Genomic DNA, 111131 nt, shown 5'->3' with positions numbered 1-111131 from the left:
CGTCAAGCTGATAGAGAAGGTTTCCCTGAAGTTGCTGAAGCTTATAAGAGAATAGCATGGGAAGAAGCTGAACATGCTGCTAAATTTGCTGAAATTTTAGGTGAAGTTGTTGTATCTGATACAAAAGCTAATTTACAAGCTAGAGTTGATGCTGAACACGGAGCTTGTCAAGGTAAAAAAGATTTAGCTACTCTTGCTAAAAAATTAAACTTAGATGCTATTCATGACACTGTTCATGAAATGTGTAAAGATGAAGCAAGACATGGTTGTGCCTTTAACGGATTATTACAAAGATACTTCCAAAAATAATTAAACATTTATTATTAATATAACAAAACACTCACCTTAGTTTAACTAGGTGAGTGTTTTGTATTTTATAAATTGTAAATTTCACTAAATTTCTTATTTAAATATTCTATGAAATATTTTGAGTTCAATTTTTCGCCTGTTACCTTTATTAATAATTCTTCCGGCTTGTATAGTTTACCATATTTGTGAATATTATCTCTTAACCAAGTTCTTAAATTATCTAAATTTCCATTTTCTATTTCCTTATATAAATTAGGAATATCTTTTAATATTGCATTTAAAAATTGTGCTCCATATATATTTCCTAACGCATAGCTTGGAAAATATCCAAACTCTCCATCTGACCAATGTACATCTTGAAGGACTCCTTCACTATCATTTTGGGGCCTTACACCTAAATATTCATAATATTTGTCATTCCATATCTTAGGTAAATCTTTAACTTCTATCTTTCCTGCAATTAAATCTTTCTCTATTTCATATCTTATGATTACATGTAAACTATAAGTTAATTCATCTGCTTCTGTTCTTATCAGTGATGGCTTAGCTATATTCATTAATTTATAAAACTCTGCGAAATCAATATCTTCAAATTTTTTAAAGTGTTTCTTAAGCTCATCATATATAAAACTTAAAAATGCCTTACTTCTACCTATTATATTTTCATAAAATCTTGATTGTGATTCATGAATTCCCATTGATGCACCATCTTGTAATCCATATTCTTCTAATTCATCACATATTTGTTGTCCATAAATGGCATGTCCACCTTCATGTATAGCACTATACATAGCATTTGAAAAATTGCTTTCATCATAATGATTAGTTATTCTAACATCTTTATTACTAAATTCAGTAGTAAATGGATGTTCTGATGTTGATATATTACCTCTATTTTTATAATCATATCCTATTAAGTCCAAAAGATATTCATTAAATTTTATTTGTTCTTCAGTACTATAATTACCTTTTAGTATATTTTCATCAATTTTAACATTAGATGATTTTATTCTATTTAATATATCAACTATAGAATTTCTTAAATTACCAAAAACTTTATCTATAATTTCTACAGTCATTCCCTTTTCATATTGGTTTAACAATGCATCATATGGATGTTTTTCATATCCATAAAAATTTGCAAATTGTCTTTTATAATTAACCATTTTTTCTAAATGTGGCTCAAATATAGAAAAATCTGATTTGTTTTTTGCTTCCTCCCAAGCCATGCTTGATTTGGCAGAATCTACTGAAAACTTAGCATATATATCTTCTGGTATTTTTTTAGTTTCATTGTATGCATCTTTAATATCACTTATCATAGCTACTTCAAACTCTGATAATCCTTTTTCATTTTCTAGTTCATCTATTAGTTTTTTTATTTCCACACTTGTTATCATTTTATAATATTCTGAAGATAGATAACCTATTACATTTCCTCTTGATTCTCCTGCTGCTTTAGGCATGTTTACACACATGTCCCAATGCACAATTCCAAGTGACTGTCTTAAATAATTCATATTTCTAACTAATTCTTTTAATTTTTTAATATTACTTTCACATACTTTCTCCATAACATATCTCCTTAACTAATATTTAAAATTTAAAAATATACATCTGAAAATTCTATTTCTCTCTTTTCTTTATTTGAATTTATATTGTACTCTTCTTTTAAAAAAGCACTACACTCATCTATTGTTTTGTTAGGCAATTTAACTACAAATTCTGCACCCTTTCCACTTTCACTTTTTACACTTATGTCTCCATCATGAAGTTCAACTAGCGACTTTACTAATGAAAGACCTATTCCTGTTCCACCAGCCCTTTGAGTTAGTAATGCATCTACTTGCCTATACCTATCAAAAATTTTATCCACATTCTCTTCTTCAATACCACTTCCACTATCTTTCACTGTTATTTTTATAAATTCTCCATCTTCCAACAATAAAACGTAAACCTCTCCATTAGGTGGTGTATGTTTTAATGCATTTGACAATAAGTTTAATATTATTCTTTCAATTTTTTCTGCATCACATGAAATTAATTTTTCTTCTACATTAGTGTCAAAAATTATATCTACACCTTTATATTTAGCATACTCAACTACTGACATTGTAGTATCTTCTACTAAGTTTACTATATCATAATTTGCAAGTTGTAATTCAAAATATCCTGCGTCAATTTTGGTCATATCCATTATATTGTTAACAAGTTTCAACAATCTACATGAATTTTGTCTAATAGAATTCATATATTTCTTTAAATTTATATTTTCATTCAATTCAAGTTTTTCTTCATCTATTTTTTTTAAAATTAATTGTGTTGTAGCTAAAATTATATTTATTGGAGTTTTGAAATCATGGGATATATTTGTAAACAATTTATTCTTTGCATTTTCCAAGCTAACTTTATTCTCTAACGTCTCATTTTTACTTTCCAAATTTATTTCTTCCGTAACATCTTCAGCTATAACCATAAATGCATTTCTTTCTATGCACTTATAATTGATCTCTAACCATTTATATTCTCCATTCTTAGTTTTATACTTATTTATAAATGGCCTATTTTCGGCTACCTTGAAACCCTTTAAAAATTCTTTATCTATAATTAATTCCCTATAATTCATTGATAAAAATTCTTTTTCACTCCAGCCCAACAAATTTACACATTGTGGCCCTACTTTTTGAAAATACCCCTTTTTATCAATTATACATATCATTCGCTTCGAACTGCTTAAAAATATCTCCATTTCTTTTTGCAGTTCAATTCTTTTTCTCAATTCACATTTCAACACTTCTATAAGCTTGCATCTACTCATTATTGGACCAATTTTTTTGCAGAATTCACCAATAAACATATTTTTTTCATTTATAGAATCATTTATTTTTTCATATCCTATTATCAATAATCCAATTAAGTTATCATTATTCATTATTTTATAACAACCTAAATACTTTATATTATTCTTTATAAATACTTCTTTATCGTCAAATTGAAAAGCTCCTATTTCTTTAATTCCCTCATAATATTCAGTATGAATTATCTTATACTCTTCATTTTTAGTTATTTCAAAATCTTTATGATTTTCACAAAAGTTTTTTCCAAATTCCAACATATCATTTTTTATTAATGAACAATTTTCAGCATCATATATAAATATATTCATTAAATCTGCATTTAAAAAATTAAATAAACATTCTCCAATATTTCTTAATAACTTAATCGATACTGTTTCTCTGCTAGCCATATCTAATAAATTATTTAACTCTTCTTTTATATAATAATTATTTTGTAATTTAAATTTTCTATTTTTCAACACTAAATTTTCATCAATAGTTTTTACAACTTTTTTCTTTTCTTTATATGATTTAAAATAAAGATAATTATATTTAGGTTTATTTATTTGTTTTTCTTCTATATCATTCAAATTATTTTTAAAAGAATTAGATAGTGATTTCATAAGTGTTCCCCCTAATTACTTATTACCACTTGTATAAAATGCAGTAAGTAATATTTTGTAATTTTTCTTTCATAAGCTTCATCAAGCGCTTGAATTTATACAAAAGAATTTATTTTCTGAATTTTCATTTAAATAGTAACATATTATACTTATTTTTACAATATATTGAACATAGCTCTAATTCTACTTCTACACTTAAAAATACAATATAGACTACACTAATCACTATCTTTATCTTTAATACTATTTATATATTTAAATTTTTAATACAATTTTTAATACACATGAAAATGTAAATACTGACAAAAATGTAGTCATAAATACAAAAACTGCTGCATATTCAGCTTCTTTATTAAAGCTTTCTGCTAAAATCGATGTCATTGCTGCTGCTGGCATTGCCTGAAGTATAACTAAAGTTTTTGAAACTACAGTATCTTCTTTTATAAATATAAAAAACAATAAAGTTATCATAGGAATTATTATAAGTTTTATAAAAGAACCATAATAAATTGTTATATCTTTTAAATATCCTCCTAAATTAATATCAGCAAGTATAGATCCTATTATTAACATTGATAATGGTGTTGTTATAGATCCAACTGATTTTATACTGCTAAATATTACTTCTGGCATTTTTATATTTAATAACATTATCAAAGCCCCTATGTACACACCTATAACACCTGGATTTAAAAGAACTTTTTTTATTTCCTTTATAGAGATTTTATCACTAAATAGCATTACACCATAACTCCACATAAATATACTAAAAAACATATTGAATATTGATGCATATATTATCCCTTCACTACCATATATACTTTCTATTATAGGAAATCCCATAAAACCACAATTAGAAAAAACATTACCAAATTCTAATATCTTTCTTTTGTTTTTATCTTTCACTATTAACAATAATAAGTGAGTTACAACTATGGAAAGAACAATTATTATTGCACTATAAAATAATGTTTTTCTTATATTGCTTTTTATACCACTATTATAAGTTATATTAAATGATGCAATAATCATAAGTGGTAGCGTTATCTTAGTTAGTATTTCTGTTAACCCCTTATTTAATTCTTTAGTTATAATTTTTCTTTTACTTCCATAAAATCCTATTATTATTATTAAAAATATAGAAATAACCTGATTCATTATAGAGTTAATCTTCAAACCCATCTCCTCCTTTTTATATTTATGTAATTATTTAAAATTATTTACATTTGTTATTATATATAGAATACTTTTCAATTACAACTTTCTTTCAATAAATATATAAAGCTACAGCAAAATACTGTAGCTTTAAAAAATATACATTATTAAATTTAATCTTGATTGGCATTTTTTAAAAGTGATGATTTTTTATTCATTGTAATTATGGTATATATCATATCTAATGTCATTATTCCTATAAAGAACGGTGTTAATATTGACCATAAAGCTGGCTCTATTTGATAAATTATATTAATTACTGGCTGAACTATATATATAGCTACAAAAGTTAATAAAATCCAATAAAATGAAAACTGTAAACTTATTAATCCATTGATTTGATATTTCAAGTTTGAATAGTCCCAATAACTTTTTGAGAAAACTGCTTTTAATATATAACCTGTACAATATTCTGTAATTGTAGGAATTATAAATCCAATTATAATTTTTTCTATTAAATTCAAATTAAATGCTGTATTTAATAGAATTATTATAGCTCCTGCTATGCCATACATAGGTTTAAATGGTCCAAATAGAAAACCATCTTTTTGAAACTCTCCTTTTGTAGCAACTGAATATATATTTTCTACAATCCAACCAATAAAAGAATAAATTATAAAGTTAAATAAAGTAAATATAACTAAATCCATTGAAATTCCTCTTTTCTAAATTTAAATTTAAACTTAGTATGAGCAATTTTAATCTAATTTATTTACATCATCTAATAGTATTTAATCAACTCTCTTTGCAATTAAAGAAATGTTTCTCTCTTTATTCCCATTTGTTATACCTATACCCCTTACTTTAATTGTTTCTCCTTTTCTTATATCAGTTAACTTTTCTTCTTTTGGAAATCCTAAAATTATATCCTTATCTCCATTTTTAGCTTTAATTATATGTTTTTTATTATCTATACTCTTTACTTTAACTTCCAACTCCATTATTTTTCCCTTTAAATACTCATCGTCAATTTGATTTATAGAATTATTTGATTTTATAATCAGAACTTCATTGTCACTAACTTTCTTGATTTTAGAGTATAAATTATCTGCACTAACTCTTATTCCCATTGTTGACATTATAAGCATTATAGTCATTATATTTACTATCATTATTATCTTTTTCTTCATAATCCTTGCTCCCACTAAACTATTTATATATAGTTTTATTTCTCAATACATTCTATATTGTACACACGACTTCTTTAATTTTCCTTTATTAAATCTTAATTTAATCTTAATTTTTTATTTTAATGTAATATTTGTATATATAAAAAAAGAACTTCCTAATAGTTCTATCAAGTAAGTTCTTTGATGTAATATAAGTCTAACACACTTATTATTTTATATAGATGAATATATAATCTCATTATCTTTATATATTAAAACATTCAATTTGTAATTAAATATATTATAATATATTTTTATATTATCAATATCTAACATATCACTAAAAATCATATCTTTATGCTTAAGTTCTGAAGTTTTATTTCTATTTTCTCCATTTTTATAGAAATATATTCCAACAACCATTCCATATTTATATCCTTTTACTGGACCATCTTTTTTTATTATAACTGGGAACATATTTTCTCCAGCACCTTCAACTACAATTTCATCACTTTCTCTTCTTCCTAATCCAAAATGAGCAAGTCCTTCTATAGATGTTAATGCAGCCTCTTCCTTTTCATCTCCATTTATAAATTCAAAATGTAATGATTTATCATTTTTCTCTATAATATTAATATCTAAATTTCTCATCCTATGTCACCTCTAAAATAAACTTTAGCTTATTGTATTTACATTATACTATATATAAACTCTATATGTATTACATATTAATTAATTTTTAAATTTATAGATAATATATATTGTAATATTATATATAATGTATCTATAATTAAGCCTTACAATTATTTCTAAAACTATATATTAATCTTATTCATTATATTTAACTTTACTTACATATTAAAAAATGTAATATACTTTAAGGAGATGATAAAAATAAAGAAAAAAAACTTTTTTCTAATTATTTTAATTGGAATAGTGATTATTTTCTTATTGTTAATTTTTATTCCAACTAAAACTAATTCCACAGATATTGGAGATTACACAATTATACGTGATGATGATTTAGCTATAAAATTTGCACCTATTATATATACAACTAATGAATTTGAAATTCCTAAAAAACTATATTATAGAGCTGCTTTAGATGAATATGAAAATTATCATATTGCTTATCATATTTTATGGGATAGAGAAATAAATAAGACTAAAGGTTTTATGCCTTTTTTAAACAAATGTTTATATACTAACGGCTTGAAAATTCAAAGTTTAATGTTTGGCAAAGGTGATATTGAGGTCATTGAAATTATTTTAGATAAAAATAAATCACCTAAAACTTTAACATATGAGACTTGTAAAAATTATAATCCTAAGGACTTTAGTGTTAAGCATAGTACAATTTCTATAGATAAACCTATACATTCACCTTTTAAATTTGAAGTTATATCTTGGAATCATCTTTTTAATTATATTTCAAATGATCAATCTAATGATAATTTAAACGAAGTAACTTTAAAACCAGAATATTTCACAGAAGAATTATGGACTAATTTTGAAATGTTCAAAGTTAAAGAAACCTTTTTCAAAAAAAATAGAGCTCATTTCATTTATGAAAGAGAATGTTATAAATAAAAGCGAAATATCTTTTCGCTTTTATTTATTTTGTATCATAATTTATATAATATTTAACTAATTTACTATGCACCTTATTCTAAAATGCTATTTTAAGACTAACAATTCATTTTTACTCTTCATCTCTAATTTTTTTATATAATAATTCTATTTTTCAATAGTTTATTTTATATAAATTTATCTGTCTCATTTAAAATATAGCAAATTTTTCTTTTTTTATAAGATAAATTATTATATTAATTTACAAATTCTAAAAATATAATTTTAAAAGTAATATTTTGTAAGTTTTGTTCTAATTAAGTAATTACTTTTATATCAAGTGTTATAATTTATAATGTAAACTTAAAATTTATTATGCTGATTTTTATATTTTAATAATTAGGGAGGGTATTCACATTGAATAAAAATTTAAATTCTAAAATACTCATTTTATTCTCAATTACACTTGTTCTATTTTGTTTTTTATATGGCTATAATGGAAAGCATTTAGTAGCTCTTATAACATTGGGATTAATCAGTCTCTCAATTATGTCACTTCCATTAATGTTTAAAAAGTTAGATAAATATAGTTCCTTAATGGTTCCTATATCAATGCTACTATTTTTATATGTTTTTATATTAATTGATGGCTTTAGTATTTTAATGCTACTATGTTTCTTTTTACCTATAATTGTTTCAACGTTGTATAGTGCTCCTAAATCTGCATTATTCACTAGCATTTTAAGTTCTATTTATTTAATAATAATGTATTTTGGATTTAAAGACATAGCTATAAATAGTAATACATACGCCTTTTTAACTTTTCAACATATACTTACTTTTATAGCAATATTATTAGTTGCTGGTATAATGTCATATATACAATGTAAACGTGGTCTAGATATGATAAAAAATGTAACAAATAATGCTAAAGAAATAGAACAAAATAATATAAATAATCTAAACACTATAAGTTCTGTACAAGATACATCAAACTCAGTTGATAAATCTATTGAATCCTTAAATTCAAACTCAGATAATATGGTATTTATATGTAAAGATATTTCTCACATAGTTACAAATATTTCTGACAACTTAAGTTTTGAACGTAACTCTATTGGTAAAACCATTGCTTTCTTTGATAATTTAAAAAATAATTTTGAAGATATGAATTCTTCTTTTAATGAAGTAGATGAAAATATATATTCTACAGAAAATATTTGCAATATAAACTCTTCAAACATGGATAAAATGTCAAGTAAAATGAATGATTTAAAAATTACAACTAAAGATTTACTTTTATTTATGAATGATATAAGTGAGCATAATAAAAAAATAGAAGATATTCTTAAGGTTATAAATACTATTTCGAATCAAACTAGAATGCTTAGTTTAAATGCTTCTATAGAAGCTTCTAAAGCTGGTGAGTTTGGACAAGGTTTTTCAGTTGTAGCTAATGAAGTAAAAAAACTTTCTATTCAAACTGACGAATATGCAAAAGAAATTGGTGCTTGTTTATCTCTTATAAATGAGTCTGCATCTAAAGCTAAGTTAACTTCTGAAAAATGTGCTGCTGAAGTTCACGAAGGAGTTATTTATGCAACGGAAGCCAAAACCTCTTTTAATAATATACTAATTTCAATACGCACCATTGGTAATTCATCTAAAACATTTGTATCTAATTTAAGTAATTTAAACTTAGAGTTAAATTCATTAAATGATGACTTACTTAATATCTCATCACTTAATGATGAATCTAATAAATATGTTAAGGATATTGTTGAGCTAACAAATGAGCAGTCTAATAATGTAAATATTTCTAAAGACAATTTAACAGAAATTTTGAATAAAATGGATGATTTAAAGTCTTCTCTTAACTAATTTTAAAAATACATTTATTAACATTTCAAACAATAATCAATATTATAATTAGTAGTTAAACTTTTATATTATTGATTATTGTTTTTTATTTTTTAATAATAGGTGATTATATGAAAAAAAATATAACCTCTTTACTCAAAAGTTCTAAAAATATTTTTTTATCAACTTTTTATCATTTAAAGTCAAACTTTAGAAATACAAATGATTATTTTGAAATAGCTACAAATTATGCTAACTCAAATAGTTTTTCAAGCTCTACTACCTATTTCATATGGGTTGATAAAAATAATTTTAAAACTAATATATTTAAAGGATCTAAAAATAATTGGAAACTAATTAATAGTTATCTTTGCACCATAGGTAAACCTTCTACTCAAACTCCAAGTGGTAATTTTAAAATTGGTGTAAAAGGCTTATATTTTGGAGTTAATAAGGGCTATAAATGTAAATATTACACACAATTTTATGACAATTACTTATTTCATTCAATTATCTATAATTTAAACGGCTCCATTCGTGATGGCCGACTTGGTATGGAACTTTCTGATGGCTGTATTCGTCTTTCTTTAAATAATGCAAAATGGATTTATGATAATATTCCTAAAAATACTTTTGTTCATATTTCTTAATAAAAAATTATCGCAAAACATTTAAGTTTTGCGATAATTTTTATTTTATTTTACTCTTATTTCTAAAATTTCATTTTTTCCATCTATAACTACAGTAGATCCATTATATATTTCTCCTGCAATCATTTTTTTAGCAATTTGAGTTTCTAATACATTACCAATATACCTTTTTAAAGGTCTTGCTCCATATATAGGATCATATCCTTCTTTTCCTAAAATCTCTTTTGCTTCATCTGTAACTTCCATTTTAATATTTCTATCTTTTAATCTGTTTTTTACATCTTTTAAGAATATATCTATTATCTTTTTAATGCCTTCACAACTTAATGGTTTAAACATTATAATGTCATCTACTCTGTTTAAAAATTCAGGCTTAAATCTCATTTTAAGTGAATTCATTACTTCTTCTCTTACTTTTTCATCTATTGTAGCCTTATTATGATTTTCTAGTAAATAGCTACTACCTATATTAGATGTCATTATTATGATAGTATTTTTAAAATCTACAGTTTTACCTTTATTGTCTGTAAGTCTACCGTCATCCAATATTTGTAAGAATATATTGAAAATATCATCATGTGCTTTTTCAATTTCATCAAATAATATTACTGAATATGGATTTCTTCTTACTGCTTCTGTAAGGAAACCGCCTTCTTCATATCCAACATATCCTGGAGGAGGTCCTATAAGTCTAGACACAGCATGTTTTTCCATGTATTCAGACATATCTATTCTTATTATATTATCTTCACTATCAAATAAGTTTCTTGCAAGTGTTTTTGCGAGTTCTGTTTTTCCTACACCTGTTGGCCCTAAGAATATAAATGAACCTATTGGTCTTCTTTCATCTTTAAGTCCAGCTCTAGCTCTTATTACAGCATTTGCTACAGCAACAGTTGCTTCATCTTGTCCTATTACTCTTTTTCTTAGTTCTTCTTCAAGTCTTAAAAGTTTTTCTCTTTCACCTTCTACAAGTCTTGTTACAGGTATCCCAGTCCATTTAGAAACAATACTTGATATCTCTTCTTCAGTTACTTCTTCTTTTAAAAGTGCACCTTCATAATTTTTGTTCATATCTTCTTCTTTATTCTTTATTCTTTCTTCTAATTGTGGAATTACACCATACTTGTATTCGGCAACTTTATTTAAATCATACTCTCTTTCAGATCTTTCTAAAATTCCTCTAGCTTCATCAAGCTCTCTTTTCAAATTTCTTATTTCAAGAATATGACCTTTCTCTTTTTCATATTTAGATGTCATTTCATCATTTTTTGCTTTAAGTTCTGCTAGTTCTTTTTCAAGATTTTCAAGTCTTTTCTTAGATGCTTCATCACTTTCCTTAGTTAATGCTTCTTTTTCAGTTTCTAGCATTAATTTTTTTCTTCTTATAACATCTAATTCTGTTGGAAGCGAATCTATCTCTGTTCTTATCATTGCTCCAGCTTCATCTATTAAATCTATAGCCTTATCTGGAAGAAATCTATCTTGAATATATCTATCTGAAAGCTTTGCTGCTGCAACTATAGCTGAATCATGTATTCTTACGCCATGATGTATTTCAAATCTCTCTTTTAGCCCTCTTAATATAGACACTGTATCTGAAACTGTTGGTTCTTCTACTATAACTGGTTGGAATCTTCTTTCAAGTGCCTTATCTTTTTCTATATATTGTCTATATTCATCAAAAGTTGTAGCACCAATACAATGAAGTTCTCCTCTTGCAAGTAATGGTTTTATTAAGTTACCTGCATCCATAGCACCTTCTGTTTTACCAGCGCCAACTATAGTATGAATTTCATCTATAAATAATATTATTCTTCCCTCTGAGCTTTGAACTTCTTTAAGAACAGCTTTTAATCTCTCTTCAAATTCTCCTCTATATTTAGCCCCAGCAATAAGTGCTCCCATATCTAATGAGAAAATTATTTTATCCTTTAACCCTTCTGGAACATCTCCTCTTACAATTCTTTCTGCTAATCCTTCAACTATTGCTGTTTTACCAACACCTGGTTCACCTATTAAAACTGGATTATTTTTAGTTCTTCTTGAAAGAATTCTTATAGTTCTTCTTATTTCTTCATCTCTTCCTATAACTGGATCTAATTTATGCTTTTTAGCTAACTCTATAAGATTAGTTCCATACTTAGCAAGTGCATCATATGTTCCTTCTGTGTCTTGTGTATCAACTCTTTGATTTCCCCTAACCTCTGATAATACTTTTAGAAAATCATTTTTATTTATAGCAAACTTCTTTAGTATTTTCCCTACAATTCCATTTTTATCAACATCCATCATTGCAATCATTACATGTTCAACACTTATATAAGAATCTTTGAATTCTGTAGCAATGTTTTCTGCTTTAACTAAAACTTCATTTATTCTTCTTGTTGCTGTTACCCCTGAAGCATTGGCACCTTCTCCTAAAACTTTTGGCATTCTTTCCAATTCTTCATGGATATCATTTCTAAGAAACGTTAAATTAACTCCCATCTTTTCAAAAATATTTGGAATTAATCCATCCTCTTGATTAACAAGTGCTGCAAATAAATGAATAATATCTACTTGTTGATGATTATATTTTACAGCCTCACTATATGCATCATTTAAACTTTGTTGTACTCTTAAAGTCATTTTATCTATATTCATATATTTTATTCACCTCTTACAATCAAATAATTTTATAATAAACTTTTCATTATTTGTATTATTTCTTTATGTTTATATAATAATACAAAAGTCAAAGAAAGTCAAAGTCTAATTTATATTTTTTTCACCTTAAATTTAAGCAAAATATTTAAATATAGCTAATTATGTAATAATATATATAAATTTAGATGTTTTAATTTAAATTTGACTTACTTTTATTCATATAGTAAACTAAAAGCTAATTCTAAACATTAAGGATGTGTAAAAGTATGAAAACAATAATGTATATAGTTACCACTATAGATGGTGATTATGCAGTGTTAAAAGATAAAAATGATAATGAAAATGCCGTTGCACTTGCACTTTTACCTGAAGGAATAAAAGTAGGCTCTACTTTGCTTTGGGAAAACTTTGAATATAGCATTATAAAATAATATAAACCCTACATAAATTATGTAGGGTTTATATTATTTACTCTTCTTTTTCAAAAACTAAATCAAATCTTATAAATTTACCATTTGCCTTAATAGTCTTTGGTATAGCTGTTACAAATCTCCATCCATTTCTGCTATTTCTCTATGTGTAGCGTTTGATAATAACCCTTCATTCTCTGATTCAACATATATGTACTTATACATGCTAATGTCCTCCTTATAGTAAGTAATACCTCTGTACAACTTATATATTCTATATCATACATGAATTAACCTTTTTATCTCTATTATTATATATTTTGCCAATTACTAAACTTATAATTTAAAATTTATCACTTTACAAATATATAAATAAATTATATATTTGATAATTAAATCTATCATATGTTAAGATGACTATAACAATCTAAACTAAAAATATTTTACTTGAGGAGTGAATATCATTGAAATGAAATGAAGCTATGATAAAAGATTATATTTGTTATCTAGGATATGAATGGGGTGTGGATTGTTCCAATATACCCATTAGAATAAGCAAACGGATGACTAATACTTGGGGACACTATACATTTAATGCCAGAACATTTAAACCATTAGAATTTGTATTTTCTCATTTTTTACTAGATGGAAGTTACACTGATGAAGAAATAAAATCTGTTCTAAAACATGAATTTTGCCATTATTATGTAAATACTCTACATAAAAAAGATTGCAAACATAATCATGAATTTCAAAAAGCTTGCAAATTTTTAAACATAGATGGTTCCCGATATAGTAAACTTAAAATTAGCGAAAATCTTAAAAATTACATATCTTCTAGAAATAAATATAAAGTAACTTGCAACAAATGTGGAATAACATTTTTTCAAAAAAGATTGCCAAATCATTGTACTTTAGAAAACTACAATAAAAATTATCGTTGTGCTAGTTGTAAAGGCACACTTGAAATAAAACCTATAAAATAATATAAAATATATGGACAAGCTTTTAAAAAATATATATAACATTAAAGACTGTGTAATTTGCACACAGTCTTTTTAATGTAAATTTTAGAATTAAATATAATTTTCATATGATGTAATGCCATATATATGGTATCATATTTTTTCCGCATCACTTTTATACTAATTGTTACTCCCTAATTTTAATATATTACTCTACCCAATTATATATTTTTACTCTTTCACCATTTTGCATATGATATGCAGGTACATATCCTTGAGTAGGTATTAAATATACATTACCACTATTTATAGCAACAGCATATGTTCCAGAATAATATTCACTATTTTGTTCTGATACTCCAAACATTAAAAACTTATCTTCTGGTATTCCCCAATTTTTAGATATATTATTCCAATTACTTTTAAAATGGTCTTCTATTTTTTCTAGTACTGCACCTTTTTCAAGTTTATCTTGAATTGACTTTTCAGCATTATTTTTTATAGCTGTTTTTGCTTCTTCTTCTCCAATAGATATTTCTTTTTCAGGTTCTTTAATTATTTCCTCTTCATTTCTTTCATTAGCTTGCTGTGTTGACTCATTTACTACTGCTTCTTCATTTGAATTCTTATTATTTTCTACTTCTTGCATAGATACATTTTCATCTGCATTATTTTTAAATTCATTGCTTGATACTTCATTTATAGGAGGTGTCTTAACTGTTTCATCTTTTTTTTGTTTATCTTCTTTTTTATTATTAATAATATTTTTTTCTGCATTATCTTTTTTTGCAACTTCAACTTTTTTCTTTGTTTCTTCCTTATTTTTGTTATCTTTTGCATTGCTACATCCTACTAGTGTTAAAGTACATAATATAAGTAATATAACTTTTTTATATTTCATAAAGCTCACTCCTTATTAATTTCATATTCATTATATCACTGTATATTTATTAAACAATATTTATTACAAATATGTAATTATTTTGTTATTATTTATATTAAAATGTAAAAGAACAGGCTCTGCTTTCTGAGCCTGTTCTTTTTGTGTATCTTAGGTAAGGCAATTATTGCCTTAGGGTTTAGCTATTTATTTGTACTATATCGAAAACTTCCAAGTCACTTACATTTATATTTTCTTTTTTAACTTTAACCATTGCTCTTAGTGTATCTAATGCTGTAATTACTCCTAATCCTTTTTCTATAGCCTCTCTTCTTATAATAAATCCATCTCTATTTGATTCATTACCTTTTGTTGGTGTATTTATTATCATATCCAAAGAATTATTCTTTATAGCTTCTAAAATGTTATTATTTCCTTCTTTAATTTTATTTATTCTTTCTACATTAATATTATTTTCTTTTAATAACTTGTATGTTCCACTAGTTGCTACAAACTTATATCCAAGTTTATTCATTTCTTTAGCTATTTCTAAAAATTCTTCTTTATCATTATCATTTACAGTTGCAAGTATACGACCTTTTTCTTTTTTCATATACATGTTAGCTCCAATAAATCCTTTATATAATGCTTCATTTATATTTCTTCCTACGCCCAAAACTTCCCCTGTTGATTTCATTTCTGGTCCAAGACTTATTTCAACATTTGGAAGCTTTTGTGTTGAAAATACCGGAACCTTAACTGTTACTACATTTGGCTCTTTATAAACGTTAGTTCCATATTCTAATTCTTTAAGTTTTGCTCCAAGCATTACCTTTGTAGCAAGTTCAACTATTGGAACTGAGCTTACTTTACTTATATATGGTACTGTTCTACTTGCACGTGGATTAACTTCTATTACATATAATTCATTTTCAAACTCTATAAATTGAATATTTATCATACCATGTACGCCTATACCTAATGCTAATTTTTTAGTATAGTTTAATATCTTTGTTTTTATTTCATCACTTATATTTTGACTTGGATACATTGTTATACTATCTCCAGAGTGAACTCCTGCTCTTTCTAAATGCTCCATTATTCCAGGAATAAGTACTTCTTCTCCATCACATATTGCATCTACTTCTATTTCTCTTCCAAGCATATATTTATCTATAAGCACAGGGTTTTTACTATCAGATGTAAATGCATTTTCAAGATAATACTTAAGTTCTTCTTCACTATATGTTATCTCCATTCCTTGACCACCTAGTACATATGAAGGTCTTACAAGTACAGGATATTTTAAAAGTTTAGCTTGTTCTAATCCTTCTTCCACATTCCAAACTGCTTTTCCCTTTGGTCTATATATATTAAGCTCTTCTAATAATGCATCAAATTTTTCTCTATCTTCTGCCATATCTATTTGCTCTGCTGTTGTTCCAAGTATTTTTATATTCTTCTCTTTTAAGAATTCAGCTAATTTTATTGCTGTTTGTCCTCCAAATTGAAGTATTACTCCATATGGATTTTCTTTATCTATTATATTTAATACATCTTCTTCTGTTAATGGTTCAAAATATAATTTATCAGATATATTAAAATCAGTACTTACTGTTTCTGGATTATTGTTTATAATTATAGTTTCTATTCCAAGTTTTTTTAGTGCTATTACACTATGACAAGATGAATAATCAAATTCTATTCCTTGTCCTATTCTTATTGGACCAGAACCTATTACTATAACTTTCTTTTTATCACTTACTTCAACTTCATCAAAAGTATCATAAGTTGAGTAATAATATGGTGATACTGCATCAAATTCGCCACTGCATGTATCTACCATTTTATATACGGGCTTTACATTCCAAAGATTTCTTAAGCTGTATACATCATTTGGCTTACAATTTAACATTTTAGCTATTGCTTTATCTGAAAATCCTTTTTTCTTTAAATCATATAACCATTCTTTATTTAAGTCCTCTATTTTAGAAACTTTTAATTTTTCCTCTTCATATACTATATTTTTTATTTTAGCTACAAAGAATCTATCTATACCTGTTATTTCACATACTTTATCTAACATATAGTTTCTTCTTAAAAGTTCTGCTAAAACAAATATTCTTTCATCATCTGCACTTATTACTTTAGATTTTAAATCATCTAATGTTAAATTTTTAAGTTCTTTATGTTCTAATGAAAATTTTTTTATTTCTGATGAACGTATTCCTTTAAGAAATGCTGCTTCAAAGTTACTTCCTATTGACATTATTTCACCAGTAGCCATCATTTTTGTACCTAACTTTTTGTTTGCACTTTTAAACTTATCAAATGGCCATTTAGGGATTTTTACTACTACATAATCAAGTGATGGTTCAAAACATGCATAAGTCTTTTTGGTTACCGCATTTTTTATTTCATCTAAGTCATAACCTAATGCTATCTTTGCAGCAACTTTAGCTATAGGATAACCTGTAGCTTTTGATGCTAGGGCTGAGCTTCTACTAACTCTCGGATTTATTTCTATTACTGCATATTCAAAACTTTTAGGATTTAATGCAAATTGTACATTACATCCTCCTTCAATCCCTATTTCATTTATTATATTTATAGCTGAAGTTCTAAGCATTTGATATTCTCTATCACTTAATGTTTGACTTGGTGCCACAACTATGCTATCTCCTGTGTGTATTCCTACAGGATCTATATTTTCCATATTACAAACAGTTATACAGTTTCCACTTTTATCTCTTATGACTTCATACTCTATTTCTTTCCAACCTTTTATACTCTTCTCTAATAAAACTTGACCTATTGTACTTAATTGTAAGCCACTTTCTAATATAATTTTCAATTCTTCTTCATTATCAGCAATTCCACCACCAGAACCACCTAGTGTATATGCAGGTCTTACTATAACTGGATACCCTATTTTATTTGCAAATTCTATTCCACTTTTCATATCAGTTATAATTTCACTCTCAATAACAGGTTCATTTATTTTGTTCATAACTTCTCTAAAAAGTTCTCTATCCTCACCTTTTTTTATAGATTGTATGGATGTTCCTATTATATTTAATTTATATTTTTCAAGTATTCCTGCATCATGAAGATCTACTGCTAAATTAAGTCCTGTTTGACCACCCATTCCTGCAATTAATGAATCTGGTTTTTCTTTTTCTATAACTTTTTCTAAAAACTCTAATGTTAATGGTTCTAAATACACTTTATTTGCTATTTCTTTATCTGTCATTATAGTTGCTGGATTTGAATTAACTAATACAACCTCTATTCCTTCTTCTTTTAAAGCTTCACAAGCTTGTGTACCTGAATAATCAAATTCTGCTGCTTGTCCTATAACTATTGGACCTGATCCTATTACTAATACTTTTTTTATATCTCTATTTAATGGCATAATAACAACCTCCGAATTTTGAATTTTAAATATTTTTATAGCATTTCTAAGAATTTATCAAATATATAATTTGCATCAAAAGGGCCTGGACATGCTTCTGGATGATATTGAACACTGAATATTGGAAGATTTTTATGTCTCATTCCTTCACAAGTTCCATCATTTACACTAACATGAGTCATAATCATATTATCTGGCAATTTAGTTACTACATATCCATGATTTTGAGAAGTTATATGAATTTTATTTTCTTCTAAATCTTTAACTGGATGATTACAACCTCTGTGCCCAAACTTTAATTTTCCTGTTTCTCCACCTAATGTTAATGCTAAAAGTTGATGTCCTAAACATATACCTACTATTGGCTTTTTACCAATAAGCATTTTTAAGTTTTCTATAACTTCTTCTAAATCCTCTGGATCTCCAGGACCATTTGATAAGAATATTCCATCTGGATTTACTTTTAAGATTTCTTCATAACATGTATTTGCAGGAAATATTGTAAGCTTACATCCTCTTTTTTGAAAACTTCTTAGAATATTTTGCTTTATTCCAAAATCTAATACTGCTATATGTTTTCCATTTCCCTCCAAAGTATAACTTTCTTTTACTGTCACACTTTGAACTGCTTTTTTATTGCAGAAGTTTCTTAATCTTTCGTTTATTTCATCTTCATGTATATTTTCAGTTGCTATTATGCCTTTCATTGTTCCACTATTTCTTAATATTTTTGTTAATGCCCTTGTATCAATTCCTTGAATTCCAATTATATTGTTTTGCTTTAAATAATCCTCTAAATTCATTTCACATCTAAAATTGCTTGGGTCATTGCAAAGCTCTCTAACTATGAAGCCCTTTACTTTTGGATTTTTAGACTCTATATCCTCTAAGTTTATACCATAGTTTCCTATAAGTGGATAAGTCATAGTTACTATTTGTCCATAATAGGATGGATCTGTTAAAACCTCTTGATATCCTGTCATTCCAGTATTAAAAACCACTTCTCCTACTGTATCTTCTAAATTTCCAAAAGCCTTTCCTTCAAATGTCATTCCATTTTCAAGTATTAATTTAGCCTTCATACTAACCCTCCTAAGTATTTCTTATTTTGTCGTCTACGGCATGCTTAAAAGTTAATATATTTCTTTACATACCTTTGTGAAATACACTTAAAGTTAGGATTAATCATTATCTGTTTTGATTTATAAATTATAAATCACATCGCAAATATTCTTTAAAATTACAAATAAAAAAGGATTAATAAAAGATATTATCTTTCATTAATCCTGTAATTCCAAAGTATATTAATCTAGCTTCAAACTATGCAATAAATAATATAGATATAAAACTATATAATTATAGTGCACTAACATACTCCTTACTGGCCTCACAGGACCAATTTAAAGTGTATTTCTAAACTTTATTTATTTTTATAATTTAATTTTTTCTTTAAATAAATTCTAGTTCAAAAGAAATTTTTTGTCAATAACTTTTTTACATTTTCTTAATAATTTATGATATTTTCTTAATTTTCTTCATGAATTTTATTTATAATTGTCCCTATATTTTCTACATAACACTCAACCACATCACTATCCTTAAGATATCTTGGCGGATTAAACCCTTTTCCAACACCTTTTGGAGTTCCTGTTAAAATTATATCTCCTGGCCTTAAAGTAATGCCTTTAGATAAATCACTTATAATATAATCTATATCAAACATCATTTCACTAGTGTTTGACTCTTGTCTAATTTCATCATTAACTTTAGAACATATATTAAGCTTTGGTGGATATGAAATTTCATCTTTATACACTATATAAGGTCCTATGGGACAAAATGTATCTAATGATTTTCCAACAGCCCATTGTTTATGCTTACTTTGAAGATCTCGTGCAGTCACATCATTAGCTACAGTATAGCCAAATATATAATTTTTCACATCTTCCTTTTTTATATTTTTACCTGTTTTACCTATAATTACAGCAAGCTCAACTTCATAATCTAATTCATTTGTAACACTTTTATTGTAAATTATATTTTCATTTGTACCAATTGTTTCACTTGCCATTTTTAAAAAATATATTGGATTTTCAATACTTTCTCTTTTAATTTCTTCTTTACTTAACTCTTTCATATGCTCAAAATAATTTTTACCTAAGCAAAATAAACTTCTTCTTGGCTTGGGTATTGGAGACAAAACTGTAATTTCTCTAATATCTACAAACTTTTCATTTTCATTTTTTAATGATATATATATTTTGTTTTTTATATCTTCAGTAAAATTTTCTATAAAATCATTCATATCTTTAAAATCTTTATTTAAAATGTCTTTAATAAAAACTACTTTATCTTTATCTTTGCTTAAAACCGCTAAATTTTCACTATTTTTATATATACAATTTAAGAAATACATATCTTTTAAAATCCTTTCTTATGCTTTTTTATTATATAAATCTTTGTATATTCTTATAATTCTTTCTGATACATTTTGTAATAAGATTTCACTCTCTTTCATGGCATTCTCTAGAGACATTGGTTTATTTATTATAGAAAATATAGATGTAAATCCTTCCTCATAAAGTTTTTCTATATTTTCTCCAATTGTTCCACAAATCCCTATGGCTGGCACTCCATATTTTTTTGCCATTCTTGCTATTCCTAACGGAGCTTTTCCAAACTGTGTTTGATAATCTATTTTTCCTTCACCAGTAATAACCAAATCACTACTTCTTATTTTTTCTTCAAGATTATTTTTTTCTATAACTATATCTATGCCTCTTTTAAAACAACCATTTAAAACAGCAATTAATGCTGAACCTAAACCTCCTGCCGCTCCTGAACCCTTTATTTCATTAGTTTTAATATTAAGCTTTTCATCTAAAATATTAGCATAATTTATAATAGCACTTTCTAAAATATCAATGTCTTTATTTGTGGCACCTTTTTGAGCTGCAAAAACCTTTGATGCTCCATTTTTACCATATAAAGTATTTTCCACATCACAAGCTACAATTACTCTTGAAGAATGAAGTCTTTCATCCAAAGAATCTAAATCTATTTTTGCTAGATTGTTAAGTGCCTTTCCTCCTAAGTCTATACTTTTACTATCTTTATCTAAAAATCTAGCTCCTAATGCCATTAACATTCCTACTCCAGCATCATTAGTGGCACTTCCACCAATTCCTATTATAAAATCTCTAATTCCTTTATCTAATGCATCTAAAATCAATTGTCCAGTGCCATAAGTGCTCGTTATTAATGGATTACGCTCATTTATATCTAATAAAGTAAGTCCAGATGCTAATGACATTTCTATTAATGCTGTTTTTTCATTAACTATTCCATAGTAACTTATAATATCTCTGTAAAGAGGATCTTTTATAGTTACATATACTTTTTTCCCACCTATAGTTTCAATAAATCCTTCACCACCATCTGATATGGGAACTTTTACAACGTCTATGTCTTTAAATTTACTTTTTATGCCCTTCTCCACTAATTTACAAGCCTCCATTGAAGTAAGGGACCCTTTAAATGAATCTAGTGCAACTATAACTTTCATATTATTAACCTTAACTATTTACTACATTTATAGGTTTTCCATCTATAAATGATTTTAAATTTTCTACTGCTATTTGCATAAGTCTTATTCTAGCTTCTTTAGTTGCCCATGCTATATGTGGTGTGATTATGCAATTTTCTAAACTATATAGTGGATTATATTCTTTAGGTGGTTCCACTCTTAAAACATCTAATGCAGCCCCGCTTATAATCTTTTCTTCTAATGCTAATTTTAAATCTTCTTCATTTATTAATTTTCCTCTAGATGTATTTATTAAAAAAGCACTTTTTTTCATTTTTCTTAAATTACCTATATTTATTATTTCTTCCGTTTCTTTAGTTAATGGACAATGTAAAGATATTATATCAGAATTTTTAAACAATTCCTCGAGTTCTACCCACTTTAAATTTTTTATATCACATTCTTTTTTCTTTCCTCTATTGTAAGCAATAACTTTCATATTAAATGCCATAGCTATTTTAGAAACTTCATATCCTATTCTTCCAAATCCTATAATTCCAATAGTTTTACCACTTAATTCTATAAGTTGTGAATTAGTAAAACAAAAGTCACTTTGATTTGCCCATTTTAAATTTTTTACACTATCACTATGACTTTTTACATTATTACAAAGTTCTAAAACAAGTGCAAAAACATGTTGTGCTACAGATGTTGTACCATAAGTTGGTACATTAGTTACAATGATATTTAAATCTTTTGCATAATCATAGTCGATAACATCATACCCTGTGGCCAAAACTCCTATGTACTTGCATTTAGTTAATTTTTTTAAGATTTCTTTTCTAATTGGCGTTTTATTTGTAATAATTATATCTGCATCCTTAATTCTTTCAAAAACCTCATCTTCCAATGTTCTATCATAACAAATAAATTCCCCTAACTCTTCAAACCCACTCCAACTCAAATCTCCAGGATTTAAAGTATATCCATCTAAAACAATAATTTTCAAAAATATCACCTACCTTAAAAATCCATAGTTAAAAATAGATAATGAACTTTTTCATTATCTATTTTTAACTTTTATTTATATTAATTTTTTAATATTTCATGTTTTATTCTTTTTTTATAAATATTCCATATTAACAAAAGCATAAATACTATAAAATTTAAAATTACCATAATTATTAAAGCTGATGTCATAGATTGTTTTGCTGCTATGCTTATTATTCCATTGCATAATGCTGATATTACATTTGCTACCATGGCATAAGAAGATAATATAGTTGCCCTATTTTGAGATTTTATACTTTCATTCTTAATAGTTTCTGTTATTGGCTGAGTAACTGCAAATGCACCTTCCATCAAAAATATTAAAAGTATTGTTATATATGATACATGACTAAATATTAATCCTATATTTGTAATTAAAATTACTCCTATGCTAATTATATATATCTTTTTAGTTCCTATCTTATTCTTTATATTATGAGCTCTAACTGCTATAAATGTTGATATTTGCATAAAAGCTGTTAAAACACCAAACCATTTCATATCTATACCACTTTTTATATACAATGGCTGATTTAAAAACACACAAACACTATGGGTAGTTTCACCAATTATTGCTAACAAAATAACAAAAACTAATATTTTCTTATTTGATATAGCAGTTTTAAAACTACAATATACACTTTCTCTTTTTTCATGTTTAGTATCTTTAACTTCTTTTAAGAAAAAACTTAATATAAAAACAACAACATAAGCAATTATTGTTGCAAACGCTAATAAATCTAAGGATATTTTCACCATAAATCCACTTAATAATGATGAAATTAAAAAACCAGCTGTTGCAAAAGCATTATACCGTCCAAAAACTTTATCACTTTCTTCATTTTCTACTGACAAATATAAAATAGCACTGTCACATCCAGATATTCCAGATATAGCTAAAGCTCCTAAAACTGCTTCTAATAAAAATATAGAAAATGAATGAGCATAATAAAATGCTATCTTAGATAATAAAAATAATCCAAAAGATAATATAAGTGTTTTTCTATATCCTATTTTATCTCCAATAATTCCCCATGGTAATTCAAATACCATCATAAGAATAACAAATATACTTTCTAATAAAAATATATCACTTAATTGAATTCCTCTATTTAGTCTGTAAATAGTTGCAAATGCACCATAAAAAACTAATCCCTCAAAGAAAGAGATTAAATATAATATATATTTATTTTTTAAATTCTTCATAACCGTCCTCCATATAAAGCTCAACTTAATTATGAATATAAATTTTTAATTCTTCATATTCATTTAAATCGTCTTATTTATTTCTAAACATTTTATTGCATAACAAATAAACCTAAATCTGTAGGTTTAAAAATTTATTTTATTAATACAATTTAATCAATGTTTAGATGCGGTCATAAAGACATTCCCCTTTCTAATATTTAATCAAGAAATATATTTAATTTTCTAAATATTGTCTTTATATAATTTTACTTCATTCTCTATGAAAAATAAAGTATATATTTAAAATTTATTTTTTATTGTCTTTCTACTGAAAACATTTTGTTAGTGTAATCTATAATCATTTTTCCATCTTTTATTATGTCACTTCCAATTATTCCATCCATTATAAAAAACTCTCCAACTGTTTCTAAATCCATACTAATATTCCTATCTTTCAAAACAAATTCTTCATTTTTTATTCTAATTTTTAAATTTCCTACAGTTTTAACTTCCTTTTCTTTATATCCTCCAACACCTCCTATAAATGATGTTTGAAATTTAATGTTTTCTTTGTTTATACTAAAGGTTTCACCTAAACTACATTTATTCGCTCCAGTATCAAGTCCAAAATAAATTGGTTTATTTTCATCATTTAAAATTTTAATAATAGGATATGCAGAGCAAAACATATTTCTATCTTCACAACTAAGTTTTTTAGGTTTTCTTATTTCTATTTTCTCATTTTTATAATCTATAATTACATTCATATCTTTTATTAAATCCCACCCTATAATTCCATCTATTTTAACTATTTCATTAGTTTTAGGATGTTTTAATATTAAGTTTTCAGTAGCTATAATTATCATTATTTGATCATATACTTTGAAGTTTCCAAGTTCTAAACTTGGCACTGTACACATTCTAGATTCTGTACATTTACCTGTAGAAGCTTTAACTTTAACAGTTAAATCATCTTCCATTTTTATATTACATAATTCTGCTGTTTCTTCAGATATTATACTTATAAGTGCTCCAGTATCAAACCAAAATGTTTTATATACCCCATTAATTTTAACATCAATTGTTGGAGAGCCAGATGAACTTAATTTCATTGGAATACTTGCAAAATCACTTAAAAAATTATAATTCTGATTTAACTTTTCATATCTAATTGATATACTTCTGTAATCTTCATCTATTAATAAGTTTTTATCAAGATTTAATCTTTTTATTTCACTCCATTTATTTTGCCAATATAAAATTTGAAATAATATTTTAGTTGCATTATCTTTTATTTCTTTTTCATTGCTTTGTAAATGTAACTTCAATAATATACTTTCTGAACTATCTAAATCCCCTTTTATAAATAAATCTATACCCTTATAAAAGTTCAATTCATCTTCTGTTAGTTGATTTAAATCTATATCATCAAATTTAAATCTTCTTATTTTTTCAATTAAATCCATACCCATCACCTTCTTTAAAATAATATACCTATATCATACCATTAACTTATATTAACATTTAATAGATATTATGTTAATTTAAGAATGCTTTCATCCATTAATATTGTTTTACTAAATTATTAAATATATATAAGAATCAAAGCTTAAGAATTAAATTATTTTTATTAAATTGGATAAAGAAATTATTTAAATAAGTGTTTCTTTAAGAATTTATTTAGCAGACCTTGTTAATTTGCTTTTTTTACCTCAAAACCATATAATCATTTTTTTGACTTAACTTTTATATTTAAGTCAATACTTAGTAATGTGTTAAATATTACATTATGGTTTCAATTTTAAGATTCTATTCACATTAAAATTATTTATTAATATATTACTTAGTGAAGTATACGTTAGGAGTGATTTTCTTGAAAAAATTAATTTGTATTGTTGCTGCAATTTGTACATTAACTTTTGTTGGTTGTGCCAATAATAACAATAAAGTATCTTCTACTAATGGAAAAAAAGTTTTAGCTTCTGATTCATCAGTAAAAAAAGATGTAAATATTGCAAATAAAAATATTTCTAAAAGTGAGCCTAAAAAAAATGAAACAACCCCTGTTAAGGATAAAGCAAGTGAAGTTAAAGTTGAATCTTTAAAAACTACGCCAGTTATTACTAATGAAAATCCTGCTCCAGTTGCACCTGTTCCAGCTGAACATGAAACTACACCTGCTCCTGAGCCAGAAAAAAGTATTTATCCATCAGAACCTGAAATTATGAACTTTATTAAAGGTGCTGAAAATGCCCTTACACCTATATTTAAAGGACCAGCTCTTTACTCTAAAAATCCTTTAATAATAAATAATGTTTATTATGGTGAAGTTACTAATTTTAATTCTAGAGAAGAAATGGCTGATTCATTAAGAGGATATTTTACAGAAGATGTTATAAATAGTATTCTAGATAAATACTTGCTTGAAAAAGATGGTAAGCTATACTTTACTATAGGTCAAGCTGGATTAAGAGTTAATTATGATTCTTGTACTAAGAATTTCTCCTATGATAATAATAAGATAATTGTAAAATTATCATCAAATTATTCTAATTCACCAAATGATATTGTTACAGAAACTAAAACCCTTGAATTTATTAATGGTCAATGGTTATTTACAAACTTTTGGTATGTATAATTTAATTTTTTAATAAACTTAAAGCATATGTATATAATATATACATATGCTTTTAAATTTTACACTCTCATTTCCATCCTTACATTTCGTTCTTTCATCCCCATAAACTTATAAAATTCAATAGCATCTTCATTAAAGCTCCATACATTTAATTGTACTGAGTCTACACATTGTTGTTTTGCATATTCTAATATAAAATTAAATAACTTTTTCCCAATACCTTTTCTTTTATATGCTTGCTTAATACAAAAATCATCTATATATATATACTTACTTTTCACTACTATATCTATATTAGGTGTATTCATTAGTTTTAAATTGCTATATCCTACTATTTCACTATTCTCTAAATTTTCTATGACAAACAATTTTACATCTTGATTATTTAATAAATCTTTAAAATACTCCTCTTTCATGGGACTATCAGTAGCTTTAAATACATCATTTCTATTTTTCACATGTAAATTATGAAGCTCCAACATTAGATTATTTACATCATTAAAGTCACTAAATTTTGCATTTCTCATAATTGTATTCATTTTATAATTCTCCATTTCATCAAATATATATCAATATCTCATCTAAATCTTTCACTTCTTTATAAGGTTCATTTAAAACTTCTTTTTCTTTATTTTTTATATTTAGCCAAATTGCTTTCATACCTACCTTAATTGCTGGTTCCATATCGTTTTTTAAGCTATCACCAACCATAATTGCCTCTTTAGGTGTAATATTCATTTTTTCTAATGCCTTATAAAAAATTTCTTTTTTGGGTTTTCCTAACTTTAAGGAATAGCTAAATATAAACACATCTATAAATTCATATAAACCTAATTTTTTAAAACATTCCTTCATAATTTCATCATAATATGCTGTATTTGATATTACACCTATTTTATAACCTCTATTTCTTATACATTTTAAAACTTCTTTTGTGTTATCATAAGTTACAACATCATCTATATATGGTTTATAAAATATTTTAATAGCTTCTACACATTGTTTTAATGACAGATTAATTTCATAATCATTTAAAAAACTATTTAAATATTCCTCTATTGGATACTCTAAATATGTTTTCTTTCTCATTTCAAAAGCTTTATTCCATTTAACATAGAATTTATTTTCTACATCCTTGTAAGTAATTTTACTGTTCATAGTACTTAAATATTCTGTAAGTAACTTTATTCCTAACTTATCTTTCTCTTCATCACTTCTACCTTTGTGAAAATCTATTAACGTATTTCCCATATCAAAGTATATAACTTTAACATCGCCCATTCTCATATTTATTTAGCTCCAATCCCTTTTATTATAAAATTATTTATTCTATATTCACACTTAAAATCCCTTTTTTCAATGTCTTACATTTTTTGTGTATAAACAAAACTTTAATGTTTTTTAAATTTATTCACAACTTAATTTTTCTTAGTGATATAATATAAGAAAATGAAATTCAATCTTTTTTCTATAGACTTATAAAATTAATTATCTTAGGAGATTTTTATGAATTATATAATATTTGATTTAGAATTTAACCAAGAATATAAATGTACTGAAAAAAATGAGAATACTTTAAATTGTCCTTTTGAAATAATTCAAATTGGTGCAATAAAACTTGATGAAAATTTAAATAAAGTTTCCAGTTTAAATATGATTATAAAACCTAGTTTATACTTAACTATAAATCCAGTTATTGAAAAATTGACTAACATAAATAATAAAGACTTAAATTCAGGAGTAAATTTTAAAATAGCCTATGAGTCTTTTATAAATATGTTGGATTCAAATAGTGTTCTTGTTGTTTGGGGTGTATCTGACATAAAAGAACTTCTTAGAAATATAAAGTTTCATGAATTGGATTACTCATTAATTCCTAAGAAATATATTGACATACAACGCTATGCATCTAAACATTTTAAATATACAAAAGGAAAAAATATAGGTTTAAAAAATGCTATTAATTTATTGGATATATCTTTTAAAGATGAATTTCACAATGCTTATAATGATGCTTATTACACAAGTGAAGTATTTAAAAAACTTTATAACGATAAATTTAAATTTCAAATTTACAACAATAATACTAGAAGAAATTCTAATAGTAACAAAGAAAAATCTTCTGTAGATTTCCATGCTCTAATAAAACAATTTGAAAAAATGTTTAAAAGACCTATGACCACTGAAGAAATTTCTATTATAAAACTTTCTTATATTATGGGAAAAACTAATCAATTTCAAAAGACTAAACACTAAATTTAACTTTTAAGTAAATGTATCAATATTATTATTTAATTATAAAGGTCCAAGCTTTAAAATAAATAATTTTAAAACTCGGACCCAATCAACACTGAAATGGCCTCTTACCAATTTAATTTTTAAACTTATTTTTCACTTTTTAATACATTTAGTATATCTAATGTACCTTTCTTTATCTCTATAATTTCATCAATCTTTAATTAAGCATTTTCTATAAAAGTATAATATTCTTTCTTTAAATTCTTTAAATTTCTTTCATTTAATCTTTTTCTTTCTTCTAAATTATTCATAACATTATTTATTTTAGCTTTTAAATCAACAACTCTTTCTATACCACCATTTATTTCATTTTGTACAGAAATATCCGAAAATATATTATCAAAAAATATATCAAAAGTTTTTGTAAATGAAGATATATTAACATCTAAAACCTCTGTATTCACATATACATCTCTTAATTCTTTATTAAAACTTTCTATTAAATATGAAACTTTGTGTAAATTTTCTGTTGCATCTTCAATTTTACTATGTTTCGCTATTGATGATAAAAAATCTCCTCCCAATATATCTAATGTTCCCCAATTCTTAGCACTTTCAAATGAATTTAGGGCTAATTCTATTTCATCTAAAAGCTCCTGTCCTACTGTTAATGCTTCATTAATTTCAGTTCTTTCCTTTATACAACTATCTTCCATATTTTCATACTCTAATAGTTTAAATTTATTGATTTCTTCATTAGAAAGTTTTATATTTTTAATTTTTTCATCTAAAAGTTCATTATAATCCGTTTCAATATTTTCTAATTCCTTTAATCTTTTTTGTTTATCTTTAATCTTATTTTGAATTTCACTAATTTTAAATTTAAATTCATCATACTTAATTTTTACTTCAATATATTCTTTTTGTTCCTTTTCTAGTTTTTCTTCTCTATTTTTTAATAATTTTGAAAGTAGTGATGCAAATGAAATTCCTTCCAACTTTCTAACATCTTTTTCTTCCTTAACTAAAACTTTTTTTAACTCTTCAAATTCATTTAACTGTTGTTTTAACTCTGAATTTAAATTTTCTATTTTTATCATTAAGTTCTTCTTTAATTCTATGCTCGTTTTAGCCTCTTGAATTTTATTATCAATATTTTCATTCATAATAACTCATCCCCCTTATAAACTAAATATATTATTCATTATATCGAATAATATACTATTATGCTTTAATTAAAGATATACCTTGTTTATATAGTTATATCTTTAATTTCTGTATTTTTTTGCATTTATTTAACGTTTTTTGTATAACTGTAGAACTTTTCCTTAATATAGTTTATTATATAGTAAGTGAAATATTTAAAATTTTGTAAATTTTAAAATATTTTATAAAATAATAATATTTTTTTTAATAGGGGGTATTACTTTAATATGAAACTTACAATTTCACAAGCAATTTTAAAATATTTAGAGGACTTAGGCGTGGAATATATTTTTGGTATTCCTTCTGGAAATACATCATACATATATGATAGTATAACTGACTCTCCAATTAAAAGCATAGTTACTAAACATGAATCTGGTGCAACCTATTCTGCAGCACGTTATAGTGAACTTACAAATAAGCTAGGAGTTGCATTTTTATGTGGTGGTGTTGGTGTTACTAACTCTATTAATGGTATTGCTGATGCTTATATAAATAAATTACCTATGCTAGTTATAAGTGGTGATTCATCCACTAAAAGCAAAGGTAAAGGTGCTATTCAAGAATTATGCACTATTCCTATAACAGAAAGCATAACCAAATATAGTGTTAATATAAAAAATCCTGAAGATACTATAAAAATATTAGATCATGCAGTTAATTTAGCTTTAACTGAACCTTGTGGCCCTGTTCATATATCTTTACCCATGGACATACCTATATTAGAAACTGAATATATAGAACCTAATACTAATTATGAAAAAATTGAAAACGATTTAACAGCAATTTCTAAAGCTGTCAATGTACTTAATAAAGCTAAAAAGGGACTTATATTAGTTGGTAGAGGTGCTAAAAATGTTAACAATGAAATCAATTTATTAGCAGATAAACTTAATTTCTATATAGCTACAACACCTCAAGGTAAAGGTAAAGTGTTACATTCTTCTCCATACTATATAGGAAATTTTGGTTTCTATTCTTCTGATTTTGCATCTAACTACATCAATGATAATGACGTAGATACTGTTTTAGTTCTTGGTTCATCACTTGGAGAAAGCTCAACTCAAAACTTTGATGTTGATTTTTATACAAATAAAACTATTATCCAAATTGATCACTGTACTAAATCATTAGATAAAAAAAGTGTAGAGAATAAACTTGCTGTTAAATATGATATTAAGGATGCGTTAGACTATTTAATTGCAAATATAGATAAAAAATCTTCTAGAGTTGAACCAATTATGGATAAATCTACTTTAAATAAAAAATATATTCAAACTAATAATGGCTTATCTATTAAAGAAGTTTTAGATACATTACCTAAGGTTTTAAATGAAAATACTACTTATTTATGTGATATTGGTGAATTTATGAACTACGTATACAAATTCTTATATTTACCAGATAGTTCAAAATTTATTGGTAGTTTAAATTATGGTTCAATGGGTGCAATTATAGGTGGTGCTACAGGTGCTGCCATTGCAAAACAATCTAAATGTTGTGCTGTAATAGTTGGTGATGGATCATACTATATGAATGGAATGGAAGTTTTAACAGCTAAAGCATATAATCTTCCAATAATATACTTTGTTATAAACAATGCTAAATATAATTATGTTGACCAAGGTCAAAGTTTTGTATTTGGAAGAAGTCTTGATGGTATTTTCTTCAACCGACTAGACATTACTAAAGTAAGTGAAGCTATGGGAATTAAATCATTTAAAGTTTCTAATATAAATGACTTATATAACCTAAAAGATACCTTATATAATATTAATGAGCCTATAGTTGTTGAATTAATAACAGATGGAAATGAAAAAATTGGTGATTGTGATAGATTTAAATCAGTGAAAAAAAGCGTATTAAAATAACAAAAATAGCTACTTTTTAGTAGCTATTTTCTTATTTATAATACCCATCTTATAGATATTATAAGTTTATCTTCATCTTTTTTTGCATAGATTATATGTCCTTGTTTTTCTACCAGCTCCCTAGCTATAGCAAGTCCTAATCCTGTGTTTTGACCACTTCTCATCCTGTCTACAGTAAAAAATCGTTCAAATATTCTCTTTGCATCTTCTTCACTTAATTCTTTTGCATCATTAGAAAACTCTGTTAAAATATATTTATCAAAACTTTTTAATTTTATTTTTAAACTTCCTTCTGCATGCTTTAATATATTTTGTATAAGATTTGTAAATATCCTATTAGTAGCACTTTTATCTCCATTAATTAAAGGTATATTTTCATCTATATCTATTTTAGGTTCCAATCCTCTTCTTTCAAATTCATCATAAAATCCAAGTAAAAGATTGCACAAAATAGACGATATATTTATTTTTTCTATACAAAAATTATACTCATTAGCCTGTAATCTAGATAAATCATAAAAATTTGAAATTAAAGCCTTTAAAGATGCTGATCTATTTTCTATTATTTCAATGTACTCTTTCTTTTCTTCCACTAATATATTGTCATCCTCCAAAAGTTGTATATATCCCATTATTGATGTTAATGGTGTTCTTAAATCATGAGACATATTAGCAATAGCTTGTCTTAATTCTAAATCCATTTCTTTATACTTAACTTCTGTAGATTTTTTTAATTTTAATGTTTTATTAATTTCGCATAAAAAGCTCTCAAGATTTTTATTAGGAGACGAAATTCTTAAAACTTCATTTGTATCATTTTCATTAATCTTTTTTAATTTTTTTGTCAGTTTTTTTATCTCTACATTTTGTAAAATCAATTTCCACAAAAGTATTCCTAATAATATTATTAGTACATATATCATATATATCTCCAAACTTTAAATTATCTTATCTCTACTTTTTGAAAAAATATAATCCCTAACATAGTGAAAAATATTGTAGTGATAATTCCTATTATAAATGCATGAATTATACTGGTTTTGCTTGCATATGGCTTAGTAAGCATAACTAAATTTTCATAAATACTTAAATTACTTATAAATTCAAACTTATTAGAAACATTTTGAATTAGAAAGTCTTCTATTTTTTGAGGTAAAATTAATAATATTACATATATAGAACCTACTATTGCCTCATTTCTTATAATTATAATTAGAAAATTAATAATGGAAATTCCTCCTACATATAATGGAATACAAGCTATAAATCTTTTTATTAAGTCATATAACAAATTGACATTATATCCATCTCCATCTTTCAACAAATTAATTGAAAGTAGAAAAATACAAAAGCAAATAGTTGCTACTATTATACACACTACAATTTCAATTATAAATTTACTTAAATATACTTTTCTCCTGGATATATCAAAGGAAATTATATTTTTAAAAGTAGAAGTTTTATACTCTTCAAAACATAATAATGAGAAAATCCCAGTGAAAATAAAAGTAATATTAAAAACTATGGGGCAAATAATTTCAATTACATAAACTTTAAATCCTATATATGGATCATTTTTAAAAATAAGTTCCACTAAAATTATCAAACCACATAAAATAGTGGTAATTATATAAACTAGTGGATTACGAACAACTTTATACAATTCTGCTCTAATTAAATTTAACATATTTAAATTCCTACTTTACATCTTGTCTCCTATATAAAATAACTGTAATAGCTGTGAATATAATAGTATAGATAGTTCCTATTACCACAGCATTAATTAATTGCTTACTTGAAGCATATGGCATTTGAACATATTCAAGTGGTGATTCTAATAAAAATTTATATAGTAATTTAAATTTATCTGATACCATTGTAGATAATAGATAAATTATCTTAGAACCTAATATAAAAACAAAATAATAAATTAAACAAGCTACACCTTCTTTTCTTGTTAAAACTATTAAGAAATTAACAAGAGCAATCCCTGCTATAAATATAGGTGTTGAAGCTAAAAATCTCATTATAAAATCTAAAACAAATTTTTTTGTATATCCATCACTATTATCTAACATACTAATAGATACAAGAAGAACTATAATACATATAGTTGCTGCAAATATAGCTAATACTATTTGTACAATAAATTTACTAAAATATATTTTTGTTTTTGATATTTTAGAACTCACTAAATTTTTAAGCGTACCATCTTTATATTCTTCTGAAAGTACACAGCCAAAAATCATTACTAAAGTTAATATCATTCCAAAACATCCACCTGTCATAGTTAGCGCAAATTGTTTTGATGAATATTGTCCTGAATTTTTAAGCATCATCATAACAGCTATTACACCTATTGAAAGTGTCAATATTATTCCATATATAAATGGTCTTTTTGAGTACTTATAAAGCTCTGCTTTTATCATTTTAAGCATTATGCTCACCCCCTACTAAGTTTAAAAAATATTCTTCTAAATTACTTCCTATTTTTTGTAGTGAATAAACCATAATACCGTTTTCTACAAATGATTTATTTATAATATGCGACTCTTCTAAATAATCGTATATCTTTATCAAATTACCATTTAACACTTCATAATTTTCACATTTAAATTTACTTTCTAGTATTGCTGATGCTTTTTCTAAATCATCAACTTTTATAGCTAAACAATGTTTACATTTATCTAATAACTCTTCACTAGATATTTCCTCTATTAATTTACCATCATCTATAAATCCATAACAACTTGCAAGTTGTGAAAGTTCTCCTAAAATATGACTTGATATTAAAATTGTAGTATTTTTAACTTTATTAAGCTTTAATAGTGTTTCCCTAACTTCTTTTATCCCCATAGGATCCAATCCATTAATAGGTTCATCTAATATAAGAAAGTCTGGATTACTCATTATAGCAAGTGCTAGTCCTAATCTTTGTTTCATTCCAAGTGAAAATCCCTTAAATTTTTTGTTTCCTACATCTTCAAGTCCTACAAATTTTAAAGCTTCATCTACTGCATCTTTTTCCACAATTCCTCTTTGCAATCTATAATATTCAAGATTTTGTTTAGCACTTAAATAAGGATAAAATGCCGGTGTCTCTACAATTGAACCTACTAGTCCATGTTTTTCTAATTTTTCTTTTTCAGAAGTTGCATTGAATAATTCAAACTCTCCTGAGCTTTCTTTAGACAATGATAAAATCATTCTTATTATTGTTGTTTTTCCTGCTCCATTTTTTCCTACAAGACCATATATATCACCTTTTTTTATAGTCATATTTACATTATCAACAACAGTATTATTTCCATATTTTTTACTAAGATTCCTTGTTACAAGTATATCTTCTCTCATTTCCATCATCCTTTCTTCAATCCACCTACCATTGATTTCTACTTTGCATAAGCTTTGAAATCATTTGATAAAGTTTAAATCTAAATTAAATTTTTAATTTACTTTCTTGTATACTAAATAAAGACGTCTTATTACCATATTTTTATTGTAGTATACAAGAAACAATTTAACTTAAAGAAAAGATTAAGAAAGTCTTAAGTTATTCACAAAGTTTAAATCCTATACCCCAAACAGTTTTTATGTATTCGTTATCACTATCAACAATAGATATTTTAGATCTTAAATTGCTCACATGTACATTTACAGTATTGTCATCACCTAAAAAGTCACTATTCCATACATGTTCAAATATATTTGCTCTTGAAAAAACTTTCTTAGGATTATTAAGTAAAAGTTCCATAATTGAAAACTCTTTGGCCGTAAGTTGTATTATTTTATTGCATACAGTTACCTTAACTTGTTCTTTATCTAAAATTAAATTTTTATAAGTTAAAATTTTAGTTTCTTCTTCATCACAATGTGAAAACTCTGTATATCTTCTTAATTGTGCTTCAACTCTTGCTACTAGTTCATTTACATCAAAAGGTTTAGATACAAAATCATCTGCACCCATTTTCAAAACATTTATCTTATCTTCTTGAGCACTTTTAGCTGATATAACTATTATAGGCATTTTCTTAATTTTTCTTATTTCTTCTATTATAGCTTCACCTGTAAGTCCTGGAAGCATCAAATCTAATATAACAAGTTTATAATTAAACATATCTAAATACATTTTTGCTTCAGTACCTGAAAAAGCTTGTTTTACACAATACCCTTTCTTAGTTAAAATTTTATAAACTAATCCATTTATATCTCCATCATCTTCTACAACTAAGATATTTGTATTTTTCAAATTTATCATCTCCTTACATTAATTAACTCACAATATTTATTCCATTATACAATAAAAACAGGTTAATATTGTATATTAACCTGTTTTTACACATATTAAAAATTATTAACTACAAAAATATAATTTAATAATTAATATCTGCAGCTTTTACATTATCTTTATTTTTTGAACTACATGGTGTAACACCATATGTCATTTGACACTTTGGACACTTATCAACTAATTTAGTCATTATAAATATATTATTACAAGAACACTTTATTTCATGTGGCACAGCTAATAACATCTCTTCCTTACCTTTACTTCTAACTAAATCTACTATAGCTTTTCCATCATTAGATATATTTGAACATCCACAACTCATTTGTTATTCCTCCTAAACACTATAGAAATACAAGTTTAAACATGAATAATTTCATTTTTAAGCTTGAATTCCTATATGATCTTTAATAGTTATATTATAAATACTATTTATTAATTTATAAGTATCCTATGTTACTATTTATTAGTTTTATTTTTCAAAAAACATTTCTACATGTGGAATATTATCTTCCAAGTAAATATCTGATACAACTTTAAATCCTAAGCTTTTATAAAATTCTAATAAATACTGTTGTGCAGATATTCTTATTCTATCTTCCTTAAGTTTATCTTCTATAAATAACATTGCATAAAGCATATTTTTTCTAGCAATTCCTTTTCCCCTATAATTTTTTTTTACTAGTACTCTACCTATAGATACTTCATTATAAGAAACACTTTTTTCTAAAACTCTTAAATATGCAACTATATTTTCATTATCATAACTTAAAATATGATATGATTTAAAATCCTTATTATCACAATCTTGATAAGCACAATTTTGTTCTACAATAAAAACTTCATTTCTTAATTTTAATATTTCATATAATTCTATATTAGTTAAATCATTAAATCTTTTTACAACTATTTTCATATAAAAATTCCTTTACTCATATACATAAAATATATTAATTAGTTTTAAAATAATCATGACATTTTTTTATCCAAATATTTTCGTGTTCTTCACTAGTTACCACTCTTTTTGATAAGTCTCTTACATTATATATGCCATCTTTTTCACACCAACTTATACATTCTCTAAAAAACTTTTCATCTACATTATCCTTTTCAAAATATCCATACACATAAGAAAATCCTTTTAAATATGCACAAACTAATCTAGAATGACCATCTATAGAAACTATTTTATCATCTATTTTTACACAAGAAATTATTATATCTTCTGGATTTTTAACCCATGAATATACTCTGTCTAACTTTTCTTTATCAACAGTTAGCTGTTCTGGTTTTATGTCTTCAATGTTTATTTTAAAAACTTCTATACTACTATCTATTTTCTTTATATAATTTTTATCTTTTACAAATCCATTATTTTTAAGTAATTTATCCATAAATTCATCTTCATTTTCTTCATAAATAATTTCTTTGATATACGGATTCCAATATAATACTTCCTCTATCATTCCATTTAAAATTTCATTTGATTTACATTTTCTCAATATATTAAGATTTAATATTCTTGCAATATCAAAATTTAATATATTGTACTCTAATATTCCTAAAAAATCATCACTTTCTTCACATATAATAGCAGTGCTCCGTTTAAAACTTTCCTCATACTTTAAATACTCTATTTGATCCTCTTTTGCTCTATAAAACTCTATAAAACTATCCACCATATCCTAAACCCTCATTATAAATTTATACTAAGTCTTATCATATCTATACATCTAATATCATTTTCAAATATTTCCTCATCATAATTCAATTTAAAATAATCTTTATATATGCCATTAATTCTAAAACCACATTTTTGATATAACTTCAGCTGATTTATACTAGAATTGCCGGTTCCAATCTCTAATAATTTTGCATTTTCTTCTTTTGCAAAATTAATTGCATGAAATATCAATTGTTTTCCTAATCCTCTTCCTTGATATTTTTCATTTACTGAAATATTCATTATTTCCATTATATCTTTTTTAATATTTAAAATTGAATATTGACCTACTAATTCATTACCTAAGTAAATACCATAACAAATGCACTTGTCTATATATTTTTTTATCATATCATAAGATGGATCTGCCATTAATAATAGTTCACTTAACCCTTCCTCATCTTTATCCAATTTTTTTATGATAAAATTCATTTAAAACTTCTCCTTAATATATTTGATTTAAATTTACAATTTTCTTTATATAGCTATTTTTAAATTCATTTGACAATATATCCATAACAATTATGTCATACTTTTCTCCAGCAATAATTTTTCCTTCTCTTAATGCTCCAACTTCCTTAAATCCTACTTTTTTATAACAATTAATAGCTCTACTATTATAAGAATAAGTTTTTAACTTTACACTATTAAAATTTAATATATTGAAAGTAAAATCTAACATTAAATTTAATGCATCACTACCATATCCTTTTCCCCAATAATTTTTATTACCTATAAAAATCCCTACTTCTGCACTTCTATTTATATAATCTATTTGAAAAAGGCCTACACTACCTATAGCCTCATCATTTTTCTTATCCACAATTGCAAAATTAAATTCTTGTTTTGATAAATTTTGTAACATTTCTCTTTCTATAAATTCATTAATTTGCTTTTTCACTAATCCTAAATTACTAGATACTTCTATATCATTAATCCATTCTGCATATTTTTCACAATCTTCTGGATTCATTGGTGATAAATAAACCATTTCCCCTATTAGTTTTTTGAAATACATAGTATTCCCCCCTTATATTATGAATTTTGTAATTTTTTACATTGTATCATTTTATTTTAAATTTATAAAGTAATTTTACAATAAAATTATTATTGACATGCCATTACATACTATGATATTATAAAAAATTTGATTATTTTTTTTATTATGTTATAATTAAACTATAAAGAATTTATTTATAAAAAAATACGTAAAAACTTTTTTTTCAATTCATTTTAAATATATGTAAAATGAAATTGAAATTACTTCAATTCTAGTTTAGCTTATATTTTACATATAAGCTAACTAAATCATCCAACATAATTAGATTTAATATAGTTTTTTAATTTTTAAATATTTTAAAAATTTTCTTACCTTTTAAATATCATTAATTTAAAACCAAATTTTATAGGAGGTGCTTTTTTTGTTTAAAATAGGCGATAAAATTGTATATCCAATGCAAGGTGCAGGTATAATTGAAGACATAGAAGAAAATGTTTTTGGTGGTGAAAAAAAACAATATTTCATAATTAGAATATTAAATAATAATATGAAACTAATGTTACCAATAGACAACATTGAAAAATCTAATGTTCGTTCAATAACTAGTCCTTCAGATTTAGAGGAAACTTTATCTAGCATAAATGATTCAGAATCATCATTAGATGAATCTACAAATTCTAAACAAAGATATCAAGCTAATGTAGAAAAAGTTAGATCTGGTTCTTTTGAAAAAGAACTAGAAGTATTTTCAGATTTGAGTGCTATAAATAAAAATAAACCACTTAATACTAGCGAAAAACAATTACTAATGAATACTAAAAAATTCATAATTGATGAAATAGCTTTAAGTAAAGATATAACAGAAAATGAAGCTAATGATTTATTAAATAATGTAATTTCATTTGAATAAATAAATTTTCATTTTTGATATAAAGTTTATATATCTAATATAAACTTTAACCTTTTATTTTCATTTAATAAAATACATATTATCTTTATTAATTTATATAAAGTATTAAATGTTCCAAATTATTTATATAAATAATTTTTTATTTTTATAGTTTTATTAAACATTTAATAAAACTACAAAAACTAATGTAGAAAGTTTTTAAAATCTACATTAGTTTTTTTATTATTTAAAATTCATATAAATTTAGTCTTCCATTTTTCAACTCCCTATATGCTTCTAATGCTAATAATGCTTGTTCTGTTGCCTTTCCATTACTATTCCCTTCATATATGTGTTTAAATCCACCATCATCACTTTTAAATGTTAATAAAGCATCTATAAGATTTTTACCACTTTTAGTAAATTCACTACTTGTTGGATCTATTCCATTTGCACATAAACCTATTATAACTTGTGATATACTTTCACTATTTTTTAGACCTACTGATGAAAATGTTCCATCTGTGTTTTGCATACTACTTAAAAGAGTTATAGATTCTTCTATTGATTTATTTATCTTTTCATCTTTTTTATAATTGCTTAATGCTGCAATTGCCATTCCAGTCATATCTGGTTCTGCTTTAGAACTTAAAAAGCTCCAACCACCATCTTCTGTTTTTGAATTTAACAAAGCATCAACTAATTTTTCTCTTGTCCATATAGAATTATTTTCTAATTGATGATTTTTACTATCTAATGCTATTAATCCAAATATTAAAGCATTATTACCTTGACTATCTAATTCTGGATTATTATATAACTTTTCTACTAAGTTAGTATTATTAAAATTTTTAGGATCTTGTCCTAATGCTGATAATACTAATATCATTCTCTCATAATCTGTAGATTGTACTATTTCATTGTTATCAATTTGTTTTTTTATTTTGTCTAAATACCCACTTGGAATTTCTTTATTATTTTTAGCTAACGCTATTGCTTGCCAATCACTATTTATTCCATTTTTCACTATACTATTACACATATCATCTATATTTTTTTCAACAACATCTTTATACATATAAATAGATTTATTGTAAGAAACACTTTCATTATTTACTTCAAATATAAAAGTTTTTTTACTTTTTATACTTTTACTATTTATATTTCTTATGTTTTTACCAATATTTAATGTATATACATTACCATTTATATATCCTTCTTTTGGTGGATATATAACCACATTTTTTCCTTCTTTAATTTCAACTTTACTATCTATTATATTTCCATCTTTATCAACTACTGAAATTTCATTTTTTAAAGTACTTTCCTTTAAATTCTCATTAAATTTTATAGTCCATACCTTATTTAAATCATTAGTTCTAGCATTTATAGTGTTTCCATAAGCTTTACTAGTTACAAGTATAGATGTAACCATAGTTACTAGCACTATTTTAGATATTATTTTATTTCTTCTCAACTTTCTCACTCCTAAATTCAATTCTCCTGTAAAACAAGGTAATCAATATTTAAGTGCACTATCTTAAATATTGATTACTGTATGATTTTTAAAATCTATGTTATTTAACTTTTATTACTATATTGTCACAAAGACTATTCATATTATCCAAATTATCCCACAAGAATACTTTAACAGTGTACTTCCCATTACTTGGCATAACCATCATTGATTCTAAAACTGTACTTTTATTGGCTTTTATTTTATTTTCTAAGGATATATAGTCTACTAACTTGTTATTATCATCATATAACCCTACTATGAAATCTAAATCTTTTTCTTCTTTAAATGTATTTGTTACCTTTAATCTAACTTTTCCTTCTTGTCCTAATTTAAAGCTATTTTCATCAGTTAGATTTTCAACCTTTATTTCTTCTTTATCTAACTCTTCTGGTTTTGTATTTTCCATTTCTATGTTTATAACATAGTTCATAGGTACAAATAAAATTCCTTCACTTGAACTTCTTTTACCTATAGATACATTAAGGACTTCTTCTTTTTCTATTTCTATATTTCCATTATCATCAGTTATATACTTTTTATTATTAACTGTAACATCCATTCCTCTTATACTTTTATTATAACTATTAAAGTTTAATATAACTTTATCACCTTTAACTTTATAAGTCATATTAGGTGTTTGTGTTTTTATATCTGTATCCTTATAGTCACTTACATAAAGCACTATCTCATCCATAGATAAATTTTCTTTATCTATTTTGTATGAGTCCATCCCTACACCTGGATGTTCTACTTTGTTGTTTTTTAATATTAAGTAGCACCATCCATATTTACCTTCTAATTCTTTTTCATCTAATATAGAAGCTACCATCATGTTGTTTGTTTCTCTAAGCTTTACTTTGTCAAGTCCTAAAGAAATTTTTATTAAATCTAATACATTTTTAGAGCCTTCTCCAACTTTAATCTTTTCATTAAATAAAGTTTTTTCTCTACCTTCAACTCTTAAATTAATCTCAGTGCTTTGATTTTTGTCTATAGCAAATTGTAAAGATTTAGTTATTTTTAACCCTTTATCATTTTCAGCTACTACCTCTAGTGTATGAATGCCTGAAGTAGTGAATTTTCCGCCTGTAAAGTTTTCACCATTTAACTTGGCAGTCCATTTATTACCTTCAGTTGATGAAATTTCAACATTAACATCACCTTTATAAACCTTATTATTTTCCACTCCAATTATAGTTATTTTTGGTGCTTCACCATTATCCATGTCAACAGAGGATTTTATACCAAAATTTGATTCTTTATTATATAAATCTACTAATGCACATAATGCATTAGTTGTACTCTGTGCATTAATTACATTGCTTCCATAACCTATACCATTTGCAAAACCAAAATAAGGATTTCCATTCTTTAATTGGTCTGATTTATAACTTAAAAGTACATCAAATAAATTCTTCTTTTCTTCACCTTTAACATATGTAAAATCTTTTCCTAATGGATTTATGTTATTAGCAACTAATGCTTGAATAACTAATGCTGTACTTCTACATCTATCATTTTTACATTGAAATTGTCCATTTTTTAAGAATTCATTTTTCATATCTAATATAAGACTTTTTAAATATTTTGTTTTTTCTATATCCTTATCAACCCCAGCAAGAACTAAAGCTACCAATGCTTTTTTCTGAACTTCTGTATACGTTGTATCTCCATCTCCATTTTTAGATAAATCTATTATAGCTTCTATAGCACTTTTTTTATCATATTCTTCTTTCGCTAAATCTAGTGCTAATACTGCATAACATTGGCTTTTTAGATTATTTTTATCCGAATAATCATTTTTTATAAACTGTCCTTTATTTTCTCCATCTTTCTTTTGGATTTCTTTTAATTGTTCTACATAATTATTGTTTTGGTAATTTCTAGGATTTTCACCACTTCCTATTGTAGCAAATATATTTAAACTAAGATCATATGCATTAGCACAATTTCTCCTTATATATGCTTTTTTTACTACACCTATTTTTGATAATGCTAATGGTACTAACCCATCTTTAGTTTCAGTTAAATAATAATTTTTTAGATTTTCAACTTCTGCTTTAATCTTCTCATGGTCTTTTTTACTTATTTCATTAAGGCCTAAGTTATCTTGAATCTCTATTTCTTTTTCAGCATATACAGTTTCATTGTCTTCAATAGAAACTTTTATATTAACTTTACCAACTTTTTTAGCCGTTAAATTACCTTTATTATCTATACTCACTATATTTTCATTATCTGAAGAATATTTAAAATTACTGTTATAAACTCTATCATCTTCATCATCCTTGCATATAGTTTCCACAGTAACTATATCATTAACTTTTATTGGCATATAATCTTCATTTATATTTATTTCTATCTTTGAAACTGGATTTTTATAAACTTCTATGTCTAAATTAGCTTTTATATTATTATTTTTCTTTAAAGCTACCTCTATTTTTGCATTACCACATTTTAATGCTTTAACTTTTAAACTTCTTTCATCTAGCTCTACTAAATCCTTATTATGATTTGTAAATACAAACGCTTCACCTATCATAGGATTATTTTTTTCATCATAAATTTTTATATTTAAACCTTGTTCTTTGCCTTCTTTTATTTTAATATTACTATTTTCAAATTCAATTTTACTTGGTGTAGATATTTCATAATCTAAATTATACATAGATTTTTTATTGCCATATTTAAAATTATAATAATCTACAAGTGCAGACAACTTTGCCAAATTCTTAGTATCTGTGTCATATTTAAAAGAATTTAATCCATCTATCAAATTGGGTCCATCTTCAGAAGTCCAATCTTCTGATGTAGGGTCTTGGCCTATTAATATAAGTGCTTGTATTAAACTTCCATTATAGCTTGGCCACGTTCCATTATCTATTTCAATTTTTCCTTCATGATTTATAGAATATTTAAATATATCTAAAAATCTATCTATATAATTATTATAATTTTCCACCTTTAAAAGATTTAATGCAATTATTGCATTAGTTATTGGTTCTATATTTTTAATACTATCAGTATCCTTTTCTAATTCGGTTTTAACATAATTTAATAAAGATTGTTTTGCTTTTTCTTTATCATAATCTACATGCGCAAGTTCTAATGCTATTATACATAATGCAGTAGTATTTAAATCTAAATCTATATACTCCCTACCACTTTGGGATAAAAAGCCTTTTTCACTTAATCCATTAGTAAGTGCTTCTACATATTTCTTGTATTTTTCACTATTTACATCTTCCTTTACACATACAAGTTTTAGTATATTTTGTGCATTTACTTTAGAATTATTTTCATTGTCATAAGCAGAACTTATGTTATCAATAAGATTTATCTGTGACTTATCCACCGGTTCACCTAACGCTCTTAATGTTAAGCAGTCTAAATAGTCTTTAGGACTTCTGCTTTTAACCTCTTCCTTTAATGTTTCTATTTCCTGCTCTAATTTGGCTTTTTCTGAAGTAGTATCAGCAAAAACTTTTACAGGCATAATAATATTTATAACCATAATAAATGATAAAATGAAACTTATTATTCCTATTTTATTTTTTTTCATAAACTTCTCCCCCTTAATTTCTTCGATCTTTTAAACAAATTTTTATTATTACCATTGATGAAAATTTTCTCCACCATCAACGCAATTTTCTTTATCAAACCATGAATCTAACATTTCAAACCAATTGCCAACAACATTAATTTTAGTATCTATTCCATCTTTACACCAACTTAATGCACCATAATCTCCACCATATATATACTCACTGCTATACCAACTTTGATTTTTCCAAGTAGACTCTCCATCTGGTAAAAATATACTTACGCCATTAATATTATCTTTAAATCCATTGGTTTTATATTTACTTTGTCCAAAAGAATAAATGATAAATTCATTTAAAGATTTTTTAGTATTTTCACAAACTACATTTAACTCATCACTACATTCATTGCTAGCTATGATTTTTTCACATAAATCATATAAATCAAAGTAAGGATACAATGTCCATCCATCTTTTTCATTATATACATAATCCTCTTCATTATTAAAATATGAAATTACTTGTCCACTTTTTTTAAAATTTCCTCGTAACTCATCTATTAATTCTTTTTTATTTTCCTTTGCTAATAACCTAGATAATTGGTCTACATTATTTTTAATCCTGCCTACTTTATTTAAATCATAATATGCTAATATTTGATCTCTTTTCTTTTTAGTATATTCTTTATGTTGCTTTATAAATATTGAGCCTATATCATTCATTGTCATAGTCGAAGGATCATATGTAGTTGTCCATTCATTAAATATTTTTTCATAATTAAATCCTGAAGACAACATTGTTGCACTTGAAGCAATCATATATTTGCTCTCAAAACTTCCATTATTAGGTCTATATTGATATGCAGTTTCTAAATTTCCCATGAAACATGCTTCATATATAATCATGTCTACAGATTGCTTTTCACTTAAATTATCTGAAATTTCTGCTATATTTAAGATATCTTTATCTGTTTCATCTATGCAAAATCCTCTATTTCCTTCACCATGATTAAATGGAATTAATATATATGAATCTGCACTATAGTTAGATTTACAAAAGTCTATAAAGCTTCTTAAGGTTTTTGCATCACCCATATTAGCTTCATAATCACTATCTATCTTTATCTGCGGCATTTGTTCTTTTCCATCTAATCTTATAACTTTATTATTTTCAATTTTATACAATCTTGTGCTTTCAAAATTTTCTCCTAAAACTTTACTATCTTCACTATATCCCTTTATCCTATCAACTAATGCAATAACATTTAAATTTACATTATCTTTTATGCCCTTTTTTATTTCTTCTATATCCTTAAGCATTTCAGATTCTAAATTATTATCCCCATCAAAATACAGCATCACTGTCATATTTTTTAGATTATTCTCAATTGTTATTTCTTCATTATTTTTATATTTCAACTTTACTTTTTCAGACTTTTTAATATCACTTGAAATATCTAATATTATTTTATTGTTTTTCAATATAGCTGAAGTTACTTTTTTTTCACTTTCTAAAAATTTGAAATCATTTTCAGTTATATTATTTGGTTTAATTTTATCATTTAAAAGTATCTCTATTCTTTTAGAATTAATAGTTTTCCCTTCCTTTAAAATTGCATTATTATCACCTATATTAATTTCTCCTATAGGTATTTCTATTTCATTTATTCTTTTATTATTAACTTCTCCATATACTATTATTTTCTTAGATTTATTGTCAGAAATTTTAACTTTACTATAAACATATTCATTTTCCAACTTATCTATTTCCTTCTTTAAAGAAACACTCTTTAAAATTTTATCTTTTCCATCAACTATTTTTATAAAAAAATTGACATTCTTATTTTCATTAGTATTGTTAATTAACTCAAATTTAATATTAGCGTTTTCACCTATTTTAAAATTATTTTTTTCTGTTAAATTTTTTATAATTACATTATCACTTTCAAGTCTACTCTCATATCCATAAACCTTGTAATTTATAGTACTTATAGTAATAATGCTACTTAATGCTAATATTCCTATAAATTTTTTTATATTCAATACCTATCACCTCTTTATATTAAATATACTTATACCTTTATTCTTAAAAATTCATTTTTTCTATTGTATCTTTCCAATGCTTCTATGAAGGTTTTTCCAAATAAATAGGCAAATAATACATTTCCAATAGCATGAAGAGTATCATGTCCAAAACTTCCTATGCTACCTATGAACATAGCTTTCAAGTTTATTGGATGAATAAACTCTAATACATACCATTGATTCAAAATAAACCCATATATATACCCCCATAAACCGCAAAGTACAATAAATATTTTAAAACTTTTTTGTATGAAAACTTTAAATATGCCAAAAAACATTCCACAAAGTCCCCATCCAAGAATTTGCCACATGGTCCATGGACCATGTCCTAAAAAGAAATTTGAAATAAATGCACATATAGCTCCCACCATAAAACCATTTATCGGTCCTAAAGTATAACCAGCTACAGCAGTAATAAATGTAACTGGCTGAAATCCTGGTATAACTGCACACGGAACTCTTAAAACTCCTCCTAATGCTGCCATTGTAGCTACTGCTGCCATTGTTCTTGCACTCATTTCTTTATTTTCAAACAAAATTATAAAAGTAATAATTATAAATATGCTTGAAATTTCTATGGCCTTGTCCATTTTCAAATTGTTATAAGTCATTACAAATATAATAGCTAAATATAAAGCTATTAATATAAATCCTAATTTTATTCTTCTTCTCATTTATCTCTCCATTAAAAGCTCTATAGCTTTTTTAGAATTTATTACTTTACATTTATCTTTAAAAACCTTAGATATTTGTGGTGAATAGTAAAGTGAATCACAAAGTATTTCTAGTGCTTGTCCGTTAGCTACAATTTCACCATCAAACATAAGCATTACAGAATCAGCATAATTTCCTAAAAAATCAGCATCGTGTGTAATGATTATTATACTTTTTCCTTCTTCTTTTAAATTTTCAATTATTAATCCTAAATTTTCCTTAGCTAATGCATCCATACCTCTAGTAGGTTCATCTAAAATTACTATGTTAGGATTGGTTACTAATGTACACGCTATTGCAACTCTCTGTTTTTCTCCACCACTTAAATCCCTTGGATTTCTATCCCTTAAATGGTCTAAGTCTAACTTATTTAAAATATCATAAACCTTCGCTTCATGATATTCACCTATATTCCTTAAAGTATAAGCTACTTCTTCAAAAACCGTTGGCCTTCCAAAATAGTCATTAGGATTTTGCGTTAAATATCCTATTTGTTTAATTCTCTCTTCTGACTTTAACTTCTTCATATTTTTGCCATAAATCTCCACCAAACCTGAATATTTACTTATAATTCCTGAAATTATTTTAAATAATGTACTTTTTCCTGCTCCATTTTCCCCCATAACACCAAGAATTTCGCCTTTTTTCAACTGAAAACTTACACTCTTTAATGTTTTACTTCCTTTCTCATATTCAAACTTAAGTTTTTTTGCATTTAATACTATTTCTGAATCTACTTTCTTAGATTCTTCATCTTCATATCTTAAGCCTTTTATTGCTTCTCGTCCTTCCTTTACTGTAACTGGTATAACATCTCTATTTGCTTCTTTAAATATATAAGATATATTAGGAAGATGATATTTTTTACTTATGTTTTCAGGAATATCATTAGGTGTACCTTCACCAATTATTTGTCCATCTTCCATAAATATTATTCTATCTGCTATATGAAAACATTTATCTAATCTCTGCTCTACAAGAATAATTGTTTTTCCCATATCCACATTTAACTTTTTTATAGAATTTAAAACATCTTCAGCGCTTATAGGATCTAACTGTGAAATAGGTTCATCAAAAACTATTATATCTGGATCCATAGCTACGACTGATGCTATTGCTACTTTCTGTTTTTGCCCTCCAGATATTTCTGTTGTCTTGCTTTCTTTTATTTCATTCAATGATAGTAAGGACATTACCTCACATACATTTCTTTTCATAAAATTCATATCTTTGTTTAAATTTTCAAGACCAAAAGCTATCTCTCTTTCAACATCTTCAAGCACTATTTGTTTTTCTGGATGTTGATATACCATTCCTACACTTTTAACAATTTCAAGATTTTCAATAAAATCTATATCTTTATTCTTTAAATAAATCATTCCCTCTAAAATTCCGCCATAATAATTAGGTATAAGCTTATTTAAAAGTCTAATTAATGTAGACTTACCACACCCCGATGGTCCCGCTATAACTACAAGTTCTCCTTCTTTTACTTTTAAATTGATATTCTTTAATACTTTTTCTTCACAATTAGGGTAAGCAAAACTAACATTCTCCAAATTTATCATTTCCATATTTTCCACCACCAATTTATAAGAGCAATTAAGTAAGTTCCTACACAAAGAATTATTCCTTCTCTTGAAGTTTTAAGAAGTACATTATCAACCTTATTATAAAAATTGAATTCATTGAATCCATTAACCGTAAAATAATAAAGATATATAAATATTTCTATAGATATTACTATTATCACAAAATCCCATATTGTATATTTTTCTCTGAAATAAGAGCTTCTTCTATTTAAAGCACCATATCCTCTTGAATACATAGATTCTGCCATATCTTCAGAGTCTTCAAGACTTGATAAAAACAATATATTTGCTATATTTCCGCTCCCCTTTATTTTGTTCTTCATCCCATCTTTTAAAATTGAATTACATCTCAACTTTTCAATTTCTAATATATTTTCATATGATTTCATCATAGTAGGAAATAATCTTATAGTCATGCTCATTAAAAGCGATGATCTTTTTATATACTTTGCAAAATATCCAAAAGTTCTATCTGGATGGACTATTAAATTTCCAAAACCAAACAAAGCTGTTATTGAAACCATTCTTAGCCCATTGAAAACACCGTATAATATAGCTTCTTTTGTTATTATAATTTTCCCTAAAACAGGTATATTTAAATATCCTTGATACAATATAGTATCACCATTATGCACTAATAATGGATTCAATATCATAATTCCAACGGCAAATGGCATCATTATCTTTGCATATCCCATAACTTCTTTTAAACATCCATCCAAATAAGCTATGGTTAATAAACTTGCCAATACACAAACAAAATATAATGGATTTTTAAACTTTAAAAACAATATTAAGTATGTAATAATAATTAATGTTACTGTTAATGGATGTAGCCCTTGTAAAAATGTATTCCTATTTTTATAACTTAACATAACTCCACTTCCCTGCTAATAACATTAATTTAGAATAAATTTATTTTATTCATTGCTATTTCTAATATATCAAAATCTGATATAAATTTATCTAATATGCCTTCTGGAATATAGTTTTCTCCACCAACTGCTATTACTTCACTTTCACTTGTAATATTAGAATTTACTAGTATTTCCGTATCTCTAATTACCTCTTTATCTGCAATTACTACCACGCTATTTTTTTTTGATGCCATTGGTGCCACTGATAATGCATCTGCAAAATCATCTCCTCTAACAAAATAAACATTTTCAAAATTTAATTCTTCTTTGAAATTCTTTAAAACTTGCATATTAGTTAAATATCTATTATCGCCACTCAACATTTTTGAATTTTCCAATGAACTCAATACATTATTAGATAAAACCCCTTCTCCTCCTATACAATAAATTTTATCTATATTATTTTTCTCTATATATTCTCTTGCATTATCATTTAACTTTTCTTTTGTTGTATATATTATAGGACTTCCTTTTGTTGCTGCTATACTTGATATAGATAGAGCATCAGCATAAGTCTCACCATTAGTTATAAATGCACTCTTTACATCACCCAACTCTTTGGCAACCTTTATTGAGGTTTCATATCTATTTTTCCCATATATTCTTTTTACATCTTTTATACCAATTTCATTTAATTGATTCTCAACACCTTTAGAAATTACTAATTCTCCCCCTAGTATAAATACTTCTTTAGGATTTAATCTTTTTATTTCACTAATTGTATTTTTAGGTAACACATTTTTTCCATTTAACAGTATTGGTCCATTGTTCTTTCTGGCCAGCGGTGCCGCTGAAAGTGCATCTGCAAAATCATAAGCTGATGCAATAACTACAGAATTTGATCCATTTTTCCAACCAATTTTGCTTATTTCTACAGATGTCTCTATTCTATTCTGACCATATATTCTATTTTTTTTTAATATATCTTCGCCCTTAGCATTACATGGAATACTTGCTAAAATTCCTAATCCTATTGTAAAAATAGCTAAATTTGTTTTTAAACTTTTATTCATTTTCTCCCCCTTATTTAATTAACTGGTATAACAATTTCTTTTGCTAAATTGTTCATATCATTAAAATTATCCCAAATAAATATCTTTACCTCATAATTGCCTTCTTTAGGTAACTTTACATTGACTTGTAAGTTTTCTTTTTCATCAATATCCAATTTTTTACTTGAAGCTGCATATTTAACTATTTTATTAGTATTTTTATTGTATAAACTTACTATGAGTGTAATTTCTTTTTCATTTTTTAATTTATTTAATGCTTCTATTTTTATTTTTGCCTCTCCACCTAGTTTAAACTGCTTATCTGATGTTAAATTATTTATAAATAACCCTTCTTTTTCTTCTAAATTTTTTTCAAATTTACAAAGATTTTTTATATCATATAATGCAGTATTATTGGTTTTTAATTTCTTATATGCAGCAAGAGCCATAAAGGCTTGATCTGTTGCCATTTCATTTAATTCATCTAATCCAAATTGTTTGGTATGTGCAAAACCACCATCTTTTGTTTCATAACTTAACAATAGTTCTATTAAATTTTTATTATTTTTTGTGAATTTGTCACATATTACAGGATCAATTCCTAGTGAGCAAAGAGCTATTATAGCTTGTGATAAACTTTCACTAGATCCATTTTCATTATATCTTCCTACTAATTCTCCTTCTTCATTTTGCATTTCAACTATTCCAGCTATTCCTCTATCTATTGCTCCTTTTACATTTTCTTTCAAATTATAATATGGAGCCAATGCTGTTATTACCATGGATGTGGAATCACAATCAAAATCACTTCCAAATTTATTCCATGTACCATTTTCTTTCTGACTTTGGAGTAAACTTTTTATTGCATCTTCCTTTTTTAATTTCATATCTTCTGAAAGCTTAAAATCATCACAATTAAGTGCTAATAGTAAATATAAATTTGAATATATATCTTCTCCAATCTGATAACTACTTAAATCTTCAATCAAATTATGACCTTGAATATTAGTTGCTTCTACCCCTGACGCTGTAATAGCCAAAATTGCCTTACAACACTCTGTTGCTTTTTCATATTTTTCAATTTTTTTTATTTCTTCTATTTTATTTTTAATATAACTATCTGGCATCAAAGTACCTAATGCACTACACGAAACTGCTATATTATCATTTCTATCTTTTTGAAATCGTTCATTTTCTACCAATGTTAATACTCTTGAAATTGCATTATCAATAACTCTTTCATCATCTTCATTTACATTTACTATTTCACTGGCATATACAATTGAAGAATTTATTATATCAAAATTAGCAAATGTACTAGTACCTATCATTGTAAGGGCCATGAACATTGCTAAAAAACTTTTTCTTTTCATCTTATTTCCCCCATAACTCTAGTAATAATGTATTAGTTTTTTAGAAACTTGTTTACAACTCTACCTTTTTAGCAAACCCTTATACTTTCATAATATATAAGGGTTTAAAATTTCTATTCTTGTTAATTAATATTAAATTCAAAGTTTATTGGAGTTTTATTTACTTTACATACTCCTTTATATTTTCCTTTATCTAATTCACTTCTTAAAGTGTATTTCCCATTATTCAAAGATACTTGATCTATATACACTAATGAATTTTTTTCATCTAAAACTTTTATTGTAACTACACTATCATTTTTGCTAGAATCTTTAATTTGAAAATTTACTTTTTCATTATTGCCTCTCACTTCAAAAATAACATTTTCTTGCACTTTTCTAAATATAACCTCATCTTTTCCAGTAGATGTACCTTCACCAGAAGTATTTCCATCTTGATTACTCTCTTTAACATTTATATCTTTTTTATAAATTGATCCATATTTTTCAACTGTAATAACATGTTTTCCCACTTTATTTATCTTAATTACTGCTTGTCCTTTTGTATCAGTAGTTGCTACCTCAACTCCATTAATTTTTATTGATGCACCATATACTTTTCCTACTGATAAATCAACATTTACATTAAAACATTCATTTGCTTTAACCTCATTTGGAATACCACTTACGTTTAGCTTTGGCTTTTCACCTGGTGATACTAAACTAGTGTAATCCCATTTCTCATATGCTACGTTTATAGTATCTTTTTCTTTTATTCTAATATCATTTGCTCCTACATTAGCTCTTTTTCCATTAACATATATAAACCAATCAGCAGACAAGTAACCATCTTTTATTTCTTTTTCTGTTAGTTCATTGAATTCTTTTCTTTTTATTCCATTAATTTCACAAATAAAACCATTTTTGTCTTTTACTTTTGCATTTTCTCTTAAATAATACATAACACTTTTCTTATCAAGAATCTTCAGATTTTTATTAACAATTTCATTTCCATCTGTAGTTACTAATAATTTAAATTCCCCTTGTTTAACTTCAGTGTTTAAATTATTATCTCCACCAATCCCTGAACCACCAGCATCATTTCCACCATTACCTTTATCTTCTTCAATTTTACTATTTGTTATTTTATCTAAAACATTTTCAGGAACTATCTTTTCTCCACCTATAGCAATTAATTCACTTTTATCTTCTAATTTAGAATTAACATATGTATTTAATTCACTATTAATCTGTTTATTTGTTAGTACTATTGGTGATTTTGTAAATGCTGCTAATGTTGATATTGCTAACGCATCAGGAAAATCTTCTCCTGTTGTAAAGTAAATCTTTTCATATTTAATATCTTTATCAAATTTTAGTAACACATTTTTATTGGTCAAATATCTATTTAAGCCTGAAACTCTCTCTATATTCTCTATACCACTTATAGCATTTTCATTTATTACACCTACTCCACCTATAGCATATGTATTTTCTATATTATTTTTAATCATATAATTTTTAATTTCTCTAGAAATTTCATTTCCATTTGTATATATTATGGGTGCTCCTTTTTGTGCCGCTATAGATGATATTGATAATGCATCAGCATAAGCATATCCATTAACTATAAATAATTCCTTAGCTCCACCTAATTTTTCCGCAACTTTCAATGCTGTTTCATATCGTGTTTGTCCATATATTCTTTCTATATTATTTACATTTATATTTTTGAGTTGGACTTCTACTTCATTACTTATTACCTTTTCCCCACCTAATATAAATATTTTTTTCGGATTTAATCTTGTAATTTCATCAACAACCTCTTGTTTTAACCTTTCTTTTCCACTTAATATAATTGGTCCATTTAATTTTTTTGCAAATGGCGCAACTGTTAATGCATCTGCAAAATCATATCCTTGTACAATAAATACATATTCTGAACCATTTTCCCATCCACTTTTACTAATTTTTATAGAAGTTTCTATTCTATCCTTCCCATATATTCTGTCTTTCTTAGATATTGCAAATGTATTAGTCCAGCTAATTAACATAAAAAAGCTAAGAAATAATATAAAAATACTAGTCTTTCTTTTAAATAATTTCCTCATAAGTCTTTCCCCCTTATTTTATACTTTGAAATTTCCCTTAATTTAAAATTATATAAAAATTCTAAATTCACTTTTAAAATGATATTTATGAAAATTCCCTATTATCCCATTCATGAAAATCAATCAAAAGGATATCACCTTCTTTTGGATAAACATCATTTGCTCCTAAAGAAGTTTTTTCTCCATTTAAATATATAAACCAATCGATTCCTAAAATATTTTTTTCTTTTTGTTCAACAGTTTTCTCTGATTCTGGTATAGGATACAGATTGTGTATGCCATTTATCTCATATATGAATCCTCCAGTTTCCTTTATTGATACATTTTCTCTTAAATAAGTCATTGCACTTTTATTATTATCAATTTTTAATGTAAATTCACCTATAACTTCCTGATTTTTCCCAGTATATCCCTTGGATTCCCTAGTTACTATCATAGTAAATTTACTTTCATCTAACTTATTATCTTGATTTAAATTTGCTTCCTTTTTTTCTATAGTTTCTTTTTGTTTTTCTACAGCAATACTTTCTTTTGCAGCTTTTTCTTTTGACAATTGATTATTTTCATCACTATCAACATTTAATTCACTTTTTTCTTGTTTATTCACTTCATTTTTTTGTTTCTTTACTTCATTTTCTTGTTTTTTTACTTTTTCTTCTTTCCTGTTAGTTTTTTCTTTATTTTCAACTTTCTCATTTTTTTCTTCAAGCTTACTCTCTATTTTAGTTCTATTATTGTTATTATTTTCTAATTTATTATTTGTGATACAACCTACGCAAGCCAATATAATAAAACTTATAATGACAGATATAAGCATCTTGTATTTTTTTTTCATAAAACTCCTCCTTTTTTTATATTTTACATTGATAAATTTTTAATAATTAAAATCTTTAATTTTATTTTTTTTAACAAGCACATAGCAATGTTTATTTCATAATCTACTTAATTCCTATTTTTTTTTATTTTAGCTTTTTAATAACAAGAAAAAAATTTACCTAATTTCCAATATTTACTTTTATCAACATTGTATTACAGCATTCGTATATTTTCAACATACTTTGACATTCCTTCTTGTTATCATGTAGTTAATATATTAACTATGTTTCTTGTTACCACTATTTAAAAAACTTATTTTCACCAAACTTTTTTGTAAAATTTCATTTTCACGTAAAAATAATAAAATTAATATTTCCATCTACAATTTTAAAATATAAAAAGGTGATTTCTATAGAATACATTTTATAGAAATCACCTTTTTATATTTTATAACATTATCTAATTTTTGTTATTTAAAATTCATATAAATTTAGTCTTCCATTTTTTAACTCTTTATATGCTTCTAATGCTAACAATGCTTGTTCTGTTGCCTTTCCATTGCTATTCCCTTCATATATGTGTTTAAATCCACCATCATCACTTTTAAATGTTAATAAAGCATCTATAAGATTTTTACCACTTTTAGTAAATTCACTACTTGTTGGATCTATTCCATTTGCACATAAACCTATTATAACTTGTGATATACTTTCACTATTTTTTATTTTATATGAAGAAAATGTTCCATCTTCATTTTGCATATCACTTAAAAGGTTTATAGCATTATTAACAGCATCTTTTACTTTTCCATCATCAGTATAATTATGCAATGCTGTTAATGCCATTCCTGTCATATCTGGATCAGCCTTTATACCTGCAAAATCCCATCCTCCATCATAAGTTTTCATTTCAAGTAAAGTATTGATTAAACTTTCTCTACTCCAAAAAGAATTATTAGGAATTTCATAATTTCCAGAATCTAGAGCTATTAATGCAAACATCACTGCATTGGGTCCCTGATTTTTTATATCCTTATTATTGTATATATTATCTAAAAAATTCACATTATTAAACTTAATTGGATTTTCTCCAAGTGCTGATAAAAGCATAGTAGTTCTTTGATAATCTGTTGGCTGCATTAGCAACCCATCATTTATAATATCTATAACCTTATTAATATAGTCTTTTGATATATTTTTATTGGCTTTTGCTAAAGCCATAACTTCCCAATCACTTTCTAATCCTTTATCTATAATATATTTTGATACAGACTCTATATTATTTTCTACAACACTTTTATATTCATAAATCCCATTGTTATAGCATAAACTTTCTGCATCTACTTTAAAAGTGAATTCCTTGGATGACTTTATATTTTTTTTATTTTGTGACTTTATGTTTTTTCCAATCTTTAATGTATATACTTCTTTATCTTTGTATCCACCTTCAGGCGGATATATTAATAATGTATTATTCTCTTCTAATTCTATTTTTATAGGAATTTTTGTTTTATTTTCATCTAAAATTACTATTTCTTCATCTAAGTTACATGTATTTACTTCTTTATTAAACTTTATTGTCCATACTTTGTTTAAATTATTTGTTTCTGCATCTATATTAATTGCATTTGCTTTATATGTAATTAATGCGGATGTAACAAGTATGGAACATAATATTTTTAATATTATATTATTCTTTCTCACAACTAATCCCTCTTTCTATACTTAAACTAATTTAGTTTTATGCATTTTAATATTATGATTTTATTCTAATAACTGAATTTCTTTTATTATATCGCTCTAATGAATTTATAAAAGTTCTTCCAAAAAAATATGAGAATAATACATTGCTAAATGCATGCATAGTATCAAACCAAAAACTTAATATATTTCCAGTAATTATAGTATTTACTGTGATGGGTCTTATGAATTCAACAACATACCATTGATTTAAAATAGTTCCATATATATATCCCCAAATACCACAAAGTAAAATAAACCTTGGAAGTTCATTCTTCTTTATAAAATTTCTGCATTTCCCAAAAAATACTCCACAAAGTCCCCATCCTAGTATTTGCCACAAAGTCCAAGGACCATGTCCTAAGAAAAAATTTGAAATAAAAGCACACATTGCACCTACCATAAATCCGTTTACTGGACCTAATGTATAACCTGATACTGCTACAATAAATGTTACTGGCTGAAAACTTGGAATTGCAGCACATGGAACTCTTAATACACCACCTAGTGCTGACATTGTAGCTACTGCTGCCATAGTTCTTGCACTAATTTCTCTATTTTCAAACAATATTATAAATGTTCCTATAATGAAAATAGTAGATATCTCTACTGCCTTTTCCATTTTAAAATCAGCATATGTCATAATTAAAGTTATTATTATATATAAAATTACTATTATAGGTCCTAATTTAATTTTTCTTTTCATTTACATCACCTTCAAAAGATTTATAGCATCTTCAGACTTTATTACATTGCATTTATTCTTAAACACCTTAGATATTTGTGGAGAATAATATAGTGAATCACATAATACTTCTGTTGCTTCTCCACTAGCAACAATTTCTCCATCAAACATCAGCATAACTTCATCTGCATAATCTCCTAAAAAATCTGAATCATGAGTTATAACTACAATAGTTTTCCCTTCACTTACTAAGCTTTTCATTATTTTCCCTAAGCTTTCTTTTGCAAGTGAATCCATTCCTCTCGTTGGTTCATCTAAAATAAGTATTTCCGGATCCGTAATTAGTGTACATGCTATTGCTGTTCTTTGCTTTTCTCCTCCACTTAAATCTCTAGGATTCCTATCTTTTAAATGTATCAAATTAAGTTTCTTAAGTATTTCATATACTTTTTTGTCATCATACTCTCCTATATTTTTCAAAGTATATCCAACTTCATCAAACACCGTTTCTCTTCCAAAATAATCATTAGGATTTTGTGATAAATATCCTATTTTCTTTATTTTATCTTTCATTTTTATTTTTTTAATATTTTTACCATCAACTTCAATATTTCCATTGTATTTATTTATAACACCTGAAATTATTTTAAACAAAGTACTTTTACCTGCACCATTTTCACCCATCACGCCAAGAATTCTTCCTTTTCTTAGTTGAAAACTTATATCTTTTAATGTTTTGCTTCCTTTTTCATATTCAAATTGTATTTTTTTTACATCCATTATAACTTCTGAATTAAACTTATTTTTTTTAAATTTATTTTCAAAATTACAATCTTTTATTATATTTCTTCCTTCCTTTACGGTTACAGGAATATTTTCCATCTTAGCTTGTCTAAAAATATAAGATATATTAGGTAAATGGTATTTTTTATCTATATATTGTGGTATATTATTGGGTTTTCCCTCTCCTAAAATACAGCCATTTTCCATAAATATTATCCTATCAGCCATATGAAAACATTTATCCAATCGTTGCTCTACAAGTATAATAGTCTTCCCCATATCTGTATTCAATTTTTTTATTGAATTTAACACTTCTTCTGCACTTATAGGGTCTAGTTGTGATATAGGCTCATCAAAAACTATAATGTCTGGATCCATAGATACAACTGAAGCTATTGCAACTCTTTGTTTTTGACCTCCTGATATTTCTGTTGTTTGCTTTCCTTTTATTTCATTTAATGCTAATAAAGATATAACTTCTGCTACATTTCTTTTCATAAAATTCATGTTTTTATTTAAATTTTCAAGTCCAAATGCTATTTCTCGTTCAACATCTTGAAGTACAATTTGCTTCTCTGGATGTTGATATACCATTCCTACAGTTTGGGCAATTTCCGAATTATGAACAAAATCTATATCCCTATTTTTTAAATACACCATTCCTTCTAAAGTTCCGCCATAATAGTTAGGTATAAGCTTGTTTAAAAGCCTTATAAGTGTAGATTTTCCACATCCTGATGGCCCTACAATAAGTACTATTTCACCTTCATTAATTTTTAAATTAATGTTTTTCAATGCTTTATTTTTACAATCTGGATAAGTAAAACTAACATTTTCTATATTTATTATTTCCAATTTTTCCACCACCAATTTATGAAAGTTGGTATAAATGTGCTTAAACACAATATAATACCTTGCTTTGAAATAGTATCTTTAAAACTATCCATTTGATTATAAAACTCAAAAGTATTTAATCCTATAGCTGTAATCCAATATGTATAAATTATTATAAATCCACATATCAAAATTAAAACCCCATCCCAAACAGTATATTTCTCTCTAAAGTAAGAACTTCTTTTCTTAAGTGCACCATATCCTCTTGAATGCATAGATTCAGCCATATCTTCTGAATCTTCGAGACTTGATAAAAATAATATATTAGCTATATATCCACTAGATTTAATTCTTCCTCTAAATTTTTTATCTGAAAATGAATTACCTCTAAGCTTTTCAACTTCTATAATGTTTTCATATGATTTCATCATAGTAGGAAAAAGTCTTATAGTCATACTCATTAATAATGAAGACTTTTTTAAATATTTAGAAAAAAAACCAAACATTCTATCTGGATGTATTATTAAATTACCAAATCCAAATATTATCGTTATAACAATCATTCTAAATCCACTATCAACACCAAACATAATGGCTTCTTTTGTTATTCTCATAGTTCCAAGTACCGGTATATTTATATGACCTTGATATAATACAGTTTCACCATTATGAACTATAATTGGATTTAATAACATTAGCATAATAGCGAATGGAATCATTATTTTTCCATAACTCAATACATCTTTAATTGAACCATCTACATATATAGCTGATATTATTCCTGTAAATATTAATCCAATATATATTGGATTTTTCAATTTTAATACTATTATTAAATATGTTATTATTAACAATGTTACTGTAAATGGATGCACATTTTGAAAAAATGTATTTCTATTTCTATAAGTGAACATAAGAACACTTCCTTATCTTTCTATTAGATTAAATTTATACTTTTTAATGCTATTTCTATTACATCAAAATCTGATATAAATTTATCCAAAATACTTTCTGGAACAACTTTTTCTCCTCCAATAGCTATTAATTTAGTTTCACCTGTAATATTTTCATTAATTAAATTTTCAATTTCCTTATCTACATTTTTATTAGTTAAAATAACTGGTGATTTTTCTTTTGATGAGAGTGGAGCAACTGCTAGTGCATCTGCAAAGTTATTTCCTGTTACAAAATATACATTATCAAATTTTAATTCATCTTTGAAATTCTTTAAAACTTCACTGTTAGTTAAATATCTATTATCACCATATATTCTTTTTGAGTTTTTAACTTCATTAACAACACTGTTACTAAGAACACCTTGTCCACCAATAAAATAAGTATTTTTTATATCATTATTGTTTATATAATCTTTCACTTCACATTTTAGCTCATCTTTTTTAGTATATAAAATAGGACATTCCATCTCTGCTGCTATACTTGATACAGATAATGCATCTGCATAAGTTTCTCCATTAGTTATAAAAACTTTTTCTACTTTACCTAACTTTTCAGCTACTTTTAAAGATGTTTCATATCTATTTTCACCATATATTCTTTCTATATTTTCAACATTCAATGCTTTAAATTGATTTTCAACCTTTCCTGGAATTACTCCTTCTCCTCCTAATATAAAAATGTTCTTTGGATTCAATCTTTTAATTTCATTTATAGTATTTGTTGATAACTCACTTTTTCCATTTAATATTATTGGTGCATTATATTTCTTTGCAAGAGGAGCAGCTGATAAAGCATCTGCAAAATCATATGCTGCTGCAATCACTACAGAATCTGCACCTTCCTTCCAACCCTTCTTACTAATTTCTATAGATGTTTGTATTCTATCATTTCCATATATCCTATCCTTATTTGAATTTTCTTCTGCGAAAGCATTGGTAGATCCTATTGATAGTGATATTAAGACCATACTTAATCCTATTACTTTAAGTTTTAAATTTTTACTCATTTTCAAAACTCCTTTCATTTTAAATTATTGAACATTCATAATCAGTTCATCTGTTAAAGGATTCATGTTTTCTAGACTATCCCAAAGAAAAACTTTTATTTTATATTTACCTGTTTCTGGTATAGAAATTTGTTTAGTTATTTCTTCACCACTAGAGTTATTTTTTATTTTAGTTTCATTGGAAAAATAATTTATCATTTTATTATTTTCTTCATTATATAAAGCTACTATTACTGTTGCACTTTGCTCTTTATCTAAGTTGTTCTTTATGTTTAATTTTATATTAGCATTACTATTTAGTTTTAGTGAGTTTAAATCTGTTAGATTCTTAATCTCTATATCTTCTTTTGTGTTTATTTCATCACTAAAATCCTTTAATAAATACACTGAACCTTTTTTACCTTCTTTAAATTGTTTATATGCTACTAAAGCTAAAAAACCTTGTTCTGTAGACATATCATTTCTTTTTTCTAAATTGCCTTTTTGATGTGTAAATCCCCCATCCTCAGTTTTAAATTCTAAAAGCAAATCTAATAAATTCTTGTCGTTTCTCATAAATTTATCACAAGTTGTTGGATCTATTCCTAATGAACAAAGAGCTATTATAGTCTGAGAAATGCTTTCACTTGATGCTGATGTTGAATCATCATTTCCTATAAAGTTCCCATTAGCATCTAAAGTTGTATTTAATGCTTCTATAGATTCATCAACTATACTTTTCACTTCAATATTACTATCATAATAATTAGATAATGCAGTTATAACCATTGCTGTTATATCTGGATCCAATTTTGAAGTATTTCCCCATCCCCCATTATCCATCTTATTATTTATTATTTTATTTATTATTGTTTCTTTTGAAAGATTAGAATTATTAGGTATATTAAATTTTCCACAATCCATCGCTATCAAAGCATAAGCTTGACCCAAAATGTTGTACTCTTTAGTAAAATCTACATTGCATAAAATATCAATTAAATTTCTTTCACCTATATTTCTTGGGTCTCCACCAGCTGCTACTATGCTAAGTATAGTTCTTTCACAGTCTGTAGTTTCATCAAATATGCCTTCATTATTTCTAATTTCTTTAACTTTTCTTTCTAAGTATTCTTTGGAAACTGTTTTCCCTAAAGCTCCAAGACCTATAACTTCCCAATCACTTAGTCCATTTTGATTTTTCTTTAATAATGAATCACTAATATACTCTAAATTTTCATTTAATACAGAATCATAATTTTCAATATTAACCTCTTTAGCTAAAACATTGATATTTTTTGTTGATATGAATCCTGTAACAAAACTTGTAAAAAATAATATAAATATAACAAAACTTGCTATAAACCGTTTGTGCCTAAATTTCATAATACATCTCTCCTAATTTCAAAAATTATATATTAATTTTTAATAAAATTAAATCATAATAATCTAAAAATATTAATATTTAAAGTTTCTATATATTAATATTGATTATTATGATTTAATTATCACTTTAAAATTTATTGATTATATAATTTAGTTAAAGTCTTTTACTAAATATATAGAACCTAATTTCCCACTTTTAAGTTTTTTATATGATGCAAGTGCTCTGAAAGCTTGTTCAGTTGCAATGCCATTAAGTTGATCTGTATTTTTTTTATCATGTTCAAACCCACCATCTGCTGTTTTATATTCTAATAATAAATCTAAAAGATTTTTATCACTTTTAGTAAACATTTCAGAATCTGTTGGATCTATTCCAACTGAACACAAAGCTATTATAACTTGAGCTAAACTTTCACTTGAACCATTAGGTGTCCATGTTGAAGTGAATTCTCCAGTAGTTTTATCTTGTATTTTACTTAAAGCTATAAGTGCATCATCAATGGCATCTTTTACATCATAATCTTCATTATAATAAGGTGATAATGCTGATATTACCATTGCAGTTGTGTCTACATCAATGGTATCACCCCAACTCCATCCACCTGATTTTAATTTTTTTTCAACGATTCCATCTACTATATCATATCTTGTAAATTTTGAACCTGATGGTATTTCAAAATTTCCACAATCTAGTGCAATAAGGCCAAACATTTTACAAAAAATATCTTGTTCTATTCCTAAATTTCTTTCACATAAATCTTTAATTAAATTATATCCTCCAAAATTCCTTGGATCTTTTCCTGCAGAAACAATTCCTATAATCGTTCTTTCACAATCTGTAGTACTTTTAAATTTTCCATCTGCTCCAAATAATGAAGAGTCTTTTGTTTCTATTTTTTTTGCTAAGTTTTCAATATAACTTGCTGGAATCTCTTTATTAAAGCTTGATACTGTAAGAGCTTCCCAATCATTAAACTCTTTATTATACCAAAAACCTGAATCTTTATTTATAAGATGCTGTAACCCAATATTTACACATTCATCTATTATAGAATTATAGTCCTTTTTTAGAATCTCTCTTGATTCCACTGCATATCTTTCTGCTGCAAAAACATTATTGTTCAGTACTCCTATATTCGCTGTAGTTAAAACACTATTAGCAATAATAAATGCTGCTAATCCTCTTTTTAAATTTTTATTCATAATTTCTTCCCCCTGTTTTTAATAAAATTTATTTAATATTAATTTTAAAATTAATTAATACACCTTCTACATTACAACAAACTGTAAATTTACCTTTTTCTAATACAGTATTAAATTCACATTTACCATTTTTAATTAAATTTTGATCTATATATACAGGCTCACGTTTTCTATTCATAATTTTCATTGTTGCAATACTATTTGAATTTTTATTAACATCCTCCAAAGTAATTTCTATCTTGCCTTTATTAATATCTTTAACCACTAAAGAATACTTATCATTTTTAAAAGATCCTATAACTGATGCGTTTGTAACAGTAATTTCTTTACTTACAAATGTACCATATTGTTCTGCTGTTATGGTATGTTTTCCCAGTTCATGTATTGATAAATCTTCGATAACTCCATTTCTATCTGTTGTACCTACATATTTACCATCAATCTTTAGTTTTGCACCATATACAGGTTTATTAACACATGAAATTACTATCATAAAGTTTTGATCCATTTTAACTTCATTTGCATTATTCCCATAATGCATTTCCATCATTAATTTTGGTGGACCTTCATAATCATCTGAATATAAGTCACGCCAATCCCATTCTCTGAATTCAAAGGATAATAACTCTCCATTTTTCATAAAAACTGCTGGTGCTCCAACTGGTGTTTTCTTGCCATTTAAATATATAAACCAATCCATCCCAATTATCCCCTTTTCAAGCTGTTCAACAGTTAATTCTTTAATATTTTTATTTCCTATCCCTTCAATTTCACATATCAAACCTGTAGAATCTTGTTTAAATTCAACATTTTCACTTAAATATTGTAAAGCACTTTTGTCAGTATCTAATTCAATTGTTTTATTTAATATTTCCTTACCTTTATCTTTCAAAACAAAGGTGAATTCTAGCTTATCTACTTTATCTGCTTTTCCTTCTAAAATTACATCATTATGTTTTTCTATTAGCTTTACTTTAGCTCCATCTTCTATATTTACTTTACTTTTTTCTATAGCTTGTATATTTTCTATAGTTGCAGTTTTTTCTATTTTAATCTGTGATGCATTCTCTATTTTTATTTTAGATATTTTTCCATCTAGGACAGTATCAGAGCAATTTCTTACTTTAAGTGTATCTATTTTTCCATTTAATATAACTTTAGAAATTTTTTCTGAATCCTTTTCCTTGCTACCAATTTTAATATTTTTAACGTCCTCACATTTTATTTTTGATGGACAATTAACTAATATTTCTTTATCAAACTTTCCTTCAAGCTCAATATCATAATTTGAATCTTTTGATCCTGTCACCTTTATAGATCCAAAATCTCCTTTTAAATTCTTAAGTATTGCATTTGATTTGATTTCTGTTCTTCTAATCTCTGAATCTTCAAGCAGTTTTACTGCTACATTACCTTTACTTTCCACTGTAAGATCATCTGATTTTACAGAAGTTAAATTTATACTATTAATGTCACCAGATTTTATAACTATATTCTTACAACTAGTACCTTTAATGTTTGCAGACCCTTTTTCACCTGGGTCTAAAATTAGATTTCCATTTAATTTAACATTTCTTATTTCTACATTATTACCCTTTACTACTATATCCTTATTTACTTCTTTAAGTGTACTTTCATCTCCAAATATTCCATTGTCTTTTAACAATTGAATTTCTTTATCAGTTTCATTGATACCATCATCTTTATCATCTTTATCATCTTTGTCTTTTGGTGGTTCTATTGTTCCACCACCTTGATTGTTTGATGACACTGTTATTTGTTTTTCAACTTTTACACCTTCTTTTAAAACAGATATAGTATGTTTTCCAGCTGAATAAATTTTTATAGAACTCTCACCATCTATATTAGTTGTTGAAACCTCTTTATCATCTACTTTTATACTAGCTCCATATACAGGTCTATACACACAAGTAACTAATATATTAATTTTTTCATCCTGATCAACTTTATCTTTAATTCCTTCTACTTTTAATGGCATAGATGATCCATCAGCTACCAAATCATGCCAATCCCATCTTCTATATTCAAATTCAAGTTTATCGCCAGATTTTATCTTTACATCATTTGCTCCTACAGGGGTTTTCTTACCATTTAAATATATAAACCAATCAGCACCTAAGTAACCTTCTTTTCTTTCATCTTCACTTAAATTCTTTAATGGTTTACTTTTTACTTTATTTATTTCATTTATAAAACCATTCTTAGTTTTAATATCAGCATTTTCTTTTAGATACTGCATAGCTGATTTCTTGCTATCAACTTTAAGATTTTTACTTAATATTTCAGTACCATCATTAGAAATTATTAAACTAAATTCATCACCTTCAGGATTTCCACTTGAACCGCCACTACTATTTTCTTTCTTATTTACTACCTTATTTGCCTTTCCTTCTATTAAAACATCTTTACTTTTTTCTATAAGCTTTACTTTTGCACCATTTTCTATTTTTATCTTACATTTATCTAAAGCTTCTATTTTTTCAATATTAGCTTTATCTTTTACATTAATTATTGAGTCATTTTCACTTTTTATTGTTTTTATATTTCCTTTTACAGATATATTTTTGCCTTTTATAATGTCTAATTTACTTACTTTTCCATCAATGTCTACATTTTTTTCTGAATTTTTAAGGTTTATTTTTATGTTTTGTACATTTTCACAATTAATTATTGCATTATCTTCTACTAGTATTTCATTTTTAAATTCTCCAATTAATTGGATAGTTCTTGACTTTTCATTTGTCTCAGCAACTTTTATATCTCCAAAAGACCCTTTTTCATTTTTCAATATAGAACTTGATTTTATTTCTGTACTTTTTATATTAGAATTGTCATACAATTTTACTGCTACATTTTTATTTGTTTCTATATCTAATTTATCAGCTTTTACATTACTTAACTCAATACTATTTACATCTCCAGATTTAACTATTATATTTTTTGCTTTAACATTTTTTATGTTTACTGTACCTTTCTCACCTGGATCTAAAATAAGATTTCCATCTAAATTTATATTTATTATGTTTACATTATTTCCAGTTACTAATATGTCACTTTTTATGTCTCTAGTTTTCTTTTCATCTCCAAATCTTTCATTGTCCTTTGATAATTTTATAATTTCAAAGTTCATTTTAAATTTATCTAATATGTTTTGTGGTACTACTTCTGGTCCACCTATAGCAATAAATTTACTTAGAGATGTTATGTTAGAATTTATAATTTTTTCTACATCACTATTTATATTTTTATTAGTTAGTATCACTGGTGCTTTTTTATCTGCAGCAAGTGTAGATATTGACAATGCATCTGGAAAGTCATTTCCTGTAACAAAATAAATATTTTCATATTTTAAATCATTAGAAAACTTTTTTAAAACTTCCCTGTTAGTTTCATACCTATCTTTTCCAAATATTCTTTCAGAGTTTGGTATATTTTTTAGTACACTATCATTTATTACACCATCTCCACCAATAACATATACATTAAATATTTTATTACCCTTTATGTACTCATTTACTTCTTTAGGAATTTCATTATTTTTAGTATATAGTATTGGTATTCCTTTTTGTGCTGCTATTGGCGATACTGATAATGCATCTGCATAAGATTGTCCATTAGTTATAAATAAAGCATCACTTTTTCCTAATTTTTTATTAATTTTTAATGCTGTTTCGTATCTTGTTTGTCCATATATTCTTTCTATTTCATTTATATTTATATTTTTAAGTTGAGTTTCTACAGATTTGCTTATAACTCTTTCTCCGCCTAATATAAATACTTTCTTTGGTTTTAATCTTTTTAATTCATTTATTGTATCTTCTCTTAGTTGAATATTTCCATTAAGTAAAATAGGTGCATTAAATTTTTTAGCTAATGGTGCTAAAGACAATGCATCTGCAAAATCATATCCTTGAGCAATAAAAACATACTCAGAGCCGTTTTGCCAACCTTTCTTACTTATTTCAATCGAAGTAGATATCCTATCTTTTCCATATATTCTGTCATTTTCTACTGCAAGTACAGTAGAAAATGATAAGCATATAATCATTGATAAAATTAAAAATAAGCCTACAAATTTTTCTTTTAATCTTTTCATATTTCTCATTTCATCCCCCATATTTTATCTTTTAATCTTCTGGTGGTAAAAATTCTCTTTTATCCCACTCATGAAAATCAAATAGAAGAACATCACCCTTTTGTGGATATACATCATTTGCTCCTACTGGTGTTTTTTTATCATTAAGATATATAAACCAATCAATACCTAATACCCCATTTTTCTTTTGTTCTGGAGTTTTTTCTGATTCTGGTATTGGATAATGATTATGTATACCATTAATTTCAAAAATAAATCCTCCATTTTCTTGCATAGAAGTATTTTCCCTTAAATACTGCATTGCACTTTTTTTAGAATCAATTTTTATTGTAATTTCTTCTACAACACTTGATTCATTTCCAGTATATCCTTTAACATCTTTTCCTATTATCATAGTAAATGTGTCTTCTTCTACTTTATTGTTTTTATTTTCATCTTTCACTACTGTTTCATTTTTTTCTTTTTCATTATTATTTTCTTTTATTTGTTTTTCTTCTGATGATTGATTGCCATTATTATTTTCAATTTTAGTGTCTTCCTTTTTTATTTCTTCTTTTTTGACCGCTTCTTTTTCTGTATTATTTTTTATACTATTTTCTTTTTTTATTTCATTTTTTTTATCAGTTTTTTCTTTAGCTTTATTACCCTTTTTATCAATACTTTTTTCTACTTTTGCTTTATTATCATATTTGCTAGTCTTTAAATCCTTATTTCCTGCACCACATCCTAAACAAATAGTCATAATAAAACTCAAAATGATAGCTACTAGTATTCTATGGTTTCTTTTCATCTAATCCCCCCTTTATAGTTTGCCGACACATTAAATTTATTCATACTAATTTTAATGCTTAAATATTTTATATTTAATTTTTATAAAAATAAAAAAAGCCCCAACTGGGACTTTAAAATAACACATTTTGTATAAACTTTAATATAATTAAAGCATAAAAACTTAAGCATTCATACAACTTAATGATATTTCATCTCTCCCACGAAAGATTCAATCCTAAATAGGCATGTTTCCTGACTTAACTTCTTTTTACTCCCTTTCCTTCCCAAGACTTTTATCTCAGTGGTTTTAAAGGTTTCATCAGTATTACAGTAACGTTGGGCTGTAATGGATTTTCACCATTTTCCATTTTAACTTTCTAATTGCTTAAAAAGAACCTACTCAATTTCCATATTCTCTTTTCGTATACATTATATTACAGCGTTTGCAGTTTTGCAACATTTTCAAACATTCTTTATTGTTATTATCTTTCGACAATTAAAAGCAGAAAGAATGATAAGAATTAATCTTATCATTCTTTCTTTTAATATTCTTTATCCGTTAATACTCTTGCCATTAAGACACCCATTACAGATGCCATCATAAGTCCTCTTGTCCAGCCTGATGAATCTCCTAAACAATACAGTCCATTTATATTGGTTTCAAAGTTTCTATCTATGTCTATTTTATTGCTATAAAATTTTATTTCTGGTCCATATAAAAGAGTTTCTTTACTTGCAAATCCTGGAACCAATGTATTCATAGCTTCTATAAAATTCACTATGTTAGTCATTGTTCTATATGGGATTGCTGAAGTTAAATCTCCTGCTACAGCATCTTTAAGTGTTGGCACTACATTAGATTGTTTTAATTCTTTTTCCCAAGTACGTTTTCCTTCTATTATATCTCCATATCTTTGAACTAAAATGCTTCCTCCACCTAAAAGATTAACAAGTTCTGCAACTTTCTTTCCATATTCAATAGGTTTATTAAATGGTGCTGAAAAATTATGTGAACTTAATATTGCTAAATTTGTATTATTCGATTTCTTTTCTTTATAAGAATGACCATTTACTATAGCCAAATTGTTATCATAGTTTTCTTGAGAAACAAATCCACCTGGATTTTGACAAAAGGTTCTTACTTTATCATCAAAAGGAGCTGGATAACCAATTAATTTTGATTCATATAAAACATTATTTACTTTTTCCATTATTTCATTTCTAATTTCAACTCTTACCCCTATATCTACAGTTCCAGCTCTATGATTGACATTATGCTTTTCACACATATTATTAAGCCAATCTGCACCTTTTCTTCCTGTAGCTGCAATTACTACTTCTGACTTTAACGTCTCATCTTTTTTCTTAGTTAACGAATCGGATACAATTACTCCACTTATTTTATCATTTTCTATAATAAAATCTTTTACTAATGTATCAAATTTAATTTCTACATTATTTTCAATTAAATAATTTTGTATTTTTAGATATATTTCTTGCGCTTTTTCTGTTCCTAAATGTCTTATTGGACAATCTACAAGTTTTAAATTTGCTTCTATAGCTTTTCTTCTTATTTCTTTTACACTTTCTTCGTTTCCAAGACCTTCAATTTTTGTATCTGCACCAAACTCAAGATAAATATCATCTGCATATTTTATGTATTTTTCTGCTTTATCTTTTCCTATTAATTCTGGTAAATCTCCACCCACTTCATAACTTAATGATAATTTTCCATCGGAAAAAGCACCTGCTCCTGAAAATCCCGTAGTTATATGACAATATGGCTTACAACCTACACATTCATTTGTTTTTTCTTTTGGACAATGTCTTTTATCAATTCTCTTTCCCTTTTCTATTAATAGAATCTTTTTATTTACATTCTTTTTCACAAGTTCTAGTGCAGTGAATATTCCTGATGGTCCTGCTCCAATAATAATTATGTCGTACATTCTTTTCCTCCAAACAATATGAAATAAACATTTATATTATATTAATTTCATATTTTATAAAATTTTATCCCAAAAACATTATACATAATCTATGAACATTTTTAAATATTTTTTTAAAAAAATTCGTATTTTGTAAATAAAAAAAGATAAATGAATACAGTACCCATTTATCTCTTTTATTTATAATATCTTTTCTATTTTTAATTCTTTATGTTTTCTTATATCTAAAAACTTATCTTCACATAACAATAAAGGTGCCGATAAATTGTTTACATCTATTTGTATTATTTTTGCAACCTTATTATTATTAAAAAGAATATATTCTCCTATATAATAATTTATTATATGTTCTATAAATACATTACAATATTTATAATCTAATTTTTCTATTCCTTCTTCTCTAATAGTTTCTAGTGCTTCAAACAAGTCTTTTTTAGGCTTATAATTTCTTTTAGAATTAACTCCATCAAAGGTATCTGCTATTGCTATTATTCTTGCTATATCATTAATTTGATTATCTTTTCTTTTCAATGGATATCCACTACCATCTAATCTTTCATGATGCATTAATATTCCTAATTTTATGTCATCATTTACATATGATAAATTTTGTATTAAATTATATGCAACTACAGGATGTTGTCTTATAGCTCTAAACTCTTCTTCATTTAATTCTTCCTCTTTATCCAGGATTTCTTGTATTTTATACTTTCCAAAATCGTGTAATAAAGCAGCTCTCATTAAACAACTTAATTTTTCATCATCAAAGTTTAACCATTTTCCTAATAATACACTTAAAATAGTTACATTTACTGAATGTTTAAATACTGAATCATTACCACTTCCATATAATACTATGTTCTTAACAGCCATTCTAGGTGATGTTAATTCTTCTAATATTTTTTCACTAAAGTTTCTTATTTCAATCATATTAGGTATATTAGATGAATCTAATTTTTCAAATATATCCTTCATTTCTTCTGTATACTTTTGAACTTTAACTATAACTTCATCTAACAATATCTCTTCTCTTTTTTTTATTTCCTGTTCTACTTCATCCAAATTACAAGTAACGTCTTTCAATGAACTTTCCTTATAAAGCTCATGAAATATAGGGTTTTCTAAATATTCATTTTGTAATTTTTTTATAATTTCTTCTGTTAGTATTGCCCCTTTTTTAACAAGAATCTTATCATCTATTATAATATCTTTTTCAGCAATTTTACCTTTTGTTAACTTTTCTATATCAAATTCTAAGTTACTGCTTACCTTCATTTTGCACCTCATTCATAAATTCATATTAATAATATACTCGTACAAATATTAAAAATATTTATATAGATTTATGCAATTAACTTACTTATATTAATAATTTTTCTACCTCCAAATTTACATAATCTTTCAAATTTATAAATTCATCTTCACATAATAATAATGGTTTAGATAAGTTATTAGGATCTATTTGTATTATCTTTGCAATTTTACCATTGCTAAGAAGAACATTTTCTCCTATATAGTAATTTATTATATGTTCTATAAATATATTGCAATAATTATAATCCAATTTTCTTAAACTTTCTTCTCTTATAATTTCTAACACAGTAAATAAGTCTTTTCTTTCTTTATATGGTCTATTCGAGTTAAGTGCATCAAAAGTATCTGCTATAGCTATTATTCTTGCAAAATGATGAATATTAGTTTTTATTTTCAATGGATATCCACTACCATCTAATCTTTCATGGTGCATTAATACACCTAGTTTTATACTATCATTCAAATAAGGAATATCTTTTATTAGTTTATATGCAATTATAGGATGTTCTTTTATTATCTGAAATTCTTCTTTACTAAGTTTCTCTTTTTTCATAAGTATATCTTTTATCTTATACTTTCCAAAATCATGTAAAATACTAGCTCTCATTAAAAAGTTTAATTCCTTCTCATCTAATCCAATCCACTTTCCTAATAATAAGCTAATTACTGTAACATTAACTGAGTGCTTAAATATTGCATCTTCTCCGCTACCTTCTAATAATATATTTTTAACTGCACTCCTTGGAGAATCTAGTTCTTTTAAGATTTTTTTTACGAAAGCAGTTACTTCTTCCATATTATTTTTATTATTAATGTAAATTTCATCAAATATATCGTTTAGATGTTCAGAATATTTTTCAACTTTAATTCTAACATCATTAATCATTTCTTTATCTTTATTATCTAAACACACATCTATTTTTTGATTTTCTTTTACAATTTCATTATTCATATGATTTAATGTAGGATTTTCTAAATAAAGATTTTGTAATTTTTTTATTATTGCCTCTGTTAATATAGTTCCTTTTCTAACAAGAACTCTATCACCAATCATTATGTCAATTTCAGCAACAGACCCTTCTTCAAATTTATATATACTTTCACAAAAATTTTCAATACCCATAAAATCAACTCACCTCTTAAAACTTATAGTGAATAAAGAACGATTTTCTTTACACCATAAAACATTAAATAAATTAACATTTAAAATAAATACTTATAAATTTTACAATTATATATTATTTATTATAACAAAAATACCATATTTTATATATGTTTTTCAAAATGTAAAATAAAAAAGTTATTGTATATGTAATCAATTACATATACAATAACTTTTTAGGCTAAATTTCTTTTATTTTCCAAATATAACTTTTCTTCTTCACTCTCTATATAATTACAAATATCTTTAAAATCTTGTAACCAATGTATTTTAGAAAGTTCTCTTAAATCTATTACTATTCCTGTTGTTTTATGTCTTATAAACTCCATGTTATACATTTCAGTTTTTATAAAACCATCTTTAAAACTGTATATACATGGTTCAAATTTTTCCCAATTTTTTTCAAAATATTTTGTTTTTGCAAAGCATAATTTATATATATGAAATACCATTCCTAATACAGAGGATTTTTTAGCAAATTTATGACTAAAATACTCTTGAGTTGGATATTTTTCTTGTACTCTTTGCCAGTATAATTTATTGTTTGATACAAGATTATACTTATCTAACACTTTACATTTTTCTTTTCCTAACTCTTCACGCATAAATTTTTCCCTATCAGTGCTATTCATTTGCTTTAAGATATCATTATTCAACTTTAAATACCTCCATAAAATTATTACTATATATATAAATTTTATTTTCAATTTATATATATTATTATTGATTTTAATTAAATGAATTTTAAAAATTTTCTTTCTTATAAGACATTATAAGATTATTTATCTTTATTTACCAATAGAAATATTTTATAAGTTCTATATTACTTATAGAATTTTCCGATATTATATAAGATTAAGTTGTATATTTTTAAAATTTATTTATTGTTTTTTTCACTTTATATGTTATTATAAAATATATAAAATTTTACTTAATAAAGAATATATTTTATATATTTTTATATAAAAAGTTTTAATTTTAATGAAAAATTATTTAATAATTAATTTTTAGGGGTAAATTTTAATTATTTTTGACATGAAAATTTTAATACATTTCTCATTTAAATCATCCAATTATATAATAATTTATTAAAATATAACTTGGAGGTTTATTAGATGAAATTTTCACAGAAATCAAATACCAAATCTAAAAGTATAAAGTCTAAAATTTTGAAATTAATATTACCATTAACTATTAGTGCCATGCTTATAATTTCATTCATTTCTTATTCTTCTGCTAAAAATATTATTTATGATGAAATTACTGAAAAAATGGAATTTCAAACTAATAGTAGTGTTGAATATATCTCAAAATCATTAAATAGACACAGTAAAATTTCTCAATCTTTATCAAAAACTATTTCTACATTCAAAACAAACTTAACTGAATCTGAGTTTAAGGAACTTGTTGTTTCATATGCATCTACCAATGATGAAACTTTCGGTGTTGGAGTTTGGTTCGAACCTTATGCATACGATAAAAATATTCAATTTTATGCACCTTATTCATTTAAGGAAAATGGCAAACCTATATATACGAAAGATTACTTTTCCAAAGATTACACTAAAGACGAGTGGTATGAACTAGGTATAACTTCAAATAATGATATCAGTTGGTCTAATGCTTATATTGACCCAGTATCAAAAGTTAGTATGCTTACATCAGTTACACCTATAACTTTTGATAATAAACTTGTAGGTATTACTAGTGCAGATATAGATTTATCTAGCATACAAAATATGATTAAAGAAATAACAGTTGGACAAACTGGTCATGCATTTTTATTAAATTCTGATGGAACTTATTTATCATCTATTGATGAAAACAAAATTATGAATACAACTATTCAAGATGATCCAAATGATAGTTTGAAAAAAGTATCTTCTGAAATTTTAAATAATGATTCTGGTCTGACTCACTTTTTTAAAGATAGTGGAAAAAATTTAGCATTTTATCAAACAGTTCCTGAAACTAATTGGAAAGTGGTTTTATCTATACCTGAAAAAGAACTGTTATCTCCATTAAAAAATCTTGCCTTCAAAATAGGCGTTGCTATGATTATAATTGTATTAATTTTAATTTTTGGAATTAATAAATTGGCTGATATGATTACTAAAAAGATATCCTCTGTAAATAAATTAGCAAAAGCAATCTCTTATGGCGACTTGACATATAAAATTGAAGTTACTGATAATGATGAACTAGGCGAAATGTCTAATCATCTTAATAATATGAATTCAACTTTAAAAGATATAATAATTTCAGTATCTGAAGGACTTGAACAAGTAGTATCTACTTCTGAAGAATTATCAGCTAGTGCTAATGAAACTCAAGAAGCATCAAAACAAATTTCATCATCTATTGAAGAAGTTTTTAATGGCACCAATACTCAATTCAAAAGTTTTAATACTGCTTCCAATGATAGTTTAAATGTTTATGATAAAGTTTCTAAAATATCACATGATATAAACGGAATTACAACTTCATCTAACTTAGCTTACAATACAGCAAAGAATGGTAATGATGTAATTATTAATACTATAACTAATATGAAAGAAGTGAACTTAGCAGTTTCAGCTTCATCTGAAATCGTTAATTCTTTAAATCATAAATCTATAAAAATAGGTGAAATTTTATCATTAATAACTAATATATCATCACAAACTAATTTACTAGCATTAAATGCTGCAATTGAAGCAGCTAGAGCTGGAGAGCAAGGAAAAGGCTTTGCAGTAGTTGCTGAGGAAATAAGAAAATTAGCTGAGCAATCCTCAATTGCTACAAGTAATATTGATAATATTATAACTGAAATTCAAAAAGAAATCGAAGTTGCAGTAGTTTCTATGAACAATGGTACTAATTATGTAAATAACGGTATGACTTTAGTCGAAAATGCTGGAAATTCATTTAATGATATACTAGCTCAAGTTGCAGAAGTTTCTAAAAGCATGCAAAATATTTCAATTGTAATGAAAGATGTCCTTTCTAGCAGTGAATCTATGATTTCATCTATGAATGATTGTTCGGAAATATCAAAAGTTACATTATCAAATACACAAAATGTAACATCAGCAAGTGAAGAACAAACTGTTCTAATGGATGAAGTGTCTAAAGCTTCTGAGCAACTATCTAATATGGCTGTTGAGCTTCAACAAAATTTATCTAAATTTAAATTGTAACAAAAAGTAACTAGAATATTAATATTCTAGTTACTTTTTTCTATTTAAATAGTATGCCTCCATAATTTGCTATTATTGTAGCAAAAACTAATGATACTATAGTCATTAATTTTATAAGTATATTCATTGATGGACCTGATGTATCTTTAAACGGATCCCCTACAGTATCTCCAACTACGGCTGCTTTATGAGCATCACTACCTTTTCCACCATATTCTCCACCTTCAATATACTTTTTAGCATTATCCCAAGCACCTCCTGAATTAGACATAAACATAGCTACTAATACACCTGTTCCTAAAGCACCCGCAAGTGTTCCTGCTAAAGCTTCTGAACCTAATATTAATCCAACCACTAGAGGTATTATAATTGCTAATATTCCTGGAAGTAACATTTCTTTCAATGCAGATTCTGTAGATATTTCAACACATCTTGCATAATCAGGTTTTGTTTTTCCTTCCATTATACCCTTCTTTTCTTTAAATTGTCTTCGTACTTCTTCAACCATTTGCATAGCAGCTTTTCCAACAGCTTGCATAGTTAATGCTGCAAATAAAAATGGTATCATACATCCAATTAACAAACCAACAAGTGTTAATGGATTTAATAAATTTATAGAATCTAAATTTACAGCTTGTGCATATGAAGCAAATAATGCTAATGCAGTTAGAGCTGCTGAACCTATTGCAAAACCTTTTCCTACAGCAGCCGTAGTATTTCCAACTGAGTCCAATTTATCTGTTATTTCCCTAACATTATGTGGAAGTTTTGACATTTCTGCTATTCCCCCAGCATTATCCGCTATTGGACCATATGCATCAACAGAAATTATAATTCCAGATGTGGCAAGCATACCTACTGCAGATAATGCTATTCCATATAGTCCTACATTTTTGTTATTTGCTCCTCCAATCATAAAGTATGATAATAAAATTCCAACTGCAATTAATATTATAGGTATAACTGAAGATTTCATTCCAACTGCTATTCCTTCAATTATGTTAGTTGCTGCACCAGTTTGAGATTTTTCTGCAATACTTTTTACTGGTTTGAAACTATCTGAGGTATATACTTCTGTAACCTTTCCAATAATGACACCCACTAAAATCCCTACAAATACTGAATAAAATGGTTTTATTGAGCCTAATGTATAATAACTTAAAATTAATGAAAATATAGCCATAAGTAAAACAGATATATACATTCCTAAATTTAAAGTTTTTTGTGGATCACCCTTTTTTAAATTTTTCACTACAAATATACCTATTATTGAGGAAATTATACCTACACTTGCTAAAATAATAGGAAATACTAAAGTATTTTTACCTAAAATTGATCCAACAGTTGCACCAAGTGTTAATGCTGATATTATTGATCCAACATATGATTCAAATAAATCAGCTCCCATTCCAGCTATATCTCCTACATTATCTCCTACATTGTCTGCTATTACAGCTGGATTTCTAGGATCATCCTCAGGTATGCCGACTTCAACTTTACCTACTAAATCAGCACCTACATCAGCAGCTTTTGTATAAATTCCACCACCAACACGTGCAAATAGTGCTATAGATGATGCTCCAAGACCAAATCCTGTTATATATTCAGTATTAAAATTAAATATAATTGCTAAAAATGAAAGTCCTAAAAGACCTAATCCTACAACAGATAGTCCCATAACAGCACCACCTGAAAAAGCTATAGATAAAGCTTCATTTTTCCCTTTTCTTGCTCCCTCAGCTGTTCTTACATTAGCCTTAACTCCCACCTTCATACCGGCATATCCGGCTGTCATTGAAAATATAGCACCTAAAACAAAACTTATTGCTGTGTTGATATGAAGAAATATTACTATAGCTATGGCCACAACAGTTATAAATATCCCCAAATACTTATATTCCTTTTTTAAAAAAGCCATTGCCCCTTCACTTATATAAGTAGATATCTCCTTCATTTTTTCATTTCCAGCTTCTTTTTTAGTAATTTGATTGGAAATGAACAATGCACTACATAAAGTTATAATTGCCACAACCATAGCAATAACTAAAAATTTCATAATATTTAACCCCCAACTTATTATTTACTTTTAATATATTGCCTTAATATGTAAATGTCAATTATAAAACCTATAGATAACACAAATTTAAAACTTTGTACTTATTCTCATTACAAAATTGCATTTTTCATTAGTTAAACTTCATTAAACTGTTTACATTTGTCGCATTATAACAGTTTAAATTATTTTTAATTCATATTTATGTCTTTACAGCAAGTGTGTTTTTATTCATTAATTAAATTTTTAACTTATTTTATATTCTACTCTCTCGTACTTTTTGAAAGTTAAAAGTTTTATTTATTTAAATTTAAACTTAAATTTACCTTATATAAATTTGAAATAGATTGTTCTTTATATATAAGTTTTACTAATATTAATTGAAATTCCTATGCTTTAAATTTTAAAGTAATTTGATTTTTAATTTACTTATAGTTAAACTATTATGTATTTATAATATATATACTTATTATTAATTTTACTTTTAATATTTTTATAACTACACTCCTATAAAAAAAACTCCTTGTTTTGTTAAATTGGTAACTATTTTTCTTATTTAATTTATTTCTTTTATGTTACATTTTTGTAAACATTAGTTTTTTATTATGTTTTTAACTATCATCACTCTAAAAATTTTTCATCTTTAAGTAAAAAAATATCTAAGGACTGATATATATTATATTTAAGTTTTACTATAATTTTTTATACACTTTATTTTAAATTTCATTCCTCCAGATATAATTAACTCTTCTTCACCTAAAAACATTACATCTTTATATTTCACATCATTATTAAACTAAATTTTATATTATTATACAAAAGATGACTTCTAAAAATTATAGAAATCATCTTTTCAACTTTTAAATTCCATGAATAATAGTATTCATTTCTATTTATTATATTCTTGTAATTTACATTTTACATTTTCTCCATATTCTTTATTACATTTTCTAAATAATTCTATAGCTTTAGATTGTATTTTTCTATCTACATTTCTTAAGTCATAAGCTAAGTTATCTATTAAATGTTCTTTTTCTTCTTTTGAATAAGACATATATAAATTTCCTGCTTGATTAAAATCATTGGTAAGTTTGATTTTTTTTCTTTCTACTTTACCTTCAACATATATAGGACATATTTCCTTTTCTTTATATTCTATAGGCCTATTATCATTTAGTGAATTAGGTTTATAATTAACTTTTCCATCTCTATAACAATACTCCATTGAACCATCTTGATTTATATTGTTAACTGGAACTTTAGGCCTATTAATTGGTAATTCTTCAAAGTTGCTTCCTATTCTATGTCTTTGACTATCATGATATGCAAAAAGTCTTCCTTGTAAAAGTTTATCATATGAAGCTTCTATTCCTGGTACTAAATTTGCTGGACAAAATGCAGCTTGTTCAACTTCTGCAAAAAAGTTTTTTGGTGCATCTGTTAATGTTAACTTTCCTACTTTCATAAGTGGTAATAAATCTTCTGGCCATGTCTTTGTCGCATCTAAAGGATCAAAATCATAACTAAATTCATCTTTCACATCCATAATTTGAACAAACAATTCATACTCCACATTTTTTCCTTTATTTAAAGTGTCATATAAGTCTCTTACTGCTACATCTGGATCTATCCCTGCAAGCTTCTCTGCTTCATGCCTATCTATTGTTCTAAGTCCTGAAAGTGGTTTCCAATGATATTTAACATATACTCTTTTTCCTTCTTCACTAACCCAAACATATGTGTTTACTCCAAAACCTTCTATAGTTCTAAAACTTTTTATTGTTCCTCTATCTGAAAATAGAAATGTAATCATATGAATTGATTCTGGTGTGTTAGTTACAAAGTCCCAAAATCTATTTGCATCTGGTATATTAGTATCTGGTGATGGCTTAAAAGCATGAATTAAATCTGGAAATTTTATTGCATCTCTTATAAAAAATACTGGAAGATGATTTCCTACTAAATCATAATTACCTTCCTCTGTATAAAATTTAACTGCAAATCCTCTTGGATCTCTTAATGTATCTGCAGACCCCTTAGAACCTATAACTGTAGAAAATCTAACAAATACAGGTGTTTCTTTATTGGGTCCATTTAAAAATTTAGCCTTTGTATATTTTTTCATTGAATTATACAACTTAAAATATCCATAAGCTCCAGCACCTTTTGCATGAACAACACGTTCTGGAATTCTTTCTCTATTGAATGATGCTAGTTTTTCTATAAGTTGTACATCAGTTAAAACTACTGGACCTCTTTCTCCAACTGTTAAAGAACTTTCATCGTTTGATATTAAAACCCCTTGGTTAGTAGTCAAATAATCATTATTTTCTAAACTTCTTCGACTCATATATCCTCCAATATTATACTTATATATTAATACATTATATTTATATGTTTATTTCTTTATTACCTTATAAAGCATGCTAGAACTATACTTAACTTATATATTTTTAAACTTTATTATATAATTTGTATTTTTTTCGATGTTTTTTTCATTTTAACAATTATTAAATACACATAACTTAAAAGTAATTTGCACAAACTATTTATTATAAATTCAATACTAAAAGGAGATATTTAATGTGAAAAAGACTATTGTAAAGTCAATAATATGCACTTTCATAAGTTTATCATTGCTAATTTCTAATTTTAATTCAGTTTTTGCACTTAACTTTGATGACGATGACAATTTATATTCAGAAGTCTTTGATACTTCATCATCAACAGATGAAAGTGTTCTTAAAGATGAATTTACTGAATTATTAATGGACTTATTTTCAAAACGAAATAGTGCAATACTCTCTGGAAATTGTGAACAATTAAAAAGCTTCTATAATTTAGACAAAAAGGTTAGCTTATATGCTTATGAAAATGAAGTAAAAAAAATTAACTATTTAAAAAATTGGTGTGAAAAACAATCCGTTAACTTTAATAATATTGATGCTATTATTAAAGTTAGAAAAGTTCGTGAACGAGAACCTAATTTATTTGGAATAACTTGTAACGTTTCCAGCGAATTTGATTATACTTATACAACTAATCCTGATGAGCATAATAAATTCAAACTTGGTACCTCTCATTATTTGCATTTGTTAAAAGATGGTGATAAGTACATAATAACAAAGGAATGGTATACAGATCCTTTTTCTGATTCTTTAGATCTTGAAAACATAAATTCCGACAAAATTAAAGAATATATACTTTCTAGAAAAGCTGAAGAAATCACACTAGATGAAAGAACTCAAAATGCAATTGATTATGCACATAAATTCTGTGGTTTATGTGATGAAACTGATTATATTTTTAAATATAATAAAGATTACACTAATTTCAATCCAGCTGGTGGTGATTGTGCTAATTTTGCATCTCAGATTCTTTATGAAGGTGGAAGGTTTAAAAAAAATAAAACTTGGAACTACTTAGGTAAAGATGGTTCTAAAGCATGGGTAAATGCACAAGCTTTTAAAAATTATATGGTTAATAGTGGTAGAGCATCCTATATTGCTAAAGGTACTTATGAACAAATTTATAAAGATGCCTATAATCTAAGACCTGGAGATTTTGTTGCATATGAAAAAGGTGGAAAAATAGTTCATGTATCTACTGTTACAGGGTTAGATTCTAAAGGTTACCCATTAGTTACCTGTCATAATACAGATAGACTATTGGTTCCATATGATTTAGGTTGGAGCAATTCAAATATTAAATTCCATCTAATTGATGTTCACTATTAATTTTTTATAGTTAATAAAAAAAAGAGAATGATTAAAATAAATTTTCACTCTCTTTTTTTGTACTTTAAAATTTATTAATATAAATGTATAACTTATTCAATATTTTTATCTTCGTTGCATTTAATTCTATATTCATCTACTGAATTTGCAACTACTTCCATTAATTTTTGTTGATAATTTTCATCACATAACATTTTATCTTCATTCCAATTGCTCATAAATCCCATCTCTAATATGACAACTGGCACTTTAGACCAATTAAATCCTGTCATGTCACCTCTTTCAAATACTCCATTAACTTTTATACCGCACTCTTCTAAATGTTTTTTCATAATGTTTCCATATACATTGCTTTCTTCATATATAGCTGTTGTATGTTTTCCTGTTTTAGATGGTATTAGAATAGATGCACCTGTTTTTCCCGAATCATTTATTCCATCACAATGTATTCTTATAACTAAATTAGCGTTTTTATCATTTGCAAATTGTGCTCTTTCTGCATTGCTGATATTTACATTATGTGTTTCTCTTGTCATAACAACTTTATAACCCTTATTTTCAAGTAATGTTTTTAATTTTTGAGATGCCTCTAGATTTACTACATATTCTGGTTTTTTTGTAGCAACACCTGCTGTTCCAGATGATACTCTAGGTTTTTTTTGTGATGATCCTGGTGCTATCGGTTCACCCTTAGAGTCACCTTTTTCTTGATGTCCAGGATCAATACAAATAATAAAATTTTCTTTTGTATTATCTAAATTTAAAGCTTTTACTACACCACTACTTAGATTTAGTGTGATTACTAACATTAATATTATAACTAATTTTATTTTGTAACCTTTTTTCATTAAAATTCCTCCTTAGATTAACACATTTATATTTAATAAATTGTGAAATTTAAATACATCTGTTTCTTTTTAATAAACTATATATATTTATTATCTCTCTTTTAAAAGGAATTTATTAAATATATAACTTTTTACTACTATTCCTTTTTAAATTTGTTGCACTTGTAATATTGAAATTTCCTTCTTTCATTAACAATAATTATTTAATACAATAAATAATTATTAATTTAACTTTACAAATTAATCTTATTTATCAAATTTACAAATAGTCTATTTTAATCATATATTTATCTATTTTTAATGAATTTAGTTGATTTTAAATTAAAATTATTTCTTTTTAATAAACATTTAATTATTTGTATTGACCATTTTTATAGCTTATATATAATTTAATTATAGGATACCTATTTTTTACTTTTCAGTTAAATTAAAGTTTTATTTTATTAAAAATTATTATTTATTGCAAAGTTTTTAAACTTATATAATAATTTTTATAAAAACTATATCATTCAAATTCCCTTATTTAATTTATTCATAAAATAAAGAAGTAGTAATTTCCCCATTACTACTTCTTTATTTTTAATATATTAAATGCAATCTAAACTCTTATCTTTACACCATTCTATTATAAATTTTTCAAATTCATTATCTCTAACCTTATACCATTCATCAATTAGTCCACACGAATATAGTGAACTTTTAAATTGTCTAAATGCACTTTCTCCTTGAACATCTGAATTCAAAAGTTTAAGAAACTCTTCATTGTTGCAGTTTTTTATGAATTTCTCCATTGTACTATATTCATCAAATTCATCTCTATTTGGTAATTTAATATAATCACATGGATTTTCTATAAAATCTTTGGCTTCTAAAATTATATCTTGTTTCCATTCATCTATTTCTTCAATATTTTTATCAGATTCTGCAAGTTCTATATCCTCTTTAGATAGCATAACTATTTTACCAGTTAATTTATTATAATAATTATTTATATCATCTAACTCCATCTCATATATTTCTATTATCTCTTTTAAACTTATTTTGTATCTCATATTTTAATCTCCTATATTCTTTACTTTAGTTTCTATTCTTCTAAAATTTCAATGCCTATCATATTCATTAAATACTTTGCATTAGTAGATGTAGCCTTTCCACTTTTCATTTTATAGTCAAAAAATATTTTATTTTCCTTATAGTGTTCAGAAAAATGATAGTTTTTTATTCTGTTATATTTATCTAATGTACATAACTCTAAATCATGTGTAGTTATACAACCAATCACACCTATTCTATTAAGATTAGCTAAAACATTCAATGCCCCTGTTATTCTATCACTAGAATTTGTTCCTCTAAATATTTCATCTATTAAAAATATCATATCTTTCTTTTCTTTAGAATAATCTATTATTTTTTTAATTCTTACAAGTTCTGCATAAAATGTAGATACTCCATTTTTAAGTTCATCACTTATTCTCATAGATGTAAATATGTTCATTACTGAGCAAGTCATATCACTTGCACATACAGGTGCACCACTATATGCTAAAACTAAATTTATTCCAATTGTCCTTAAAAATGTAGTTTTTCCTGACATATTAGAACCTGTAATAACTAAAATATTATCATCCATATTTAAATCATTATTTACTCTAGCATTTTGATTTATTAGTATATGACCTAAATTTTCAGCTTTTATTAGTCTTTTATCTTCTTTAATTTTAGGATAACATATATCTTTATTTATATGATTAAGTACAGCTAAACTCATAAGGCTTTCTATTTCACCTATTGATACAATATATTTTTCAAGTTTATCATAATATTTTTCTTTCCACTTTTCTAATGAAAATATACACTGATAATCCCATAAAAATAATCCATTCAATATAAAAAATAAAAAAGGATTAAATCTTAATCTAATTTTTATCATTATATTATCTAGTTCCTTCATAGCACTTAAAGAATCACTATTTTTACTAAATAATATTTCTTTTATTTCTTTTAACTTTTCACATTTAAACTCTTCCTTCTCTAATAACTTAAGAATTTTATAATATTTATCAAAACCATCTTTAAATTTATTTATTTCATCAAAACTATTATTTATTTTTGCAAGTCCTATTGACCATATAAATAATTGTATTGCAAAGATTAAAATCATTACTTTGTAAAAATTTATAACTTTAAATATCAATACAAATAGTAATAAAGGTACTGTTATCATTGGTAGTATATATATAATTTTTTGAAGTATTTTAGAATTTGTAAGCTTATCATTTTTTCTAGAATACTCTATTAATTTTTCCTCATTTTCTAATTTTCCCTTTAAATCTTTTGTGCAATATTCTATGTTTTGACATAGCTCTAAATTATCTTTTAATTCTTTTATTGCCTCTTGTCTTCTTAAGATTTCTTCTTTGTTACACAGTGGATTTAATAGTGTTTTTGCTAAAGTTTTTCTTCCTATGGAAGTATTTGTTGTATTTACAAGTTGAAATAGAGATTCTTTACCAACTATATCCAAATCATAAGAGTATTGATGATTTTTATTTATAAATTCTTCCCCTATATCTTTAAAATTAATCCATTCACCATTAATTCTACTTATATAATCTTTATTTATTTCATACATACCTTTTGCGTATGATAATTTTTCACTTATTTTCCTGTGATATATAACTAAAATAATAAATGCTATATAACTTACTACTGCTATTATCCTATAAAATGTATTTATACCTATATTTAATGCTGCATAAGTAAAAAATACAGACCATAAAAATATAATAAGCCTCATTACTCCTATAAAGTTATAAGTTTTATTATATTTCTTAACTTTTTCATCATACTTATCAGTATTTTTTTTAAAATTATCCTCTAACACTAGCTTCCTCCTATTTATTGTATTTAATAAGTTTTAATCATAATAAAAAACATATAATATCATTTTACCACTTTTATCAAATTTCTAAAGAGTATTTATGTAAATTTACAAAATACTTATATTTTTGCTTTATTGTTGTAATGAGTTATTTTAATAAAGTATTAATTTTTTTAAATTTTATACAAACTATTTATTATATAAACAAACTGTATACTTTGTAAATTTTTACATTTCATCCTATTTTATAATTTTTTTTGTATTATAATCAAATAAATAAACTTATTTTTTAATGATTTTAAGGGAGTTGATTTTATGAATAATAATCCTAAGCCTAAGGTTTGGGAAGCATTAGTTCCAATATTAATCTTAATTGTAACTTTAGGATGTGCAATAATCTTATTTGATGCTTCACCTCATATTCCACTTGTCATTGGTGCTGCAGCTGCTGCATTAATGGCTATAAAAGTAGGATTTAAATGGAGTGATTTAGAAAAAGGAATTGTTAAAACAATAAATTTATCACTAGAGGCAATAATTATACTAATGATTATTGGTATTGTTATAGCTTCATGGATAGCTTCTGGTACTGTTCCTACTTTAATTTACTATGGACTTAAAATTCTATCACCATCCATATTCTTAGTTGCTACCTGCATAATTTGCTCTATTGTCTCCGTTTGTACTGGAAGTTCATGGACTACTGCTGGAACTGTAGGTGTTGCCTTAATGGGGGTAGGATCTGGCCTTGGAATTAATCCTAGTATGACTGCTGGTGCTATAATATCTGGTGCCTACTTTGGAGATAAAATGTCTCCACTATCTGACACAACAAATCTTGCTCCTGCTGTTGCAGGTTCAAATCTTTTTGATCACATAAAACATATGGTATATACAACTGGTCCTAGCCTTATTATATCTTTGATTTTATTTGGTATATTAGGTGCTGGATTTAGTGGAAAAGCTTTAGATGTTTCACAGATAGACTTAATCACAAAAGGACTTGAAGATAACTTTAATTTAAGTCTCTTAACATTAATTCCACCTATTGTAGTTCTAATAATGGTTTCGAAAAAATTACCTGCTACTCCTGTACTTCTACTAGGATCATTACTTGGTTGTATTCTAGGAGTATTTCTTCAAGGTATTGCTCCTGGTGAGTTCTTTTCAATTCTAAATGATGGTTTTGTTATTAATAGCGGTGTACCTATGATTGATAAACTTCTTAGTCGTGGTGGACTCCAAAGTATGATGTCTACAGTTGCTCTAATATTTTGTGCCATGTCCTTTGGTGGTATAATGGAATATGCAGGATTTTTAAATATATTAGCTGAAAAAATTCTAAAATTAGCTGTTAATACAGGTTCTTTAGTTCTTATAACTGTAGTTTCTTGTATTACATTAAACTTTTTAACTGGAGACCACTATCTTTCAATTCTAATTGGTGGCAGAATGTATAAAGATGAATTCGAAAAAAGAAATTTAGCACCTAAAAACCTTTCTAGAATATTAGAAGATGCTGGTACAATAACATCACCTTTTGTTCCTTGGAGTACTTGTGGTGCATTTATGAGCAAAACATTAGGTGTTGCAAATTTTGCATTTTTACCATTTTGTTTTTTAAATTTAATAAATCCTATAATATCTATAATATACGGATTTACTGGAATAACCATGGCTAAAATTGATGAAGATAAACCTATTGGAAAGAATTTATCTATGTAATCTTTAATTTTTATTTTCTTTATATATAAGATCAAAGTCTTAGATATAATCTATAAATTACAATGCTTTAGCTAGACTTGTTTTTGTCAAACTATAAATAACTATATAAGAAAAGAGGTAATATATTTTATAGCCAAATAAAATATATTACCTCTTTTATTCATAATTATTTTAATATCTCTTTTAAAACTCTCTCTGTATTTCTAAAGAATATTTTTTCTATTTCATTATCTTTAAAACCTTCTTTTTGTAATCTATCACTTAATTTCATCATTTCTGATGTATTCCTTATTTCTACTTCATTATCTATTCCATCAAAATCTGAACCTAATGCTAAAATATCTATTCCACCCACATTATATATATGTTTTATATGAGCTATCATTTCATCTATGCTCGAAACTTCTAAATCTCCTAAAAAATCTGCACAGAAATTTAATCCCATAACTCCGCCTTTATCAGCTAATTTTTTTATCATTTCATCAGTTAAATTTCTAGGATGATTAGTTACATATCTTGAATTGGAATGAGATGCTACAAATGGCTTTTTACATATATCAACTAAGTCATAAAACCCACCATCTGATAAATGAGAACAATCTGGTATTATTCCTAGCTCTTCCATATATTCAACTATCTCTTTTCCTTTTGGAGTTAAACCTTCATTTTTATATTGAAATCCACAATTTGGATATCCTAATTTATTAGGATAGTTCCATGTAAGTGTTATGAGCCTTACCCCTAAATCATAAGCCTCTTTTACCCTTTCAATTTTACCATCTAAAACTTCGCCTTCCTCAATTGTCAGGAAAGCTCCTATTTTACCTTCTTTATTGCATTTTGTAAGTTCTTGAAAACTTCTTACTACTTCTATTTCCTTATTATTAATTTCTATTTCTTTCATAAAATTATCATATTGCTTTTTAAATTCTAAAAATGGATCCTCTGTATGTTCTAATTCTATAAAAAAAGCAAAAAATTGAGCTAATGCATTACCTTTTTTTAACTTATTTATGTCTACCTTTAAATTACTTTCTTTTAAATTTAAGTTTTGATAAAGAAGTGCACTTGCAGTATCACAGTGCATATCAATAAAATTCATTACTATTCCCCCTTTTTAGTCATATTAAAAATTAACATTTATATATATAGATTAACATTTTTTTATATAAATTTCGAACTAAATTAATTTTATGTCTTATTTATACCTCAAATAAAATTAATATAATATTTATCCATAAAAAGTTTATTTTCAAGAATAAATTTCAAATATAGAAAAACAAGTTCAAAAATGAAATTACTCCTATTTAAATTGAAAATTCTAATTAATTTAATTGAAAATTGAAAGTTGAAAGTGAATGTAAAAATTTGATTTCCAATTTTAAATAATGATTTTTTATTAAATTTGCTAAGCAAATTAGTTGAAAACAATATAAAAACGTAGTTTTTAGGTATTTCTATTTTAAATATTAAGAACGAAGTGAGTAATATTCACCATCACTATTCACTTTTCACTCTTACTTTTTAATTGGATTCCAACATGATAATTGAATAAACTATAAGCTTAATACTATCACTTAATAAAGATATTATTTAAAATTTGAATTTGGAACCCTATGTTGTTTTATTTTTTTATTAGTGTATAATTATAAAGTATATGTTTATAATATTTTAAATATAATATATGTTCACTATTTAGGAGGATTTGAAATGGCAAGTAGTTACTCATTTGATGTTGTATCAGAAGTTGATATGCAAGAAGTTGATAATGCAATTAATCAAGCATTAAAGGAAATTAAACAAAGATATGATTTTAAAGGTTGTAAAGCTTCTATAGAACTTTCAAAAGATGAAATTAAAATTGTATCTGATGACGAGTACAAATTAAATGCAGTTATAGATGTTTTAAAAGGTAAACTTATAAAAAGAGGTGTTTCAGCAAAGGCTTTAGATATAAGCAAGATTGAAAATGGTTCTTTAGGTAGTGCTAAAACAACTGCTAAAATAATAAATGGAATTTCTAAAGAAAAAGCAAAAGAAGTAGTTGCTGAAATTAAAAGCAGTAAAATCAAAGTCCAAACTCAAATACTAGATGAAAAATTAAAAGTTACTGGCAAAGACAAAGATGACTTACAAGCTACTATACAACTTTTAAAATCTAAAGACTTTGGAATAGACTTACAATTTACAAATTATAGATAATTTAAAACCTATGATTTTTTTCATAGGTTTTTTTTATTTTATTCTACATATAATATACTTTGATATTAATCTCATTTCATATATATTACATTTTATATATTTTTCTAAATTTTTTATTTAAATTAAATAAAATTTCCCCATTGTAAAAATTTTTTATTTAACAACTTGTACATTATGTATATTTTTAGATTAATTGGATAATTTAATAATATAGTTCCACTGTTATAAAGTTTTTTATATTTTTTACATCAAAACTAACACCTATATAAGTAAGTTTTGATAATATATACTATAAGTGTTTTTTCACTTATAAATTTATCGTAGCGATTAGGAGGATAAAAATGAAATCAACAGGTATAGTTAGAAGAGTAGATGAGTTAGGTAGAATAGTAATACCTATAGAGCTTAGGAGAACTTTAGATATTGAGATTAAAGATGCATTAGAAATATATGTAGATGGTGATCAAATAATTCTAAAAAAATATGAACCAGCATGTATATTCTGTGGCAATGCTAGAGATGTAGAAAACTATAAAGGAAAAAATATTTGCAAAAGCTGTCTTGCTGAATTAAATCAAAAATAAATATAAAACTATATAAAGAAAGTGACTTTTATTTGATATTAGAGATATTTTTTTCTTTATTGTTATAAAAAGTCACCCTTTATATATATAAGTCATAATATAGAATATAAACTAATCTAAATAATAAAGTTTAGATTAGTATTATATTAACAACAAACTTATTTTTATATTAGGAATCTTAATAAAACAAAATGATTTTATAAGATTCCTTCTAAATGGGGGTTATAAAATGGATGAACTTTGGTTCTTTATTATATTATTATTTTTCTGGCCAGTAATAGGTCCTTGTGGCATAATAATTCTACTTCTTTTATTCGGAGGATTTGATGATGATTGTGGCTGTGGCTGTGATTGTGGATGTGACTATGGCTGGGACTTTTAATAAATTTAGAAAAGGGTCAGTAAATTGACCCTTTTCTTCTTATTTTATAAAAAAGCTTTTCAAGTTTTTAGCTGCTAATTCTATATCATTTTCAGAAAGTATAGCACTAACAACAGCTATACCATCTATATTACATTCTATTACCTCTTTTGCATTATTCTTATCTATTCCACCTATAGCAACTATAGGTATTTTTATATTATCTCTTATTTCTTTTAACATATTTAATTTAACATTTTTAGCATCTTTTTTAGTGCTTGTACTATAAATAGCCCCTATTCCTAAATAATCTGCTCCATCCTCTACAGCTTTTTTAGCTTCTTCCAAATTTGACACTGATATTCCTAATACTTTATTTTTTCCTATTAATTCTCTAACTACTTTAGCTGGAATATCATTTTGTCCAACATGAACTCCAGCTGCATCTATTGCTAGTGCAATATCTACTCTATCATTTATAATAAGTGGAACATTATATTTATCAGTGATTTCTTTAACTTCAATTGCATATTCAAGGAAATCTTTTCCACCACACTCTTTTTCTCTTAATTGAACTAGAGTTACGCCACCTTTAATAGCATTTTCTACCTCATCTTTCAAATCTCTATTTTTTAAAATATTTCTATCTGTCACTAAATACAGTGAGTAATCTATTTTATTCAAAAATTACATCTCCCATCTCTAACTGCTTTTCATCTAACAATGATAGTTTATCTATTATACCTACTCTTAAACTTCCAGTGCCCTCACCTTGTTTTAAGTCTTTAACAGCATTTTCACCACACAAACTCATAGAAAGTGTACCTAATGTTGCAGCTATAAATCCATCCTTAATTGCGCCTATGTATGAACCTATTAAGGATGCTGTCATACATCCTGTTCCCGTTATTCGTGCCATCATCTCATGTCCATTATTTATTTTGGCAACTTTTTTCTTATAACATATGACATCTTCTTTTCCTGTAATCACTACTGTTGTGTCTAACTTTTCTGACAATGCTTTTCCTAGCTCTACTGCATTTTCCATATTTTCTATTGAATCAACACCTTTTACAGTAATATTAAGTCCCAATATACTTTTTATTTCAGCCATATTTCCTTTTATTACATCAAACTTAATATTTTTAACTAAATCTTCTAAAAGTTTCTTTCTCGCTGATGTTGCACCTGCCCCTACTGGATCTAAAATTACAGGTTTTTTTAATCTATTTGCTATCATCCCTGCCTTTTTCACTATATTAATCATTGATTTATCCATAGTTCCTATATTTATAACTAATGCTGATGCAAAACTTAAAATTTCCTCTAGTTCATCTTCACAAAAACTCATAAGTGGTGATGCACCTATTGCTAAGGTTACATTAGCACAATCATTTATTGTTACAGCATTGGTTATATGATAAACCAACGGTTTCTTTTCTCTTACTACATTTATGTACTTTGAAAATTCATTTATCATAATTATCCCTATTACCTTTCAAATAACTTTATTCTTTAATAAAATTTATAAAAATGATTTACAGGTCCACTACCATGTCCTACATCAAAACTATTTTTTATTGCACCTGTTATATATTCTTTTGCAAGTCTTACAGATTCTAAAACATCATATCCGTTTGCTAAATTTGATGCTATTGCTGATGATAAAGTACATCCTGTTCCATGTGTATTTTTAGAGTTAATTCTTTCTCCTACTAATTCCACTATATTATCTTTTGATACTAAAACATCAATACAATTACCTTCTAAATGACCACCTTTTACTAATACATATTCAGGTCCCATTTGAAGGATTTTTTTACCTGCTTCTTTCATATCCTCTATAGTATCTATCTTCATATCACATAAAACTTCAGTTTCTCTTAAATTAGGTGTTAAAACTTTTGCTATTGGAAGTAAATTTTCTATAAGAGCCTTTTTAGCTTCCGGTTTTAAAAGATCATATCCTGTTGTTGATACCATAACTGGATCTACAACTATATTCTCTGCATTATATTTTTTTAATTCACTTGCTATTTTTATTATAATTCTTTCATTAGATACCATTCCTATTTTTGTAGCTGACACTTCAATATCCTCAAATATAGCTCGTATTTGAGATTCTACAGTACTTTCTGGAATATCAAATATATCCGTTACCCCCATAGTATTTTGTGCTGTTATTGCTGTTATAACACTCATTCCAAAAGTTTTATTTGCTGAAAACGCTTTTAAATCAGCCTGAATTCCAGCTCCCCCGCTACTGTCTGACCCTGCTATTGTAAGTACCTTTTTCATAAACATCCCTCTTTCTTTTTTTAATAAAAAAACTCCTTACCAAAACTTGATAAGGAGCATAATATTCTTAATATACTTTAAGATTTCCTACGCTGGCATTATCCAGATCAGGTCAACGGTCGAAATATCTACAATTTCCTCTCAGCAAAATGCTTTTTGCTCCCATACTTACATTTATTTCTTTGTTAATTCTATATTAAAACATATTTAATAAAATAACAAGTGACGAATATATTTAATTCTCCCTTGTAAACTTATCCTACTTTGATAAAATATTATTATATTACAATCTTTATACGAAATGGGGTTAAGTTTTGGATAATGACAATACTTGTGCTAAGCTTTCTGTAAGAAGCCTAGTAGAATTTGTTTATAGATATGGTGACTTAAATAGTGAGTATGTATCTTCTAGTTCTGCTATTGAAGGAACTAAAATACATAAAAACATTCAAAAAGAATATGAAAATGAACATAAAGAAAAAGAAGAAGAATTTTTAAAAGAAGTTCCAATTAAAGATACTTTTAGTTATAAAAGTTTAAATATTTTTTTAGAAGGTCGAATTGATGGTGTAATTTCAAAAGATAACTACGCTGAAATCTTGGAAATCAAAAGTACATCACGAGATATACTTTCTATTGAAATATACAATGAACTTCACATAGCCCAAGCCAAAATATATGGTTATATGTATTGTAAACTCTATAATCTTGATAAAGTAACTATTAAGATTATATATGTAAATCGAGATACATTTTTATCAAAAGATTTTAGTGAAATTTTTTCTTTTGATGATCTTAAAGATTTCTTTTTTTGTACTATTGATAAATATTTCAAATTTTTAACTTTAGATTATAATTTTAAAAATTTAAGAAATAATTCTATAAAGATTTTAAAATTTCCCTTTGAAAAATATAGACCCAATCAAAGAGAGCTTTCTGTAACAGTTTATCAAACAATAAAACATAACAAAAAATTATTTTTAGAAGCTCCAACTGGAATTGGTAAAACTATTTCAACTGTGTTTCCATCATTAAAGGCTTTAGAACAAAAACTAGGTAATAGAATTTTTTATCTTACGGCAAAAAGTAGTACTAAAATTATAGCTGAAAATACTATAAATCTTTTAAGAAATCAAGGTTTAAAGTTAAAAACTTTAACTTTAACAGCAAAGGAAAAAATATGTTTTAAAGAAAATGTGAATTGCGATCCTACTATTTGCGAATTTGCTAAAGGACATTTTGATAGAGCTAATAATGCTATACTAGATATTATTGAAAACGAAGATAACATAAATAAAGAAATAATAAATAGTTATAGTATGAAGCATAAGGTTTGTCCTTTTGAAATATCTCTTGATTTAATAAGTTATTGTGATTTTATAATATGTGATTATAATTATGTTTTTGATATGCAAGTATCTTTAAAAACATATTTTAATGAAAAGAAAAATGAAAACATATTACTAATTGATGAAGCCCACAATTTAGTTGATAGAGCTCGTGATATGTATTCTTCTTCACTTTCTAAAAGTGAATTTTTAAACTTAAAGAAAATTATAAAAAATGATGACTTTTCACTTTATAAAAAATTGGATAAAGTAAATAAAGTAATGATTGAAATTAGAAAATATAATGAAGAAAATAACTTTTATATATTTGATTCTGTCCCAACTGAACTTATAAAATCTTTGCACATAGTTTTTGATGCTATGACAACTTATCTTGCTAAAGATAATATTAATTTTAAAGATAATGTATTAGATTTATATTTCAAAATTAATGATTTCCTTAAAAAAAATGATATTTTTGATGAAAATTATATTTGCTATAGTGAAAAAACTAGTTCTGAACTTACAATAAATATATTCTGTATAAACCCTAGTTCAGCTCTTAAAATTTCTTTTAAAAATGCAGTATCTACTATATTATTTTCTGCAACTCTTTCACCTATGCCATATTATAAAGAACTTTTAGCTTTTGATGATGGTGATTATAATCTTACTTTGACATCTCCATTTGATACAAAAAATAGAGAAATTATTATAGCTAATAATGTTTCCACAAAATATACAAAACGTGAAGCAAATTATAAAAAAGTTTGTAATTATATTCATACTACCTTCAATATAAAGAAAGGAAATTACATGGTATTTTTCCCTTCTTATAAATATATGAAAGATATTTATAATTTAATGACTGAAGAGTTTAATTACAACAATATAATTATGCAAGATACATTTATGACTGAAGATGAAAGACTAAATTTTATTGATAAGTTTAATACAACACAAAACATAATAGGTTTTTGTGTTCTTGGTGGAGTATTTTCAGAAGGTATAGACTTAAAAGGAGATTCTTTAATTGGTTCTATTATCGTTGGAGTAGGACTACCTAAACTTTCATTAAAACAAAATTTAATTAAGGATCATTTTGATAGTAAAAATGGTGATGGATTTCATTATGCATATACTTTTCCAGGAATAAACAAAGTAATTCAAGCAGCTGGAAGAGTTATAAGAAGTGATGATGACAAAGGAATTATATTTTTAATAGATGAACGTTTTTCCTCTTCATTATATCAACAACTATTACCAAAGCACTTTTTCCCACAAACTATCATAAATACTTCATTAAAATCTGAAAATATAATAAAACAATTCTTCAACACATAAAAAACGGAGTTGTGTTAAAACATATCACAACTCCATTTCTTTTATATTTCTTTTATAACTATCTTAGTTTTTCCAGTATTTTTATTTACCTGTAATTTATCTACAAACTTTATATTATATTTTACATTGTTTAAATCTTTAGCACTTAAAAATCTATCTATTTGATTTTCTATTTCTCTTTTTTCTAAATTTTCATTTGCCCTACTTGATGTTATACATCTTATTTCAAAATAATTTATGCTTTTCTGTACAAATTGATATTTTGTTATTCCTTTAACATCTAAATCATCTAAAAATAATGGATGAAGAAAATCTCTTTTTCCTTTTGAGTTTACAAACCACATAATTTCTTCTTCTCTTCCCATAACTTTGTTCATATGAGTATATGGAAGACTACCAAACTGTTCTTTTGTAAATCCATCTACAATATCACTTAATCTATATCTTATAAGTGGAAATTCTCTGTTATATAATGGTGTTATTATTAATCTATTACTATCATCTACTTCAGTATAATTTAAATCATCATAAAGATAAATTCCATCATAAAAGCTACTACCTGCTCCTATAAAAATAGATTCAGTGCAACCATAATAATCAATTACATCTGCACCAAACACTTTCTTATAATATTCACTAGCTTCTTTTGTTAAAGATTCTCCACCAGTGATTATTTTCTTCGGTTTTATATCTATTCTTCCTTCTTCCTTTAATGATGCAACTAAATTTAAACAAGATGGATAACCTGACAAATAAGTAGGATTATAATCTTTTATAAGTTTTACCCATTCATCTAATGGTTTTTGTGCATTTATAACAACACTTTTACATTTATATTCTTGCATTCCAAATATAGCAAGTGCAGTACACGCATATCCACTTCCCACTGGTGCTATATAAAGATTTCTTAAAGGAAAATCACTTAATCCTAATTTTTTTTCTCCACCTTGCAATGTTAATCTCACAAAGTTAGATTCAAGAATCATTAATGCTCTCTTATTATACAAAAAATTAGTAGGAATTCCTGTACTACCCGATGTATGGACAATATATTTTTCTCCTACTCTTGGTAATAAGCTGTCACCCTTTATAGCATTTTCAATTTTGTCTTTAGCTATATTGCTTACTGCTATATCATAAAAATTTTCTCTAATATATTTTTTATCAATGATAGGAATATCCCTAATATTTATATTGCTTAAATCTCCATATTCTATTCCATTTGAAGAATATAACTTCTTATAAAATTCACTATTTCTATAAGCATACTTTATTGTGCTTCTAAACTTACGTTCACTATAATTTATAATTTCTTCTCTACTAAATTCATTATGTTTGTATAGTTTCTTACCGTACTTAGCTAAATCTATAAGCATATCCTTTCACTTCCTTATATATCGTATCAAAGTCAAAATAACCTCTTTATCAATTGACAAATATACAGTTACCATTTATTCCTATTAATATATTTTCAACTAATCAAAAATTAACAATAATAGTTGATGTTGAATATCCCCATGGATTGAAATCCACTCTACAATATTTTGTTTGCCTTTAAAACAAATTATAATATTTTATAAAAAACTAGTTTTTAACTAATTTTCGCTTCCTATAAATCAGTATATACCATTATGTGTAAAAATGTTAAATTAGTTACATACTATATCATTTCAAGCAATGCATATGATTCTCTGCTTCATTTCCCTTTACAATAAATCCTTGACCTTTAGAACAAAACACAGAACTGGATGTATACTCTATATCTGCATCCTTATTGTAATTTATTTTTTCTATAATTTCCTCACTATTATGACACACATCGTAACCAGCAAAATTAAAACTAATCTTGCCTTTTCCTTTTGTAACTTTTATAAGTTCTTTTCCATAATCCATAAATGTTGCAACAGGCCCTCTTCCTTTTATAACTACTTTGTCCATTTGTATATCAGGTGATTCAAAAATCCCATTTAATTTCTGTATATCACTTATTATTCTTCCCATATAATCCATTTCAGCCTCTATCTTGAAATTATAATAAGGTTCTAATAAAATATTATTTGCTTTTTCTAACCCTTGTCTTAATGCTCTTAATGTAGCTTCTCTAAAATCTCCACCACAAGTATGTTTATTGTGAGCTCTACCAGTTAGTAATGTTATTTTCAAATCTGTTAATGGTGAACCTGTAAGAATTCCCCTATGTTCCTTTTCAAGTATATGTGTACCTACTAAATTTTGATTACCTGCGGTTAAATCATCACTATGACATTTACTCTCATAAACAACTCCTGATCCTCTTTCTCCATTTTTTATACTAAGATGTACTTCTGCATAATGTTTTAAGGGCTCAAAATGTCCATATCCTATACTCTCATTTTCTATAGTTTCTTTATACAAAATCTCACATGGTCCAAAATCTACATTCATATTAAATCTTTCATTTATAATATCTTTTAATATTTCAAGTTGTATAGTTCCCATAATATTTACATGTAATTCTTTTAAATGTTCATCCCATTTTATATTTAAATTTGGATCTTCTTCCTCTAAAATTTTAAAAATATTTAAAACATCTTTTATATTTAGTAATGCATCATAAAACACCTTTGATTTTAAAGTTGTCTTTATATCACTATATACCTTTTCTTTTACCTCACCTAATCCATCTCCAGCTATAGCATTTTGAATTCCAATAATGCCACATAATTCACCAGCTTTCACACTTTCTACTGCTTTAAATTTAGTACCATTATAAATTCTTATTTGATTTATTTTATTTAAATTATTACTATTTCCACATTTAACACTAATCTCTTCTTTTACTTTTAATCTTCCCTTAAGAACTTTAATATATGTAATTCTATTTTTATCTTCATCATACTTAACTTTGTAAACTCTTCCACTGAACAACTCATCTTCATTGTAGTTAGTATAAGTTAAAATATCTAATGAATCTATAAATTCATATATTCCTATATCTTGAAGTGCCGAACCTATAAAACAAGGAAAAACTAAATTATTTTTTATCATTTTCCTCAAAGCTTTTATACATTCTTCTTTTTTCACTTCACATTCTAAATATCTTTCTAATATTAATTCATCTCTTTCTGCTATAAATTCAACAACTTCATTATCTAATTGTTCATCTTTTAAACTATCCTTTATAAAAAGAGTATCTAAACTTAAGTTGTTTTTAATTTCTTCTATTATATTTTTATAATCCACATGAGGAATATCTATTTTATTTATAAAGAAAAATGTTGGTATATTATGTTTTCTTAGTAAATTCCAAACAGTTTCTGTATGACTCTGTATTCCATCAGATGCACTAACTATAATAATTGCATAATCCATAATCTGAATTGCTCTCTCCATTTCTGATGAAAAATCTATATGTCCTGGAGTATCTACTAAAAAATAATTACTTTCATTATAATTAAACATAGCTTGATCAGAAAAAATTGTTATTCCCCTTTCCTTTTCTATATAATGACTATCTAAAAGTGTATTCTTATGATCCACCCTTCCTCTATTTCTAATACATTTTGTGTGATATAAAACTTGCTCACAAAACGTAGTCTTTCCTGCATCTACATGTGCTAAAACACCAATTGTTTTATTCATATTTATTACCTCTATTTCATATTTCTATCTATAAAAAAAGCTGCCAAAACTAACTTCTCAGCCACCATTTTAAAACACCAAAATTAACATCTTATTTTAATTTGAAAATAATAGCTTTCTCAAATGATATTACTTATCTTATAGTTTATTCCATTGTTATGTTTGGAACCAATTATCAATTAACAGTTAGCAATTACCAATGCTGGTTAATATTATTCACTTCGTTCTTAATATTTATGAATAGAACTGCCTAAAAACTACGTTTTTATATTATTTTCAATTAATTTACTCTGCAAATCATTATAAAAATTGTTTTTTTTAAAACTGATACTTCAGTTTTATCCTTCATTGTTAATTGTTCATCGTTAATTGCTAATTTGTGTATAACACTCGACTATATCTTTATCAATTGAAATAAGAGTAATTTCATTTTTTAACTTGAAATCCTATAGTATTAATTGTATTTTATCATAAATATTAACTACTTTATATTTATATACATATGAAAATATGAAGATTAAAAGTTAAATTATAAAAATAAAAGCTAGTCTTTTAAGACTAACTTCTATAAAAATCAACTTATAATCTTTCCATCAGAAAGTGTAATTATTCTATCTGCCGCTGATGCTATTTCTAAATCATGAGTTACCACAACTAGTGTTTGTTTATATTTCTTAGAAGATAACTTAAGTAGTTCCATTACTTCTTTTGAATTTTCCTTATCAAGATTTCCTGTTGGCTCATCTGCAAATATAATTGAAGGTTTGTATATCAACGCCCTTGCTATAGCAGCCCTTTGCTGTTGTCCTCCTGAAAGCTGAGATGGAATATGATTTTTTCTATCTTTTAATTCTAATAAATTTAATAATTCATTTAAGTAATACTTATCTGGTTTTTCATGATCTAATAATACAGGTAGTTCTATATTTTCCTCTAAAGTCAAAACAGGTATTAAGTTAAATGATTGAAATACAAATCCTATATTTCTTCTTCTAAAAACTGCAAGATTATCTACATCTAAATCATATATATTTTCATTATCAATAATTACATTACCTTCTGTTGGCTTATCTATTCCAGCCATAGCATGTAAAAGCGTACTTTTCCCTGAGCCACTAACTCCTACTATAGCAACAAATTCTCCTTGATTAATAGTCAGATTTATATTTTTTAAAGCCTCCACCTTTATATCTCCACATCCATATGTTTTATAAAGATTTTCTACTATTAACATTGTCTTCCCCCTAAACTACTTTTCTTTATGTTTTAATAAATTTTCTTTTTTTACTCTTTTTAGCGGAATATATATTGCAAGTATTCCAATCACTAAAAAAAATACTATACTTATTAAAGTTTCTTTATAAGGATACACATATGCTATATCATGTGCACTTCTAAACATCACATTTAGGAATATAGAATTTATTCCCCCAATAATAGCTCCATATATTATTCCTATAACAGAATACAAAATTCCTTCTAAATACATTATTTTATTTATGCTATTTCTTGAAGCCCCAACAACACTTAAAAGTTCTAGTTCTTTACTTCTTAAGGTTACATTAGTATTTACTACATTAAACACATTTGCCATACTTATAATAGTTATAAATGCTATAACACTAAAATAAAATAGTTTACTAAACTTAATATATTTGTCATCTACATCAGTAAAAATTGTATTGCTACTAAAGTTTTCACTATCCATATTACTAATTTTTTCATTTTCAATATATTCGTTCCACTTATCCATTAATGTTTTTCCAATATCACCTCTTTTTTTATTTCCTAAATCTTCTTTATAACTTACAACCATACCCTTAACTTCTGCTGGCTGCAGCCTATCTAATTCTAACTTTTTATTAACGTCTTTTTCATTATCCTTAACTGAATTTATGCGTTTCTTTTCAATTAAATCATTATAAAGTTCTGTAGTCATATATATTGTTGGATAAGCATTCTCAATGCTTTCTTTATCAAAAAGATTTACTCTAACTATGCCCAAAACCTTTACCTTCATAACTTCATTTACTGTACTATTATTACTTTCAAATTTATTAGTGCTCATTAAATTTGATGTATCAATTAATATTTCATCTCCAACCTTCAACTTTGTAATATCTTTCTTATTATATTTTATATTTCCTAAATTTTTCATGTCTTGTTCATAGCTTACTTGAGTAATATAGACACCTTTTCCCTTTTTCATTTTTTCTTTATTATTAAAACTATTTAAAAGATATGGCGAAATTTCATCAATACTTTCTAAATCAATAGGCACTATTTCTGATTTTAAATTAGTATATTGGGAACCATTTATACTTATTGTATCTCCTTTTACCATTACTTTATTTTTAGGCATAAAAGTATAGGATTTTATGCCCTCATATATTTTATATACATTTTTAACTCCATCAATCTTTTTTGCATTATCTACAAGTAACTTTATTTCTTCACTATTTCTTTTTATAATTTTCATACTATTTTTATCATCATATATATTAGTAAAATAATGATTATACCTTGCCATATTCTTATCTATTGGAAAAGCCTCATATGGTAGCTTGTCTATATTACAAACTAAACTGCTAAATGTAATAAAAATTGTTATTGATATTACAATTGAAATTACTGTTGATTTAAATCGTCCTTTATTGGTTCTTATATTTCTATTTGCAATAATTCCTTCAATGCTAAAAATTTTACTATTTAAATTCATTTTTCTATTATTAAGTTTTTTTATCTCACAATTCCTATTAGTAAAGCAATCTAATGGTGATATTTTTTTTACTTTTCCTAGCACTGAAATTACTGATAAATATAATGTAATGAAAGTAATTAATATTGCTATTAAAATACTTTCTAGAGAAAAATATGTTTTTACAGTAAGTGTATTATTTAAAATTAAATTGTTAAATGTTTTAAATAGTTTAGAACTTGCTATAACACCTAAAATTAATCCTATGGGAAGTGCTATTAATCCAATTATAAAAGTTTCCTTGATTATAATTCTTCTAATTTGTTTATTAGTTCCACCTATAGCCTTTATTAACCCGTATTCTTTCATTCGTTCCATAGTAGCTATATTAAATGAATTATATATAAATATTAACGTTGCAATCATTACAACAATAGCTACCATAAAAAAAGTAATGTAATCTATAATTGCACTTTTACTTCTTCCTTCACCTATTGCATTTAAAAGTGGTTCATTTTTAAAAACTTTATCACTTTTTATATTAAAATCTTCAACTAATTTATCTATTTTATCATTTAGCTTTCCTACCTCTTTTAATTTTAAATAAACTTCTACATTATCCATAACTATATTCTTACTAATAGTATATGCATCAAATATTTCTAAAAACGGTCTATTTATACATTGAGAAAAACCTACAACAGTATATTCCATGCTTTTTCCATGAAATAATTTAACCGTTATCTTATCTCCAATCTTTTTTGTATCACTCTCTTTAAAATCTCCACTTAATATTATTTCATTGGAATTTTCCGGAAATCTCCCTTCTTCCACCCTTACACCCAATAAACTAAACTTATCACTATTTATTTCATTAATAACTAATGTTTTTTCTCCTAGTTTTACATTTCCAACTTTCTGACGAAAAGTTGACTTATCTACTACTACATGCGCCTTAATATTTTCATATTTTTCCTTTTCATCTAATTCAAATTTAACGTGGTAATCTCCATCAGCTCTTAGCATATTAATAATGTTCTGCTGAGAAGAATAAATTATATGCCCAGTACCACTTATGAACATAATAGCTACTATTATTGCAATTATATTAAGCATGCTCCGTTTTTTATTTTTCATAAAATATTTATTAGCTATATCTATGTAGCTTTTCACATTACTTCCCCTCACTTTCCTCTACACTTATAAATATACACTTTAATTCTTACTATAAGATAAATACCTTTCTTACAAATTTGTAAGAAAGGTAACTATAAATTTACTTCCCTTATCTTTTATACTTTCTACTTCTAAAAACCCTCCCTGACCTTCTATTATGCTCTTAGAAAGAGCCAATCCTATGCCTATAGAATCTTTTCTTTTTATTTTGCTTTTCCCCTTATAAAATCGTTCAAAAATATGTGGTAAATCTTCTTTATTAATTCCAGTCCCATTATCACTTATACTAATTTTATGATAAATAGAATTATTTTCATAACAAATAGAAATTTCACCATAGTCACTTATGTGCTCAATAGAATTTTTTATTATATTAGTTAAAGCTTCACTGGTCCATCCCTTATCATGAGGATATACTCCTTCTTGAAGCTTTAATTGTAAATTTAAATTTTTTTCTTCAATACTTATTAACAAAGGCTCCAAAGCATTTTCTATAGTTTCTTTTAAACTACTGTTTATCTTTTTATATTCAACAACTCCACCTTCAATTTTAGCAAGTTTCAATAATTTTCTTATAAGCCATTCCATAGAATACACAGAACTCCTCATCTTATAAGCTATTTTTTCTACATCACCTTTATCCATAGAAGAGTTATTACTTAATACTTCAGTAAATAAACTCATAGATGTTATTGGAGTTTTAAGCTGATGGGATATATTTACTAAGGTATCCTTCAAAAATACTTTTTCTTTGTTAAGCTGATTTATTGCATTTTCTAATCTCTCTGCCATTTGATTAAAATTATGTGAAAGTACACTAAACACACCTTCCCCCATAAATGAAAATCTTAAAGAAAAGTCTCCTTCAACTACATTTTTTATTCCCTTATTTATCATTTTTATATAACTAACAATCTTTTTATAAAAAATAAGTACAATTAAATATAATATAAACATAGAACTAATCACTAAAGCATTGATATGTAATTTTAATGTTTTATAAGATTTATTTATATTTGGTAACAATTTAATATCCATATTTTCTTTATAACCATAAGAAGATAAAATTTGCTTTCCTTTTTCACAATCCCCATATTTAGCACCTTGTGTGAAAATTTTAGCTATGGTGTCTTCTTCCATAGCTTGTCTATTATAAAATGAACCTATTATTGCATAACTTTCATTTATATAATTTTGTTTAATTTTTTCAAAGCTAATATCAATACTAATATTTAATATAATCATTAAAAGTGCTACAACAATACTCCATAATAAGTTAAATTTTAAATAATTATTTTTATATGTATATTTCATTTTGCACTTTACTCCTCTATAACATTTTTGTTCCATCTATAACCTAACCCTCTTAAATTTACTAAAAATTTAGGCTTTGATGGTTCATCTTCAAGTTTTTCTCTAAGTCTTCTAACATATACAGCTGGTGTATTTTCATCTACAAAATCTCCCTGAATATCCCAAAGTCTATGTAGAATTTCTTCTTTAGAAATGACCTTGCATGGATAAGACATAAAATATAAAAGTAATTTATATTCAACAGATGTTAAAGTAATTTCTTTTTTATTCTTGTACACTTTTGCACTTAAGCTATTTACTTCTATATCTCCAGAAATAAGTTTTGTTTTATTTGAGTTATTTGTTCTTCTAAGTACAGCTTTAATTCTTGATAAAAGTTCTTTTATTCTAAATGGTTTTATGACATAATCATCTCCACCAAGATCAAATCCTAATACTACATTAACCTCTTCATCTAATGCTGTTAAAAATATTATTGGCATCTTGCTCTTTTCTCTTACATATTTACAAAACTCATATCCATTGCCATCTGGTAATCCAATATCTAAAAGAATAAGTTTAAATTCTTCACTAAATAACCTTTGAGCCATAGCCATATTTTTAGCTAATGCTACCTGAAACCCTTCATTTTTCAAATTATATTCAATGCCTAAGGCAACAGCTTCATCATCTTCAACTAGTAAAATTTTAATATTATCCATAATTCCCCCTATTTCAGTAAGTATTTTCACATTTATCCTATAGAAATAACCATAGGTTCAACATTATTTATAACTTAATTCCCTTACAATAACTTTACAAGGTATATTATACATTTTTTACAATTATTTTTCCTTTAAATAGTAAAATACCATTATAATAATTTATTTAATAATAAATAATAAATATTAGTATTAATTATCACCTTGTGATATTATTAATAGATGTGAAAATAAAAACTTAGATATATTAAAACTGTAAATAAAGATAAAATTAAAAAGGTTTTAATTTTATCTTATAAACGAAAGGTAAGAAATAATGAATTTTAAAGAATTAGGAATTAATAATGATATTATTGATATATTAAAAAAATCTGGTATTACAAATCCAACACCTATACAAGAAGAAAGTATTTCATTCATAAAAGAAGGAAAAGATGTTATAGCTGAAGCTCAAACAGGTACAGGAAAAACTCTAGCATTTTTACTGCCTATGTTTGAAAATATATCTCCAAATATAAATGAAGTCCAAGGGCTTATTGTAACTCCTACAAGAGAACTTGCAATACAAATAACAGAAGAGGCTATGAAGTTGAAATGTGCTAAAGATATAAATATATTAGCTTTATATGGTGGAAAAGACATAGGTTCTCAACTAAAAAAACTTAAAGGAAATACTCATTTAATTATTGCAACTCCTGGTAGATTGTTAGATCATCTTGATAAGAAAACTGTAAATCTTTCTAAGTTAAAGACTTTAGTTTTAGATGAAGCTGACCAAATGTTATTTATGGGATTTAAAAATGAAGTAGAAAAAATTATAAAAGAGTGTTCTAAAAAACATCAAACATTATGTTTTTCTGCAACTATGGATTCAGCAGTAAAAAAACTTGCATATAGATATATGAATGATCCAATAGTTGTTGCAGTGAAAAAAGAAGAAGTTACTCTTACTAATATTAAGCAAAGTGTAGTTGAAACTACAGATAGACAAAAGTTAGATTCACTATGTACTGTGTTAAAAGAAGATAATCCTTTTATGTCAATAATATTTTGTAGAACTAAAAGAAGAGCCGACAACCTGGAGTTATCTCTTGCTAAAAATGGTTTCCGTTGTGAAAAACTTCATAGTGATGTACCACAAGCTAAACGTGAAAGAATAATGAAAGCTTTTAGAAATGCCGATATTCAATATTTAATAGCTACAGATGTTGCATCTCGTGGTTTAGATGTTAGTGGCGTAACTCACATTTACAACTATGACATTCCAGAAAGTGTTGAATCATATATTCATCGTATAGGTAGAACTGGAAGAGCTGGTGAAAAAGGATACACTTGTCTTTTTGTAGATCCTAAAGATGACAGAATGCTTCATGAAATTGAAAAAGCAATTGAATTTAAAATCGAAAGAAGATATGTTTAAAGTCATTTCTCCTGTTTTTAAAAGATAAAAAAATATATACATAATAAAAAAAGAATCTAAAAAGCTTTAATTACTTATTAGATTCTTTTCTATTTTGCATATTTTAAAACTAAACTGTTTCCTCTTCTCTTACATACCATTGTCTTTGTGCATCATACATTTCTCTATATTTCCCATTACTCTCCATTAGTTCTTCATGACTTCCTATTTCTGATATTTTTCCATCATCCATAACTACTATTCTGTCTGCAATTTTAGCTGAGCCTAATCTATGAGTAACTATTATTGCTGTATTTCCTTTAGCCATTTCTGAAAACTTTTTATATATTTTTGTTTCTTCAACAGGATCTATTGCTGCTGTTGGTTCATCTAAAACTATCATCTTATGATTTTTATAAAATCCTCTTGCAATAGCAACTCTTTGCCACTGTCCACCAGAAAGATCTACACCATCAAACTCTCTTGAAAGCATTGTTTCATATCCATTTGGAAAACTTCTTTCATTTATATCTAAATCTGATTTACATATAGCAATTGCTAAATTATTTTCATTATAATCATCATCACATATTGTATTGCTAATACATATATTTTCCTTAAATGTCATTTTGTATTTTTGATATTTTTGAAAAACACAAGATATATTTTCATATAATGATTTCATAGATGCTTTTTTAGTATCTACATCTCCTATTTTTACAGTTCCCTCTGTTGGCATATAAATACCCATTATAAGTTTTACTAATGTAGTTTTTCCTGCTCCATTTTCTCCTACAATAGCAATGGTCTCATTTTCTTTAATCTCTAAATTTATATCATCTAAGCTCTTTTTGTTAGTATATGGATACTCAAATGAAACATTTTCTATCTTAATTCCTATTTCTCCATCTATATTTACATCTTCACCTATTCTTTCAGGCATGTCCAAAAATCTAATAAAGTTTCTAACTAACCCCAACTTTTTCGTAATATTTCCTATGTGCTTGTAAATGACTTCTTTCATCATGCTAAACATAACATTTATAGATTCAAAGACTGCTCCAAAAGCTCCCACTGATATTTCTTTTTTCATTAATGCATCAAATAATAAATATAGAACTCCGGCATATCCTAAAAATGTTAATACACTCATAAATATTTCTATAAGTGCTAGTCTTTTTTCAGTTTTCCATATATCAGTATTCAATCTCTTCAAAGCATCTTGATATAAGCTTTTAAAATAATTAAATGCACCTAAAATTCTAGTTTCTTTAAAGTACTCTTTTCCCACTATACATTCTTCATAATATTCAGTTTGTCTTCTTAGTGGTGCTACTTTATCTTCTAAATCTCCAAACATTTTAATCCTAAGAAATTGAGTAAATCCAACTGGTACAAAAATTATTAATATGGATATAGATAAAAGAGGCTTTAATTTATAAAGATATATAGCCATAAATATAAAGTATGGAGTATACGCTATGACTATAAGTAAAAGTAGTCTAACAGTTTCTATTGCTCCCATTGCCCCTTCTTTTGCTTTATTTATATCATCTAAGCAATTGGGATTTTCAAAGTCTAGTTGATTTAACCTTGCTGCCTTTGCATTAATTAATTTAAAAAAGTTTCCCTTTATTATTTTTCCTAAATTATTAGACATAAAAATTAATACACCATTTAATACCTGAATTGTAATAACTACACTTCCCAATAATATTACACCATATATTACTTTTCTGAAACTTCCACCTATATTTACTTCTCTTTCAACTGTATCAAAAAATCTTTGTGTTACATAAGTGTTTACTCCCCAACCAATGCCATTAATAGCCCCTATAATATTAACAATTATCATATATACAGGGCATGAGAAAAAGGCTAATGGTATTGTTTTCTTCAACACTGTAAAAAATGATATATCTTTCTTATTTATCATAAATACCATCTCCTTTGACTTTCATACATATTTTTATATATTCCATCTAAACTCATAAGTTTATCATGTGAACCATTTTCTACAACATTACCATTGTCTATAACAAAAATTTCATCTGCGAGTTTAGTAGATCCTAGCCTATGACTTATAAAAATAGTAGTTCCGCCTCTACTTATTTTCTCAAACTCCTCATACATATTACTCTCGCTTATTGGATCTAATGATGCCGTTGGTTCATCTAAAATTTTAAGTGAAGCATTACTTACAATTGCTCTAGCAATTCCTAGCCTTTGCCACTGTCCTCCCGAAAGATCTACTCCCCCCTCTTTAATCTTTCCAAGTTCTGTATTAATCTTATTAGGAAGAATATTTACAACTTCATCTAATTTTACTGTTCTAATAGCATCTTTTATATATTCATCATCTTTTTCATTTTCCATTTTATTAATATTACCTAGTGCAACATTATCTTTAATTTTTATAAAATACTTTGAAAAATCTTGATGCACTATAGCAAACATTGACTTTAAATCAGCTTTTCTGTATTCTCTTATACTTTTATTATTTATAAGAATTTCACCCTCAAAGTTATCATATAATCCAGTTATAAGTTTTGTTATTGTACTTTTTCCAGCACCGTTAGTTCCTACAAAAGCATAATGTCTCCCTGCATCTATTTTAAATGAAAGATTCTTTAATATATAATTTTGCATTCCTGGATATTTGAAGCATACATCTTTAAATTCTAGTGATTCTATATCTATACTATTCTTACAAGGTTTTTCTACAGCTCCTTCACTTTCTTTCATATTTATTAATTCAGTTAAATCCTTTAAATACTCTTTATTTTTTGCAAGAGTATCTACATTCCATGAAATTCTCCATGATAACGTATTAATTATTCCAAAAACTGCATTAGATATAGCTATAAAAAAGCCTACAGTAATTTCCTTATTTAGCACTGGCTTTATAAATACAACAACTATAAGTACTGAAATTAATGTTGTTATAACTCCATTAGATTTCATTTTTACAAACCATTTTAAAAGCACTTTACATTCTATTTTTCTTGCTGTTTCATACTGTTCTATCCATTTTTCATTTACAGCCTCTGTATACTGAAATAAACTTCTTTCATCTACAGCTTCTCTTCCTGTAAGTACATCTCCTAAATATTCAAACTTTCTTTGATACTTTGAAAGTTCTCTTTCAGCCTCATAACTAGCTTTTCCACCTTTTAAAGCTAGCTTAAATAATGGAACTGAAATAATCAATATGACAATTGGTGTCCACCATACCTTAGTAAATAATATAACTAACAATCCTATAACTCTAAGTGACATCTCCATCATTGTTAATAAATTATCTAATGCATCTTTAGATTTTGTTTCAGCATCTTTAGATACTCTAGACATTAAATCCCAACTTTTACTATTTTCTATATACTTATATTCAACCTTTGATCTTTTTTCGACTATGCTAAATTTAAAAGCCTCTCTAAGTCTAATTTCAAGCTTTGATTCCACAAGTTTTAAAACCTTATCCGAAGTCCAACTATAAGCAATTAGAATTATTAATATAACTAATGAATCAATTATGGAACTATATTGTTTTTCATTTTTAAATATTGCAATGGCTGTATCCAAAAAACTCCCTACTACCACCACTTGAATTGTAGGAATTAATCCATTTAAAAGCTTAATTATAAAAAATAATATAGTATAAACTTTAGATGCATTAAATGGAATTTTTAAAATATCTATGGTCTTATAATTCTTCTTTTCCAAATTAAACTCCAAAATCCTCACCCCTTTAAGCGTTTAAAGTAAAGTTATAAATAATATATAATTCATTTTTAACAACTCTACATATTATAAATATCTATGTATGTTTTACATTATAACACCATTTATGGAAGTTATTATAAATTTTTTATTAACAATATATTACATAGTTCTAAAATTATTTTTTTCTTAATATACTAATGTATTATTTATAATGGACTTATAATTAAATATTGATTAATAAAAAAGGAATTTAAAAACTATAACATTTTTTAAATTCCTTTTCATTTTATTTACTTAAATATCTATTTTGAAACTGTTTCCTCTTCTCTT

Annotated in this window: 86 protein-coding genes and 2 riboswitches; of the genes, 18 read left to right on the top strand and 68 right to left on the bottom strand. The window is 25.6% G+C overall.

The features are described 5' to 3' along the window. A partial coding sequence (locus BN346_RS18070; protein WP_040330436.1) for a ferritin-like domain-containing protein occupies window positions 1-309 on the top strand: 309 nt, incomplete at its 5' end. Window positions 310-374: 65 nt separating this feature from the next. On the opposite strand, the gene BN346_RS18065 is transcribed toward BN346_RS18070, so the two are convergent. The 6 genes from BN346_RS18065 to BN346_RS18040 form a co-directional block, all read right to left on the bottom strand. Then, a complete protein-coding gene (locus BN346_RS18065) occupies window positions 375-1883 on the bottom strand; it encodes a carboxypeptidase M32 (RefSeq protein WP_040330435.1) in 1509 nt (502 codons plus the stop codon). A gap of 29 nt (window positions 1884-1912) precedes the next feature. Continuing rightward, window positions 1913-3769: a PAS domain-containing sensor histidine kinase gene (locus BN346_RS18060; protein ID WP_051540503.1), complete on the bottom strand. Its 1857-nt coding sequence runs from the start codon at window positions 3767-3769 to the stop codon at window positions 1913-1915. A 255-nt stretch (window positions 3770-4024) separates the two neighbouring features. Further along, window positions 4025-4945: an AEC family transporter gene (locus tag BN346_RS18055; protein ID WP_040330434.1), complete on the bottom strand. Its 921-nt coding sequence runs from the start codon at window positions 4943-4945 to the stop codon at window positions 4025-4027. Between the two features lie 152 nt (window positions 4946-5097). Continuing rightward, on the bottom strand, window positions 5098-5634 hold the full coding sequence (locus tag BN346_RS18050; RefSeq protein ID WP_040330433.1) for a putative ABC transporter permease: 537 nt from the start codon (window positions 5632-5634) through the stop codon (window positions 5098-5100). An 81-nt stretch (window positions 5635-5715) separates the two neighbouring features. Further along, window positions 5716-6114, bottom strand: a complete 399-nt coding sequence (locus BN346_RS18045; protein ID WP_040330432.1) for a hypothetical protein — start codon at window positions 6112-6114, stop codon at window positions 5716-5718. Window positions 6115-6327: 213 nt separating this feature from the next. Beyond that, a complete protein-coding gene (locus BN346_RS18040; protein WP_040330431.1) occupies window positions 6328-6744 on the bottom strand; it encodes a hypothetical protein in 417 nt (138 codons plus the stop codon). Between the two features lie 300 nt (window positions 6745-7044). Between BN346_RS18040 and BN346_RS18035 the strand changes: the two genes are divergently transcribed. The 3 genes from BN346_RS18035 to BN346_RS18025 all read left to right on the top strand — a co-directional run bounded on the left by BN346_RS18035 (window position 7045) and on the right by BN346_RS18025 (window position 10172). Then, window positions 7045-7683, top strand: coding sequence for a hypothetical protein (locus tag BN346_RS18035; RefSeq protein WP_148361120.1), 639 nt, complete (start codon window positions 7045-7047; stop codon window positions 7681-7683). Between the two features lie 396 nt (window positions 7684-8079). After that, the gene (locus tag BN346_RS18030) at window positions 8080-9543 is read left to right on the top strand and encodes a methyl-accepting chemotaxis protein (RefSeq protein WP_040330429.1); all 1464 of its coding nucleotides are present in this window, start codon (window positions 8080-8082) and stop codon (window positions 9541-9543) included. Between the two features lie 110 nt (window positions 9544-9653). After that, window positions 9654-10172, top strand: coding sequence for a L,D-transpeptidase (locus tag BN346_RS18025; protein ID WP_051540502.1), 519 nt, complete (start codon window positions 9654-9656; stop codon window positions 10170-10172). Between the two features lie 45 nt (window positions 10173-10217). Here the strand turns inward: BN346_RS18025 and clpB are convergent, their stop codons facing one another. Continuing rightward, the gene (gene clpB / locus BN346_RS18020; RefSeq protein WP_040330427.1) at window positions 10218-12818 is read right to left on the bottom strand and encodes an ATP-dependent chaperone ClpB; all 2601 of its coding nucleotides are present in this window, start codon (window positions 12816-12818) and stop codon (window positions 10218-10220) included. A 269-nt stretch (window positions 12819-13087) separates the two neighbouring features. Here clpB and BN346_RS21850 point away from each other — a divergent pair, with 269 nt between their 5' ends. Together BN346_RS21850 and BN346_RS18015 are read left to right on the top strand one after the other, a co-directional pair. Beyond that, a complete protein-coding gene (locus BN346_RS21850) occupies window positions 13088-13252 on the top strand; it encodes a DUF3006 domain-containing protein (protein WP_148361119.1) in 165 nt (54 codons plus the stop codon). Window positions 13253-13713: 461 nt separating this feature from the next. Continuing rightward, a complete protein-coding gene (locus BN346_RS18015; protein WP_040330426.1) occupies window positions 13714-14217 on the top strand; it encodes a SprT-like domain-containing protein in 504 nt (167 codons plus the stop codon). Window positions 14218-14404: 187 nt separating this feature from the next. Here the strand turns inward: BN346_RS18015 and BN346_RS18010 are convergent, their stop codons facing one another. From BN346_RS18010 to BN346_RS17975, 8 genes are all read right to left on the bottom strand, one after another. After that, window positions 14405-15097, bottom strand: coding sequence for a hypothetical protein (locus BN346_RS18010; RefSeq protein ID WP_040330425.1), 693 nt, complete (start codon window positions 15095-15097; stop codon window positions 14405-14407). A 178-nt stretch (window positions 15098-15275) separates the two neighbouring features. Next, complete coding sequence (gene carB / locus BN346_RS18005) at window positions 15276-18491, bottom strand: carbamoyl-phosphate synthase large subunit (RefSeq protein ID WP_040330422.1); 3216 nt, start codon at window positions 18489-18491, stop codon at window positions 15276-15278. Between the two features lie 35 nt (window positions 18492-18526). Further along, window positions 18527-19573, bottom strand: a complete 1047-nt coding sequence (locus BN346_RS18000) for a carbamoyl phosphate synthase small subunit (protein ID WP_040330421.1) — start codon at window positions 19571-19573, stop codon at window positions 18527-18529. A gap of 443 nt (window positions 19574-20016) precedes the next feature. After that, window positions 20017-20907 carry a fumarylacetoacetate hydrolase family protein gene (locus BN346_RS17995; protein WP_040330420.1) on the bottom strand — a complete coding sequence of 297 codons (891 nt, stop codon included), beginning with the start codon at window positions 20905-20907 and terminating at the stop codon, window positions 20017-20019. A gap of 18 nt (window positions 20908-20925) precedes the next feature. Beyond that, entirely contained in the window at window positions 20926-22056 is a 1131-nt protein-coding gene (locus BN346_RS17990; RefSeq protein WP_040330419.1) for a glycerate kinase family protein, read from the bottom strand. 10 nt (window positions 22057-22066) lie between these two features. Next, on the bottom strand, window positions 22067-23035 hold the full coding sequence (locus BN346_RS17985; protein WP_341350028.1) for a D-2-hydroxyacid dehydrogenase: 969 nt from the start codon (window positions 23033-23035) through the stop codon (window positions 22067-22069). 71 nt (window positions 23036-23106) lie between these two features. Further along, window positions 23107-24273, bottom strand: coding sequence for an MFS transporter (locus BN346_RS17980; protein ID WP_040330417.1), 1167 nt, complete (start codon window positions 24271-24273; stop codon window positions 23107-23109). A gap of 296 nt (window positions 24274-24569) precedes the next feature. Then, entirely contained in the window at window positions 24570-25721 is a 1152-nt protein-coding gene (locus BN346_RS17975) for a retropepsin-like aspartic protease (RefSeq protein WP_040330416.1), read from the bottom strand. A 407-nt stretch (window positions 25722-26128) separates the two neighbouring features. Between BN346_RS17975 and BN346_RS17970 the strand changes: the two genes are divergently transcribed. Next, window positions 26129-26893 carry a DL-endopeptidase inhibitor IseA family protein gene (locus BN346_RS17970; protein ID WP_040330415.1) on the top strand — a complete coding sequence of 255 codons (765 nt, stop codon included), beginning with the start codon at window positions 26129-26131 and terminating at the stop codon, window positions 26891-26893. Window positions 26894-26952: 59 nt separating this feature from the next. Here the strand turns inward: BN346_RS17970 and BN346_RS17965 are convergent, their stop codons facing one another. Together BN346_RS17965 and BN346_RS20725 are read right to left on the bottom strand one after the other, a co-directional pair. Beyond that, window positions 26953-27432: a GNAT family N-acetyltransferase gene (locus BN346_RS17965; protein WP_040330413.1), complete on the bottom strand. Its 480-nt coding sequence runs from the start codon at window positions 27430-27432 to the stop codon at window positions 26953-26955. A 19-nt stretch (window positions 27433-27451) separates the two neighbouring features. Further along, window positions 27452-28180, bottom strand: a complete 729-nt coding sequence (locus tag BN346_RS20725) for an HAD family hydrolase (RefSeq protein ID WP_051540501.1) — start codon at window positions 28178-28180, stop codon at window positions 27452-27454. Between the two features lie 219 nt (window positions 28181-28399). Between BN346_RS20725 and BN346_RS17955 the strand changes: the two genes are divergently transcribed. Next, a complete protein-coding gene (locus tag BN346_RS17955; protein ID WP_040330411.1) occupies window positions 28400-29149 on the top strand; it encodes a 3'-5' exonuclease in 750 nt (249 codons plus the stop codon). 203 nt (window positions 29150-29352) lie between these two features. Here BN346_RS17955 and BN346_RS17950 read toward each other — a convergent pair whose 3' ends face one another. Further along, entirely contained in the window at window positions 29353-30297 is a 945-nt protein-coding gene (locus BN346_RS17950) for a hypothetical protein (protein ID WP_051540500.1), read from the bottom strand. Window positions 30298-30564: 267 nt separating this feature from the next. Here BN346_RS17950 and BN346_RS17945 point away from each other — a divergent pair, with 267 nt between their 5' ends. Next, window positions 30565-32208 (top strand): thiamine pyrophosphate-binding protein, encoded by a 1644-nt coding sequence (locus tag BN346_RS17945; protein WP_040330410.1) that lies wholly within the window; start codon window positions 30565-30567, stop codon window positions 32206-32208. Window positions 32209-32243: 35 nt separating this feature from the next. Here BN346_RS17945 and BN346_RS17940 read toward each other — a convergent pair whose 3' ends face one another. The 10 genes from BN346_RS17940 to BN346_RS17895 form a co-directional block, all read right to left on the bottom strand. After that, a complete protein-coding gene (locus tag BN346_RS17940) occupies window positions 32244-33131 on the bottom strand; it encodes a sensor histidine kinase (protein WP_242838455.1) in 888 nt (295 codons plus the stop codon). A gap of 20 nt (window positions 33132-33151) precedes the next feature. Beyond that, window positions 33152-33895, bottom strand: coding sequence for an ABC transporter permease (locus BN346_RS17935; protein ID WP_040330408.1), 744 nt, complete (start codon window positions 33893-33895; stop codon window positions 33152-33154). 10 nt (window positions 33896-33905) lie between these two features. Beyond that, entirely contained in the window at window positions 33906-34646 is a 741-nt protein-coding gene (locus BN346_RS17930) for an ABC transporter permease (protein ID WP_040330407.1), read from the bottom strand. Further along, the gene (locus BN346_RS17925; RefSeq protein WP_040330452.1) at window positions 34639-35562 is read right to left on the bottom strand and encodes an ATP-binding cassette domain-containing protein; all 924 of its coding nucleotides are present in this window, start codon (window positions 35560-35562) and stop codon (window positions 34639-34641) included. The genes BN346_RS17930 and BN346_RS17925 overlap by 8 nt, the downstream gene beginning before the upstream one ends. Window positions 35563-35761: 199 nt before the next feature. Continuing rightward, window positions 35762-36466 (bottom strand): response regulator transcription factor, encoded by a 705-nt coding sequence (locus tag BN346_RS17920; RefSeq protein WP_040330405.1) that lies wholly within the window; start codon window positions 36464-36466, stop codon window positions 35762-35764. A gap of 115 nt (window positions 36467-36581) precedes the next feature. Further along, window positions 36582-36821 (bottom strand): hypothetical protein, encoded by a 240-nt coding sequence (locus BN346_RS17915; RefSeq protein WP_040330404.1) that lies wholly within the window; start codon window positions 36819-36821, stop codon window positions 36582-36584. Between the two features lie 147 nt (window positions 36822-36968). Next, complete coding sequence (locus tag BN346_RS17910) at window positions 36969-37412, bottom strand: GNAT family N-acetyltransferase (protein ID WP_040330403.1); 444 nt, start codon at window positions 37410-37412, stop codon at window positions 36969-36971. 34 nt (window positions 37413-37446) lie between these two features. Beyond that, window positions 37447-38178 (bottom strand): hypothetical protein, encoded by a 732-nt coding sequence (locus BN346_RS17905; RefSeq protein ID WP_040330402.1) that lies wholly within the window; start codon window positions 38176-38178, stop codon window positions 37447-37449. Window positions 38179-38192: 14 nt separating this feature from the next. After that, window positions 38193-38651 carry a GNAT family N-acetyltransferase gene (locus BN346_RS17900; RefSeq protein WP_051540499.1) on the bottom strand — a complete coding sequence of 153 codons (459 nt, stop codon included), beginning with the start codon at window positions 38649-38651 and terminating at the stop codon, window positions 38193-38195. Between the two features lie 13 nt (window positions 38652-38664). Next, window positions 38665-39237 carry a GNAT family N-acetyltransferase gene (locus BN346_RS17895; protein WP_040330401.1) on the bottom strand — a complete coding sequence of 191 codons (573 nt, stop codon included), beginning with the start codon at window positions 39235-39237 and terminating at the stop codon, window positions 38665-38667. Window positions 39238-39640: 403 nt separating this feature from the next. Between BN346_RS17895 and BN346_RS17890 the strand changes: the two genes are divergently transcribed. Continuing rightward, complete coding sequence (locus BN346_RS17890) at window positions 39641-40129, top strand: CarD family transcriptional regulator (protein ID WP_040330400.1); 489 nt, start codon at window positions 39641-39643, stop codon at window positions 40127-40129. 226 nt (window positions 40130-40355) lie between these two features. On the opposite strand, the gene BN346_RS17885 is transcribed toward BN346_RS17890, so the two are convergent. From BN346_RS17885 to BN346_RS17775, 23 genes are all read right to left on the bottom strand, one after another. Then, window positions 40356-41585, bottom strand: coding sequence for a prenyltransferase/squalene oxidase repeat-containing protein (locus BN346_RS17885; RefSeq protein ID WP_040330399.1), 1230 nt, complete (start codon window positions 41583-41585; stop codon window positions 40356-40358). 100 nt (window positions 41586-41685) lie between these two features. Then, the gene (locus BN346_RS17880; RefSeq protein WP_040330398.1) at window positions 41686-45189 is read right to left on the bottom strand and encodes an Ig-like domain-containing protein; all 3504 of its coding nucleotides are present in this window, start codon (window positions 45187-45189) and stop codon (window positions 41686-41688) included. 48 nt (window positions 45190-45237) lie between these two features. Continuing rightward, window positions 45238-47211: a clostripain-related cysteine peptidase gene (locus BN346_RS17875; protein WP_051540498.1), complete on the bottom strand. Its 1974-nt coding sequence runs from the start codon at window positions 47209-47211 to the stop codon at window positions 45238-45240. A gap of 29 nt (window positions 47212-47240) precedes the next feature. Next, window positions 47241-47927 (bottom strand): ECF transporter S component, encoded by a 687-nt coding sequence (locus BN346_RS17870; protein WP_040330397.1) that lies wholly within the window; start codon window positions 47925-47927, stop codon window positions 47241-47243. Further along, complete coding sequence (locus tag BN346_RS17865; RefSeq protein WP_040330396.1) at window positions 47928-49541, bottom strand: ABC transporter ATP-binding protein; 1614 nt, start codon at window positions 49539-49541, stop codon at window positions 47928-47930. Beyond that, window positions 49532-50434, bottom strand: coding sequence for an energy-coupling factor transporter transmembrane component T family protein (locus tag BN346_RS17860; protein WP_040330395.1), 903 nt, complete (start codon window positions 50432-50434; stop codon window positions 49532-49534). Before BN346_RS17860 ends, BN346_RS17865 begins: the two co-directional genes overlap by 10 nt. Before the next feature lie 29 nt (window positions 50435-50463). Next, a complete protein-coding gene (locus BN346_RS17855) occupies window positions 50464-51489 on the bottom strand; it encodes a cell wall-binding repeat-containing protein (protein ID WP_051540497.1) in 1026 nt (341 codons plus the stop codon). A gap of 14 nt (window positions 51490-51503) precedes the next feature. Then, the gene (locus tag BN346_RS17850; RefSeq protein WP_040330394.1) at window positions 51504-52841 is read right to left on the bottom strand and encodes a prenyltransferase/squalene oxidase repeat-containing protein; all 1338 of its coding nucleotides are present in this window, start codon (window positions 52839-52841) and stop codon (window positions 51504-51506) included. A gap of 122 nt (window positions 52842-52963) precedes the next feature. After that, complete coding sequence (locus BN346_RS20720) at window positions 52964-54931, bottom strand: cell wall-binding repeat-containing protein (RefSeq protein ID WP_051540496.1); 1968 nt, start codon at window positions 54929-54931, stop codon at window positions 52964-52966. Window positions 54932-55016: 85 nt separating this feature from the next. Beyond that, on the bottom strand, window positions 55017-55766 hold the full coding sequence (locus BN346_RS17840; RefSeq protein WP_040330393.1) for a DUF4430 domain-containing protein: 750 nt from the start codon (window positions 55764-55766) through the stop codon (window positions 55017-55019). A gap of 454 nt (window positions 55767-56220) precedes the next feature. Continuing rightward, window positions 56221-57450 carry a prenyltransferase/squalene oxidase repeat-containing protein gene (locus tag BN346_RS17835; RefSeq protein WP_051540495.1) on the bottom strand — a complete coding sequence of 410 codons (1230 nt, stop codon included), beginning with the start codon at window positions 57448-57450 and terminating at the stop codon, window positions 56221-56223. Window positions 57451-57502: 52 nt separating this feature from the next. Continuing rightward, complete coding sequence (locus BN346_RS17830; RefSeq protein WP_040330392.1) at window positions 57503-58192, bottom strand: ECF transporter S component; 690 nt, start codon at window positions 58190-58192, stop codon at window positions 57503-57505. After that, entirely contained in the window at window positions 58193-59809 is a 1617-nt protein-coding gene (locus BN346_RS17825; RefSeq protein WP_040330390.1) for an ABC transporter ATP-binding protein, read from the bottom strand. After that, entirely contained in the window at window positions 59800-60702 is a 903-nt protein-coding gene (locus BN346_RS17820) for an energy-coupling factor transporter transmembrane component T family protein (RefSeq protein WP_040330389.1), read from the bottom strand. Before BN346_RS17820 ends, BN346_RS17825 begins: the two co-directional genes overlap by 10 nt. A gap of 23 nt (window positions 60703-60725) precedes the next feature. Then, window positions 60726-61751 (bottom strand): cell wall-binding repeat-containing protein, encoded by a 1026-nt coding sequence (locus BN346_RS17815; RefSeq protein ID WP_051540494.1) that lies wholly within the window; start codon window positions 61749-61751, stop codon window positions 60726-60728. Window positions 61752-61775: 24 nt separating this feature from the next. Then, window positions 61776-63113, bottom strand: coding sequence for a hypothetical protein (locus tag BN346_RS20715; RefSeq protein ID WP_051540493.1), 1338 nt, complete (start codon window positions 63111-63113; stop codon window positions 61776-61778). A 150-nt stretch (window positions 63114-63263) separates the two neighbouring features. Continuing rightward, the gene (locus BN346_RS17805; protein WP_051540492.1) at window positions 63264-64316 is read right to left on the bottom strand and encodes a prenyltransferase/squalene oxidase repeat-containing protein; all 1053 of its coding nucleotides are present in this window, start codon (window positions 64314-64316) and stop codon (window positions 63264-63266) included. Between the two features lie 28 nt (window positions 64317-64344). Then, a complete protein-coding gene (locus BN346_RS20710; RefSeq protein ID WP_051540491.1) occupies window positions 64345-68442 on the bottom strand; it encodes a cell wall-binding repeat-containing protein in 4098 nt (1365 codons plus the stop codon). A gap of 22 nt (window positions 68443-68464) precedes the next feature. Then, entirely contained in the window at window positions 68465-69223 is a 759-nt protein-coding gene (locus BN346_RS21805; RefSeq protein ID WP_040330388.1) for a DUF4430 domain-containing protein, read from the bottom strand. A 206-nt stretch (window positions 69224-69429) separates the two neighbouring features. Beyond that, window positions 69430-69619, bottom strand: a riboswitch (cobalamin riboswitch). A 127-nt stretch (window positions 69620-69746) separates the two neighbouring features. Further along, window positions 69747-71153, bottom strand: coding sequence for an NAD(P)/FAD-dependent oxidoreductase (locus BN346_RS17790; RefSeq protein WP_040330387.1), 1407 nt, complete (start codon window positions 71151-71153; stop codon window positions 69747-69749). A gap of 180 nt (window positions 71154-71333) precedes the next feature. Then, on the bottom strand, window positions 71334-72428 hold the full coding sequence (locus BN346_RS17785; RefSeq protein WP_040330386.1) for an HD-GYP domain-containing protein: 1095 nt from the start codon (window positions 72426-72428) through the stop codon (window positions 71334-71336). 85 nt (window positions 72429-72513) lie between these two features. After that, on the bottom strand, window positions 72514-73590 hold the full coding sequence (locus BN346_RS17780; RefSeq protein WP_040330384.1) for an HD-GYP domain-containing protein: 1077 nt from the start codon (window positions 73588-73590) through the stop codon (window positions 72514-72516). Between the two features lie 215 nt (window positions 73591-73805). Next, the gene (locus BN346_RS17775; RefSeq protein ID WP_040330383.1) at window positions 73806-74285 is read right to left on the bottom strand and encodes a hypothetical protein; all 480 of its coding nucleotides are present in this window, start codon (window positions 74283-74285) and stop codon (window positions 73806-73808) included. 459 nt (window positions 74286-74744) lie between these two features. Here BN346_RS17775 and BN346_RS17770 point away from each other — a divergent pair, with 459 nt between their 5' ends. Then, window positions 74745-76808, top strand: a complete 2064-nt coding sequence (locus BN346_RS17770; protein WP_040330382.1) for a methyl-accepting chemotaxis protein — start codon at window positions 74745-74747, stop codon at window positions 76806-76808. Window positions 76809-76848: 40 nt separating this feature from the next. On the opposite strand, the gene BN346_RS17765 is transcribed toward BN346_RS17770, so the two are convergent. Together BN346_RS17765 and BN346_RS17760 are read right to left on the bottom strand one after the other, a co-directional pair. Then, window positions 76849-78864 (bottom strand): sodium-translocating pyrophosphatase, encoded by a 2016-nt coding sequence (locus BN346_RS17765; protein WP_040330381.1) that lies wholly within the window; start codon window positions 78862-78864, stop codon window positions 76849-76851. 886 nt (window positions 78865-79750) lie between these two features. After that, window positions 79751-81211, bottom strand: a complete 1461-nt coding sequence (locus BN346_RS17760; RefSeq protein ID WP_040330379.1) for a catalase — start codon at window positions 81209-81211, stop codon at window positions 79751-79753. A 235-nt stretch (window positions 81212-81446) separates the two neighbouring features. On the opposite strand from BN346_RS17760, the gene BN346_RS17755 reads away from it, so the two are divergent. Continuing rightward, a complete protein-coding gene (locus BN346_RS17755; RefSeq protein ID WP_242838454.1) occupies window positions 81447-82598 on the top strand; it encodes an amidase domain-containing protein in 1152 nt (383 codons plus the stop codon). A gap of 92 nt (window positions 82599-82690) precedes the next feature. On the opposite strand, the gene BN346_RS17750 is transcribed toward BN346_RS17755, so the two are convergent. The 3 genes from BN346_RS17750 to BN346_RS17740 form a co-directional block, all read right to left on the bottom strand. After that, entirely contained in the window at window positions 82691-83446 is a 756-nt protein-coding gene (locus BN346_RS17750; RefSeq protein WP_040330378.1) for an N-acetylmuramoyl-L-alanine amidase, read from the bottom strand. Window positions 83447-84033: 587 nt separating this feature from the next. Beyond that, window positions 84034-84498 carry a UPF0158 family protein gene (locus tag BN346_RS17745; protein ID WP_040330377.1) on the bottom strand — a complete coding sequence of 155 codons (465 nt, stop codon included), beginning with the start codon at window positions 84496-84498 and terminating at the stop codon, window positions 84034-84036. Between the two features lie 32 nt (window positions 84499-84530). Continuing rightward, a complete protein-coding gene (locus BN346_RS17740; protein WP_040330375.1) occupies window positions 84531-86330 on the bottom strand; it encodes a MutS-related protein in 1800 nt (599 codons plus the stop codon). A 312-nt stretch (window positions 86331-86642) separates the two neighbouring features. On the opposite strand from BN346_RS17740, the gene nhaC reads away from it, so the two are divergent. Continuing rightward, complete coding sequence (nhaC, locus tag BN346_RS17735; RefSeq protein WP_040330374.1) at window positions 86643-88052, top strand: Na+/H+ antiporter NhaC; 1410 nt, start codon at window positions 86643-86645, stop codon at window positions 88050-88052. A gap of 166 nt (window positions 88053-88218) precedes the next feature. Here the strand turns inward: nhaC and BN346_RS17730 are convergent, their stop codons facing one another. Then, window positions 88219-89154, bottom strand: coding sequence for a dipeptidase (locus tag BN346_RS17730; RefSeq protein ID WP_040330373.1), 936 nt, complete (start codon window positions 89152-89154; stop codon window positions 88219-88221). A gap of 608 nt (window positions 89155-89762) precedes the next feature. On the opposite strand from BN346_RS17730, the gene BN346_RS17725 reads away from it, so the two are divergent. The 3 genes from BN346_RS17725 (at window position 89763) to BN346_RS21800 (ending at window position 91220) form a co-directional block, all read left to right on the top strand. Continuing rightward, window positions 89763-90254 (top strand): YajQ family cyclic di-GMP-binding protein, encoded by a 492-nt coding sequence (locus tag BN346_RS17725; RefSeq protein ID WP_040330372.1) that lies wholly within the window; start codon window positions 89763-89765, stop codon window positions 90252-90254. Window positions 90255-90595: 341 nt separating this feature from the next. Then, the gene (locus BN346_RS17720; RefSeq protein ID WP_040330371.1) at window positions 90596-90838 is read left to right on the top strand and encodes an AbrB/MazE/SpoVT family DNA-binding domain-containing protein; all 243 of its coding nucleotides are present in this window, start codon (window positions 90596-90598) and stop codon (window positions 90836-90838) included. A 229-nt stretch (window positions 90839-91067) separates the two neighbouring features. Continuing rightward, complete coding sequence (locus BN346_RS21800; RefSeq protein ID WP_158644514.1) at window positions 91068-91220, top strand: hypothetical protein; 153 nt, start codon at window positions 91068-91070, stop codon at window positions 91218-91220. Between the two features lie 39 nt (window positions 91221-91259). Here BN346_RS21800 and thiE read toward each other — a convergent pair whose 3' ends face one another. Genes thiE through thiD form a run of 3 tightly spaced genes read right to left on the bottom strand, consistent with a single transcriptional unit; the run spans window position 91260 to window position 93497 of the window. Then, a complete protein-coding gene (gene thiE / locus BN346_RS17715; protein ID WP_040330369.1) occupies window positions 91260-91883 on the bottom strand; it encodes a thiamine phosphate synthase in 624 nt (207 codons plus the stop codon). Beyond that, window positions 91876-92679, bottom strand: a complete 804-nt coding sequence (thiM, locus tag BN346_RS17710; RefSeq protein ID WP_040330368.1) for a hydroxyethylthiazole kinase — start codon at window positions 92677-92679, stop codon at window positions 91876-91878. The genes thiE and thiM overlap by 8 nt, the downstream gene beginning before the upstream one ends. A gap of 35 nt (window positions 92680-92714) precedes the next feature. Beyond that, window positions 92715-93497: a bifunctional hydroxymethylpyrimidine kinase/phosphomethylpyrimidine kinase gene (gene thiD / locus BN346_RS17705; protein ID WP_040330367.1), complete on the bottom strand. Its 783-nt coding sequence runs from the start codon at window positions 93495-93497 to the stop codon at window positions 92715-92717. 66 nt (window positions 93498-93563) lie between these two features. Continuing rightward, window positions 93564-93673, bottom strand: a riboswitch (TPP riboswitch). Between the two features lie 138 nt (window positions 93674-93811). Between thiD and BN346_RS17700 the strand changes: the two genes are divergently transcribed. Next, the gene (locus tag BN346_RS17700) at window positions 93812-96169 is read left to right on the top strand and encodes a helicase C-terminal domain-containing protein (RefSeq protein WP_040330365.1); all 2358 of its coding nucleotides are present in this window, start codon (window positions 93812-93814) and stop codon (window positions 96167-96169) included. 41 nt (window positions 96170-96210) lie between these two features. On the opposite strand, the gene BN346_RS17695 is transcribed toward BN346_RS17700, so the two are convergent. The 6 genes from BN346_RS17695 to BN346_RS17670 all read right to left on the bottom strand — a co-directional run bounded on the left by BN346_RS17695 (window position 96211) and on the right by BN346_RS17670 (window position 105679). Continuing rightward, window positions 96211-97545, bottom strand: a complete 1335-nt coding sequence (locus BN346_RS17695) for a phenylacetate--CoA ligase family protein (RefSeq protein ID WP_040330364.1) — start codon at window positions 97543-97545, stop codon at window positions 96211-96213. A 289-nt stretch (window positions 97546-97834) separates the two neighbouring features. Beyond that, on the bottom strand, window positions 97835-99790 hold the full coding sequence (locus BN346_RS17690; RefSeq protein ID WP_040330363.1) for a GTP-binding protein: 1956 nt from the start codon (window positions 99788-99790) through the stop codon (window positions 97835-97837). Between the two features lie 574 nt (window positions 99791-100364). Beyond that, entirely contained in the window at window positions 100365-101024 is a 660-nt protein-coding gene (locus tag BN346_RS17685; protein WP_040330362.1) for an ABC transporter ATP-binding protein, read from the bottom strand. A 15-nt stretch (window positions 101025-101039) separates the two neighbouring features. After that, the gene (locus BN346_RS17680; protein ID WP_040330360.1) at window positions 101040-103661 is read right to left on the bottom strand and encodes an ABC transporter permease; all 2622 of its coding nucleotides are present in this window, start codon (window positions 103659-103661) and stop codon (window positions 101040-101042) included. 72 nt (window positions 103662-103733) lie between these two features. Next, on the bottom strand, window positions 103734-105014 hold the full coding sequence (locus tag BN346_RS17675; protein WP_040330359.1) for a sensor histidine kinase: 1281 nt from the start codon (window positions 105012-105014) through the stop codon (window positions 103734-103736). Further along, window positions 104987-105679: a response regulator transcription factor gene (locus tag BN346_RS17670; RefSeq protein WP_040330358.1), complete on the bottom strand. Its 693-nt coding sequence runs from the start codon at window positions 105677-105679 to the stop codon at window positions 104987-104989. The genes BN346_RS17675 and BN346_RS17670 overlap by 28 nt, the downstream gene beginning before the upstream one ends. A gap of 316 nt (window positions 105680-105995) precedes the next feature. Here BN346_RS17670 and BN346_RS17665 point away from each other — a divergent pair, with 316 nt between their 5' ends. Next, window positions 105996-107099: a DEAD/DEAH box helicase gene (locus BN346_RS17665; protein WP_040330357.1), complete on the top strand. Its 1104-nt coding sequence runs from the start codon at window positions 105996-105998 to the stop codon at window positions 107097-107099. Window positions 107100-107208: 109 nt separating this feature from the next. On the opposite strand, the gene BN346_RS17660 is transcribed toward BN346_RS17665, so the two are convergent. Both BN346_RS17660 and BN346_RS17655 read right to left on the bottom strand, forming a co-directional pair. Further along, window positions 107209-109014, bottom strand: coding sequence for an ABC transporter ATP-binding protein (locus BN346_RS17660; protein WP_051540490.1), 1806 nt, complete (start codon window positions 109012-109014; stop codon window positions 107209-107211). Further along, window positions 109011-110813 (bottom strand): ABC transporter ATP-binding protein, encoded by a 1803-nt coding sequence (locus tag BN346_RS17655; protein WP_158644513.1) that lies wholly within the window; start codon window positions 110811-110813, stop codon window positions 109011-109013. The genes BN346_RS17660 and BN346_RS17655 overlap by 4 nt, the downstream gene beginning before the upstream one ends. Window positions 110814-111131: the final 318 nt, after the last annotated feature.

The organism is Clostridium ihumii AP5, assembly GCF_000612845.1.
Classification (GTDB): Bacteria; Bacillota; Clostridia; order Clostridiales; family Clostridiaceae; genus Clostridium_J; species Clostridium_J ihumii.
This window is presented reverse-complemented; position numbering and strand designations above follow the sequence as displayed.

Coding starts and splice junctions, on each gene's coding strand:
- BN346_RS18025 (WP_051540502.1), top strand. CDS start 9,654: ATGAAAAAAAATATAACCTCTTTACTCAAAAGTTCTAAAAATATTTTT.
- BN346_RS17745 (WP_040330377.1), bottom strand. CDS start 84,498: ATGAGATACAAAATAAGTTTAAAAGAGATAATAGAAATATATGAGATG.
- BN346_RS18040 (WP_040330431.1), bottom strand. CDS start 6,744: ATGAGAAATTTAGATATTAATATTATAGAGAAAAATGATAAATCATTA.
- BN346_RS17840 (WP_040330393.1), bottom strand. CDS start 55,766: ATGAAAAAAAAATACAAGATGCTTATATCTGTCATTATAAGTTTTATT.
- BN346_RS17865 (WP_040330396.1), bottom strand. CDS start 49,541: ATGGAAATGATAAATTTGGAGAATGTTAGTTTTGCTTACCCTAATTGT.
- BN346_RS17950 (WP_051540500.1), bottom strand. CDS start 30,297: ATGAATGAAAATATTGATAATAAAATTCAAGAGGCTAAAACGAGCATA.
- BN346_RS17930 (WP_040330407.1), bottom strand. CDS start 34,646: ATGCTTAAAATGATAAAAGCAGAGCTTTATAAGTACTCAAAAAGACCA.
- BN346_RS17915 (WP_040330404.1), bottom strand. CDS start 36,821: ATGAGTTGTGGATGTTCAAATATATCTAATGATGGAAAAGCTATAGTA.
- BN346_RS17900 (WP_051540499.1), bottom strand. CDS start 38,651: ATGAATTTTATCATAAAAAAATTGGATAAAGATGAGGAAGGGTTAAGT.
- BN346_RS17955 (WP_040330411.1), top strand. CDS start 28,400: ATGAATTATATAATATTTGATTTAGAATTTAACCAAGAATATAAATGT.
- nhaC (WP_040330374.1), top strand. CDS start 86,643: ATGAATAATAATCCTAAGCCTAAGGTTTGGGAAGCATTAGTTCCAATA.
- BN346_RS17905 (WP_040330402.1), bottom strand. CDS start 38,178: ATGGTGGATAGTTTTATAGAGTTTTATAGAGCAAAAGAGGATCAAATA.
- BN346_RS17920 (WP_040330405.1), bottom strand. CDS start 36,466: ATGATAAATTTGAAAAATACAAATATCTTAGTTGTAGAAGATGATGGA.
- BN346_RS17690 (WP_040330363.1), bottom strand. CDS start 99,790: ATGAATAAAACAATTGGTGTTTTAGCACATGTAGATGCAGGAAAGACT.
- BN346_RS17685 (WP_040330362.1), bottom strand. CDS start 101,024: ATGTTAATAGTAGAAAATCTTTATAAAACATATGGATGTGGAGATATA.
- BN346_RS17975 (WP_040330416.1), bottom strand. CDS start 25,721: ATGGATTTAATTGAAAAAATAAGAAGATTTAAATTTGATGATATAGAT.
- BN346_RS17730 (WP_040330373.1), bottom strand. CDS start 89,154: ATGAATTTTATTGATATGCACTGTGATACTGCAAGTGCACTTCTTTAT.
- BN346_RS17805 (WP_051540492.1), bottom strand. CDS start 64,316: ATGAATAAAAATTTAAAAAGAGGATTAGCAGCATTTATTATTGCTAAT.
- BN346_RS17820 (WP_040330389.1), bottom strand. CDS start 60,702: ATGTTCACTTATAGAAATAGAAATACATTTTTTCAAAATGTGCATCCA.
- carB (WP_040330422.1), bottom strand. CDS start 18,491: ATGCCATTAAATAGAGATATAAAAAAAGTATTAGTAATAGGATCAGGT.
- BN346_RS17880 (WP_040330398.1), bottom strand. CDS start 45,189: ATGAAAAAAAATAAAATAGGAATAATAAGTTTCATTTTATCATTTATT.
- BN346_RS17990 (WP_040330419.1), bottom strand. CDS start 22,056: ATGAAAGTTATAGTTGCACTAGATTCATTTAAAGGGTCCCTTACTTCA.
- BN346_RS17780 (WP_040330384.1), bottom strand. CDS start 73,590: ATGGGTATTGAAAATTTTTGTGAAAGTATATATAAATTTGAAGAAGGG.
- BN346_RS17850 (WP_040330394.1), bottom strand. CDS start 52,841: ATGAAAAGAAAAAGTTTTTTAGCAATGTTCATGGCCCTTACAATGATA.
- BN346_RS17725 (WP_040330372.1), top strand. CDS start 89,763: ATGGCAAGTAGTTACTCATTTGATGTTGTATCAGAAGTTGATATGCAA.
- BN346_RS18060 (WP_051540503.1), bottom strand. CDS start 3,769: ATGAAATCACTATCTAATTCTTTTAAAAATAATTTGAATGATATAGAA.
- BN346_RS17860 (WP_040330395.1), bottom strand. CDS start 50,434: ATGTTAAGTTATAAAAATAGGAATACATTTTTACAAGGGCTACATCCA.
- BN346_RS17815 (WP_051540494.1), bottom strand. CDS start 61,751: ATGAGTAAAAATTTAAAACTTAAAGTAATAGGATTAAGTATGGTCTTA.
- BN346_RS17720 (WP_040330371.1), top strand. CDS start 90,596: ATGAAATCAACAGGTATAGTTAGAAGAGTAGATGAGTTAGGTAGAATA.
- BN346_RS17965 (WP_040330413.1), bottom strand. CDS start 27,432: ATGAATACAATTATGAGAAATGCAAAATTTAGTGACTTTAATGATGTA.
- BN346_RS20710 (WP_051540491.1), bottom strand. CDS start 68,442: ATGAGAAATATGAAAAGATTAAAAGAAAAATTTGTAGGCTTATTTTTA.
- BN346_RS17925 (WP_040330452.1), bottom strand. CDS start 35,562: ATGAGAGAAGATATACTTGTAACAAGGAATCTTAGTAAAAAATATGGA.
- BN346_RS21850 (WP_148361119.1), top strand. CDS start 13,088: ATGAAAACAATAATGTATATAGTTACCACTATAGATGGTGATTATGCA.
- BN346_RS17790 (WP_040330387.1), bottom strand. CDS start 71,153: ATGTACGACATAATTATTATTGGAGCAGGACCATCAGGAATATTCACT.
- BN346_RS21800 (WP_158644514.1), top strand. CDS start 91,068: ATGGATGAACTTTGGTTCTTTATTATATTATTATTTTTCTGGCCAGTA.
- BN346_RS17670 (WP_040330358.1), bottom strand. CDS start 105,679: ATGGATAATATTAAAATTTTACTAGTTGAAGATGATGAAGCTGTTGCC.
- BN346_RS20725 (WP_051540501.1), bottom strand. CDS start 28,180: ATGAGAATGGGCGATGTTAAAGTTATATACTTTGATATGGGAAATACG.
- BN346_RS17895 (WP_040330401.1), bottom strand. CDS start 39,237: ATGTATTTCAAAAAACTAATAGGGGAAATGGTTTATTTATCACCAATG.
- BN346_RS17940 (WP_242838455.1), bottom strand. CDS start 33,131: ATGATATATGTACTAATAATATTATTAGGAATACTTTTGTGGAAATTG.
- BN346_RS17870 (WP_040330397.1), bottom strand. CDS start 47,927: ATGAGAAGAAGAATAAAATTAGGATTTATATTAATAGCTTTATATTTA.
- BN346_RS18015 (WP_040330426.1), top strand. CDS start 13,714: ATGATAAAAGATTATATTTGTTATCTAGGATATGAATGGGGTGTGGAT.
- BN346_RS21805 (WP_040330388.1), bottom strand. CDS start 69,223: ATGAAAAGAAACCATAGAATACTAGTAGCTATCATTTTGAGTTTTATT.
- BN346_RS17995 (WP_040330420.1), bottom strand. CDS start 20,907: ATGTATTTCTTAAATTGTATATATAAAAATAGTGAAAATTTAGCGGTT.
- BN346_RS18050 (WP_040330433.1), bottom strand. CDS start 5,634: ATGGATTTAGTTATATTTACTTTATTTAACTTTATAATTTATTCTTTT.
- BN346_RS17750 (WP_040330378.1), bottom strand. CDS start 83,446: ATGAAAAAAGGTTACAAAATAAAATTAGTTATAATATTAATGTTAGTA.
- BN346_RS20720 (WP_051540496.1), bottom strand. CDS start 54,931: ATGAGGAAATTATTTAAAAGAAAGACTAGTATTTTTATATTATTTCTT.
- BN346_RS17765 (WP_040330381.1), bottom strand. CDS start 78,864: ATGAAATTTTTAGTTATTGCTATGGTTGTGGCAATTATAACTTTATGT.
- BN346_RS17665 (WP_040330357.1), top strand. CDS start 105,996: ATGAATTTTAAAGAATTAGGAATTAATAATGATATTATTGATATATTA.
- BN346_RS17910 (WP_040330403.1), bottom strand. CDS start 37,412: ATGAAAATAGTTGTAAAAAGATTTAATGATTTAACTAATATAGAATTA.
- BN346_RS17945 (WP_040330410.1), top strand. CDS start 30,565: ATGAAACTTACAATTTCACAAGCAATTTTAAAATATTTAGAGGACTTA.
- BN346_RS17770 (WP_040330382.1), top strand. CDS start 74,745: ATGAAATTTTCACAGAAATCAAATACCAAATCTAAAAGTATAAAGTCT.
- BN346_RS18010 (WP_040330425.1), bottom strand. CDS start 15,097: ATGAAATATAAAAAAGTTATATTACTTATATTATGTACTTTAACACTA.
- clpB (WP_040330427.1), bottom strand. CDS start 12,818: ATGAATATAGATAAAATGACTTTAAGAGTACAACAAAGTTTAAATGAT.
- BN346_RS17935 (WP_040330408.1), bottom strand. CDS start 33,895: ATGTTAAATTTAATTAGAGCAGAATTGTATAAAGTTGTTCGTAATCCA.
- thiD (WP_040330367.1), bottom strand. CDS start 93,497: ATGAAAAAGGTACTTACAATAGCAGGGTCAGACAGTAGCGGGGGAGCT.
- BN346_RS17675 (WP_040330359.1), bottom strand. CDS start 105,014: ATGGAACAAAAATGTTATAGAGGAGTAAAGTGCAAAATGAAATATACA.
- thiM (WP_040330368.1), bottom strand. CDS start 92,679: ATGATAAATGAATTTTCAAAGTACATAAATGTAGTAAGAGAAAAGAAA.
- BN346_RS17660 (WP_051540490.1), bottom strand. CDS start 109,014: ATGATAAATAAGAAAGATATATCATTTTTTACAGTGTTGAAGAAAACA.
- BN346_RS17760 (WP_040330379.1), bottom strand. CDS start 81,211: ATGAGTCGAAGAAGTTTAGAAAATAATGATTATTTGACTACTAACCAA.
- BN346_RS17980 (WP_040330417.1), bottom strand. CDS start 24,273: ATGAAGAATTTAAAAAATAAATATATATTATATTTAATCTCTTTCTTT.
- BN346_RS17855 (WP_051540497.1), bottom strand. CDS start 51,489: ATGAATAAAAGTTTAAAAACAAATTTAGCTATTTTTACAATAGGATTA.
- BN346_RS18000 (WP_040330421.1), bottom strand. CDS start 19,573: ATGAAGGCTAAATTAATACTTGAAAATGGAATGACATTTGAAGGAAAG.
- BN346_RS17830 (WP_040330392.1), bottom strand. CDS start 58,192: ATGAAAAGAAAAATTAAATTAGGACCTATAATAGTAATTTTATATATA.
- BN346_RS17695 (WP_040330364.1), bottom strand. CDS start 97,545: ATGCTTATAGATTTAGCTAAGTACGGTAAGAAACTATACAAACATAAT.
- BN346_RS17785 (WP_040330386.1), bottom strand. CDS start 72,428: ATGAAGGTAAGCAGTAACTTAGAATTTGATATAGAAAAGTTAACAAAA.
- BN346_RS18065 (WP_040330435.1), bottom strand. CDS start 1,883: ATGGAGAAAGTATGTGAAAGTAATATTAAAAAATTAAAAGAATTAGTT.
- BN346_RS20715 (WP_051540493.1), bottom strand. CDS start 63,113: ATGAAATTTAGGCACAAACGGTTTATAGCAAGTTTTGTTATATTTATA.
- BN346_RS18045 (WP_040330432.1), bottom strand. CDS start 6,114: ATGAAGAAAAAGATAATAATGATAGTAAATATAATGACTATAATGCTT.